At 65.2% G+C, this 98,255-nt stretch carries 91 protein-coding genes, 1 tRNA gene and 1 riboswitch (1 of these 93 running past the window's edge); of the genes, 52 read left to right on the top strand and 40 right to left on the bottom strand.

The window, feature by feature from the left end; all coding sequences use genetic code 11:
* Positions 1-192 precede the first annotated feature (192 nt).
* From tssK to QTH91_RS22500, 6 genes are all read right to left on the bottom strand, one after another.
* The gene (tssK, locus tag QTH91_RS22525) at positions 193-1,551 is read right to left on the bottom strand and encodes a type VI secretion system baseplate subunit TssK (protein ID WP_286662399.1); all 1,359 of its coding nucleotides are present in this window, start codon (positions 1,549-1,551) and stop codon (positions 193-195) included.
* A 35-nt stretch (positions 1,552-1,586) separates the two neighbouring features.
* The gene (tssC, locus tag QTH91_RS22520; protein ID WP_286662398.1) at positions 1,587-3,197 is read right to left on the bottom strand and encodes a type VI secretion system contractile sheath large subunit; all 1,611 of its coding nucleotides are present in this window, start codon (positions 3,195-3,197) and stop codon (positions 1,587-1,589) included.
* A gap of 41 nt (positions 3,198-3,238) precedes the next feature.
* Positions 3,239-3,784: a type VI secretion system contractile sheath small subunit gene (gene tssB / locus QTH91_RS22515; RefSeq protein ID WP_286662397.1), complete on the bottom strand. Its 546-nt coding sequence runs from the start codon at positions 3,782-3,784 to the stop codon at positions 3,239-3,241.
* Positions 3,785-4,563: 779 nt separating this feature from the next.
* Positions 4,564-4,654, bottom strand: a tRNA-Ser gene (locus QTH91_RS22510).
* 46 nt (positions 4,655-4,700) lie between these two features.
* Positions 4,701-5,627: an SPFH domain-containing protein gene (locus QTH91_RS22505; protein ID WP_286662396.1), complete on the bottom strand. Its 927-nt coding sequence runs from the start codon at positions 5,625-5,627 to the stop codon at positions 4,701-4,703.
* 59 nt (positions 5,628-5,686) lie between these two features.
* On the bottom strand, positions 5,687-6,112 hold the full coding sequence (locus QTH91_RS22500) for an NfeD family protein (protein WP_286662395.1): 426 nt from the start codon (positions 6,110-6,112) through the stop codon (positions 5,687-5,689).
* Positions 6,113-6,240: 128 nt separating this feature from the next.
* Between QTH91_RS22500 and QTH91_RS22495 the strand changes: the two genes are divergently transcribed.
* On the top strand, positions 6,241-8,514 hold the full coding sequence (locus tag QTH91_RS22495; protein WP_286662394.1) for an arginine/lysine/ornithine decarboxylase: 2,274 nt from the start codon (positions 6,241-6,243) through the stop codon (positions 8,512-8,514).
* Between the two features lie 19 nt (positions 8,515-8,533).
* Here the strand turns inward: QTH91_RS22495 and QTH91_RS22490 are convergent, their stop codons facing one another.
* The 3 genes from QTH91_RS22490 to fabI form a co-directional block, all read right to left on the bottom strand.
* Positions 8,534-9,394 carry an EamA family transporter gene (locus QTH91_RS22490; RefSeq protein ID WP_286662393.1) on the bottom strand — a complete coding sequence of 287 codons (861 nt, stop codon included), beginning with the start codon at positions 9,392-9,394 and terminating at the stop codon, positions 8,534-8,536.
* A gap of 85 nt (positions 9,395-9,479) precedes the next feature.
* Positions 9,480-10,325 (bottom strand): DNA ligase, encoded by an 846-nt coding sequence (locus QTH91_RS22485; RefSeq protein WP_286662392.1) that lies wholly within the window; start codon positions 10,323-10,325, stop codon positions 9,480-9,482.
* Between the two features lie 27 nt (positions 10,326-10,352).
* On the bottom strand, positions 10,353-11,135 hold the full coding sequence (fabI, locus tag QTH91_RS22480; protein WP_286662391.1) for an enoyl-ACP reductase FabI: 783 nt from the start codon (positions 11,133-11,135) through the stop codon (positions 10,353-10,355).
* Positions 11,136-11,186: 51 nt separating this feature from the next.
* Here fabI and QTH91_RS22475 point away from each other — a divergent pair, with 51 nt between their 5' ends.
* From QTH91_RS22475 to QTH91_RS22420, 12 genes are all read left to right on the top strand, one after another.
* Positions 11,187-12,983 (top strand): extracellular solute-binding protein, encoded by a 1,797-nt coding sequence (locus QTH91_RS22475; RefSeq protein ID WP_286662390.1) that lies wholly within the window; start codon positions 11,187-11,189, stop codon positions 12,981-12,983.
* Between the two features lie 12 nt (positions 12,984-12,995).
* Positions 12,996-14,027 carry a microcin C ABC transporter permease YejB gene (locus QTH91_RS22470; RefSeq protein WP_286662389.1) on the top strand — a complete coding sequence of 344 codons (1,032 nt, stop codon included), beginning with the start codon at positions 12,996-12,998 and terminating at the stop codon, positions 14,025-14,027.
* Between the two features lie 8 nt (positions 14,028-14,035).
* Positions 14,036-15,061, top strand: coding sequence for an ABC transporter permease (locus QTH91_RS22465; protein ID WP_286662388.1), 1,026 nt, complete (start codon positions 14,036-14,038; stop codon positions 15,059-15,061).
* A 62-nt stretch (positions 15,062-15,123) separates the two neighbouring features.
* Positions 15,124-16,740: an ABC transporter ATP-binding protein gene (locus QTH91_RS22460; protein ID WP_286662409.1), complete on the top strand. Its 1,617-nt coding sequence runs from the start codon at positions 15,124-15,126 to the stop codon at positions 16,738-16,740.
* The gene (locus tag QTH91_RS22455; RefSeq protein WP_286662387.1) at positions 16,733-17,947 is read left to right on the top strand and encodes a YbfB/YjiJ family MFS transporter; all 1,215 of its coding nucleotides are present in this window, start codon (positions 16,733-16,735) and stop codon (positions 17,945-17,947) included. Before QTH91_RS22460 ends, QTH91_RS22455 begins: the two co-directional genes overlap by 8 nt.
* 107 nt (positions 17,948-18,054) lie before the next feature.
* Complete coding sequence (gene rimP / locus QTH91_RS22450) at positions 18,055-18,690, top strand: ribosome maturation factor RimP (protein WP_286662386.1); 636 nt, start codon at positions 18,055-18,057, stop codon at positions 18,688-18,690.
* A 24-nt stretch (positions 18,691-18,714) separates the two neighbouring features.
* Positions 18,715-20,199: a transcription termination factor NusA gene (gene nusA, locus QTH91_RS22445; protein WP_286662385.1), complete on the top strand. Its 1,485-nt coding sequence runs from the start codon at positions 18,715-18,717 to the stop codon at positions 20,197-20,199.
* Between the two features lie 23 nt (positions 20,200-20,222).
* Positions 20,223-23,132: a translation initiation factor IF-2 gene (gene infB / locus QTH91_RS22440; protein ID WP_286662384.1), complete on the top strand. Its 2,910-nt coding sequence runs from the start codon at positions 20,223-20,225 to the stop codon at positions 23,130-23,132.
* Positions 23,133-23,168: 36 nt separating this feature from the next.
* A complete protein-coding gene (rbfA, locus tag QTH91_RS22435; RefSeq protein ID WP_286662383.1) occupies positions 23,169-23,537 on the top strand; it encodes a 30S ribosome-binding factor RbfA in 369 nt (122 codons plus the stop codon).
* A gap of 2 nt (positions 23,538-23,539) precedes the next feature.
* Entirely contained in the window at positions 23,540-24,514 is a 975-nt protein-coding gene (gene truB / locus QTH91_RS22430; protein ID WP_286662382.1) for a tRNA pseudouridine(55) synthase TruB, read from the top strand.
* Complete coding sequence (gene typA / locus QTH91_RS22425) at positions 24,511-26,337, top strand: translational GTPase TypA (protein WP_286662381.1); 1,827 nt, start codon at positions 24,511-24,513, stop codon at positions 26,335-26,337. The genes truB and typA overlap by 4 nt, the downstream gene beginning before the upstream one ends.
* Entirely contained in the window at positions 26,337-27,221 is an 885-nt protein-coding gene (locus QTH91_RS22420; RefSeq protein ID WP_286662380.1) for a DMT family transporter, read from the top strand. Before typA ends, QTH91_RS22420 begins: the two co-directional genes overlap by 1 nt.
* Before the next feature lie 159 nt (positions 27,222-27,380).
* On the opposite strand, the gene QTH91_RS22415 is transcribed toward QTH91_RS22420, so the two are convergent.
* Both QTH91_RS22415 and smpB read right to left on the bottom strand, forming a co-directional pair.
* The gene (locus QTH91_RS22415; RefSeq protein WP_286662379.1) at positions 27,381-27,761 is read right to left on the bottom strand and encodes a COG4315 family predicted lipoprotein; all 381 of its coding nucleotides are present in this window, start codon (positions 27,759-27,761) and stop codon (positions 27,381-27,383) included.
* A gap of 88 nt (positions 27,762-27,849) precedes the next feature.
* Complete coding sequence (smpB, locus tag QTH91_RS22410) at positions 27,850-28,332, bottom strand: SsrA-binding protein SmpB (RefSeq protein ID WP_286662378.1); 483 nt, start codon at positions 28,330-28,332, stop codon at positions 27,850-27,852.
* Positions 28,333-28,401: 69 nt separating this feature from the next.
* Between smpB and QTH91_RS22405 the strand changes: the two genes are divergently transcribed.
* Entirely contained in the window at positions 28,402-28,851 is a 450-nt protein-coding gene (locus QTH91_RS22405; RefSeq protein WP_286662377.1) for a type II toxin-antitoxin system RatA family toxin, read from the top strand.
* A complete protein-coding gene (locus tag QTH91_RS22400) occupies positions 28,848-29,180 on the top strand; it encodes an RnfH family protein (protein ID WP_286662376.1) in 333 nt (110 codons plus the stop codon). Before QTH91_RS22405 ends, QTH91_RS22400 begins: the two co-directional genes overlap by 4 nt.
* A 3-nt stretch (positions 29,181-29,183) precedes the next feature.
* Here QTH91_RS22400 and QTH91_RS22395 read toward each other — a convergent pair whose 3' ends face one another.
* Entirely contained in the window at positions 29,184-29,711 is a 528-nt protein-coding gene (locus QTH91_RS22395) for a DUF4124 domain-containing protein (RefSeq protein WP_286662375.1), read from the bottom strand.
* Between the two features lie 177 nt (positions 29,712-29,888).
* Here QTH91_RS22395 and guaB point away from each other — a divergent pair, with 177 nt between their 5' ends.
* Genes guaB through guaA form a run of 3 tightly spaced genes read left to right on the top strand, consistent with a single transcriptional unit; the run spans position 29,889 to position 33,761 of the window.
* Positions 29,889-31,358: an IMP dehydrogenase gene (guaB, locus tag QTH91_RS22390; protein ID WP_286662374.1), complete on the top strand. Its 1,470-nt coding sequence runs from the start codon at positions 29,889-29,891 to the stop codon at positions 31,356-31,358.
* 30 nt (positions 31,359-31,388) lie between these two features.
* The gene (locus tag QTH91_RS22385; protein WP_286662373.1) at positions 31,389-32,129 is read left to right on the top strand and encodes an STING domain-containing protein; all 741 of its coding nucleotides are present in this window, start codon (positions 31,389-31,391) and stop codon (positions 32,127-32,129) included.
* Between the two features lie 12 nt (positions 32,130-32,141).
* Positions 32,142-33,761, top strand: coding sequence for a glutamine-hydrolyzing GMP synthase (guaA, locus tag QTH91_RS22380; protein ID WP_286662372.1), 1,620 nt, complete (start codon positions 32,142-32,144; stop codon positions 33,759-33,761).
* A gap of 6 nt (positions 33,762-33,767) precedes the next feature.
* On the opposite strand, the gene QTH91_RS22375 is transcribed toward guaA, so the two are convergent.
* The 7 genes from QTH91_RS22375 to QTH91_RS22345 are packed head-to-tail and all read right to left on the bottom strand — an operon-like array spanning position 33,768 to position 38,572.
* A complete protein-coding gene (locus tag QTH91_RS22375) occupies positions 33,768-34,142 on the bottom strand; it encodes a DUF1161 domain-containing protein (protein WP_286662371.1) in 375 nt (124 codons plus the stop codon).
* A 42-nt stretch (positions 34,143-34,184) separates the two neighbouring features.
* A complete protein-coding gene (locus QTH91_RS22370) occupies positions 34,185-34,931 on the bottom strand; it encodes a 2OG-Fe(II) oxygenase (protein WP_286662370.1) in 747 nt (248 codons plus the stop codon).
* On the bottom strand, positions 34,928-35,575 hold the full coding sequence (gene alkB / locus QTH91_RS22365) for a DNA oxidative demethylase AlkB (RefSeq protein ID WP_286662408.1): 648 nt from the start codon (positions 35,573-35,575) through the stop codon (positions 34,928-34,930). Before alkB ends, QTH91_RS22370 begins: the two co-directional genes overlap by 4 nt.
* A gap of 16 nt (positions 35,576-35,591) precedes the next feature.
* The gene (locus tag QTH91_RS22360; protein ID WP_390368857.1) at positions 35,592-36,299 is read right to left on the bottom strand and encodes a 2OG-Fe(II) oxygenase; all 708 of its coding nucleotides are present in this window, start codon (positions 36,297-36,299) and stop codon (positions 35,592-35,594) included.
* Positions 36,300-36,345: 46 nt separating this feature from the next.
* Positions 36,346-36,618, bottom strand: a complete 273-nt coding sequence (locus QTH91_RS22355; protein ID WP_286662368.1) for a DUF3325 family protein — start codon at positions 36,616-36,618, stop codon at positions 36,346-36,348.
* On the bottom strand, positions 36,615-38,264 hold the full coding sequence (locus tag QTH91_RS22350; RefSeq protein WP_286662367.1) for a PepSY-associated TM helix domain-containing protein: 1,650 nt from the start codon (positions 38,262-38,264) through the stop codon (positions 36,615-36,617). The genes QTH91_RS22355 and QTH91_RS22350 overlap by 4 nt, the downstream gene beginning before the upstream one ends.
* A gap of 8 nt (positions 38,265-38,272) precedes the next feature.
* Entirely contained in the window at positions 38,273-38,572 is a 300-nt protein-coding gene (locus tag QTH91_RS22345) for a DUF3649 domain-containing protein (RefSeq protein WP_286662407.1), read from the bottom strand.
* Between the two features lie 340 nt (positions 38,573-38,912).
* Between QTH91_RS22345 and QTH91_RS22340 the strand changes: the two genes are divergently transcribed.
* The 5 genes from QTH91_RS22340 (at position 38,913) to QTH91_RS22320 (ending at position 44,003) form a co-directional block, all read left to right on the top strand.
* Positions 38,913-39,479: a MarR family winged helix-turn-helix transcriptional regulator gene (locus QTH91_RS22340; protein ID WP_286662366.1), complete on the top strand. Its 567-nt coding sequence runs from the start codon at positions 38,913-38,915 to the stop codon at positions 39,477-39,479.
* Between the two features lie 120 nt (positions 39,480-39,599).
* Positions 39,600-41,228, top strand: a complete 1,629-nt coding sequence (locus QTH91_RS22335) for an arylsulfatase (RefSeq protein ID WP_286662365.1) — start codon at positions 39,600-39,602, stop codon at positions 41,226-41,228.
* A gap of 143 nt (positions 41,229-41,371) precedes the next feature.
* A complete protein-coding gene (locus QTH91_RS22330; RefSeq protein ID WP_286662364.1) occupies positions 41,372-42,286 on the top strand; it encodes a DUF72 domain-containing protein in 915 nt (304 codons plus the stop codon).
* Between the two features lie 246 nt (positions 42,287-42,532).
* Complete coding sequence (locus QTH91_RS22325) at positions 42,533-43,702, top strand: ABC transporter substrate-binding protein (protein ID WP_286662363.1); 1,170 nt, start codon at positions 42,533-42,535, stop codon at positions 43,700-43,702.
* A 58-nt stretch (positions 43,703-43,760) separates the two neighbouring features.
* The gene (locus QTH91_RS22320) at positions 43,761-44,003 is read left to right on the top strand and encodes a hypothetical protein (RefSeq protein ID WP_286662362.1); all 243 of its coding nucleotides are present in this window, start codon (positions 43,761-43,763) and stop codon (positions 44,001-44,003) included.
* 4 nt (positions 44,004-44,007) lie between these two features.
* Here the strand turns inward: QTH91_RS22320 and QTH91_RS22315 are convergent, their stop codons facing one another.
* From QTH91_RS22315 to QTH91_RS22300, 4 genes are read right to left on the bottom strand one after another with little or no spacing between them, the layout of a single operon-like run.
* Complete coding sequence (locus QTH91_RS22315) at positions 44,008-44,952, bottom strand: thiamine phosphate synthase (protein ID WP_286662361.1); 945 nt, start codon at positions 44,950-44,952, stop codon at positions 44,008-44,010.
* Positions 44,945-45,769 (bottom strand): thiazole synthase, encoded by an 825-nt coding sequence (locus tag QTH91_RS22310; protein ID WP_286662360.1) that lies wholly within the window; start codon positions 45,767-45,769, stop codon positions 44,945-44,947. The genes QTH91_RS22315 and QTH91_RS22310 overlap by 8 nt, the downstream gene beginning before the upstream one ends.
* 4 nt (positions 45,770-45,773) lie before the next feature.
* Positions 45,774-45,971, bottom strand: coding sequence for a sulfur carrier protein ThiS (gene thiS, locus QTH91_RS22305; RefSeq protein WP_286662359.1), 198 nt, complete (start codon positions 45,969-45,971; stop codon positions 45,774-45,776).
* A complete protein-coding gene (locus QTH91_RS22300) occupies positions 45,968-47,113 on the bottom strand; it encodes an FAD-dependent oxidoreductase (protein WP_286662358.1) in 1,146 nt (381 codons plus the stop codon). Before QTH91_RS22300 ends, thiS begins: the two co-directional genes overlap by 4 nt.
* Before the next feature lie 71 nt (positions 47,114-47,184).
* On the opposite strand from QTH91_RS22300, the gene thiD reads away from it, so the two are divergent.
* Positions 47,185-48,054 (top strand): bifunctional hydroxymethylpyrimidine kinase/phosphomethylpyrimidine kinase, encoded by an 870-nt coding sequence (gene thiD / locus QTH91_RS22295; RefSeq protein ID WP_286662357.1) that lies wholly within the window; start codon positions 47,185-47,187, stop codon positions 48,052-48,054.
* Here thiD and QTH91_RS22290 read toward each other — a convergent pair.
* The 8 genes from QTH91_RS22290 to QTH91_RS22255 all read right to left on the bottom strand — a co-directional run bounded on the left by QTH91_RS22290 (position 47,996) and on the right by QTH91_RS22255 (position 56,476).
* On the bottom strand, positions 47,996-49,345 hold the full coding sequence (locus QTH91_RS22290) for a purine-cytosine permease family protein (protein WP_286662356.1): 1,350 nt from the start codon (positions 49,343-49,345) through the stop codon (positions 47,996-47,998). The genes thiD and QTH91_RS22290 overlap by 59 nt on opposite strands.
* Positions 49,346-49,406: 61 nt before the next feature.
* A riboswitch (TPP riboswitch) is annotated at positions 49,407-49,510 on the bottom strand.
* A 72-nt stretch (positions 49,511-49,582) separates the two neighbouring features.
* The gene (locus tag QTH91_RS22285; protein WP_286662355.1) at positions 49,583-50,611 is read right to left on the bottom strand and encodes an NAD(P)/FAD-dependent oxidoreductase; all 1,029 of its coding nucleotides are present in this window, start codon (positions 50,609-50,611) and stop codon (positions 49,583-49,585) included.
* Positions 50,612-50,631: 20 nt separating this feature from the next.
* Positions 50,632-50,961: a ferredoxin FdxA gene (fdxA, locus tag QTH91_RS22280; protein WP_286662354.1), complete on the bottom strand. Its 330-nt coding sequence runs from the start codon at positions 50,959-50,961 to the stop codon at positions 50,632-50,634.
* A 103-nt stretch (positions 50,962-51,064) separates the two neighbouring features.
* Positions 51,065-52,387: a sulfate adenylyltransferase subunit 1 gene (locus QTH91_RS22275; RefSeq protein WP_286662353.1), complete on the bottom strand. Its 1,323-nt coding sequence runs from the start codon at positions 52,385-52,387 to the stop codon at positions 51,065-51,067.
* A gap of 11 nt (positions 52,388-52,398) precedes the next feature.
* The gene (cysD, locus tag QTH91_RS22270) at positions 52,399-53,355 is read right to left on the bottom strand and encodes a sulfate adenylyltransferase subunit CysD (RefSeq protein ID WP_286662352.1); all 957 of its coding nucleotides are present in this window, start codon (positions 53,353-53,355) and stop codon (positions 52,399-52,401) included.
* 29 nt (positions 53,356-53,384) lie between these two features.
* A complete protein-coding gene (locus tag QTH91_RS22265; protein WP_286662351.1) occupies positions 53,385-54,005 on the bottom strand; it encodes a phosphoadenosine phosphosulfate reductase domain-containing protein in 621 nt (206 codons plus the stop codon).
* Between the two features lie 282 nt (positions 54,006-54,287).
* Complete coding sequence (locus QTH91_RS22260) at positions 54,288-54,680, bottom strand: DUF934 domain-containing protein (RefSeq protein ID WP_286662350.1); 393 nt, start codon at positions 54,678-54,680, stop codon at positions 54,288-54,290.
* The gene (locus QTH91_RS22255) at positions 54,677-56,476 is read right to left on the bottom strand and encodes a nitrite/sulfite reductase (protein ID WP_286662349.1); all 1,800 of its coding nucleotides are present in this window, start codon (positions 56,474-56,476) and stop codon (positions 54,677-54,679) included. The genes QTH91_RS22260 and QTH91_RS22255 overlap by 4 nt, the downstream gene beginning before the upstream one ends.
* Before the next feature lie 316 nt (positions 56,477-56,792).
* Here QTH91_RS22255 and QTH91_RS22250 point away from each other — a divergent pair, with 316 nt between their 5' ends.
* Positions 56,793-57,968 carry an HPP family protein gene (locus QTH91_RS22250; protein ID WP_286662348.1) on the top strand — a complete coding sequence of 392 codons (1,176 nt, stop codon included), beginning with the start codon at positions 56,793-56,795 and terminating at the stop codon, positions 57,966-57,968.
* On the opposite strand, the gene QTH91_RS22245 is transcribed toward QTH91_RS22250, so the two are convergent.
* The 6 genes from QTH91_RS22245 to QTH91_RS22220 all read right to left on the bottom strand — a co-directional run bounded on the left by QTH91_RS22245 (position 57,957) and on the right by QTH91_RS22220 (position 64,680).
* Positions 57,957-58,361, bottom strand: a complete 405-nt coding sequence (locus tag QTH91_RS22245; protein WP_286662347.1) for a DUF1850 domain-containing protein — start codon at positions 58,359-58,361, stop codon at positions 57,957-57,959. The two genes, QTH91_RS22250 and QTH91_RS22245, sit on opposite strands and share 12 nt — an antisense overlap.
* A gap of 11 nt (positions 58,362-58,372) precedes the next feature.
* Positions 58,373-60,415 carry a TRAP transporter permease gene (locus QTH91_RS22240; RefSeq protein WP_286662346.1) on the bottom strand — a complete coding sequence of 681 codons (2,043 nt, stop codon included), beginning with the start codon at positions 60,413-60,415 and terminating at the stop codon, positions 58,373-58,375.
* Entirely contained in the window at positions 60,412-61,398 is a 987-nt protein-coding gene (locus tag QTH91_RS22235) for a TAXI family TRAP transporter solute-binding subunit (protein ID WP_286662345.1), read from the bottom strand. Before QTH91_RS22235 ends, QTH91_RS22240 begins: the two co-directional genes overlap by 4 nt.
* 156 nt (positions 61,399-61,554) lie before the next feature.
* The gene (locus QTH91_RS22230) at positions 61,555-62,457 is read right to left on the bottom strand and encodes a transglutaminase family protein (protein WP_286662344.1); all 903 of its coding nucleotides are present in this window, start codon (positions 62,455-62,457) and stop codon (positions 61,555-61,557) included.
* A gap of 57 nt (positions 62,458-62,514) precedes the next feature.
* The gene (mnmC, locus tag QTH91_RS22225) at positions 62,515-64,380 is read right to left on the bottom strand and encodes a bifunctional tRNA (5-methylaminomethyl-2-thiouridine)(34)-methyltransferase MnmC2/FAD-dependent 5-carboxymethylaminomethyl-2-thiouridine(34) oxidoreductase MnmC1 (protein ID WP_286662343.1); all 1,866 of its coding nucleotides are present in this window, start codon (positions 64,378-64,380) and stop codon (positions 62,515-62,517) included.
* A 27-nt stretch (positions 64,381-64,407) separates the two neighbouring features.
* Entirely contained in the window at positions 64,408-64,680 is a 273-nt protein-coding gene (locus tag QTH91_RS22220) for an oxidative damage protection protein (protein ID WP_286662342.1), read from the bottom strand.
* A 304-nt stretch (positions 64,681-64,984) separates the two neighbouring features.
* Between QTH91_RS22220 and epsC the strand changes: the two genes are divergently transcribed.
* The gene (gene epsC / locus QTH91_RS22215) at positions 64,985-65,902 is read left to right on the top strand and encodes a serine O-acetyltransferase EpsC (RefSeq protein ID WP_286662341.1); all 918 of its coding nucleotides are present in this window, start codon (positions 64,985-64,987) and stop codon (positions 65,900-65,902) included.
* A gap of 36 nt (positions 65,903-65,938) precedes the next feature.
* Positions 65,939-66,490, top strand: coding sequence for an NADPH-dependent FMN reductase (locus tag QTH91_RS22210; RefSeq protein WP_286662340.1), 552 nt, complete (start codon positions 65,939-65,941; stop codon positions 66,488-66,490).
* Here the strand turns inward: QTH91_RS22210 and QTH91_RS22205 are convergent, their stop codons facing one another.
* On the bottom strand, positions 66,491-67,138 hold the full coding sequence (locus QTH91_RS22205; RefSeq protein ID WP_286662339.1) for an FMN-dependent NADH-azoreductase: 648 nt from the start codon (positions 67,136-67,138) through the stop codon (positions 66,491-66,493).
* A gap of 131 nt (positions 67,139-67,269) precedes the next feature.
* Between QTH91_RS22205 and QTH91_RS22200 the strand changes: the two genes are divergently transcribed.
* The 6 genes from QTH91_RS22200 to QTH91_RS22175 all read left to right on the top strand — a co-directional run bounded on the left by QTH91_RS22200 (position 67,270) and on the right by QTH91_RS22175 (position 72,797).
* Entirely contained in the window at positions 67,270-68,190 is a 921-nt protein-coding gene (locus tag QTH91_RS22200) for a LysR family transcriptional regulator (protein ID WP_286662338.1), read from the top strand.
* A 118-nt stretch (positions 68,191-68,308) separates the two neighbouring features.
* On the top strand, positions 68,309-69,319 hold the full coding sequence (locus QTH91_RS22195; RefSeq protein WP_286662337.1) for a sulfate ABC transporter substrate-binding protein: 1,011 nt from the start codon (positions 68,309-68,311) through the stop codon (positions 69,317-69,319).
* A 7-nt stretch (positions 69,320-69,326) separates the two neighbouring features.
* Entirely contained in the window at positions 69,327-70,229 is a 903-nt protein-coding gene (cysT, locus tag QTH91_RS22190; protein ID WP_286662336.1) for a sulfate ABC transporter permease subunit CysT, read from the top strand.
* The gene (gene cysW, locus QTH91_RS22185) at positions 70,226-71,179 is read left to right on the top strand and encodes a sulfate ABC transporter permease subunit CysW (protein ID WP_286662335.1); all 954 of its coding nucleotides are present in this window, start codon (positions 70,226-70,228) and stop codon (positions 71,177-71,179) included. Before cysT ends, cysW begins: the two co-directional genes overlap by 4 nt.
* Positions 71,176-72,273, top strand: coding sequence for a sulfate/molybdate ABC transporter ATP-binding protein (locus QTH91_RS22180; RefSeq protein ID WP_286662334.1), 1,098 nt, complete (start codon positions 71,176-71,178; stop codon positions 72,271-72,273). Before cysW ends, QTH91_RS22180 begins: the two co-directional genes overlap by 4 nt.
* Positions 72,258-72,797 carry a disulfide bond formation protein B gene (locus QTH91_RS22175; RefSeq protein WP_390368922.1) on the top strand — a complete coding sequence of 180 codons (540 nt, stop codon included), beginning with the start codon at positions 72,258-72,260 and terminating at the stop codon, positions 72,795-72,797. The genes QTH91_RS22180 and QTH91_RS22175 overlap by 16 nt, the downstream gene beginning before the upstream one ends.
* A 7-nt stretch (positions 72,798-72,804) precedes the next feature.
* Here the strand turns inward: QTH91_RS22175 and QTH91_RS22170 are convergent, their stop codons facing one another.
* A complete protein-coding gene (locus QTH91_RS22170; protein ID WP_286662332.1) occupies positions 72,805-73,497 on the bottom strand; it encodes a P-loop NTPase family protein in 693 nt (230 codons plus the stop codon).
* A gap of 288 nt (positions 73,498-73,785) precedes the next feature.
* On the opposite strand from QTH91_RS22170, the gene smc reads away from it, so the two are divergent.
* The 5 genes from smc (at position 73,786) to def (ending at position 81,552) form a co-directional block, all read left to right on the top strand.
* Entirely contained in the window at positions 73,786-77,313 is a 3,528-nt protein-coding gene (smc, locus tag QTH91_RS22165; protein WP_286662331.1) for a chromosome segregation protein SMC, read from the top strand.
* Positions 77,314-77,344: 31 nt separating this feature from the next.
* Positions 77,345-78,454: a cell division protein ZipA C-terminal FtsZ-binding domain-containing protein gene (locus QTH91_RS22160; protein WP_286662330.1), complete on the top strand. Its 1,110-nt coding sequence runs from the start codon at positions 77,345-77,347 to the stop codon at positions 78,452-78,454.
* 4 nt (positions 78,455-78,458) lie between these two features.
* Positions 78,459-80,525, top strand: a complete 2,067-nt coding sequence (gene ligA, locus QTH91_RS22155; protein WP_286662329.1) for an NAD-dependent DNA ligase LigA — start codon at positions 78,459-78,461, stop codon at positions 80,523-80,525.
* A 143-nt stretch (positions 80,526-80,668) separates the two neighbouring features.
* Complete coding sequence (locus QTH91_RS22150) at positions 80,669-80,965, top strand: hypothetical protein (RefSeq protein WP_286662328.1); 297 nt, start codon at positions 80,669-80,671, stop codon at positions 80,963-80,965.
* A gap of 47 nt (positions 80,966-81,012) precedes the next feature.
* Positions 81,013-81,552, top strand: a complete 540-nt coding sequence (gene def, locus QTH91_RS22145; protein WP_286662327.1) for a peptide deformylase — start codon at positions 81,013-81,015, stop codon at positions 81,550-81,552.
* A 45-nt stretch (positions 81,553-81,597) separates the two neighbouring features.
* On the opposite strand, the gene QTH91_RS22140 is transcribed toward def, so the two are convergent.
* Entirely contained in the window at positions 81,598-82,002 is a 405-nt protein-coding gene (locus QTH91_RS22140) for a DoxX family protein (protein WP_286662326.1), read from the bottom strand.
* A gap of 210 nt (positions 82,003-82,212) precedes the next feature.
* Between QTH91_RS22140 and QTH91_RS22135 the strand changes: the two genes are divergently transcribed.
* The 14 genes from QTH91_RS22135 to oxlT form a co-directional block, all read left to right on the top strand.
* Positions 82,213-83,241 (top strand): amino acid ABC transporter substrate-binding protein, encoded by a 1,029-nt coding sequence (locus tag QTH91_RS22135; protein WP_286662325.1) that lies wholly within the window; start codon positions 82,213-82,215, stop codon positions 83,239-83,241.
* A complete protein-coding gene (locus QTH91_RS22130; protein ID WP_286662324.1) occupies positions 83,238-84,239 on the top strand; it encodes an amino acid ABC transporter permease in 1,002 nt (333 codons plus the stop codon). Before QTH91_RS22135 ends, QTH91_RS22130 begins: the two co-directional genes overlap by 4 nt.
* Complete coding sequence (locus QTH91_RS22125) at positions 84,236-85,288, top strand: amino acid ABC transporter permease (RefSeq protein ID WP_286662323.1); 1,053 nt, start codon at positions 84,236-84,238, stop codon at positions 85,286-85,288. Before QTH91_RS22130 ends, QTH91_RS22125 begins: the two co-directional genes overlap by 4 nt.
* A gap of 113 nt (positions 85,289-85,401) precedes the next feature.
* On the top strand, positions 85,402-86,418 hold the full coding sequence (locus QTH91_RS22120) for an HAD family hydrolase (protein WP_286662322.1): 1,017 nt from the start codon (positions 85,402-85,404) through the stop codon (positions 86,416-86,418).
* An 82-nt stretch (positions 86,419-86,500) separates the two neighbouring features.
* Complete coding sequence (locus QTH91_RS22115; RefSeq protein ID WP_286662321.1) at positions 86,501-89,032, top strand: fused MFS/spermidine synthase; 2,532 nt, start codon at positions 86,501-86,503, stop codon at positions 89,030-89,032.
* Between the two features lie 22 nt (positions 89,033-89,054).
* Positions 89,055-90,035 (top strand): AAA family ATPase, encoded by a 981-nt coding sequence (locus QTH91_RS22110; RefSeq protein ID WP_286662320.1) that lies wholly within the window; start codon positions 89,055-89,057, stop codon positions 90,033-90,035.
* A 39-nt stretch (positions 90,036-90,074) separates the two neighbouring features.
* Positions 90,075-91,118 carry a DUF58 domain-containing protein gene (locus QTH91_RS22105; RefSeq protein ID WP_286662319.1) on the top strand — a complete coding sequence of 348 codons (1,044 nt, stop codon included), beginning with the start codon at positions 90,075-90,077 and terminating at the stop codon, positions 91,116-91,118.
* The gene (locus QTH91_RS22100) at positions 91,115-91,723 is read left to right on the top strand and encodes a DUF4381 domain-containing protein (RefSeq protein ID WP_286662318.1); all 609 of its coding nucleotides are present in this window, start codon (positions 91,115-91,117) and stop codon (positions 91,721-91,723) included. Before QTH91_RS22105 ends, QTH91_RS22100 begins: the two co-directional genes overlap by 4 nt.
* On the top strand, positions 91,710-92,771 hold the full coding sequence (locus QTH91_RS22095) for a VWA domain-containing protein (RefSeq protein WP_286662317.1): 1,062 nt from the start codon (positions 91,710-91,712) through the stop codon (positions 92,769-92,771). The genes QTH91_RS22100 and QTH91_RS22095 overlap by 14 nt, the downstream gene beginning before the upstream one ends.
* On the top strand, positions 92,771-94,507 hold the full coding sequence (locus tag QTH91_RS22090; protein ID WP_286662316.1) for a VWA domain-containing protein: 1,737 nt from the start codon (positions 92,771-92,773) through the stop codon (positions 94,505-94,507). Before QTH91_RS22095 ends, QTH91_RS22090 begins: the two co-directional genes overlap by 1 nt.
* Positions 94,504-95,874 carry a BatD family protein gene (locus tag QTH91_RS22085; protein ID WP_286662315.1) on the top strand — a complete coding sequence of 457 codons (1,371 nt, stop codon included), beginning with the start codon at positions 94,504-94,506 and terminating at the stop codon, positions 95,872-95,874. The genes QTH91_RS22090 and QTH91_RS22085 overlap by 4 nt, the downstream gene beginning before the upstream one ends.
* 226 nt (positions 95,875-96,100) lie before the next feature.
* Entirely contained in the window at positions 96,101-96,781 is a 681-nt protein-coding gene (locus QTH91_RS22080) for a hypothetical protein (RefSeq protein WP_286662314.1), read from the top strand.
* 101 nt (positions 96,782-96,882) lie between these two features.
* Positions 96,883-97,020: a hypothetical protein gene (locus tag QTH91_RS22075; RefSeq protein WP_286662313.1), complete on the top strand. Its 138-nt coding sequence runs from the start codon at positions 96,883-96,885 to the stop codon at positions 97,018-97,020.
* 391 nt (positions 97,021-97,411) lie between these two features.
* Positions 97,412-98,255: the 5' portion of an oxalate/formate MFS antiporter gene (gene oxlT / locus QTH91_RS22070; protein WP_286662312.1), read on the top strand. The gene runs 512 nt beyond the window's last position; only the first 844 of its 1,356 coding nucleotides appear in the window; the start codon lies at positions 97,412-97,414; its stop codon lies beyond the right edge, outside the window.

Here is a 98,255-nt window from a genome sequence, read left to right as displayed (position 1 = left end):
GGGCGTCTTGAGCACCAGCTCGTACTCGAACAGGCGGTTGACGCCTTCATGGCCCGACAGGCGCACCGGCTCCAGGGCGGGCTGGCCCAGGAACACGGGCAGGCCCGGGCCTTGTATGCGCAAGGTATGAGATGTCAGCATCGGAAGTACCTTCTTCTTTCACGCGGAGTGAGTGACCGGACTTGGCGGCGCCTACTTGTTGCGCACACCCCAAAGCTCCAGACGCAGGCCCGGGAATTCGCCAGCCACGTGCATCGCCAGTCCGCCAGACTTGAGCAGCTGTTCCCACAGTGGGCCGCGTTGCTGAAGCTCGAAGTACACGAACCCGGCGTTGAATGGAATCTGGCGCGGCGGCACCGGCAGCGTCTGCAACACGATGCCGGGCAGATTGGAGCGAATGATGTCGGCGAGCCGATCGCTTGGGCCCACCTTGGTCCGGGCCGGAAACTGCTGGGCAAGCTGGTCGGGCGGCATGTGGCCTGCAACGGCAAAGACGAGGCTGGCGTAGCCCTGCAACTCGGCTGGGTCGATGCTGGCCAGACGTACGCCGTTCGCGCGCTCGGTTACCGCGATGTTCTGAGCGCTGCGCACCAGCACGTCGTTGAGCAGCATCTGCACGTCGGCAACAAGTTCGCGGAACGAAGCGTATGGGTTGACGTGCTGGTAAGGGGGGTGCTGCCGCGGCCTGCGGGTACTGGCCCGCACGTAGGTCGACAGCTCGCTGGCCAGCTGACGCAGTGCGGTGTACACATGCTCCGGCGACGTCTCGCCAGCCAGCAGCCAGTGGCTGAGGAGCGGCTCATAGCGATTGAGCACCTGTAGCAGCAGGAAGTCCGACACTTCTGCCGCTTCGGTCGACTTGCCATCGTTGCCGCTCAGTCGATTGGCCAGCGATTCGGCTCGCAGCTTGCACAGCCCATGGAGGTTGTTCACCCAATCCTTGAGCAGGGTGCTGGCCGCAAAGCCGCTGACCGGCGGAATGAGGTTGTGATCAATGGCGATGCTGCCGTCGGAGCGCAGGGAGGTCACGCGTGCGATGGGCAGCCCGATCCAGGCATCGGTGAGCTCGCGTTCTGGCAACAACCGAAGGCGCAGTCGCGACAGCTGCACCGGCTTGGGCCCTTGGCCCACGGAGTTGGCATCGCGCAGTTCATGCTCGAAGACACCGTAGCGGGCAAGCGATGCGCCCGCCGCGCCATGGCCGTCGTCGAAGGTGGTTTCTTCACTATTGGGCGCGCGAATGGGCACGGCCAGATGGATGATCTGCTCCAGGTGCTCGGGCAGGATCGTCAGGGGGGAGGGCGGCCGCGTCTGTCCAGGCGTGTCGAAGGGGGTGCCGTCAGAAAAGATGCCCGATGCACTCGCAACGACCAGTTTGCCCAGTGCCAGCGATTCGGTGTCGATCGCGAACTGCGTGAAGCCCCAGAAGAACTGGCCAAGCGCCAAGGCGCGCTTGTGCGCATAGTGCTCGAGGTAGCGCTCCTGCTGCTGGAACAGTTGCGGGCGAAGAAACTGACCTTCGCTCCAGGTGATCTTGTTGAACCAGCTCATGTGTTGTCGTTTGGGAAGAGTGCAGTGGTTGAGGCTCAGGGGATCGGCGTCACCTGGACGGCCTTTTCCTGGACCTGAACGTCGAGCTTCATCTTGTTGTTGGGCACCACGGTGCGGTACCAGGCCGCCTCGGGCGCGACGGGCGCCTTCTGAACGACTCGCCACACGGCATGCGGAAGATCGCGGTAGCCGGCCAGTACACCGACGGCCCGCATGTTGGGATTGGACGCGCGGCGTATGACCTGCTGGTCGCCCGGTCGCATGATGAATTCGTCCTTGGCGAGCATGTCTTCGCCCAGAACCTTCTTGTCGTCCTTGTTGAGCGAGTAGTAGTCCGCGTTCTCGAAATTGGTGAGCGAACGAAGCTCGTAGAGCCAACGCTGCATCTCCTCGCGCTCCTTGAACGAACCGATCTTGTCGCGCACGATGCACTTGAGGTAGTGCGCAAAGCGGGTGCTGGCGAACAGGTAGGGCAGACGTGCCGACAGGTTGGCATTGGCCGTTGCGTCGGGGTCGGTGTATTCCTGCGGGCGCTGCAGTGATTGCGCGCCGATGAAAGCCGCGTGGTCGCTGTTCTTGCGATGCACCAACGGGATCAGGCCGGTCTTGGCGAGCTCCGCTTCGCGGCGATCGGAAATGGCGATCTCGGTCGGGCATTTCATGTCGAAGCCGCCGTCATCGGTCGGAAAGGTGTGGCAGGGCAGGCGCTCGACCGAGCCGCCCGATTCGACGCCGCGAATCATGGTGCACCAGCCGTATTCCTTGAAGCTGCGGTTGATGTTGACCGCCATGGCGTAGGCGGCGTTGTTCCAAACGTACTTCTTGTGATCGGCGCCTTCGGTCTCTTCCTCGAAGTTGAACTCGTCGACCGGATTGGTCTTGACGCCATAGGGCAGACGAGCGAGGAAGCGCGGCATCGCCAGGCCCAGGTAGCGCGCGTCTTCGGTGTCGCGCAGCGAGTTCCAGGGGGCATGCTCCAGGTTGGAGGTGATCTTGGTCAGATCGCGTGGATTTGCCAGTTCCTGCCACGAGTCCATGCCCAGCAGGGCGGGGTTGGCGCCGGTGATGAAGGGCGAGTGCGCTGCCGCGGAGACCTTTCCGATGGCGCCCAGGAGTTCGACGTCGGGAGGCGTGTGGTCGAAGAAATAGTCGGCGACCAGACAGCCGTAGGGCTCGCCGCCGAGTTGGCCGTATTCCTCTTCGTAGACGCGCTTGAAGATTGGGCTTTGGTCCCATGCGATGCCACGGTGGCGGCGCATCGTGCGGCGCAGCTCGTCCTTGGACAGGTCCATGAAGCGGATCTTGAGCTTCTCGTCAGTCTCGGTATTTGAGACCAGGTGATGCAGCCCGCGCCACGCGGATTCGATCTTCTGGAACTCTTCTTGGTGAAGCACCAGGTTGATCTGCTCGGAGAGCTTTCGATCGATCTCGGCAATGATGGCTTCGATGCTCGCATAGGCATCGTCGCTCATGGTCGAAGCCGAAGCCAGGGCCTGCTCAGCGAGCGTGCGGACCGCTGCCTCGACAGCTGCGCGAGCCTCCGTCGTCTTGGGCTTGAACTCCTTGTCGAGCAAGGAGGCGAAATCGTTGACGCCAAGAGCTTGTTGCGAGGCAGGCGCAGGGCGTTCGGTGGTGATGGAACTCATTGGATGGATGACCAGTGCGTTGGATGGAACGGAGCTTTTCTTCAGGCGGTGGGGCTGGAGTCGCCGGCGGCGTTGCCGTCGACATCGGCCGCGGCGGGCTTGGGCTGGGCGGCGAGCGTCTGCATGAGCGACGGGTCTTGCATCAGTTGGTTGATCAGGCTTTCCGCGCCTGCCTTGCCGTCCATGTAGGTCTGCAGGTTTGACAACTGGGTACGCGCTTCGAGCAATTGGCGCAGCGGCTCCACCTTGCGCGCGACGGCGGCCGGAGAGAAGTCATCGATGCTTTCGAACGTGATGTCGACCATCAATTGGCCAGAGTCGCTGAGCGTGTTGGGCACCGCGAAGGCGACGCGAGGATGGATGGCCTTCATTCGTTCGTCGAAGTTGTCGATGTCGATATCGAGGAACTTGCGATCGGCAACGGCGGTTGGCGGTACCGTCGACTTTCCGGAAAGATCGGCAAGCACACCCATCACGAAGGGCAGTTCGATCTTCTTTTCGGAGCCGTAAATCTCGACGTCGTATTCGATCTGGACGCGTGGCGCCCTGTTGCGGGCGATGAATTTCTGGCTGCTGTTGTTGCTCATGTCAGGTTGAGGAACTCGGGATAAAAGGATGGTAGGAGCGACTGCATCCGCCTACTGGATTGCAATGGCGCGATGCGGAGGTTCAGAGACGGCGATTCATTCATGGGCGACGTGGCTGGTAGAACGGTCTCCTTCGGCATGTGGCGGCGGCGCGCTGGCCACACACATGGCGTATCGCCGCAGCATTTGGTTGAAATCCGCCATTTCAAACTAATTGGTAAAGGTTGATGAATTGGCGATCCAAATATTCTTTGTAAAATACTATTGTCTTTTGTGGGGCAAATGACATGTTCTTAGATTAGAGCCTGAGATGGAAAGTTGGACCTATTAAAACTGGACGGCTTTGCGCATTTTTGGCCTGTTGGCGGTCGAAACTATAGCGCTGGATGCCCATCGAGATTTGTGATGCAATTACCTCCAATAGTTAATTGAAGTATGTAGTTTCAATTGATGGAAAACATACTCAATGAAAATTGAATTGCATTGATATTTGCTGGGCAAAATTGGCTCGACCCGATGGGCTCGACGAGCGCGCGCCGAAGCACTCCAGCCTTGAGCTGAAATTCGAGGAGCGGGGAGGGAAAGAGAGGCGACTGCCTGTGCGATCGAAACGAGTTCGTCAGGCTGCGATTGAACGGACGTGAGGGCGCGCGAGCATTGCGCTTCGCTCTTGCCGCTTGGCATGTTTTGCCGTCCCCTGCGCCTGGGAGGCAGCGCGCCAAACAGAAAAGCCCCAGCAGCAAGGCTACTGGGGCTGTCTTTTTCTATGGTTTGTTCTGTGGCGGAGCAGGCGGGATTCGAACCCGCGGTGGGCTATTAACCCACACACGCTTTCCAGGCGTGCGACTTAAACCACTCATCCACCGCTCCGAAGCCCTCCATTGTAGCGCGGCGCGAGCGCGTTTCGGTTCGGCGATCAGGAATTTGAAGGCGTTGGCTTGCCGGACTGAACCATGCGCATTGCCGACGCGATCAGCGCTGCGGTTTCGGTCATGTTGCTGGGCACGATCAGGGTGGATGTCGCATCGGCGGCCACCTTGCTGTACGCATCGACGGCGCGCTCTGCGACCTTCAGTTGCACCGCTTGTTCTCCACCGGGCTGCCGGATGGCCGCGGCAATGCGTTCGATGGCAATGGCAGTCGCTTCAGCCACGGCGGCAATGGCTGCCGCCTCGCCCTGTGCGTTGTTGATCTGAGCCTGCTTCTCGCCTTCGGAGCGTGCGATGTAGGCCTCGCGCTCTCCAGCGGCGATGTTGATCTGCTCCTGCTTGCGGCCTTCGGAGGCAGCGATGAGGGCGCGCTTCTCGCGCTCCGCGGTGATCTGCCTCTGCATGGAATGGAGGATTTCCTTGGGCGGGGTCAGGTCCTTGATCTCGTAGCGCAGGACCTTGACCCCCCAGTTGAGCGCGGCCTCGTCGATGGCGGCCACCACCTGGGCGTTGATCACGTCGCGCTCTTCGAAAGTCTTGTCCAACTCCAGCTTGCCGATCACGCTGCGCAAGGATGTCTGGGCGAGTTGGGTGACGGCGACGATGTAGTTCGAACTGCCGTAGCTCGCCCGCATGGGGTCCGTCACTTGGAAGTAGAGGATGCCGTCGACTTGAAGCTGGGTGTTGTCGCGGGTGATGCACACCTGGCTGGGCACGTCCAACGGAATTTCCTTGAGGCTGTGCTTGTAGGCGACCTTGTCGATGAACGGGATGAGAAAGTTGGCCCCCGGCGTCATGGTGCCGTGGTATTTGCCCAGCCGCTCCCGTACCCAGGCATGCTGCTGCGGCACGAACTTGACGGATTGGCTGATGAAGATGACGGCAATGACAAGAATGACTGCTGCGACTTCCATGATGCTCTTGGCTCTCCTCGCTGAATGGGGTGGTGTGCTTGGCGAGGCAGGATAGCGGATCAGACGTGATCCACCACCAGACGATTGCCGACGACTTCCGCCACTCGGTGCGCTCCCGTCGCCGTCGCGACGCCAGCGCGGGCCACCGCGGTCCACTGCGCGCCCCGATAGCGCACACTGGCTGTTCCGTCAGCGTTCCATGCGTCGATCATGACCTGCTCGCCGATGTCCAGGTTGACGTTGCGATTGGCGGCGGTGGGCGGGTCGGCCGGGCTGCGACGACGTGCCAGGTACCAGGCCAGCACTGAACTCGCGCCCACCACGGCCGCGACGACCAGTTGGACCTGCAGGCTCGCTCCGGCGTGGGCTGCGATGGCCGCGGCGGCGAATCCCGCGCCAAGCAGCAGTAGGTAGATGGTTCCGGAAACCAGCTCCAGGACGATGGCGCCGCCCGCGATCAGCCACCAGATGGTCGAATGAGTCATGAGAAGGCCCCCATTTCCTGATAGATATGAAGGGGATTCTGCGTCAAAAGCTGTCCCGCACTTGTCGTTGGTATTCCGTACACTCACGCCCTCGTTGCTGCCCCATTTGCCTCCGGAGCCCGATCGACATGAAATTCCGTTTTCCCATCGTCATCATCGACGAAGACTACCGCTCCGAGAACACCTCGGGCCTGGGCATTCGCGCCCTCGCGACGGCGATCGAATCCGAGGGCTTCGAAGTACTCGGCGTCACCAGCTATGGCGACCTGAGCCAGTTTGCCCAGCAGCAAAGCCGTGCCAGCGCCTTCATCCTGTCGATCGACGACGAAGAGTTCAGTGTCGGCCAGGGGCTGGACCCGGCCGTTCTCAGCCTGCGCAGCTTCATCGAGGAAGTGCGCCGCAAGAATGCGGACGTGCCGATCTACATCTACGGCGAGACCAAGACCAGTCGCCACCTGCCCAACGACATCCTGCGCGAGCTGCATGGTTTCATCCACATGTTCGAGGACACGCCGGAGTTCGTGGCGCGCCACATCATCCGCGAAGCAAAAAGCTATCTCGAGACGGTGCAGCCGCCGTTCTTCAAGGCGCTGATCGACTATGCGGAAGACGGCTCCTATTCCTGGCACTGTCCCGGCCATTCGGGCGGCGTGGCCTTCCTCAAGAGCCCGATCGGCCAGATGTTCCACCAGTTCTTCGGCGAGAACATGCTGCGCGCCGACGTGTGCAACGCGGTCGAGGAGCTCGGTCAACTGCTCGACCACACCGGTCCTGTGGCGGCCAGCGAGCGCAACGCCGCACGCATCTTCAATGCCGACCACTGCTTCTTCGTCACCAACGGCACCTCCACGTCCAACAAGATGGTCTGGCATCACACGGTGGCGCCGGACGACGTGGTGGTGGTGGACCGCAATTGCCACAAGTCCATACTGCACGCCATCATCATGACCGGAGCCATTCCGGTGTTCATGAAGCCGACGCGTAACCACTTCGGCATCATCGGCCCGATTCCCAAGAGCGAGTTCGAGCCGTCAGCCATCAAGGCGAAGATCCGGGCCAACCCGCTGCTGGCGCACGTCGATGCGGACAAGGTCAAGCCGCGCGTGATGACGCTCACGCAGTCGACCTACGACGGCGTGCTCTACAACACCGAAACCATCAAGAAGATGCAGGACGGCTACGTCGACACGCTGCACTTCGACGAGGCCTGGCTGCCTCACGCCGCTTTCCATCCCTTCTATGGCACCTACCACGCCATGGGCAAGCGCCGCGAGCGGCCGAAGGAGTCGCTGGTTTTCGCAACGCAATCGACGCACAAACTGCTGGCGGGCATCAGCCAGGCCAGTCATGTGCTGGTGCAGGATTCGCAGAACCGTCAGCTCGATCGGGACTTGTTCAACGAGGCTTACTTGATGCACTCGTCCACGAGTCCGCAGTACGCGATCATCGCCAGCTGCGACGTGGCCGCAGCCATGATGGAGCCGCCGGGCGGCACTGCACTCGTGGAAGAAAGCATCCTCGAGGCGCTGGACTTCCGCCGCGCCATGCGCAAGGTGGAAGAAGAGTTCGGCAAGGACGAGTGGTGGTTCAAGGTGTGGGGGCCGGAAGAGCTCGTGGAAGAGGGCATCGGCCGCGCTGACGACTGGATCATCAAGGGCGAAGCGCGCACCGCCAAGTGGCACGGCTTCGGCAATCTTGCCGACGGCTTCAACATGCTCGACCCGATCAAGTCGACCGTGGTCACGCCCGGGCTGGACCTGAAGGGCAAGTTCGCGACCACCGGCATCCCGGCGAGCATCGTCACGAAGTTCCTGGCCGAGCACGGTGTGATCGTGGAGAAGACTGGGCTGTACAGCTTCTTCATCATGTTCACCATCGGCATCACCAAGGGCCGCTGGAACACGCTGCTGACGGCGCTGCAGCAGTTCAAGGACGACTACGCGCGCAACCAGCCCATGTGGCGGATCATGCCGGAGTTCTGCCAGCATCATCCGCGCTATGAGCGCATGGGGCTGCGCGACTTGTGCCACCGCGTTCACGAGATGTATGCCAAGTACGACATCGCTCGTTTGACGACGGAGATGTACCTGTCTGATCTGACGCCGGCCATGAAGCCCAGCGACGCCTATGCGCACATTGCGCACCGCAAGACCGAGCGGGTCGAGATCGACGAGTTGGAAGGGCGCATCACCACGAGCCTGATCACGCCGTATCCGCCGGGCATTCCGCTGTTGATTCCGGGCGAGGTGTTCAACAAGAAGATCGTCGACTACCTCAAGTTCGCGCGCCAGTTCAACCTGGAGTGCCCGGGGTTCGAGACCGACATCCACGGCCTCGTGGTCAAGACCGACGAGGCGGGCAACAAGCGCTACTTTGCCGACTGCGTACGTTCGGCGGGATGAATCTGTGCCGTGCGCGGCGTCAGCCCAGGCGCAGGGTCATGACGCCGGCCAGCACGATGAGCGTGCCCATGGCGCGCTGCCAGCCGAAGCTTTCGCGCAAAAGCAAGGTGCCAATCACGGCGGCGAATAGCACCGAGGTCTCGCGCAAGGCGGCCACCACGGCGACAGGGGCGCGCGTCATCGCCCACAGCGCGATGCCGTAGCTGCCCAGCGAGGCAATGGTGCCCATCAGGGCAACGGGCCAACGTGTGCGCATGTAGGCCAGTGCTTCAAGCCGTCGACCCGGCCGGCGCCACAGCACCAGCAGCAGGAACGGAAGGCCGTCGACCAGGAACAGGGCGGCCACATAGGCCACGGCGTCACCTGCCAAGCGCACGCCGATGCCATCGATCACCGTATACAGCGCAATGATGACGGCATTGGCCAGGGCGAACGCCAAGGCCTTACCACGATGCGCCCCCGCGACATGCATGGCCGAACGGGTCAGCCCCAATATGACCACGCCAACGCAGAGCACCGCGATCCCCGCCCAGGCCCTGTTGGACAGCCCTTCGCCAACCAGGCCGAGGCTGCCGAGCGCGACGAGCATGGGCGCGCAGCCGCGCATGAGCGGGTAGGTCAGGCCCAGATCGCCGTACTTGTAGGCGCCTGCAAGAGCCACGTAGTAGCCCAGGTGGATCACGAGTGAAGCGGCCACGTACGGCCAGGCCGCGGCATTCGGCAGCCCGCTGTGGATCAGCAAAGGCAAGGCGATGAAAAAACCGAGGCTGTGCACCAGCGCGGTGTCGAGCGCCTTGTCCTTGCCTGCCTTGATGAATGCGTTCCAACTGGCGTGGAGCAGGGCGGCGAACAAGACGGCAAGAAGGACCGGGAGGCTCACGGCAGGTCGACTCCCCTCGCGAAGTCAAGGTCGCGACTCAACATGGGCGGGTGGCGCTTGTCTACGACGAGCAACGGCAACATGTTCAGCCCAGATCGGGCCGCTCGCGAAGAAATCGCGCAAAGCGCGGCAACCCGCCGCTGGTGAGGCCATTGAATCGGTAGCTCACCCAACTGCCCGGCGGGGGAGGCGCTTCGCGCTGCGCGTCGGTGAATCCGCTGCCCAGCTTGAATCGCTTTCCGTCGCGCGTTTCGACCAGCAATGCGCCCATGCGATGGGCGTGGCGTCCCTTTCCGGGCAGGTGTGCGATCACCCGGGCGTCGGCATCGTCGTAGGGTTTGAACTTCAACAGGTCATCACTGCGCCCAACGCGATACAGCGAACTACCGCGGTGAAGCATCAAGCCCTCGCCACCGCCTTTGACGGTGCGATCGAGCAAGGCCTGAAGCTCTGCGGCAGTGCCCGCACGCTGTTGCGGAACCGGAACAAGCCAAGGCGTCGCCGGGATCGGCAGCAGACGGCGCAGCTTTTCGAGTCGGTGGTTGAAGTCGCCGGGCTCGGCGGGCAGGTCGAACACCATGAAGCGCAGCTCGCGCCAATCGGCGTCGCGGGCGGAAGCGCTCCGCACAGTGGCGACGGCGAACGAAAACTTGCCCCGGCCTGCCCAAAGTTCGCCATCCATGGGAACCGTGGGCCAACCCGCGACGAACCAGGCAGGCGGCGTGATGACCTCGCCGCCGCGAAGGCGCAACTTCTGGCCATCCCAGTAGCCTCGAACACCATCGTATTTTTCGCTGACCCAGAAGTCGTCCAGCGGCATGCCGGGGCGATAGACCTCGGCAAGCGCCAGCGGGGGCGCGTCGGCAGCAAAAGCAAAGGGAGCGGGCAGGCAGCCGAGCAGCGCGGCTGCAAGCAGCAATCGACGTTTCAAGCGCAGAGCGGAAAGTTGGGTTCGTACTTATTCGGCCATGCCGCCGACCACTTGGCTGAAGCCGCCGTCGACGTAGGTGATCTCGGCCGAGACACCGCTGGACAAGTCCGACAGAAGGAAGGCGGCCACGTTGCCGACTTCTTCGATGGTCACGTTGCGGCGGATCGGCGCCACGCCAGCCACCGCGGCGAGCATCTTGCCGAAGCCCTTGATGCCGCTGGCGGCCAGGGTCTTGATGGGGCCCGCGCTGATGCCGTTGACGCGAATGCCTTTCGGTCCGAGCGACTCGGCGGTGTAGCGCACGGAGGCCTCGAGCGATGCCTTGGCCAGGCCCATCGTGTTGTAGTTGGGCAGCGCGCGTTCGGCTCCCAAGTAGGTCAGCGTCAGCAACGCAGACTTGTCGTTCAGATAGGGCAGGGCCGCCTTGGCCATCGCTGGAAAACTGTAGGCGCTGATGTCGTGCGCCATACGAAAACCTTCGCGCGAGAGGCCTTCGAGGAAGTCGCCGGCGATGGCTTCACGTGGTGCAAAGCCGATGCTGTGCACGAAGCCGTCGAACTTGGGCCAGGTCTGCGCAAGGTCGGCGAAGAGCTTGTCGATCTGCGCGTCGTCGCTCACGTCGCAATCGAACACCAGCTTGGAATCGAAGTCTGCGGCGAATTCGGTGATGCGCTCCTTGAAGCGCTCACCCACGTAGCTGAATGCCAGCTCGGCGCCTTGCTCGTGGCAGGCCTTGGCGATGCCGTAGGCAATGGAGCGGTTGCTCAGCACGCCGGTGATCAGCAGTTTTTTTCCGGCAAGGAATCCCATGGCAGTGTCCTTCGAATGTGGGTCGTGAATTTTCTTGGGCAGAATTCTCGCATGCGAGCATGTTGGCTACTGGCTTTCGCCCTCTGGGCGCCCCCGCTTTGGGCGGCACACGCGTATGCGCAGTTCGGCGACATCAAGTACCCGCCGGGCTTCACGCATTTCGACTATGTGAACCCCGACGCGCCCAAGGGCGGCGAGATCAGGATGGTGCCGCCCACCCGGCCCACCAACTTCGACAAGTTCAACCCCTTCACGCTCAAGGGCACGGCGCCCTACGGCATGGGGCAGTTGATGTTCGAGAGCCTGCTGGTCGGCAACAGCGAAGAGGCGACGACCGCTTATGGCCTGTTGGCCGATGATGTGCAGGTGCCGCCCGATGGCCTCTCGGCCACTTTCCGGCTCAATCCGAAGGCCCGCTTTCAGGACGGCAGCCCGGTGCTTGCCGCCGACGTGGTGCATTCCTTTCGCACCCTGATGAGCAAAGAGGCGGCGCCCCAGTTTCGCAGCATCTACGCCGAGGTGAAGGATGTGGTGGCCACGGGCGAGCGGACCGTGCGCTTCACCTTCGCGCAGCCGAACCGGGAACTGCCGCTGGTGGTGGGGGGCATGCCCGTCTTCAGCCGCAATTGGGGCGCGGGCAAGCCCTTCGATCAGGTGACGACCGAAGTGCCCATCGTCTCCGGACCCTACAAGCTTGCCAACAACCGTCTTGGGCGCGACGTGAGCTACGTGCGCGATCCGTCCTACTGGGGCGCGGAGTTGCCCGTCCGCCGCGGACAGTTCAACTTCGACCGCGTCAGCTTCAAGATCTACCTTGACGAGACCAGTCGCTTCGAAGGCCTCAAGGCCGGCGAGTACGACTTCATGCGCGAATTCATCTCGCGCAACTGGGCCCGCCAATACAAGGGCCGCGTGTTCGACTCCGGCGAAGTGGTCAAGCGCGCCTTTCCGAACGGCAATCCGGGTGACTACCAGGGCTTCGTCTTCAATCTGCGAAACGACAAGTTCAAGGACGTGCGGGTGCGGCAGGCCATCGGCCTCGCATTCGACTTCGAGTGGCTCAACCGCCAGATGTTCTACGGCCTGTACAAGCGGGTGGAGGGCTGGTTCCCGAACAGCGAGTTCCATGCCGAGGGGCTGCCTGGGCCCGATGAGCTGGCGCTGATGGAGCCGCTTCGCGCGAAGCTTTCGCCAGACGTGTTCGGGCCGGCTGTCAGATCGCCGACTACCGCGCCGCCGGGCAGCCTGCGGCAGAACCTGCGCGCCGCACGAGAGTTGCTGGCACAGGCGGGCTGGACATATCGCGACGGCGCCTTGCGCAATGACAAGGGCGAGGCGTTCACGATCGAGGTGCTGAACGACCAGCCCTCGACCATCCGCGTGATGGCGCCCCTGCAGACTTCGCTGCGCAAGCTGGGCATCGACATGAGCTTTCGCAGCGTGGACTTTTCGCTGGCGCAGCAGCGCATGGACAACTTCGATTTCGAGATGACGACCATCCGCATTCCCGGCACCACCGCTCCGGGCAGCGAGTTGATCGACCGCTTGGGTTCGCAGGCGGCCAAGACGCCCGGTTCGTCGAACATCTGGGGCATTGCCGATCCGGCGGTCGACGCCATCGTCGCCAAGGTGCTGTCGGCCAAGAGCCGGCCCGAGTTGGTCACGGCCATGCGGGTGCTGGACCGGCTGCTCTCGCATGGCCACTACGGCATTCCGCAGTACTACGGCGACGCGTTCTTCATCGGCTATCGGCCTGCGCCCTTCGTCCTGCCTGCCACGATCCCGCCTTACTACGACGCGGGCAACTGGGCCGTCTCCACCTGGTGGGCGTCGCCCTCGAACAAATAGAAGAGTCCCATCATGTCCAGCTACATTTTCAAGCGGTTGCTGCTCATGCTGCCCACGCTTTTCGGCGTGATGCTCGTGACCTTCGCGGTGATCCAGTTCGTGCCCGGCGGGCCGGTCGAGCAGATGGTGGCCCAACTGCAAGGCCGCGATGCCGGAGGGGAGGGCGCGGCGGCCAGTGGCGCCGGCTACCGCGGCCGGCAGGGCCTCGATCCCAAGCGCATCGAGGAGATCCGCGCGCTCTACGGCTTCGACAAGCCAGCGCCGCAGCGCTTCTGGGAAATGATGAAGTCCTTTGCCCGTCTGGATCTGGGGCGCAGCTTTTATCAGCACAAGGACGTGTGGGACCTGATCAAGGAGAAGCTGCCCGTCTCCATCAGCCTGGGCCTGTGGACCTTCTTCATCAGCTACCTGGTGGCGGTGCCGCTGGGCATCGCCAAGGCCGTGCGGGCTGGATCGCGCTTCGATGTCGTGACCACGCTGCTGGTGCTGGTGGGCTATGCAATCCCGGGTTTCGTGCTGGGGGTGGCCCTGCTGGTGGTCTTCGGCGGCCAACTGCAATGGTTCCCGTTGCGCGGGCTGACCTCGCCCAACTGGGAGCAGATGAGTTGGGGAGCGCGGATCGTCGACTACCTCTGGCACATCACGCTGCCGCTCATTGCGATGGTGCTGGGCAGCTTCGCCGTGACCACCATGCTGACCAAGAACTCCTTTCTCGAGGAGATCCGCAAGCAATACGTCCTGACCGCGCGAGCCAAGGGGCTCGACGAACGCAAAGTGCTCTGGAAGCATGTGATGCGCAATGCACTCATCCCCATCATCACGGGCTTCCCATCGGCCTTCATCGGCGCATTCTTCGCGGGCTCGTTGCTGATCGAGACGCTGTTCTCGCTCGATGGCCTGGGCCTTCTCAGCTACGAGAGCGTCATCCGGCGGGACTATCCCGTGGTACTGGGTACCTTGTTCCTGTTCACCTTGATCGGACTGTTTACCAAGCTGATTTCCGACTTGAGCTACGTGCTGGTCGATCCGAGGGTGAAGTTTTGAGCGCGCCGATGCCTTTGTCACCGGGTCGGCGTGCATGGCAGCGCTTCCGGCGCAATCGCCTGGGCTTCGTCAGCCTGGTGATTTTCTGCACCCTGGTCATTCTTTCGCTCTTTGCCGAAGTGCTGTCAAGCGATCGGCCGATCGTCGTTCGCTACGAAGGGCAAACCTATTTCCCGGTGCTGCGGGACTATTCCGAGAAAACCTTCGGCGGCGATTTCGAGACTCCCGCGGACTACCTCGATCCGTTCATCCGGGGGCGGATCACTTCTGGAAAGAACTGGGCGGTCTATGCGCCCAACCCTTACGGCCCGCGCACGATCAACTACTTTGCCTCGCAGCCCAACCCGGCCGCGCCTTCGTCAGAGAACCTGCTCGGGACGGACGACCGCGGGCGCGACCTGCTGGCGCAACTCATCTACGGCTTCCGTGTCAGCGTTCTCTTCGCGCTGGCGCTGACCACCATCGGCGTGGTGCTCGGCATCGTTGCGGGGGCTTTGCAGGGTTACTTTGGCGGCAAGGTCGACCTGGTGGCCCAGCGCCTGCTCGAGATCTGGGGCTCGATGCCTGAGCTCTACTTGCTGATCATCTTCAGTGCGGTGTTCGCGCCCAGCGTGGCGCTGCTGCTGATCCTGTTGAGCCTCTTCGGCTGGATGGGGCTGTCGGACTACGTGCGTGCCGAGTTCCTGCGCAATCGGCAGATGGACTATGTGCGCGCCGCCCGGGCATTGGGTGTGGGCAATGTGCGGATCATGTGGCGCCACATCCTGCCCAACAGCATGACGCCGGTCGTCACCTTCCTGCCGTTTCGCATGAGTGCGGCCATCCTGGCGCTCACGTCGCTGGACTTTCTCGGCCTCGGCGTCCCACCCGGCACGCCATCGCTCGGTGAATTGCTCAACCAGGGCAAGGCCAACCTCGATGCCTGGTGGATTTCACTGTCGACCTTCGGCGTTCTGGTGATCACGCTGATGCTCCTGACCTTCATGGGCGACGCCTTGCGCGATGCGCTCGATCCGAGAAAGGCCGAACGGTGACTGCATCCGACGCATACCGCGACGCCGCGCCGTCCGCGCAAGGCCCTTCCGAGACGCCACCCATGCTCCAGGTCCGCGACCTGCGCGTCGCATTTGGCGGCAAAGAGGTTGTGCATGGGGTCGATTTCGACCTGGCGGCTGGCGAAAAGCTGGCGCTGGTCGGGGAGTCCGGGTCGGGCAAGACCGTGACCGCGCTGTCCCTGCTGCGTCTGGTGCCGGACGCACGGGTTGCCGGCAGCGCCTTGTTTGCTCAGGCGTCCTCGCTCGAGAGGGGGAGGGTCGCGGCTTCCCGGGACCTACTTGCCCTGTCCGAACGCGAGTTGCGAGGCGTTCGCGGCAAGGAGATCGCCATGATCTTCCAGGAGCCGATGACGGCGCTCAACCCCCTTTTCAGCGTCGGCGACCAGATTGCCGAGGTCCTGGAGTTGCATGAAGGGTTGTCCGCCGCCGCAGCCCGCGACGCGGCCGTGCAGTTGTTGCACGAAACCGGCATTCCCGAGCCGCAGCGGCGCGCCAATGCTTTCCCGCACCAGTTGTCGGGCGGGCAGCGGCAGCGCGCCATGATCGCCATGGCCCTGGCCTGCAAACCCAGGCTGCTGCTGGCCGATGAACCCACCACTGCGCTGGATGTGACGCTGCGCGCGCAGATCCTCGATCTGCTGGATGCCCTGGCGGAGCGCCACCGCATGTCGGTGCTCCTGATCACGCATGACCTGAACCTCGTCCGACGCTTTGCGGACCGCGTCGCGGTCATGGAAAACGGGCACCTCGTGGAGCAGGGGACTGTGAGTGGCGTTTTCGGTGCGCCGCAGCACCCGTACACCCAACGGCTGATCGACAGCCGGCCTGTTCGGGATGTCGATGCCATCCGGGCGCCGTCCGGCCCTGCCGTGCTCCAGGCCGAGGGCGTGCGGGTGGGCTACCCCATCCCGCGTCCTGGCTTGCGCGGATGGTTCGGCAAGGACGAATTCGTCGCCGTGCATGGTGCGGACCTGCGGATCTTGCCAGGCGAAACCTTGGGCATCGTGGGCGAATCGGGCTCGGGCAAGTCGACATTGGCGCTTGCGGCGCTCGGTCTACTGCCCTTTACCGGTCGCCTGGAAGTTGCGGGTGGCCACTGGCGGGGCGGCGCTGCAGACCGCGGATTGCGACGGCAGGTGCAGGTGGTGTTCCAGGATCCGTTTTCATCGCTCTCGCCGCGCATGACGATCGAGGAGATCGTTGGGGAGGGTCTGTCGGTCCACGAGCCCGCCTTGCCCCCCGAACAGCGGCGGGAGAGGGTGGCCACGGCGCTGGAAGAAGTGGGCATGGCGCCGGCCCAGTTTCCTGGCTTGCTGGCGCGCTATCCGCATGAATTCTCGGGCGGGCAGCGGCAGCGCATCGCCATTGCGAGGGCACTGATCGTCCAGCCCGAACTGCTGGTGCTCGACGAGCCGACCAGCGCGCTCGACGTCACCATCCAGAAGCAGGTTCTCGCCCTTTTGCAACGTCTGCAGCGCGAGCGCGGGCTGAGCTACCTGTTGATCACCCACGACGTGGAGGTGATTCGCGCCATGGCCCATCACGTGCTGGTCATGAAGGACGGACGAATCCTCGAAGCGGGCGAGGTCGATCAGGTGCTCGATGCACCGAAGGACCCCTACACCCAGCGCCTGGTGGAGTCTGCGCTCGATGTCTGATGTTCATCTGGATGCGCGTCGGGGCGCTTGGCGCGCGGCATTGGCCTGCATGGTTTGCCTTGCGGTGGCGATGGGCCTGGGCCGATTCGCCTTCACGCCCGCCTTGCCGCTCATGCTGCACGAGGGAAAGCTGAATCTGCAGGGGGCGGGCCTGTTGGCGTCGCTCAACTATCTGGGGTATTTCGTCGGCGCACTCTCCGCCGCAGCCATCCATGCGGCGCCGCCGCGAATGGTCCGCATCGGCCTGGTTGCCACGGCTGCTTTGCTCGTCGGAATGGGCCTGACGGCGCACTTTCTGGCCTGGGGCGTCATGCGCACGGTTGCCGGTGTGGCGAGCGCCTGGGCTTTCGTCTTCTCGTCCGGTTGGGGTTTGCGGCGGCTGGCGGAAACCGGCAAGCCTGAACTGACCGGCTTCATCTACGCCGGCCCTGGAATCGGCATCCTCGTGGCAGGCCTGGTGGGCGGGCTTGCCGGTACCTGGGGCGCAAATGCCGCCTGGCTGGTTTACGGTGGGCTGGCTGCTGTCTGCAGCGCGGCCGTCTGGCGCATCTTCGATGATCCGCATCCTCCACTGGCCCCGCTGGCCGATGGGCGCGCGACCCCCGCGCCCAAGGCGCTGGCCAGCGCCGCCAGCGATGCTCGCTGGCTGATTGCACTCTATGGCCTCGCGGGGTTCGGCTACATCATCACGGCCACCTTCCTGCCGGTGATCGCCCGACAGGCACTTCCTGGGTCGGCTTGGCCCGATCTGTTCTGGCCGATGTTCGGCCTTGCGGTGATTGTTGGTGCGATCGCTGGCGCGCGGGTGCCGGCGCGCTGGGACAATCGCCTGCTGTTGGCTGCCGGCTATGGCATGCAAGCGCTGGGCGTACTGCTGTCGGTGGTCTGGCCGAGCGTTGTGGGCTTTGCGCTCGGCAGCCTGCTGCTCGGACTGCCTTTCACCGCCATCACCATGTTTGCCATGCGGGATGCGCGCCGCCTGCGCGGCAACAATGCATCCGGGTTGATTGGGCTTTCGACGGCTTCCTATGGCGTGGGCCAGATCCTGGGTCCGTTGTTCGCGGCGCCACTGGCCCAACGCACTGGCAATTTTTCGGTTCCGTTGCTCGTGGCCGCAAGCGTATTGGCGTTTGGTGGCCTCATGTTTGTGTGGGTCTGGCGTCGCCGCGCATTGGAAATGCGCAATTTTTCTGCGAATGTTTTATAATCTGAAGCTCACGACCAAACGGGCGGGTAATCACCGCCCGTTTTTTATTGGTCGACTTCATTTGCCGGCGCGGCGGCCGGCAGGACCCAACAGGATTCAAAGAACGCGTGGCATTGCAGCAAACCGTGGAACAAACCGTGGCCGGGCTCGGCTACGACCTGGTCGAGATCGAGCGCTCGGCTGGCGGATTGCTGCGTGTCACGATCGACCTTCCGTGGGATGCTTCGAGCGCAGAAGGTGATTCGGCCGCGTCTCACCCCATGGTGACGGTCGAGGATTGCGAGAAGGTCACGCGCCAATTGCAGTTTGCGCTGGAAGTTGAAGGTGTCGACTACAAGCGGCTTGAGGTGTCCTCGCCCGGCATCGATCGGCCTTTGCGTCACGAAAAGGATTTCGAGCGTTTTGTCGGCGAGATGATTGACATCACGCTCAAGGCGCCCATTGGTGCGGCTGGCCAAGGCGGCGGCGCTCCGGTGGCTGCGACGCGCAAGAAGTTTCGCGGCACGCTCGAGCGTGCCGATGGCGGTGGTTGGCAAATCGTCTGGAGCGATGCGCCGGCGCCCAAGCCCGGACAGAAAGTGGGTAAGAAGCGAGCAAATGCGCCTGTCGTGCTGCAGGCGCTTGGCTTTTCGCTCGACGAGCTGCGTGAGGCCCGTCTTGCCCCCATCGTGGATTTCAAGGGTCGCAAGGCGCGCGACCAGGAAGCTCACGTCGATGAGTCCGGCCAGGCCACGGCGGAATAGAAGATAGAACCAGGAGTTGCGGCAATGAATCGCGAAATGTTGATGTTGGTGGATGCGATCTCGCGCGAAAAGAACGTCGAGCGCGACGTCGTTTTCGGCGCGGTGGAATCCGCGTTGGCACAAGCCACCAAGAAGCTCTATCAAGGCGACGTGGACATCCGCGTCGCAGTGGATCGCGACAGCGGCGAATACGAGACCTTCCGCCGCTGGCATGTGGTTCCCGACGAGGCTGGTCTGCAATTGCCCGACCAGGAAATCCTGCTGTTCGAGGCTCGCGACGAGATGCCCGACATCCAGGTCGACGAATACATCGAGGAGCCGGTGGATTCCGTGCCGATCGGCCGTATCGGCGCCATGGCCGCCAAGCAAGTCATCCTGCAGAAGATTCGCGACGCCGAGCGCGAGATGCTGCTCAACGACTTCATGAGCCGCGGCGAGAAGATTTTCACCGGCACCGTCAAGCGCCTGGACAAGGGCGACATCATCGTCGAGGCCGGCCGGGTCGAGGGGCGTCTGCGTCGCTCGGAGATGATCCCCAAGGAAAACCTGCGCAACGGTGACCGCGTGCGCGCCATGATCATGGAGGTCGACCTCACCCTGCGCGGTGCGCCGATCATCCTGTCGCGTGCGGCGCCCGAGTTCATGATCGAGCTTTTCCGCCAGGAAGTGCCCGAGATCGAGCAGGGCCTGCTGGAGATCAAGAGCTGTGCTCGCGACCCCGGCTCGCGCGCCAAGATTGCTGTGATCAGCCACGACAAGCGTGTCGACCCCATCGGTACCTGCGTCGGCGTGCGCGGCACCCGCGTCAATGCCGTGACCAACGAGTTGGCCGGCGAGCGCGTGGACATCGTTCTGTGGAGCGAAGATCCGGCGCAGTTCGTGATCGGTGCGCTGGCGCCCGCCAACGTCAGTTCGATCGTGGTGGACGAGGAAAAGCACGCCATGGACGTGGTGGTCGACGAGGAGAACCTCGCGATTGCCATTGGCCGCGGCGGCCAGAACGTTCGCCTGGCTTCCGAGCTCACGGGCTGGAAGATCAACATCATGGACGCCAACGAGTCTGCCCAGAAGCAGGCTCAGGAAGTCGACGTCAGCCGTCGCCTGTTCATGGAAAAACTCGATGTCGACCAGGAAGTGGCCGACATCCTCATCGCCGAAGGCTTTACCAGCCTGGAGGAGGTGGCCTATGTGCCGATCTCCGAAATGCTGGAAATCGAAGCCTTCGACGAAGACACCGTCAATGAGTTGCGCTCGCGTGCCAAGGATGCGCTGCTCACCATGGAAATCGCCCGAGAAGAAGGGGTGGAGAGCGTCTCGCAAGACTTGCGCGACCTTCCCGGCCTGGACGCCGATCTGATCGCGAAGCTGGCCGATGCCGGTGTCAACTCGCGCGACGATCTGGCCGATCTGGCTGTTGATGAACTCATGGAAATTACCGGCCAACCATCCGAGGACGCCAAGGCGCTGATCCTGAAAGCCCGCGAACACTGGTTCGCAGGCCAAGAGTGACGTGATGGAGGCCCAAACACTTTATGTCCAGCACCACCACAGTTGCACAGTTCGCCAGCGAACTGAAGAAGACTCCCGAACTCCTGCTTGACCAGCTCAAGAGCGCAGGCGTGGCCAAATCGGCCGCCAGCGATGCGCTCACCGAGTCGGACAAGCAGCGTCTGCTCGGCTTTTTGAAGGCGAGCCACGGCACCGTCGAGTCCGAGCGTAAGAAGATCACCCTGGTCAAGAAATCGACCAGCGAGATCAAGCAGGCCGACGCCACAGGCCGTGCCCGCACCATCCAGGTCGAGGTGCGCAAGAAGCGCACCTTCATCCAGCGCGACGAATCGCACGCCGTGCCGGAGGCTTCGCCCGCGGAAGACGCGGCGGCTGCCGCCCGGCAGGCTGAGGAAGCCGAACTGGCGCGTCGCGAGGAAGAGGCTCGCCGTCAGGCCGAGCTCCTGCGTCGCCAGGAAGAAGAGCTGGCAGAGAAGCGTCGTCAGCGCGAAGAAGCCGAGGCCCGCGCCCGCGAGGAAGCCGAGCAGGCCCGTCTGGCCGAGCAAGCTGCACGCGAGGCTCAGGCGCGCGAGCAGGCCGAATCGAAGGTGAAGGTCGATGCGGCCCCCGCCGGCAAGAGCGCCCAGGGCGACACGGCCCAGGACAAGGCCGCAGAGGACAAGGCTGCGGCTGCCAAGGCCCTGGCCGATCAGGCGGCTGCGGAGGCGGCACAACGCAAGGCCGACGAGGAAGTCAAGGCCAAGGCGCGTGCCGACGAAGAGGCTGCTCGTGCTCGCGACCTGGACGAGCGTCGTCGCAAGGCTTTGGCCGAGGCCGAGGCCATCCGCGCCATGCTCGCCGCACCAGCGCGCGTTCTTACCCCGCCCAAGCCGCCCGAAAAGGAAGCGCCCAAGCCCGGCGTGAAGGGTACGCTGCACAAGCCGACCGACAAGGTGGCACGTCCTGGCGCGCCCGCGCCCGCGGCGGCTCCGGCCGGCGCGGCCACCAAGGATGTGAAGTCCGCCAAGCTCTCGTCGAGTTGGGCTGGCGATCCGGCCAAGAAAAAGGAAATCAAGACCCGCGGCGACGCCAGCGGCGGTGTCAGCCGTGGCAATTGGCGCGGTGGCCCTCGCGGTCGGCGTGGCAATGACCGCGGAAGCAACGAGCAAATGGCTCCGGCGGCGCCCGTCGAACAGCGCGTGCTTGAAGTCCATGTGCCCGAGACCATCACCGTGGCCGAACTGGCACACAAGATGTCGGTCAAGGCCGGCGAGGTGATCAAGCAGTTGATGAAGCTTGGCCAGATGGCCACCATCAACCAGTCGCTGGACCAGGACACCGCGATGATCATCGTGGAAGAAATGGGCCACAACGCCGTCGTGGCAGCGCTGGACGATCCGGAAGCCTTCATCACCGAAGATGCGGCAGCGCAAGATGCCGAGTTGCTGCCTCGCGCTCCCGTTGTGACGGTCATGGGTCACGTCGATCACGGCAAGACCTCGCTGCTCGACTACATCCGAACCTCCAAGGTGGCTGCGGGCGAAGCCGGCGGCATCACGCAGCACATCGGCGCCTATCACGTGGAAACGCCGCGCGGCATGGTGTCCTTCCTTGACACCCCGGGTCACGAGGCTTTCACGGCCATGCGTGCTCGCGGTGCGCAGGCGACCGACATCGTGATTCTGGTCGTTGCGGCTGACGACGGCGTCATGCCCCAGACGAAAGAAGCCATCAAGCACGCCAAGGCGGCCAACGTGCCGATCGTGGTGGCGATCAACAAGATCGACAAGCCCGATGCGAACCCCGAACGCGTCAAGGGCGAATTGGTGGCCGAAGAAGTGGTGCCAGAAGAGTTCGGCGGCGATTCCCCCTTCGTCGAGGTTTCGGCCAAGACCGGCCAGGGCATCGACGACCTGCTCGAGCAAGTGCTGCTGCAAGCTGAAGTGCTGGAACTCAAGGCACCGGTGGATGCGCCTGCGAAGGGCCTGGTCGTGGAAGCTCAGCTCGACAAGGGCCGTGGTCCTGTTGCGACCGTGCTGGTTCAGTCCGGGACGCTCAAGGCTGGCGACGTGGTGCTTGCAGGCCAGACCTACGGTCGCGTTCGCGCCATGCTCGACGAAGACGGCCGTGCCATCAAGACGGCGGGCCCGTCGATCCCGGTGGAAATCCAGGGTCTGACGGAAGTGCCTCAGGCTGGCGACGAATTCCTGGTGATGACCGACGAGCGTCGTGCTCGTGAAATTGCCACGTATCGCGCCGGCAAGTTCCGCAACACCAAGCTGGCGAAGGCCCAGGCGGCTAACCTGCAGAACATGTTCAGCGACCTGCAGGCCGGCGAGGTGCAGACCTTGCGCCTGATCATCAAGGCCGACGTGCAGGGTTCGCAGGAAGCGCTGTCGCAATCGCTGCTCAAGTTGTCGACGGACGAAGTGAAGGTCCAAATCGTCTACGCCGGCGTGGGCGGTATCAGCGAAAGCGATATCAACCTGGCCATCGCATCGAAGGCCGTGGTGATCGGCTTCAACGTGCGTGCAGACGCCGGCGCCCGTCGCTTGGCCGAGGGCAACGGCGTTCAGCTGAACTACTACGGCATCATCTACGACGCCGTCGACGAAGTGAAGGTGGCGATGTCCGGCATGCTGGCGCCCGAGCGTCGCGAAGAGATCATCGGCCAGGCCGAGATCCGCACGGTGTTCGTCGCCTCCAAGATCGGCACGGTGGCCGGCTCGTACATCACGCAGGGCCACGTCACGCGCAACTCGCATTTCCGCTTGCTGCGCGACAACGTGGTCGTCTATACGGGCGAAGTGGATTCGCTGCGCCGCGTCAAGGACGATGTGCGCGAAGTGCGCGAAGGCTTCGAGTGCGGTATCAAGCTCAAGAACTACACGGACATCCGTGAGGGCGACCAGCTCGAGTTCTTCGAGATCAAGGAAATCGCACGTACGCTTTAATGGAACGCGGGGCCTTCAATGGCCTCGCCTTTTCACATGAAGAAGAAGTCCGCAACTCCCAACCGCGCATTCAAGGTGGCCGATCAGATCCAGCGTGATCTGACGGAGATCATCGCGCGCGAGTTGAAGGATCCGCGCGTGGGCATGGTCACCATCCAAGCGGTGGAGGTCACGCCAGACTACGCGCACGCGAAGGTTTTCTTCAGCCTGTTGGTGGGCGACCCGGAGGAGGCCACTGCTGCCTTGAATCAGGCGGCTGGTTTCCTGCGCAACCACCTCTTCAAGCGTCTGCACATCCATACGGTGCCCACGCTCCATTTCCAGTTCGACCGCACGCCCGAGCGCGCCGCGGACATGAACGCGTTGATCGCGCAGGCCGTCGCCTCCCGTTCGAAGGACGAATAGGCATGAACGCGCCACGCACACGGGTGCAGCGGCGCCCTGTGCATGGGGTGCTGTTGCTCGACAAGCCGATCGGACTTTCCAGCAACCAGGCGTTGCAGAAGGCCAAGTGGCTGCTGCGCGCCGACAAGGCTGGACATACCGGAACGCTCGACCCACTCGCGACAGGTGTGCTGCCCTTGTGTTTTGGCGCGGCAACCAAGTTCAGCCAACTGCATCTCGATGCCGACAAACGCTACGTTGCCACGGCACGCTTGGGCGAGCGCACGAGCACGGCCGATGCCGAAGGCGAAGTCGTCGAGCGTCGCCACGTGGACGTCAAGCCAACCGATCTCCAGCGGGTGACGGCGCAGTTCAGCGGCCCGATCAGCCAACTGCCGCCCATGCACAGCGCGCTGAAAAAGGATGGCAAGGCACTCTACGAATATGCCCGGGAAGGCATCGAGGTTGAACGCGCACCGCGCGATGTGGTGGTCCATGCGCTAAGCGTGCAGGCCGAACCCGATTTCGACGCCATGCCGACCATCCGCATTGACGCACGCGTGAGCAAAGGCACCTACATCAGGACCCTCGGTGAGGACATCGGCAACGCGTTGGGGTGCGGCGCGCACCTTCGCAGTCTTCGCCGCATCGAAACCGGCGATTTCAGCGCCGAGGCCTGCATCAGCCTCGAGACGCTCGAGGCCATGGACGAGCAGGAGCGCCTGGCGCAACTCATGCCGGTCGAGGCGCTCGTCGCCAATCACGAGACTGTCACGCTCGAGGCCGAGGATGCCGGGCGTTTTCTTTCCGGCCTGCGCCGGCGTGGTCCCTGGCCCGACATGCCCCATGTTGCGGTCTTCGGCCACACGCCCAAGGCCTTTCTCGGCACAGCCCATGTCAAGGGCGGTGAACTCATTCCCGTCCGGCTGCTGAGTCCGGTCGAGATCCAACAGATTCTTCAGCAATTCAACGCGACTTCCGCACGCACGACATCATGAGCAAGCCCATTCGCAATATCGCCATCATCGCCCACGTGGACCATGGCAAGACCACCATGGTCGACCAACTCCTGCGTCAATCCGGCACGTTCGCCGAGCACGAAAAAGTGGTCGACACGGTGATGGACAACAACGCCATCGAAAAAGAGCGTGGCATCACCATCCTGGCCAAGAACTGCGCCGTGACGTGGAATGGCACGCACATCAACATCGTCGACACGCCCGGCCACGCGGACTTCGGCGGCGAAGTGGAACGCGCCCTGTCGATGGTCGACGGCGTGCTCCTGTTGATCGACGCGCAAGAGGGTCCGATGCCGCAGACGCGCTTCGTGACCAAGAAGGCACTGGCGCTGGGCCTCAAGCCCATCGTCGTGGTCAACAAGGTCGACAAGCCAGGCGCCAACCCCGACAAGGTGGTCAACGCAGCCTTCGACCTGTTCGACAAGCTGGGTGCCACCGACGAGCAACTCGACTTCCCCGTGGTTTACGCGTCCGGCATCAACGGCTGGTCCGCGCTGGAGGAGGGTGCCCCCGGCGAACAGTGGGGTCCGGACATGTCGGCCCTGTTCGATACCATCCTCAAGCACGTTCCTGCACAAAAGGGCGATCCGACTGCGCCGCTGCAATTGCAGATTTCGGCCCTCGACTTCTCCACCTTCGTCGGCCGGATCGGCGTGGGTCGCATCAGCGCCGGTACGCTCAAGCCCGGCATGGACGTGCTGGCCATGGATGGCCCGGACGGCGCCACCGTCAAAGGCCGCATCAACCAGGTGCTGACTTTCCAAGGGTTGGACCGCGTTCAGACCACCGAAGCCGGCCCTGGCGAGATCGTGCTGATCAACGGCATCAGCGAGATCAACATCGGCACCACCATCACCGACCCGGCCACGCCGAGCCCTCTGCCGATGTTGCGCGTGGACGAGCCGACGTTGACCATGAACTTCTGCGTCAACACCAGCCCGCTGGCTGGCCGTGAAGGCAAGTTCGTTACCAGCCGCCAGATCTGGGACCGCTTGCAGAAGGAGCTGCAGAGCAACGTTGCGCTGCGCGTGAAGGAAACCGACGAAGACGGCATCTTCGAAGTTTCCGGCCGCGGCGAACTGCACCTGACCATCCTGCTGGAAAACATGCGCCGCGAAGGCTATGAGCTGGCCGTTTCCAAGCCGCGCGTGGTGTTCCGCGACGAAGGCGACACGCGCCTGGAGCCGATCGAGATGGTCACTGCCGACATCGAGGAAGGCCACCAGGGCGGCGTGATGCAGGCCCTGGGCGAGCGCAAGGGCGATCTGGTCAACATGGAACCGGACGGTCGCGGCCGCGTCCGCCTGGAATACAAGATTCCGGCGCGCGGGCTCATCGGCTTCTCGAACGAATTCCTGAACCTGACGCGCGGCTCGGGCCTGATCTCCAACATCTTCGACGGTTACGAGCCGCACAAGGGTGAGATCGGCGGACGCAAGAACGGCGTGCTGATCTCGATGGATGACGGCGAGATCTTCACTTACGCGCTCGGCAAGCTGGACGACCGCGGCCGCATGTTCGTGCGCGCCGGTGACCCGGTGTACGAAGGCATGATCGTCGGCATCCATAGCCGCGAGAACGACCTGGTCGTCAACGCCACGCGCACCAAGCAGCTGACCAACTTCCGCGTTTCGGGCAAGGAAGACGCGATCAAGATCACGCCACCGATCGACCTGACGCTCGAATACGGCGTCGAGTTCATCGAGGACGACGAGCTGGTCGAGATCACGCCCAAGAGCGTGCGCCTTCGCAAGCGCCACCTGAAGGAACACGACCGCAAGCGCGCCAGCCGCGAGGCCTGATGACGCACGGCAGGGCGGTCTGGACGATGGTGGCCGCCACGTTCATGTGGGCGACCGCCGGTGTCGTCACGCGCCATCTGGACGAGGCGCGTGGCTTCGAGGTGACCTTTTGGCGCAGCCTGTTCACGGCCGTGTCGCTGTTGGTGATCTTGCCGGCGTGGCAAGGCCGAAGCGTATTCGCGAAGATGCGCACCTCCGGTTGGGCACTGTGGGTCTCCGGCTTGTGCTGGAGCGTGATGTTCACCGCCTTCATGGTGGCGCTCACCTTGACCTCGACGGCCAACGTCCTGGTCACCATCGCGCTAACGCCGCTCTTCACTGCCCTGGTGTCGCGCTTTTTCATCGGCCATCGGCTGCCTGCGCGGACTTGGGGTGCCATCATTGCCGCCGGTGCGGGCATCACCTGGATGTATGCCGCCAAGTTCGAGCAGGGCGAGATGCTGGGGACGCTGGTTGCGCTGTGCGTACCGATCGCTGCCGCATGCAATTGGACGGTGCAGCAGCATGCGCACGGCAAGGGTCATGATGTGGATCTGGTGCCGGCGGTGCTCATTGGGGCGCTGATGTCTTCGCTTGCGACGCTGCCGCTCGCAGCACCATTCCGGGCCAGCGCCCATGACATCGGGCTGCTTGCCTTCCTGGGCTTGGTCCAGTTGGCCATTCCCTGCGTTCTTGCTGTCTTGTGCACTCGCGTTCTGAAAGCGCCTGAAGTCGCGCTGCTCGGACTGCTGGAGGTAATTTTCGGAATCGCCTTGGCGTGGGCGGGCGCGAACGAGGTGCCCGCTTCGTCGACTTTGTTGGGCGGCGCGGTGGTCGTTTCGGCGCTGGCGCTCAATGAGTGGCTGGGTTGGCGCTCGAGGCTTGCGCACCTGGCGCGCGCTTGAATCCACAGGCGGTGTCGGGACTTGCCGACGCGCCCCGGGGATATCCAGTTTCCAGGGCCTGCCGGGTCAGGCCAAGAAGGGGAAACTGCTGAGCGCACTCGCCGCTTCCCCTGGGCGATCGACGAAGTGCGCACGTGCGCCTTCGTCAATCTCCGCCGATCAGGGGCGTGCGACTTTCCAGGCGCCTTGCAGCATGCCGTCGCCTGTACGGTCACCGGTCTTCATGTCCTTGGACCAGTAGTACAGCGGGGCGCCCTTGTAGGCCCACTGCGCCTTGCCATCATCGCGCGCAATGACCGAATAGCCGCCCATCGGCTTGGCGCCGGCCGGTGCCATCAGCGGGGGCCAATTGGTCGCGCATTGCGCATTGCAGGTCGACTTGCCCGCCGTGTCGCGAGCGAAGGTGTACAGCGTCATGCCACTGGGCCCGATCAGCACGCCGTCAACGGTGCGGGTGGGCGTGTCGGGCGCCGGGGACATGCTGCCGCATCCGGCCAAAAGCGCCGTAGCCAGAATGGCCGAAACACCAAATTTCTTCATGAGCGTTCTCCTTGGGTTAAGGGACAAAAGGGACACCAAGGCAGTGTAGATGCAATGCGCGGCGAATCGACTTTTGTCCGGCTCCAATTCAACGGTTCCGGCTTTTCATGGCGCGCTCGACCTCGCGCTTGCCTTCACGGTCCTTGATGGTGTCGCGCTTGTCGTGTTCCGCCTTGCCTTTGGCCAGAGCGATGTCGCACTTCACCTTGCCGGCCTTCCAGTGGAGATTGAGAGGCACTAGGGTGTAGCCCTTCTGCTCGACCTTGCCGATCAAGCGCCGGATCTCGGCCTTGTGCATCAGGAGCTTCTTCGTCCGCACCGAATCGGGATTGACGTGGGTCGAGGCGCTCTTGAGCGGGTTGATCTGGCAGCCGAGCACGAACAACTCGCCATTGCGGATCACCACGTAGCCGTCGGTCAGCTGTGCCTTGCCCTCGCGCAGGGCCTTGATCTCCCAGCCTTCGAGCACCATGCCGGCCTCGAACCGCTCTTCGAAGAAGTAGTTGTACGCCGCCTTCTTGTTGTCGGCGATACGGGCGGAAGCGTCTGTTTTCTTTTTGGAGGCAGCCATGATGAGCAAGGTGAGGGCGACATGGCTTCAATACAATGCGTTGCGCCCGCGCGTCGCCGATTCTAAGTAATGAAATCAGTCAATAAATCCGTCCTCATCTGGTATAGCGCGCAGGAGATGTACGCTCTGGTCACCGATGTCGAGCGATATCCCGAGTTTCTGCCTTGGTGCGATCGTGCCCGCGTGCTGGAGAGCGACGATGCAGGCATGACCGCGGAGGTCGGCCTGGCCTTCGCCGGATTCCACCAAGCGTTCACCACACGCAATACCCACGTGCCGGGCCGTGAAGTCCATCTGAAGCTCGTGAGTGGCCCGTTCTCCAAGCTTGATGGGACATGGCGCTTCTCGCCCGTCGGCGAGGCCGGTCAGCGTGCCTGCCGGGTCGAGCTGGAGCTGAACTACGGCTTCAGCAACGTCGCGCTGCGTTCACTGGTTGGCCCGGTGTTCGACAAGGTGGCCAACACGCTGGTCGATGCATTCGTCAAGCGAGCCGACCAAGTCTATGGGGCCTCGCCATGATCCGCGTCACGCTCGTTTGCTCGCCCACGCCGCGCGTGGTGCACGAAGAAGTGCTTCATTTGCCCTCGGGCACGAGCGTTGGCGACGCCCTGCGGGTCAGCGGATTGGCCGCCAGCCTCGTGCAAAGCGACATGGAATCGATGCAACCCGGCGTCTGGGGGCGTGCGGTTTCTTGGGGCCAATCCTTGCACGACGGCGATCGACTCGAACTGTGCCGGCCTTTGACGGTCGATCCGAAGGTGGCGCGACGTGAGCGCTTCGCGCGCCAGGGCGCACGCGCGACCGGCTTGTTCGCGCGGCGGCGTCAAGGCGCCAAGGCGGGCTACTGAGGGCTACTTGCAGTCGGTGCTGATCACCTGCTGGATCCGCTGGAGTTCCTGGGCGCGCGCGGCGTCATCGAGAATCTCGCGTTCGCCCTGGCTGTTGACGCGAGCAATGCGGATGCCGCTGTCGTAGGTCGCCTTGCTCTGGCGGGCTCGGTCGCAGTTCTCCGCCTTGGCCTGTGCCACCTTGCGAGCCTCGGCCTCCTTCTGCGCTTTTTCGGCTTCCTCGGCCTTGCGCACCTTCTCTTCGAGTTCCTTGTCGGCTGCGGACTTGGTGTTGGCGCCAGGGGCAGGCGGTGTTCCAACGGGTGCGGCGGGCGCTGCGCCATTCGGGGCGCCAGCGACCGATGGCGGAACTGCCTGCGGCGCAGGCTGCCTGCCGCGTTGCTGGATGTTCTTCTCTGGAATGTCCGCTGGCGGCGCCGTGTCGCTGAAAATTGTCCGGCCGTCCTTGTCCGTCCATCGCCATTGCGCATGGGCGACCAACGGCAGCAAGCCACAAAGGCAAATCCAGCACAGGCTGCGCAGGTAAGTCATGGGCGCGAGTTTATCGCTTGCTTACCTTTTGCAACTGAATCCAGGTGTCCGGACGCTCGTGGCGCGGTGAATCCGCGACACGAGGCGCCGCCGGGTGCGGCTGGACGTACGCACTAAGGCCTACGATCCGGGAAACTACGCATCAATCGTTACAATCGTTCTTTTGGAGCTTCAGCCATGCGCCTTCTCGGCAAAGCGCTCACCTTCGACGATGTGTTGCTGGTGCCAGCGTTCTCCCAAGTCCTGCCCAAGGACACATCCCTCGCCACCCGCCTGTCCCGCAACATCACGTTGAATCTGCCGCTGGTTTCCGCAGCGATGGATACAGTGACCGAGTCGCGACTGGCGATCGCCATCGCCCAGGAAGGTGGCATCGGCATCATTCACAAGAACCTCACGGCCCAAGAGCAGGCCGCCCAGGTGGCGCGCGTCAAGCGCTACGAATCGGGCGTGCTGCGCGACCCGGTGGTCATCACCCCACAGCACACGGTTCTGCAGGTGATGCAACTCTCTGAGGAACTGGGCATTTCCGGTTTTCCGGTGGTGGACGGCGGCCGCGTCGTCGGCATCGTGACCGGCCGCGACCTGCGGTTCGAAACGCGCCTGGATGTACCGGTGTCCGAGATCATGACACCACGCGAAAAGCTGATCACCGTCAACGACGGGGCAGAGCTTGTGGATGCCAAGGCGCTGCTCAACAAGCACAAGCTTGAACGCCTGCTCGTGATCGACAAGGAATGGTCGCTCAAGGGGCTCATCACCGTCAAGGACATCACCAAGCAGACCAGCTTCCCGAACGCCGCCCGTGATGCATCGGGCCGCTTGCGTGTGGGTGCGGCAGTGGGTGTCGGCGCCGGTACCGAGGAGCGCGTCGAGGCGCTGGTCAAGGCCGGCGTGGACGCCATCGTGGTCGACACCGCCCACGGCCACAGCTCTGGCGTGATCGAGCGCGTGCGTTGGGTCAAGAAGAACTACCCCCAAGTCGACGTGATCGGCGGCAACATTGCCACCGGCGACGCCGCCCGTGCGCTGGCGGACGCTGGCGCCGACGCGGTCAAGGTCGGCATTGGCCCGGGCTCGATCTGCACCACCCGTATCGTCGCCGGCGTGGGCGTGCCGCAGATCATGGCGATCGACAACGTCGCCACCGCTTTGCAGGGAACCGGCGTGCCACTGATCGCCGATGGAGGCGTGCGCTACTCCGGTGACATCGCCAAGGCCATCGCGGCCGGCGCCAGCACCGTGATGATGGGCGGCATGTTCGCCGGCACCGAAGAGGCACCGGGAGAAATCGTTCTGTACCAGGGCCGCAGCTACAAGAGCTATCGCGGCATGGGCTCCATCGGCGCCATGCAGCAGGGCAGTGCCGATCGCTATTTCCAGGAAGCCACCACCGGCAATCCGAACGCCGACAAGCTGGTGCCCGAAGGCATCGAAGGGCGCGTGCCTTACAAGGGGTCGATGGTCTCCATCGTGTTCCAGATGGCCGGTGGCCTCCGAGCCGCCATGGGCTACTGCGGTTGCCCGACCATCGACGAGATGAAGAGCCGGGCGGAATTCGTCGAGATCACCACCGCCGGCGTGCGCGAAAGCCACGTGCACGACGTGCAGATCACGAAGGAAGCGCCGAACTACCGGGCAGACTGACGCGGCGCCGTTCGCCCCAGGACCGGCCCGATGGAAAAGCCCCGCTACCGCGACTACCTGAAGCTGCTCTGGCAGCGCTTTCGCGGGCGCGGGCTGATCACCGCGGTCCTGGCGACCGTGGCCTTTGCGCTGGCGGTCAGCTGGGCGTTCACCGGCGACGGCACGTTCGAGCCCTGGGCCAATCTGGCGACGGTCTGCGCGGCTATCGCCGGTGTGCTGGCCACGGTTTGGGCATCGATGCAGAACCGCGTGGATACCGGCAATCAGCGCGATCGATATTCGCTCAGCTACGCGTTGGCTTACGGATACGTCCACAACTTTTTGGTTGGCGCGGTCGATGCACTCAAGGCCGAGCCCAATCCAGGCAAGATCTACGTCTATCGACCTTCCAGCCTGGCACAACTCGATCCGGCCTCGCACGAGGTATTCAAGACCGTGTTGGCCCAGCGCGGCTTCGAGCTCAGCAGCCGTACGCTGGACAAGTCGAGCAACCGGCCGCGCGGCATTTTGTCGGTCTACCTGCCGGCCAAGCCCACCAGCCCCGTTCATTTCGTCGACTTTCCGACGACCTTGCTGACCTTGTCCAGCCTCATCAATTACCAAGCCGCCCGTGCGGAAGAGGAAGACGGCGAGGCGTGGAGCGACAAATACCGCGACGAGATGGCGCGCACCTACATCGAACACTTCTTCCGCGAGATGAGCACCCAGGCAGACAAGGCCGGCATCCGGGAGTGGATCGACTTCACAGACTCGAACTTCAAGAATCTCTAGCCCCTGACGTCCATGCAGCACCAGAAAATCCTCATCCTCGACTTCGGCTCGCAAGTCACCCAGTTGATCGCGCGGCGCGTGCGCGAGGCGCATGTCTATTCCGAAGTCCACCCCTGCGATGTCACTGACGAATGGGTGCGCGAATACGCCAAGGACGGCTCGCTCAAAGGCGTGATCCTTTCCGGCAGCCACGCCAGCGTCTACGAAGAGAGCACCGACAAGGCGCCGCAGGGCGTGTTCGAGTTGGGCGTACCCGTGCTGGGCATCTGCTACGGCATGCAGACCATGGCACACCAGCTCGGTGGCAAGGTCGAAGGAGGGCACAAGCGGGAGTTCGGTTTCGCGGCCGTGCGTGCGCGTGGACACACCGCGCTTCTCAAGGACATTGCCGACTTCACGACGCCCGAAGGCCACGGCATGCTCAACGTCTGGATGAGCCACGGCGACAAGGTGACCGAGCTTCCGCCGGGGTTCAAGCTGATGGCGTCGACCGACAGCTGCCCGATCGCCGGCATGGCCGACGAAGACCGCCATTTCTACGGCGTGCAGTTCCACCCCGAGGTCACGCACACGGTCCAGGGCAAGGCGCTGCTGGAGCGTTTCGTGCTCGGCATCTGCGGTGTCGAACCCGACTGGATCATGCGCGACCACATCGAGGAGGCGGTTCAGCTGATCCGCGAGCAGGTGGGTGACGAAGAGGTCATTCTGGGTCTTTCGGGGGGCGTGGATTCGTCGGTTGCCGCGGCGCTGATCCATCGCGCCATCGGCGACCAGCTGACCTGCGTGTTCGTCGACCACGGCCTGCTGCGCTTGAACGAAGGCGACATGGTCATGGACATGTTCGAGGGCAAGCTGCATGCGCGCGTGATCCGCGTGGATGCGAGCGACCTGTTCCTGGGCAAGCTTGCCGGCGTCAGCGACCCGGAAGCCAAGCGCAAGATCATCGGGGCCGAATTCGTCACGGTGTTCAAGCAGGAGGCCGCCAAGCTCAAGGCCGGCACCGCCGGACACAAGGGCGCGACCTTCTTGGCTCAGGGCACGATCTATCCCGACGTGATCGAATCGGGCGGCGCCAAGAGCAAGAAGGCCGTCACCATCAAGAGCCACCACAACGTGGGCGGCCTGCCTGAACAACTGGGGCTCAAGTTGCTGGAGCCGCTGCGTGACCTGTTCAAGGACGAGGTCCGCGAGTTGGGCGTTGCGCTGGGCCTGCCGCCAGAGATGGTCTACCGCCACCCGTTCCCGGGCCCTGGCCTGGGCGTGCGCATCCTGGGCGAGGTGAAGAAAGAATATGCCGACCTGCTGCGCCAGGCCGACGCCATCTTCATCGAAGAACTGCGCAACTTCCGCGACGAGGCCAGCGGCAAGACCTGGTACGACCTGACCAGCCAGGCCTTCACCGTGTTCCTGCCGGTCAAGAGCGTGGGTGTGATGGGCGACGGGCGCACCTACGACTACGTGGTGGCACTGCGCGCCGTCCAGACCAGCGACTTCATGACCGCCGACTGGGCCGAGCTGCCCTATGCGCTGCTCAAGAAGGTGTCGGGGCGGATCATCAACGAGGTGCGCGGCATCAACCGCGTCACGTACGACGTCTCGAGCAAGCCGCCTGCGACGATCGAGTGGGAGTGAGCCTGGCTAGTTCGCACAAACGCCATTGACCGGTGTCGAGCCGTCGCGGCATTCGGTCAAGATGGGTGAAGCAGCTCGAGGCGCCGGTGCGGCCGCGCCGGTCGTCCCGACCGCCTCGGTCTGGCGGTCGTAGACGATCCTGCGGGTGCCCAGGCCACACGTGCCCACGGTCTGCCCCTTGGCACTGGTGTCGTCGGCGTCGACCACTGTCACAGTGAATTGCGTGACACCAGACGCGGCGATCTTCGATTCGATCTGGGCACGAATGCTTTCGCAGCTGTCCGCTTGCGCGAACGCATGGTTTGCCAACGCCAGCATTGCGACCAAGGCCACCAGTGCCCATTGGCTGAGGCGCAAGGCCAGCTTCCGATCTTGAGTCATGGGGCGATCCTCTGCACGGTGTTCAAATCCCATTTTGCGTCCTCACCGATGCGGCGGCGCGTAGGCCTGAAACGACAGTTCGAGCCCGATGCGGGACCCACGGAGAACGCGGCTGATCGCGTGCCGGACGGTGACGCGATAGATCCCGCTCCTGCCCTGGACAGGACGCTGGTTGGCGCAGATGACGGCGGCGTCGCCGAACTGCAGCGGGATCACCGCCGGCCTGGACTGCATGCGCGGGCGCTGCTCGGTCAGGATCAAGTTTCCGCCATCGAAATCCTCGCCCGGTCGGGACAGCAGCGCCACGAGTCGCAGCGGAAGCGCGCATTCGCCGCCAGCGCCAGCGCCAGCGCACAGGTGCAGGGCGACAAAGTCGTCTTCGAGCAAGCGCGTCAGGTGGGGCGGCGAGGGCTCTTGTCCAGGCTGCGGCCGGACGAGGGCAGAAGCATCGAACGATCGTGGATATCGCACATCCAGACCTTGCCTCTCGTTCCAGCGATCGGCAATGGTCGCCAGAGGAGGGTAGAGCGCCGAGCGCAAGGTGGTCAGAACGGGCGCTAAGGGATCGTGCAGAACATGCATCTCGCCCTGGCCGAGATCGAGGTTTTCCAGTCGTATCGGTCGCAAGCCGGCTGAGGACGTAGCGAGTTGAGCCAACGCCAGGGCCGCTTGCGGGCTGAAGAGATTCGGGATCAGCGCATAGCCTTCCTCGTCCAGTTGGGCGCCCATTTCGTGCCAGTCGAGGCGGGCCAGCGCGTCAGCGACGCCTTCGGCGGTCATGCTGATCATCCCGCCTTGCGAAAGGTGAAGTTGATGCGCTGGCGACTGAGCAGCGCGTGGGGCGCATCGACCATCGGCATGATCCCGTGATAGCGCAGTCGATCGGCGCCGCCCCAAACGACCACGTCGCCATGGTGCAAGGTGATGCGGGCCGCCTTGTCGCTGCGAGCCAATCCGCCGAAGAGAAAAACGGCGTCCATGCCGAGCGAGACCGAAACCACCGGCGCGCCGAGATCGCGCTCATTGCGGTCCTGGTGCAGTGAAAGGCGCGATCCCGGTTCGTAGCGATTGATCAGGCAGGCGTCGGGTTGGAAGGCAGCGAAGCCCGCCGCCGACGCGGCTTCGCTCGCCAGTTGAGCGAAAACGGCCGGCATGGCTGGCCAGACCGCGTTGCTGAGCGGGTCGATCGCCGAATAGCGGTAGCCGCGCCGATCGCTGGTCCAGCCCAATTCACCGCAGTTGGTCAGGGCGACGGACATCGTGAATCCGCCCGGCGTGACCATGTGCCGAAACGGCGACCGCGTCGCGACGTCTTCGATGGCCGGCAGCAGTGCGTCGACGCGGGGCAGGGCAAGGCCGCGCAGGACGAACGAGTCCGGGCCCAGTCGGTCCTTGGTGCCGGGCTCGGGCGGGGGAAAGAGGTCAAGCGTCATGCCGACGGCGCGCCGGTCAGATCGCGTCATGGAAGATCAGGCCGATGGTGTGGCGCCGACCGCTGCGTAGCCGGCTGACGCCGTGGCGCATCGCGACCTTTCGCGTCCCGCCGCGTCGGCCCTGCGCGGGGCGGTGGTTGACGGCGAAAACCACCGCATCGCCCTGGTCGAGCACGACCACCTCCGCGCGCTGGCCGGAGGACGCGGTTTCGGTCATGACAAACTCGCCGCCGATGAAGTCCTCGCCCGCTCGTGACAGCAGGATGGTCAGTTGCAGCGGAAACACGTGCTCGCCATACAAGTCTTGATGCAGGCAGTTGTAGTCGCCGGCTTGGTACTGGAGGATCAGGGGCGTCGGGCGCGTCTGTCCCGCTTGGTGGCAGCGTTGCAGATACTCATCCAACCGGTCCGGGTAGCGCGTGTCCGTGCCCAGCAGCGCATTCCATCGGTTGGCGATGGGTGCCAGGCGAGGGTAGAGCTCGTGGCGGAGCCGGTCGAGCAGCGGCGGCAGGGGATAGTCGAAGTACTTGTATTCGCCACGGCCGAATCCGTGCCGCTCCATGACGACGCGGCTACGAAAGCCCTCCGACTTCGGGTAAAGCGCGGCCAACTCGGCGCATTGATCCGGCGTCAGGAGTGCCGGCAGTACGGCATGGCCAGCGGTGTCGAGCGAATGCTCGAACGAAGCCCAGTCGGCGTTCATGGCTTGCCGCGCGCAATGCATGGTGTCATGCGCACAGTCTACGTTTTGGGCGCGTTGCCCGGTGCCTTCAGCGCCGCTGCAGCAGCAGGAGTACCACGAACACCACGCCGGCGCACAGGCTCGTGTGCCCGCTGTAGCTCACCAGCCCCAGCGACCAGCCTTGCGCGCGCACGGCGACGAACAGGCCGAGCAGCAGCCCGATCCAGCCGCCCAAGCGCAGGCCGAGCGTGGCACGGGCTGGCAGGGCGGTCTTGAACAAGGCCTCTTGGTGCCGATCCATCGCCAGCGCCAGCAATGCAAAACCCAGCAGGCATGGCACGAAGATCGCGAGATGGCTCATGGCGCAGGGTCCCTCGCGATCGGTGGCGCGACGAGCACTGCGCCGGCCTGCTGTTGCGGTTGCGCGCGTTTGCCGCGCGGAACCGGGGTCTGGTGCCGCGCGCTGCGCAGTGCAAAACGAACGTGCAGCGCGGCAAACGCCCAGCACATGAGGTCGAAGCCGGCAAACACCCAGTCGCCATCGGCCAAGCTGCGCCAGAGCGGCCGCTCGGTCGTGAGCATGTTCAGGAGGGGAAGGCCGGCCAGCAATGCCGCGCCCATCCACCACTGCTCCACCCACGCGCGCCGAGCCGGTCGACATACCGCATGTGCCAAAGTCACCAGCCATGCGATGAAGAAGACATGGATCTCCCACTCCGCGCGCTGCGCGAGCGCATTCGGCAGCAGGCGATTGGCCCACAGGAAGGAAGCCATGGCGATCGACAAGCCCGCGATGGAAGCGATGTTGAGGCGTTCGACTACGCGAAAGCCGAAGTAGGGCCGATCAGGGTCGGGCAGCTTCTGCCGCCGCTTCACGGTCCACATGACCAGGCCGGTGCCGACCATCGCCGTTCCAGCCAGGCTGACCAGGAAGTAAAGCCAGCGTGTGGCCGTGTCGCCGAATCGGCCGAGGTGAAGCGCATACATCACACCGCGCGTTTCGGCTGCCGGCCCCACGTGGTCGTGCGTTTCCAGAAGCTTGCCTGTGCTGCCGTCGAACAGCAGGTACTGCGGGCTCATCGATGTGCGTGCCTTCTCGCCGCGCGCCACCGCCACGCGGGAGGCTGCATCGCCTGGCAGCGTGATCGTCACTTGCGCGATGTTGTCCCGCCCCCAGAGGGACTGGGCCTCGCGGACCATGCCTCGCACCGACGCCAGCTCGACCTGGCGGCCGCTGGGTTTGCCTGGCTGGATGAATGCGTTGAGTTCGCGCGTGAGTTGCTGACGCTCCTGAGGCGTCTTGAAGGCCATGCGCTCGCCGTAGGGCATGTACATCGCCATCAGCGTCACCAGGCCGGTGTAGGTGATCATCAGATGGAACGGCAGCCCGAACACCGACAGCGCGTTGTGCGCATCGAGCCAGCAGCGCTGGCCCTTGGCCCAGCGGAAGGTGAAGAAGTCGCTGAAGATCTTCTTGTGAGTGATCACGCCGCTGACGATCGCCACCAGCATGAACATGGCGGCCAGCCCGGCGAGCCATCGTCCCCAGAACACGGGCATGTAGTGGAACTGGAAGTGGTAGCGGTAGAAGAACTCTCCGCCTGTCGTGTCGCGCGCTGTCACCTTGTGGCCGGTTTGCGGATCGAAGGTCGCCTGCCCGAAGCGCCGTTGGCCCGGCTGCGCGGCGGGAAGCCGCCAGAAGGCATCGGCGGTGTTGTCGCGCGCCGTCGGCAGGCCGATGCTCCACTGCGTACTGCCGGCCGCGATGCGGCCCAGCTCCTCGGCGACGCGCTGGGCAACATCTGCCGGATCGGGCACGCTGGACTGGTGCGGCAACTCGGGCCGCGCCCACTGCGAGATCTCGTCCTTGAAATAACTCACTGTGCCGGTGAGGAACATGCCGTACAGCACCCAACCGAGCAGCAGGCCGGCCCAGATGTGCAGGTCCGACATGGTCTGCCGGATGCCGCGAGGCTTGGGCGACGTGGCGGTTCGGGTTGCGCTCATGCGCTTGTTCATGTCGATGGTCCGGCGTGCCACACGGACCACGCCGCCGGAAGCAGCACCGCGGCGGCAACCAGCAGGCCCACCCAGGCGCGCGTGGCACTGCGCACCGCAAACACCCAGATGACGGCGCCTGTGTAGATCGAGAAGCTGGCCAGCATGCCGGTGAGCACGGCTTGCGTCTTGGCCATGGGCAACGCCAGGGCGGCCACGCTAGCCAGCGCGGCGAGCGCGTAGCCGCCTGCGATCGCAGCGACGATGCGGGAGAGCAAGGGGGCCACGCGTCGGGCCCTGGCGGGCAGACCCATCATTTGTTCGGCGTTGCGGCAGGGCCTGGGGGAATGGGCGCGATGCCCTCTGCCTTGCGATAGCTCGATGCGATCAATCTTCGTCATCGTGCCAATCGTTCAGAGATCCATTGAGGCGGGGAAGCAGCAGTCATCGTACGAATGGCGTCGTCGCATACACGGAAGACAAGTGCGAATCACTCGCATTCACTAAGTGTAAGTTAATTGAGACACAAATTCACAGTTCATCCGCAGGGCGAGGGGTTTTTGCAACCGGTTTCATGATTCGGACGCATGCTTCCGTCTGAGTGTTGACTGTTGCGCTGCTATCGTTACCAAGTTCCACGTTTCGCACCGCCCACGCATGCCAAGAGGATTTCATCGCCGCCCTGAGCAGGAGCGCGAGTCGCTCGGTTTCGAAGCCCGATTTACCGAGGACAACCACCAGTCGTTGCGGCTGTGGCTGCGCATGATGGCCTGCAACATCGAGATTCAGCAGGTGCTGCGCCGGAGGCTGCGCGCGCAGTTCGGCATGACGCTCGCGCGCTTCGACTACATGGCGCAGGTTTATCGCTACGAGCGCGGCCTGAGCATGCGAGCCCTGTCCAACTACCTGATGGTGACGGGCGGCAACGTGACCGGCTTGACGCGGGAGTTGCAGAAGGAAGGATGGGTGACGCGCGAACTCGATCCGCATGATCGGCGTTCGTATCTCGTGCGCCTCACGCCATTGGGGCGCGAGGTGTTCGAGCGCATTGCCACCGTCCATGAATCATGGGTGGTTTCTCTGTTTGCGGAGATGCTTCCGGATGACCGGGCGCGCCTGACCGAATTGCTGGGCCAGGTGCGAGACCTGCTTGCACACGCGGGTGAGGTACGAAGTGATGACGAAAGCGACATAGCGCCCAGCCCTGAGTCGCTTGAACAATGATGGTGTTAAAGATGAGACAAAAGTCATGTGTTACGAGTAAGCTCGCCGCTCGTTTCGGGCATTCATGCTCGTTTTAAAGGTGGGGTTTCACTAGGGACCCAAAATTGGGATGGAGAGCTTATGAAGATTCGTTGGAAAGGATTGCTGACTGCCTCGGCATTCCTGGCCGTCACGCTCACCGCGGTGGCTCAGGTCCAGGGGCAAGTCAAGCCAGCGGCACCGGCAGCGGCGCCCGCGACTTCTCCGGCAACGCCGGCTTCTAACGGGGGCAAGAAGCCCAACATCCTGGTGATCTGGGGTGACGACATCGGCACCTGGAACATCAGCCACAACAACCGCGGCATGATGGGTTACCAGACGCCCAACATCGACCGCATCGCCAAGGAAGGCGTTGCCTTCACCGACTACTATGGCCAGCAGTCCTGCACGGCCGGACGCGCTGCCTTCCTGGGTGGCAACGTGCCGGTTCGCACGGGCATGACCAAGGTTGGCCTTCCGGGCGCGAAGGAAGGTTGGCAAAAGACCGACGTCACCATCGCCACGGTGATGAAGAGCCTCGGTTACGCCACCGGCCAGTTCGGCAAGAACCACCAGGGCGACCGCGACGAGATGTTGCCCACGGCCAATGGTTTCGATGAGTTCGTTGGCAACCTCTACCACCTGAATGCCGAGGAAGAGCCCGAGAACGAGGACTACCCTGGCGACATGGTCATGGCCAACGGCAAGAAGTTCAAGGAAGTCTTCGGTCCGCGCGGCGTGCTCAAGTGCAAGGCCGACGGCAAGTGCGAAGACACCGGCCCGCTGACCAAGAAGCGCATGGAGACCGTCGACGAAGAGACGCTGGCCGCGGCCAAGGACTTCATCGATCGTCAGCACAAGGCCGGCAAGCCCTTCTTCACTTGGTGGAACGCCACGCGCATGCACTTCCGCACGCACGTCAAGCAAGCCAACCGCCACAAGGGCAACGACGAGTACACCGACGGCATGATCGAGCACGACGCCATGGTGGGCCAACTGCTCAAGCAGCTGGACGACCTGGGCATCGCCAAGGACACCATCGTCTTCTACTCGACCGACAATGGCCCGCACTACAACACCTGGCCCGATGCCGGAACCACGCCGTTCCGCAGCGAGAAGAACTCGAACTGGGAAGGCGCCTATCGCGTGCCGGCCTTCGTTCGCTGGCCTGAGCACTTCCCAGCCGGGACCACGCTCAACGGCATCTTCTCGCACGAGGACTGGCTGCCCACCTTCGCGGCGATCGCGGGTGACACGGGCATCAAGGACAAGCTGGCCAAGGGCGTCGACCTGAACGGCCGCAGCTATAAGAACTACATCGACGGCTACAACCAGTACGACTACCTGACCGGCAAGGTCAAGGAGTCGCCGCGCCACGAGTTCATGTACGTGAACGACGACGGCCAGGTGGTTGCCATCCGCTATGACGACTGGAAGGCCGTGTTCCTGGAAAACCGCGGCGTGGGCTTCGGTGTGTGGCGCGAGCCGTTCGTCGAACTGCGCGTTCCGCTGCTGTTCAACCTGCGGCGCGATCCGTTCGAGAAGGCACAGCATGCGTCCAATACGTACAACGACTGGTTCCTGTCGCGCGTCTTCATGATCGCGCCGATGCAGGCCTTCGCGGCACGTTTCCTCCAGACCATGAAGGACTATCCGCCGAGCCAGACGCCGGGTTCGTTCAACCTGGAAAAGGTCCAGAAGCAGATCGAAGCGTCGATGGGCGGCAAGTAAGCCGCTGCGCATGTCGCACCGAGGGGCTGGCGTTTTGCCAGCCCCTTTTTCTTTGGGCGCCAAGACGGCTACGATGATTGGCGCACCACAGGGGCGGGGCAGGCCGCCCGTCGAATCCGCATGTTCCCGACAAGGCCAAGCGCATGAGCATCCTCGTAGGCACCGCATCCTGGACGGACAAGACCTTGATCGACTGCGGTCGCTTCTATCCGAAGCAGGTTCGCACGCCCGAGGCACGCTTGCGCTACTACGCCTCGATCTTCCCGATGGTGGAAGTGGACTCCAGCTACTACGCCATCCCCGCGCCCGCGACGGCGCAGGCCTGGGCCGAGCGCACGCCGGACGCCTTCGTCTTCAACGTCAAGGCGTTTCGCCTGTTCACCGGACACCAGACGCAGCCGCAGGTCCTGCACAAGGACATTCAACAGGTGCTCGCCTCGCAGCATGGCCCGCTGCCGCGGCAGTTCTATTACCGCGACATGCCTCAGGACATCCGCGCCGAGTTGTGGCGGCGCTTTCATGATGCGCTGGCGCCGTTGATGGCGGCAGGCAAGCTGGGCATGGTGCACTTTCAGTTTCCGCCCTGGCTGGTGCGCAACCGCGAGGGCATGGCGCATGTGGCGCACTGCGTGGAGCAGATGGGCGCATGCGTGTGCAGCATCGAATTCCGGCACGAGTCCTGGTTCAGCGACGCCCATCGCGCCGATACGCTGGACTTCGTGCGCAGTCTGCGGGCGGTGCACACGGTGGTCGATGGTCCGCAGGGCTTTGCCAACAGCGTCCCGCTGCTGGCCGAAGCCACGCATCCGGACTTCGCCCTCGTGCGCCTGCACGGACGCAATACGGACAGCTACAACGTTCGGGGCGCCAGTTCGGCGGCCGAGCGTTTCGACTACGAATACGGCGACGCCGAACTGAAGGACCTGGCCGCCGAAGTGGTGCGCCTGGCCTACAAGGCGCGCAACACCCATGTGGTGTTCAACAACTGCGACGAGGACAAGGGCCAGCGAAACGGCATGTCGATGATGAAGTTGCTCGGCACCCCGTGGCCGCTTTGAGCGGCTTGCGTTCTCTCGCAACAACAGGCGTGTAAACCGTTTGGATTAATGGATCGCCAATCCCTGCTGCATTGCGGAAAAAACACGTCTTGCCAGCATTGCATTGAGATACATTTGGATGCAGTTGTTGCCGAAAAAACGTATGGCAATGCCTTCTGCGCGTCGCCCCGCACACCGCGCACGGCCCGGCCGTGACGCAAGCGGCTCGACACCTGATCCACGCCAAGCTGAGAGTGAGACGGAACCATGAACGACACGCAAGACCGTGCAACTTCATTCACCCCTTCGCGCAGAGGCAGCACCCGCCGCCACGTCCTGACCCAGATGGCCGGCGCCGCCATGGCAGGCATGCTGGGCGCACCGGCGTTCGCCCAGGCCAAGCCGGTCCGCATCGGCTGCAGCCTGGACAACAGCGGCGTGGAGAAGGCCAACGGGCAGGGTCTCTTCGCTGGCGCGATGGCGTGCCTCAACGCCGTGAACAAGGCCGGTGGCATCAACGGGCAGAAGATCGAACTGGTCCTGGCTGACGACAAGTTCAAGCCCGAGGTGGCCAAAGCCAACGCCCTCGAATTTGCGGCCGATGCTTCGGTGCTGGCCATGCTTCAGCCACTGGGCACGCGGCAGACTTCCGAGATCATGGACGCCGTGCCCGGCATGGCCGTTGTGGGGCCCAACACCGGCACGGTGGCGCTGCGCAAGAAGAATGCGCCCAACACGTTCTGGGTGCGGGCCAATTACGATCAGGAAGTCGAAAAGCTGATTGCGACGGCTGCCGTTCTGGGCATCAACCGCATCGGCATCGTTCATTCCAAGGATCCGCTGGGCACGTCGGTGCTGGCTGCGTGCGAAGCCTCGCTCAAGGCCCACAACCTGCAAGCGGCGGTCATCGCCACCACGCCCAGCACCATCAGCATGGAAGTGGAGCCCGCTGCCGCGGCCATCGCAAAGGCCGAGCCTCAAGTGGTCATCACCGGCCTGGCCGGTACCGCGCCGGCTTTCATCAAGGCCTTGCGCAAGGCTGGGGGCAACAGCACCGTCTATGGACTTTCGATCACCGCCAGCTCGCTGACGCCCCTGGGCGATGCGGCGCGCGGCATTGGCTTCGCCATCGTCGTGCCTTCGCCGAATGCGACGCGCTTTGAAGTGGTGCGCCGCTATCAGGCCGACATGGTTGCAAGCGGCAACAAGGAATATTCGCTGCCCAGCCTGGAAGGCTACATGAACGCGCAGGTGCTGATGGAAGGCTTGCGCCGTGCCGGTCCGGGCGCTTCGCGCGCTTCCCTGATGGCCGCTCTGGGCAGCATCGAGGCCTTCGACCTCGGCGGCGTCAAGATCAACTACGGGCGTACGAACCGCGAGGGCAACCAGTTCGTCGATGTCGCGGTGATCGGGGCCAACGGACGCATCCTGAGCTGAACGCTGCGCGGCAAATTCGCTCCTGCGGATGGAGCTTGCCGCTGTATGCTCCGCACCCATGTCGCTGACTCTTCTGCAGAAGCTTTCGATGGCGGAGCTGCCCGTGGCGGTAACCGATGGTTCGGATGTGGATGGCCTTCGCATCCTCAAGATGGCGGGCCATGTCAGGGCTGAAATTCCTTCGCCCGTTCGCACGTTGACGGGCTACATGCAGCCGCCTGCGCTGGCGATCGCCATCACCGCGCTGGGGCGTCAGATGCTGGAGCGCTTTCCGCAATTGCGCGGATCGTCGCGCTCCTAGGCATTCACTGGCCGCCGCGGCGCCCGGTCGCCGAATCGATCACCAGACCCAGTTCCCGGCAGGCGCCCTCGGGATCGTCCGCCGCAATGATGGCGCGCACGACGGCGACGGAACCCACGCCAGTTGCCAGCACGGCGGGCAGCCGCTCGGCGTCGATGCCACCGATGGCGACCTGCGGATACTGGCTCGTCAGGCGTGCATAGGCGTCGAGCCGCGCAAGGCCCTGCGGCGCGGTGGCCATCTTCTTCAAGGTGGTCGGGAACACCGCGCCCATTGCCAGGTAGCTGGGGCTGACGGCGTCGGCACGGACCATCTCCGCGTAGCCATGGGTGCTGACGCCCAGACGCAGCCCGGCGACACGGATCTGCGAGAGTTCTTCGGGGCGCAACGCGTCCAGGTCTTCCTGGCCCAGGTGGACACCGTAGGCGCCCGCCGCAATGGCCGCACGCCAATGGTCGTTGATGAACAGCAGGGCACCCGTGCCGCGAACTGCGTCCACCGCGGCATGCACCTCTTGCTCGATGGCAAGGTCGTCGTCGGACTTGAAGCGCAACTGCACTGTGGGCACGCCGGCGCGGGCACAGCGGCCCGTCCACTTGGCGTCGGGCAGAACCGCATAGAGCCCCAATTGCCGTGGGCAAGGTGCAAAGGCGTCTGGTCGTTGTGCCACGGGCAAGACCTGCATTCCGAAGTCGAGCGGCGACACGGGCCACAGGGTGGCGTCGAACCGACCCAGCCGATCGGTTTGTGCCTGCCAGGCGCGTGCCACGCATTCGGCGTCGATCTCGATGAAGCCGAGCGCCATGCAAGCAGTCTTGGCGGCGCGGTAGGTGCTGCCCTGGCTGGTGAACTGTGCCGTGGCCGGCGATTCGGCCAGGCCGAAGCGCGCGCCGTGTGCGCGAAGGATGGCCTGCGCCATCTGAGCGATGTCTTGATTGGATTCAGTCATTGCCGTGGTGCCAGAAAGGGGTGCCAAGAACGGGGGTGCTGGGTTGAGCGGATTCCTGCGGTGCCATGGCGCCGGCGAGGTAGGCTGCGCGGCCGGCCGCCACCGCGTCTGCGAAGGCGCCGGCCATGGCCACCGGGTCCTGGGCCAACGCGACGGCGGTGTTGAGCAGCACGCCGTCGTAGCCCCATTCCATCACTTGGCAAGCATGCGAGGGCAGGCCCAGCCCGGCGTCGACCAGCAGCGGCACCGACAGTCGTTCTCTCAGCAGGCGCATCGCGTAGGGATTCACGGGGCCTCGGCCCGTGCCGATCGGCGCCGCCCACGGCATGACCGCCTGGCAGCCGACGTCGACCAGGCGCTGGCAGAGCACCAGGTCCTCGGTGCAATAGGGCAGCACCTGGAAGCCGTCGCGCAAGAGGATGTCTGCCGCCTGCACCAACTGCAGCGTGTCGGGTTGCAAGGTGTAGTCGTCGCCGATCAGTTCGAGCTTGATCCAGGGGGTGTCGAACAGCTCGCGCGCCATCTGCGCGGTCGCGACCACTTCGTCGATGCTGTGGCAGCCCGCCGTATTGGGCAGCACCGGCACCTTGAGCTGGCCCAGCATGTCCCAGAAGCCGTTGTCGGTGGCCGGTGTGCCCGGGCCGGCCGTCTGGCGCCGCAGCGAGGCCGTGAGCATGGCCGGCTGCGCACGGCGCACGGCCGCTTCCATCACGTCGGGCGAAGGATAGCGGGCTGTGCCGAGCAACAGGCGGCTCTTGAAGCGCTGGCCGTAGAGGACGAGTTCGTCGGCAGTCTGGTCGATGGGCGTGGTGGTCATGGATTCAGCCGCCCGTCACGGGGCGGATCACTTCGATGCGGTCGTCGGCTTGCAGCGCTCGTTCGGCGTACTGCGAGCGCGGAACGAACTCCTTGTTGATCGCCACCGCAAAGGGTGGCTTGGCCTCGATGGCGGCCAGGGCATCGGGCAGGCGGGCCGTGGCTGCCAGCTCATGCGGGGTGTCGTTGATCAGGACCTTCATGGATGGATGGTGCTTTCGATGGCCGCTGCCGCATCGGCGTCGAGGCAGGACAGGGCGGGCAGGCCGAATTGGGTGGCCAGCGGTGAATGGCCGTCGCGCAGCAGTTGCATGGCGACGTCCAGCATCGCAGGCGCGATCATGAAACCGTGTCGGTAAAGACCGTTGATTTGCATCACGCGCGGCCGAGGCTGACGGATGGCTGGAAGGTTGTCGGCCAGCGTGGGCCGGCATTGGGTGGCGATCTCGATGATGCGGGCCTCCGCGAAGCCGCTGTGCACTGCGTAGGCGGCACTGAGCAATTCCAGCGTCGAGCGTACGCTGGCTGCGGAGCGGTCCTCCGATTCGATCTCGGTGGCGCCGATGACGAAGACGCCCTCGGGCTTGGGCGCGATGTAGAGCGGATAGCGCGGGTGCACCAGGCGGGTGGGGCGCGACAGGCCGACCTCGGGCGCATGCACGCGGATCACTTCGCCGCGCACGCCACGCAACGTATTCCATTGGGGCTTGGCGCCCAGGCCCCTGCAGTCGAAGACCCAGTCCGGCTGGCCTGGGGCACCGGGGCTGAATTCGTCGGGCGATCGCGCGCTGTGCCAGTGCAGGCGCACGTTCGCGCTCGCCTGCAGCGTCGCGAGCAATGTGGCAAGCAGCGCCCGGTTGTCGAGCTGCCCCTCGCCCGGAAGGAAGAGGCCGCGCGCAAAGCGCTGCCCCAGCGACGGCTCGAGGCTGGCGATGCCTGCACTGTCGATTTGCTGCATGGCGGGCAGTTCGGGCACGGCGCGGGCGGTCGATTCGAGCACCCGGGCCAAGCGCTGCGCTTCGGCCGTGTCCTGGCGGTGCCACAGCACCAGCGTGCCTTCTCGTTGGAAGAAGACCGGCTCGCTCAGCCGGGCCAGAAGCTGCGGCCAGCGGTCGAGGGCGTGGTGCCCCATTCGCACCAGCGGCGCCGGCGCGACGGCGGATTCGGCCAGGGGCGCGAGCATGGCAGCGGCCACGCGCGCGGCGGCACCTTCGGCATCGGCACTGCCGGCTTCGAACAGGTCGACCTGGCATCCGGCATGGGCCAGTTCGAGCGCGAGCAGGCGACCCATCAGCCCGCCACCAAGAACGGCGGCGGTGCGCAACGGCAGATCGGCGGACTTCATCGGTTCAGGCATTGGAGGGCGGGGAGGCGCTTCGAAGATGGCTGGGGCGCGGGTGGCAGATAATTTTGTTCATGAGCAGCACCAACCACACCGACGCGCCGCAAGGTGCGCGCTATGCCCGCGTCCTGACCATTGCCGGTTCGGACAGCGGTGGCGGGGCCGGCATCCAGGCCGATCTCAAGACCTTCGCGGCCCTGGGCTGCTACGGCATGAGCGCCATCACCGCGCTCACGGCGCAGAACACGCGTGGTGTGACGGGCATCCATGCCGTGCCACCCGAATTCCTCAAGGCCCAGATCCAGGCGGTGGTGGAAGACATCGGCGTGGATGCCGTCAAGCTCGGCATGCTGCATGCGCCCGAGGTGGTCGAAGTGGTGGCGTGGGCCATCGATCACTACCGACTTCCTAACGTCGTGCTCGACCCCGTGATGGTCGCCACGAGCGGCGACCGGCTGATCGCCGAGCAGACGGTGAGCGTGCTGGTGCGCGAGCTTTTCCCCCGTGCGGTCGTGGTGACGCCGAACCTGGACGAAGCAGCCCTGCTGATCGGGCGGCCCATCGATGGCGTGGAGGCCCTTGATGGCGCGGCCGCTGAGTTGCTGGAACTGGGCGCGAACCACGTGCTGCTCAAGGGCGGACACCTGCCGGGCGAAGAGGTGGTCGATCTGCTGGCCGGTCGCGGCGGCCAGACCTTGCGTCTGTCCTCGGCGCGCATTCACAGCCGAAACCTGCACGGTACCGGCTGCACGCTTTCGTCGGCCATCGCCGCCCACCTCGCGTTGGGCTTGCCGCTGGAGCAAGCCGTTCAGCGCGCACGCACCTACATCGTTTCGGCCATGCAGGCCGGTGCGCAGGTGCAGGTGGGACACGGCCACGGTCCGCTCAACCACGGTTTTGCGCCAGTGCCGATGCACCGCCTGCCGCTGACGACGGGCGACTAGCTCTCGCCAGCACGAAGGTCAATGCGAGCGCCGGCAGGGCGCTGCCCCACTGCGGTGCCAACTGCCCACACAAGTGGTAGACGGCAATGCCCGAAATCCAGATGAGCGCCGCGCTCCAGTCGACGCTGCGCGAAGTCGCATTCGCCCAGCCTTGCCCGGTGCCCATGCGTCCCAGGATCACGCCATAGAGTGGCACGAACACCGAACTGAGCATCAGAAGGAAGGGCTCGAGGCTGTGCATCGGCAGCACCAGCGCCAGCAGGATGCACAGCACGGCGATTGCCAGCCCCCAGCGGCGAACGCTCCAGCCCGGCTTCAGGCTGTGCGCACTGACCGAGCCTGAATAGACGTCGCCATAGGCGTTGTCGAGTTCGTCGACGAGGATGAGCCCCAGCGCGAGCAGGCCGCCCTGCGCCAGCAGCAGCGCCGTCACCAGCGAGGTGCCCGGCTCGGCCACGCTGACCACCAGCACGCCGAGCCCGTAGCACCAGATGTTGGCCACCGCATAGCCGAGCCACGTGCCTGCAAAGGCGCCGCCGCCGGCGCCACGCCGCCCGTGTCGCGCGTAGTCGGCCACCAGCGGCAACCAGGACACCGGCATGGCAATCACCAGGTCCAGCGCGCTGAACAGGCCCATCGAACCATCGCCCGGCCGCGACCAGAAGGCGTCCAGACCCTTGGCATGTGCGTGGACCGCGAATTGCCACGTCAACCAGATCAGAGAGAGCACGACGAGCGGCAACCCGAAGCGGCTGACGAAGCGCCGCACCAGTCCCACCATCGTTCCCGAAAGCAGCGCCAGCAGCACCGCGCCCCAGATGGCCGTCGTGATCACCACGCCGGCCATGCCGTCGGCCGCGATGCCGAATGCCTGCTTGGCGATGGCCTGGGTGCCTTCGCGCATCACCACCAGTTCGAAGGTGGTCCAGCCGACAAGCTGCACGATGTTGAGTACGACGGGCAGGCGAGCGAAGGCGCTGCCATAGGTGCGGTGCATCAGGCCCGCGCTGGCCAGGCCGCTCTGGCAGCCGATGTGCGCCGTCCATGCCAGCAACCCCGCGCCGATGCATGAACCCAGAACGATCGCGATGGCGGCGTCGCGCGTGCCGACGGCCGGCACCAGATAGGCGCCGACCTGCATGACCAGCAAGCCCACGCCAAGGCTGAACCACAGCGACAGGTGGTCGTTCCAGCGAAAGACCCTGGCCTCGTCGGACAGTGGCGTCAATGCCTCGTTGGCGGGCGCCGCGGCGTTGCCGGAGGGGAGGGAGGAAGATGTGTTCGATGCCATTCAGTTGCCTCTGTGCAAATGTTTGGCAGGTGGGCAAGGTGGGCCTGCAACTCCAGGAGCGCAGGCGGGGCACCAGCTTCCCTGCGCGAGGATTACCTCATTCAGGTTCAAAGGGTTTGATCTCAGCCGGCCTTCGGAGAAGGCCCGGCACCCCTAGCGAGAGAGCGTCTATTGTAGGGCGGCCACCGGGCGCCCGCCTTGACTTCGGACAAGCGCCTGCAAGGGCGCAAGGGGCGTTCAGCGGACCGGGTGATCGACGCCCAGCAGCTCGTGCAGGCGAGTGCTGGTGGTCGTGTACTGAAGTGGAATCGCCTTGTCCGGAAAGACGATGGCTGCGCCGGCCCAGGCGGCCAGCGTGGCTTCATGAAAGCCGCAGACGATCAGCTTCTTCTTGCCCGGATAAGTGTTGACGTCGCCGACGGCGAACACGCCCGGCTCGCAGGTCTGGAAGCGTTCCGTGTCCACCGGCACTTGCTTTCGGGCGAGCTGCAGGCCCCAGTCGGCAATGGGCCCGAGCCGCGGCGAAATGCCCGGATAGGCAAGCCAGGCATCGAGCTCGAGATGCAGCGACGCACCTTCGGGCGTTTCGAGCTGCATCCGATGTGCATCGAACGCCGAGGGTTGGCCGATGACCAGCTTGATCTGGCCCGCACGGATGGCCGCGCGCACCTGCGCCTGCAGTGTCTCGTCGGCCTGGAACACATCGCGCCGATGGACGAGCGTCACCTGCGCGGCCCGATCCACCAGCGCGAGCGCCGCAGCCAAGGCCTCGTCGTCGCCGCCCTGGACGACGACCGTCTGGCCAGCGAAGCGCTCCAGCGATTCGGGGTGATAGAAAAGGCGCGTGCCCTCGAAGTCGGGCAGGCCCGGCAGGGCGATGTGGCGCGGCAGAAATGCGCCGACGCCAGCGGCGATGTAGACGGTGCGCGCCAGAAATGACTGGCCACGCGAGGTGCCCAGCAGAAGGCGTCCGTCGTCCTGCCGTTCGAGCGTGGACACCTGCTGCCCGAAATGGAAATGGGGCGCGAAAGGCTCGACCTGACGCAGAAGCGATTCCACCAGGCCGGTGCCGGTGGTCACGGGCGTGCCGGGAATGTCGTAGATGGGCTTGTCGCCGTACAGCTGCGAGCACTGTCCCCCTGCCGACGGACGTGCATCGACGACGTGGCAGGAGATTTCGAGCAGGCCGAGCTGGAAGACCTGGAACAGGCCGACCGGACCGGCCCCGACGACCAGCGCATCACACTCGATCGGCGCAAGGCTCATCGGCGTGGGCGAAGGAGGCGTCAGCGGACCAGCTCGGAGATCTTGCCGGTCTTGTCTTTCCAGTCATCGGCATCAGGCAGCGCGGCCTTGCGCTTGGTGATGCTCTTCCAGCCGTCGGCCTGGGCCAGTTCGGCGTTGAGTTTGATGAAGGCGAGCTGCTCGGCCGGCAGGTCTTCCTCGGCGTAGATCGCGTTGACCGGGCACTCGGGGATGCACACTGCGCAATCGATGCATTCGTCAGGATCGATGACGAGCATGTTCGGGCCTTCGCGGAAGCAGTCCACCGGACAGACGTCGACGCAGTCGGTGTATTTGCAGCGGATGCACGATTCGGAGACGACGTGGGTCATTGGACTTCGAGAGTGGGTTTCATTCGGGAAACCCTTAATTGTACGTACTTGATGTTGATTGCGCCTTCAGGGCCGCGTCGGCCCATGAAGACACAGGCTGGAGTCAGGCTTTGGCCAGCACCGCCCCGGCGGTCCGGTGCGATGCGGTGTCGACGAGAACAAGGGCGCCCAGGCTGCGCGATTGCGCATACGGCAGCACGGCCAGCGGTTGCTGCAGTGCGAGCACAACCTCGCCGATGGCATTGGCTTCGAGCCTGTCTGCCGCCTCGGTTTCGAGCGTGCCGATGTGGATGCGGCCCGTGACGCGCTGCACCTTGGCCTTGACCCAGCGGTGGCCTTGCAGCGCCCAATAGACGCGCCCGGCCACGAGCGGCTCGTCGTCCAGCCAGGCGATGGTCGCTTTCAGCTCGCGCACGGGCTCCACCACGCCGGGCGCAAGCAGCCAGTCGCCGCGCGAGACGTCGACTTCGCGGTCGAGCACGATGCCGGCACTGCGGCCTGCGCCCACCGGCCCCGGCTGGCGGGCATGGTCCAGCACTTGCGCCACCGTGGCGGTCTGGCCGCCGGGCAGGATTTCGACGGCCTGGCCGGCCTCGACCTGGCCGCTGCCGACGCGGCCCCAGAACACCCGCCGACCCTGCGACGTGTCGGACGACGACGAGAATTTCTCGACCCATTGCACCGGAAAGGCGAAGGGCACGGCCTGATCGGGGGCGGTGACGGGCAGCGACTCCAGCAGTTCCAGCAGGCCGGGACCGGTGTAGCCGCACCAATCGGCGCGCTTCTCGGCCACGTTCCAGCCTTCCAGCGCGGAAATCGGGACGATGGCCGTGACCTGCACGCCGGCCGCCTCGGCAAAAGCGCGCAGTGCGGCCGAGATGCGTTCGAACGCGCCTGTGGCGTCATCGACCGCGTCAAGCTTGTTGACGGCGAACACGATCGACTGCACGCGCAGCAGATGCGCCAGAAGCGTATGGCGGCGGGTCTGCAGCAGCAGTTCGGCGGGCTCGGCGGCGTTCGCATTCTTCGCCCAGGGCAGCTTGGTCGCATCGACCAGCACCACCGCCGCGTCGGCGCTGGATGCGGCGGTGACCATGTTGCGGGTGTATTGCTCGTGGCCGGGCGCGTCGCCGATGATGAACTTCCGCTTGGCGGTCGAGAAGTAGCGGTAGGCGACGTCGATCGTGATGCCTTGTTCGCGCTCTGCCGACAGGCCGTCGGTCAGCAGTGCCAGGTCATGCGTGCCCCCGCGCTGTACGCCGGCCAGTTGGTCCTGCAGCACGGCCTTGCTGTCCACCAGCAGACGACCGATCAACGTGCTCTTGCCGTCGTCGACGCTGCCGCAGGTGATGAAGCGAAGGGCCGTCCCCGTGTCGCCGTCGTGCGCCGCGCTCGTTGTGCGCTCTTGAGTTTCAACAGTGGTCATGTTCAAGGGGTTCAGAAGTACCCGTCTTTTTTCCGTTTTTCCATCGAGGCGTCGGAGGTCTTGTCGTCCATCCGCGTCGCGCCGCGTTCGCTGACTTCCGCCACCAAGGTCTCGATCACCACCTCACCGGCGTTGGCTGCCAGGCTCTCGACGGGGCAGGTGCAGGTGATGTCGCCCACCGTGCGGAACCGCACGTCGCGCTGCTCGACCTGCTCGCCCTCGCGAGGCGGCGTGAGCTCGGTGACCGGCACCAGCAGGCCACGGCGTTCCACGACATCGCGGCGATGGGTGTAGTAGATGGACGGCAGTGCGACGTGTTCGCGTGCGATGTACTGCCAGACGTCGAGCTCGGTCCAGTTCGAGATCGGAAAGACGCGGAAGTGCTCGCCCGGCGCATGGCGCGTGTTGAACAAGGTCCACAGTTCCGGGCGCTGGTCCTTCGGTTGCCATTGGCCGAAGCTGTCGCGGTGCGAAAAGAAGCGCTCCTTGGCGCGTGCCTTTTCTTCGTCGCGGCGGGCGCCGCCGATGAGCGCGTCGAACTGGAATTCTTCAATCGCCTCCAGCAGCGTCACGGACTGGTGCACGTTGCGCGACTCGCCCGGATGCGCCAGTCGCACCGTGCCTCGCTTCATCGAGTCTTCGACGTTGCGCACGATGAGTTCGGCGCCAAGCTCGCGGGCTCGCTGGTCGCGAAACTGCGTCACTTCGGGGAAGTTGTGGCCCGTGTCGATCATCAGCAGCGGATAAGGCAACCGGCCCGCGCCGAAGGCCTTCTCGGCGCACTTGAGCAGCACCAGCGAGTCTTTGCCGCCCGAGAAGAGCAACGCAGGGCGCTCGAAGGCAGCGGCGACTTCGCGCAGGACGAAGATCGCTTCTTCTTCCAGCGCGTCCAGGTGGGCGTTGGACAGTCGATTGACCGAGTCCGTCGCAATGGGTTCGAGCAGTTCGGGTGCGGTTCGAGCGTTCATCGAGGATGCTTTGTCTTTGGGTGAATGGATCAGTGCGCCAGGTGAAGGCCGCACTCGCGGTTGTCCTCGCCCTTGGTCGGATCCACATAGTCGAAGTTGTTGGGCAGGCCGTGCTTCTCGCAGTACTCGTACAGGTCCTTGGACGACCAATGCAAGAGCGGCGCCACCTTGATGAGGCCGTCAGGGTTGATGCTCACCGGTTCCATCTGCGCACGAACGGCCGTGTCCGTGGCGCGCAGGGCGGTGAACCAGACCTTGGGTGCCGTCTCGCGCAGGGCGCGGGCAAAGGGCTCCAGCTTCACTTCCTCGGTGAAGGCGGCATGGCGTGGATTGTCCAGTGCGGGCGTGGGGCCGTCGACTGCTTCGCGGTGCGCACGCGAGCGCAGCGGCAGATAGATGCGCAGGTTCAGGCCCAGTTGCTTCGTCACCTCGTCGGCGAACCGATAGGTGGCTTCGGTGTTGTAGCCGTTGTCCATCCAGATTACCGGAACGTCGCGTCGGGCCTGCGTGACCAGATGCAGGATCACGGCTTCGAACGGACGGAAGTTGGTGGTGACGATGGCGCTTTGGCCCAGGCCCAGGGCCCAGTCCACCAGGCCGGCAGCATTGCGGCCGAGCGTGGCGTTGACGTGTGAGAGGTCGATGCTCATGGGGTTCGATGTATCTCGGAACCCAGGACTTTAGGGAGGACCCTTATGAAAGCAAACGAACTTTTAGTTCATGCGTTATGCGGATAAGCAAATGCGCCAATGTCCATGCGGCCTGCGGCGCCGCCACCGGGCTTCTTCGGATAAGGGCGCTGCAGGCACGTCATGCTGTTGGAAGCGCTGCGCCGCGCGAGGCTGCGTTGCGCCATGAAAAAGGCCGCCAGTGCCCGAAGGAGCATTGGCGGCCTGAGCCTGGTTTGACGAGAGGCGCGCTGTCCGTCGACGTCAGCCGCGCGCGAACAACGGCGCCGCTTCCTGGGCATCGCCCTGGTAGTAGCTGCCGAAGCGATCGAACTGGCGCTGCGCGTCGGACACGTCCACGCCTTCACGCAGCACCGCGCTCGAAAAGCCGGTGCGCTGCATCTGCACGAGTTGGTCGATCAGCACGTCGCCCGTGGCGCGGATGTCGCCCGTGAAGCCGAGGCGGCGGCGCAGCAGGAAAGCCTGGCTGTAGGCCCGGCCGTCGCTGAACTTCGGAAAGTCCAGGTCGATGCGATCCACATCCGACAGGCAGACCTCGATGGCGAGCGGATCGGCATCGTTGGGCAACTGCAGGACATTGGGTTCGCCATCGTCGACGTGTTCCTCGACCGAAAGAATGCGAAGGGTGCGGTTCATGCGAGGGCTTCCTCTTCTTGCGCCTTCAGGCGAGCGGCGTTGGCGGCGGTCTTGAACGGCTCATGGCCGACGCGGCGCAGCGTGTCGATGAAATTCTCGCGGCGGCCGTCGACCGTGGCGCGTGTGTCGCGGTAGGTGCCCAGCAGTGCTTCGATCACGCCCGGCACTTCGACGGCCGAGAACGACGGGCCGACCACCTTGCCGGCGCCTGCCGGACCCGACAGGTCGGAGCCGTCCGAACCGCCCAAGGTCACCTGGTACCACTCCTTGCCGTCCTTGTCGACGCCCAGGATGCCGATGTGACCACTGTGGTGATGCCCGCACGAATTGATGCAACCGCTGATGTGCAGGTCGATCTCGCCGATGTCGTCGAGCTCGTCCAGGTCCTGGTAGCGCTCGGTGATCGCCTCGGCGATGGGGATCGAGCGTGCGTTGGCCAGCGCGCAGAAATCACCGCCGGGGCAGGCGATCATGTCGGTGAGCAACTGCACGTTGCTGCTGGCAAAACCCGCCTCGCGCGCGGCGAGCCACAGGGCGTGCAGGTCTTCCGCATGCACCCACGGCAGCAGCAGGTTCTGGTCGTGCGTGACGCGCGCTTCGCCAGCGGAGAAGCGGTCGGCCAGCAGCGCGGCGGTATCGAGCTGATCGGCCGATGCATCGCCCGGTGCCTGCAGGCGGCGCTTGAAGGACAGCGTCACGGCACGCAGCAGCGGATTCTTGTGGGCGGCCACGTTGCGCTGCAGCCAACGCTCGAACATGCGGTCTTCCTGCGCGTGCGCGCGCAGTTCGACCTCGGTCTGCTCGAGCGGCTGGTAGACGCGGCTGGCCAGCTCCGGAGGCACGAAGGACGCCGAAACGCGGTCCAGCTCGGCCTGCGTGATCGTGTGCGGCGCGCCGTCGCGCTCGACGATCTGCTTGTATTCGGCCTCGACGTCATCGATGTAGACCTGGCCCTCTGCCTTCACCAGGATCTTGATGCGCGCCTTGTACATGTTGTCGCGCCGGCCATAGCGGTTGTAGACGCGCACCACCGCTTCGAGGTAGTTGAGGATCTGGTTCCAGGGCAGGAACTCGCGCAGCACGGTGCCGATGATCGGCGTGCGGCCCATGCCGCCGCCCACGCGCACCTGGAAGCCCACTTCGCCGGCTTCGTTCTTCAGCAGGCGCAGGCCCACGTCGTGCCAGCCGGTGGCGGCGCGATCTTCGGCGGCGCCGGTGATCGCGATCTTGAACTTGCGCGGCAGGAAGGCGAACTCGGGATGCAGCGTGCTCCACTGGCGCATGATTTCGGCGAAGGGGCGCGGATCGGCCACTTCGTCCTCGGCCACACCGGCCAACTCGTCGCTGGTGATGTTGCGGATGCAGTTGCCGCTGGTCTGGATCCCGTGCATGTCGACGCTGGCCAGCAGGTCCATCACATCGGCGGAGCGCGCCAGCGGGATCCAGTTGTACTGGACGTTCTGGCGCGTGGTGAAGTGCGCGTAGTGCGTCGGCAGCTTGGCGGTGCCCAGCGCGCCTTGCGTCTGGGTGGCGAGGCGGTAGACCTCGGCCTCGGGCTCGTCGTATTCGCGGGCGATCCTGGCCAGCACGCGAAGCTGCGCGCTGGAGACTTCGCCGTAGGGCACTGCGACGCGCAGCATCGGCGCGTAGCGTTGCACATACCAACCGTTCTGCAGGCGAAGCGGCTTGAACTCGTCTTCGGAGATCTTGCCCTTCTGCCAGCGTTCGAGCTGGTCGCGATATTGCGCGGCGCGTTGCCGCACGAACTGGCGATCGAATTCTGTGTACTGGTACATCGTGTCTTCTTTGGAAGGCGGAGAAATGCGCAGCTCCGCCCGGCTCATGAGCGACCCGCGACTTTAGACGCTGTCGTCATGCCACCCAACTACATTTTGGTTCGCGCGTTATGCGCATAAGCTTATTCACCGCCGCGGATGTGGACTGCCGCGACTGGTGCTAGCGCAATTGCGCAGATGGGTCATTGACCCGAGGCAAGGCGCCCCATCATGGTGCGCTGTCACAATCGCGGCCTACGGAAGATCCTCTCAGCCTTGCGGCGCACCGGCCGCGCAGAGGCATTCATGCGACCGCCTTTCGGGCGCAAAGCATCTCATGGCCACTTCACTCATCTCCTCCACCCAAGCCGAGTCCCGCTGGCAGGCCGTGCGGCAATGGCTGCGCGCCTTTAGGCCCGCGCAACTCCGGGTCGATGGCCGCGAGCGGCTGCGCGCGGCCTTCGGCGCGTTGCTGGGTATCGGCATCACGGCTGCCGTCTGCCACACTGCCGGCCTGGGCACGCAAGCCCTGTGGATCGTGGCGCCCATGGGCGCGAGCGCGGTCCTGATCTTCGCGGTGCCGGCCAGTCCGTTGGCCCAGCCTTGGGCCGTGGTGGGCGGCAACACCTTGTCGGCCCTGGTCGGCATTGCCTGCGCGAACTGGATCGCGCCGGTGGACCTGGCCGCCGGCGTCGCGGTCGGCCTGGCCATCGCACTCATGTTCAGCCTGCGCTGCCTGCATCCGCCCGGTGGAGCCAGTGCGCTCATGATGGTGTTGGGCGGCGTGACCGATCCGCACGTCGCGCTGGCGCCCGTGCTCGTCAATACGCTGCTGATGGTGTCGGTGGGCATCATCTGGAACAGCGCCACGGGCCGACGCTATCCGCATGCGCAGGCGCCGGGACCGGCCGCCACCCGCAGCGCCACCGAGAACGACCTGGATGCCGTGCTGGCGCACTACAACCAGGTGCTCGACGTGCCGCGCGACGATCTGCTCGCGCTGCTCGGCCACACGCGACTGGCGGGCTACCAGCGCATGCTCGCCAACACCCCGTGCTCGGACATCATGTCGCGCGATGTGGTCACGGTGGGGTTCGGAACGCCGCTGCAGGAAGCCTGGGCGCTGCTGCGGCAAAAGCACATCAAGGCGTTGCCGGTGGTGGACCGGGCAGGGCGGATCGCCGGCATTGTCACGCTGGCGGATTTTCTGAAGGCGGCCGATCTCGACCTGCACGAAGGCTTCGATGCGCGCCTGAAAAACCTCATCCGCTGGACGCGGACGGTCAATTCCAGCAAGCCCGACGTGGTCGGTCAGATCATGACCCGCCGCGTGCGGGTGGCTCGATCGGATCGTGCGCTGGTGGACCTGGTGCCGCTGTTCGGCAGCACCGGCCACCATCACATCCCGATCGTCGATGAAGCGCAGCGGTTGGTGGGGATCATGACGCAGTCCGACCTGGTGGCGGCCGTCTTCAAGGCAGAGCAGGACGGCGCTTCCGACTCAGCGCCCTGACGTCGCGGTGCCGGTGCAGGCAGTCAGCGTCGTTGGGCCGGCGCTGATCGGTATCCAGTCGGACAGCGGGCGGCAGCGGCCCTTCATGCACAGGCGGTAGTCGGGGACGAATTCGGACCGCGCCAGCACCACTTCCTTGCGCCAGGGATCGTCGAGTGTGTAGTGCCAGATGCCGTGGTCGAGCCGCGCTTGCGGCGGCGGATCCATGCCGGCGCCGGAACCGCGGATGCGGGCGCCGGTGATCACGAGCCAGTGGCCGGCAACGCGGTAGTCCTCGTCCCATTCGATCTTCTCGATCGAATGGGTCCATTGCAGCGTGAAGCGGTCGACCGGCAGGCGGACGGCATAGGTGCCGGCCGCCATGCACAGCGCTGCCACCGTGGCGACGGGCATTCGCGCGCGACTCAGCCCCGGACCGCGGACGCGGCGCGCCGTCGCTGCCCGATGGCATGCCAGACCGCGAGCAGCGCCGCCATGCCCAGGCCGATCTCGTCGGTGGCCGGCAGCGCCGCGACCAGGAACATGGCCGCCACCAGGGCCCAGACGCGCTCCCACCAGCGAAGCGGGCCGATCCAGTGACCGATGGCCGCGCCGCCCCACAGGATGATGGCGATGATCGCCTTCATCACCACATAGGCCGTGGCCGTCCAGCCGCCATCGCCCTGGAGCATCAGCGCCGGCGCATACACGGCCATGTAGGGCACGATGAAGCCGGCAATGGCAACGCGAAGCGCCTGCAGTCCGATCTTCAGGCCCGACTCCCGCGCGATCGGCGCGGCCGCGAATGCGGCCAGCGCCACCGGCGGCGTCAGGTCGGCCATGATGCCGAAGTAGAAGACGAACATGTGCGAGACGATCAGCGGCACGCCCAGCTCCAGCAAGGCGGGCGCCGCCAGCGAGCTGGTGATGATGTAGTTGGGAATGGTGGGGATGCCCATGCCCAGGACCAGGCAGACGAGCATCGTCAGCACGAGGCTCAGCAGAAGGCTGTTCTTGCCGATGTCGATGATGTAGCCGGCGAACAGGGTTGCCGCGCCGGTGAGCGTCAGGATGCCGATGATCACGCCCACCAGCGCGCAGGCGATGCCCACGGGCAACGCATGGCGCGCACCGTCGGCCAGCGAAGCCACCGCCAGGCGCAGCGTGTCGCGACCGCCTTTGACCCACAGCAGGGCGACTGCCATGACCAGAGCCAGCACGATGATGGCGCCGATGCCCCACTTGAAGAAGCTGGACGCCGCCAGGCCGATCAGCACCCAGAACAGCACGCGCAGCGGATAGTTGCCAAAGCGCACCGTCAATGCTGCGCCGAAGATCAGCACCACCGTCAGCGCCAGGCCCACCATGCCGGAAAAGAGCGGCGTGTATCCCGAGAACAGAAGCCACACCAGCACAGCCAGCGGCAGGATCAGGTACCAGCGCAGCCGGATCGCGGTCCAGGGATTCGGACACTCATCCTTGGGCATGCCCACCAGGCCGCGGCGGCCCGCTTCCAGGTGGACCATCAGGAATGCCGTGAAGAAGTAGAGCAGGGCTGGAATGGCCGCGGCCTTGCAGATCTCGACATACGGCACGTCGATGGTCTCGGCCATGATGAAGGCCACCGCGCCCATCACCGGCGGCATGATCTGGCCGCCCATGCTCGACGTCGCCTCCACGCCACCGGCAAAGTCCGCCCGATAGCCGAAGCGCTTCATCAGCGGGATGGTGAACTGCCCCGTCGTCACCACGTTGGCCACGCCCGAGCCGCTGATCGTGCCCATGAGGCCGGACGACACCACCGCCACCTTGGCCGGACCGCCCTTGGCATGCCCGAACAATCCCAGCGCGAAATCGGTGAACAGCGTGATCATCCCGGCTTGCTCGAGGAACGCGCCGAACAGGATGAACAGGTAGATGTAGGACGACGACACGTAGGTCGGCGTGCCGTAGATGCCTTCGGTGCCGAAGCCCAGCTGGCCGACGATCTGGTCGATGCCATAGCCGCGGTGCGCCAGGTCACCCGGCAGGTACTGGCCAAACAGCCCGTAGGCCAGGAAGGCCGCGCAGATCAGCGGCAGCGCAAACCCCATGATGCGGCGCGCGCCTTCGAACACCAGCAGGATCACCCACACGCCGATGATCATGTCCCACTGCGTCAGGTCTCCTGCGCGCTGGATCAGGTCTGCCTCGTAGACCCAGTGGTACAGCCCGGCGGCGAAGGCCAGGATGCCCACGGTCCAACCCAGCCACGCCTGGCGAAGCGGCGGATACATCACGAAGGTGAGCAGCAGCAGGAAGCCCACGTGCACCGCGCGGACCACGGTGCTCGACAGCGGACTGAACGCCGCCGTCACGATCTGGAAGACCGAGAACGCGACCGCGATCCAGAAAAGCGGCCCGCTGAACGGGCCGTGGCTTTCATCGGCCGGCGTCTGCAGCGACGCGTCGGCCGTCGCGGTGGTCATTTGAGGAGGCCGACTTCGCGGTAGTACTTCTGCGCGCCGGGGTGGAAGGGCACCGTGGTGCCGCTGGTCGCAGTCTCGCGCTTGATGCCCTTGGCCGCGTTGTGAGCGGCGACCAGCTGGTCAAGGTGTTCGAACATGCTCTTGGTCATGGCGTAGACCACGTCGTCGGACACGCCCTGGTGCGTGACCAGGAAGTTCTTGATCGCGCAGGTGGGGGTGTCGGCGTCTTGCCCGTCGTAGGTCTTGGCCGGGATGGTGGCCGGCTGGTAGGCGGCGTCGCCCACCTTGGCGATCACGTCGGCCGGAATCGGCACCACCACGATCTTGATGCTGGTGGCCAGATCGCGGATGGAAGAAACACCCAGGCCCGCCGATTGCAGCGTGACGTCAAGCTGGCGGTTCTTCATCAGTTCGACCGACTCGCCGAAAGGCAGGTACTCGACCTTGCCGAAATCGGAATAGGCCAGACCCGCCGCCTTCAGGATGGCGCGGGCGTTCAGTTCGGTGCCCGACTTGGGCGCACCCACCGAGATGCGCTTGCCCTTCAGATCGGCCAGGGTCTTGATGCCCGAATCGGCACTGGCCACGATCTGGATGTAGTTGGAATAGATCCCGGCCACCGCGCGAAGCTTGTTCAATGGCGCGTTGAAACCAGCATCCTTGTTGCCTTTCCAGCCGTCCGACAGCGCATCGGCCAATGTGAAGGCCAATTCGCCGCGCCCGGCCTGCAACAGGTTCAGGTTTTCGGCGGATGCCTTGGTGGACTGCACCGTCACCTTGCTGCCGGCAATGGCCTTGTCGAAGATCTGCGAAAGCGCGACGCCCATCGGGTAGTACACGCCGCTTTGTCCGCCGGTCAGGATGTTGACGAACTTCTGCTGCGCCCAGGCCGGAACGCTGGCGCCATATGCGGCCAGGCCGCCGAGCGTGCTCAGCACGACCTGGCGGCGATTGGGGCGAAATGTCTGGGAAGAAGTCTTCATTGGGGTGCTCGTCCTTGTGGGATGGGATGCGCCTTCGTCGGGCGCGGCGATGCCCCTGACTCTATCGGCGTCATCGTTTGCAACATATCCGTGACAACCCCGGACTAATTGCAACTTTCCCACTTGCTTCGTCGCCCCGTGCGACCAGCGCTTGGCTCAGACGATGCGCCGGACGTCCACCGTGACTTCCATACCGAGGTAGGCATCCGACTCGCCGTACCAGGAGCCCGACAGCGGCGTCGCCGAGGCCGGGTCGCGTGCGACGCCGACACGAATGAGCTGTGCGCCGCCCATGAGGTTGTTGGTCGGATCGAAAGCCACCCAGCCCGCACCAGGCAGGTAGACCTGAAGCCAGGCGTGCGTCGAGCCGGCGCCGCTGACCGACGCCGAGCCTTCGGGCGCGTTGCCGGGATCGAGCGCGGCGTCATACAGATAGCCCGAGACAAAGCGCGCCGCAATGCCGAGCCTGCGCGATGCCTCCATCATCAGCAGCGCGTAGTCGCGGCAACTGCCGCTGCCGCGCTCCAGCGTGGTGAGCGGGTCCTGCGTGCCTTCTTCGTTGCGGACCTCGTACTTGAAGTTCGCGCGGATGAAGGCATTCATGCGGCCCAGCACGTCGTGCGTGCGATGGCTGCTGTCGCCTTCGCCGTCGAGGAACTGTCGCGCCCAGGTCATCAAGGTGCCGTCGGGGTCGTCATGGTGCGGGCGCAGGTAGCGCTCCAGGTCCACGTGGTCGCGCACCGCATAGGAGAAGGGTAGGTATCGCGCTGTCGGGTCCAGTTCGAGCTGGTCGGCCGTCGTGGGCACATGCTCGATGCGGAAGGCGCACACGATGCGCAGCTCGGTCGCATCTTCGAGGGGCTGCACCAGGGCGACCGAATTCGAGTGCGGGTCCTGGATCAGCCGGATGCTTGCAGTTGGGCTGACCTGCAGGTCGGTGGCCAGCACACGAAGGTCGTGGCTGTCGCGGGGTCGGAACATGACGCGATGCAGCCCGAATCCGACCGGTTCCTTGTAGCGATAGATCGTCGTGTGTGTGATGTCGTAGCAGGTGGGCATGATGGGGCGGCGGTGCGTACACCGGCGGCGTGTGACGGTGAAAGGGCAGCAGGGCCTTCAGGCCGTGCGTCTTGTGTCCAGCGCTTCTGCCAGGGCGGACTGTAGCGGCAATGGCTCGCCGTGCCAGCGTGCGGCCAGGCTTTCGGCGCACAGGGCCGCGAAGCTGAGCCCGCGCGAGCCGAGCGCAGTGCAAATCCACGGGCCTTGCGGGTCGAGAGGGGCGGCTGGCCCGACGAGCGGGCGGCGGTCGCGGCTCACGCAGCGAAGGCCGGCCCACGCGCGCAACAGCCCTTGCCGATGCGCGGCCATCGCTTGTGCCGCTGCGCCAGGATGCAGCTCGCCCAGGCGATCCAGGTTGACCAGAGTTTCGGCCTCGCGCAGTTCGCGCGAGGTGTCGCCACGCACGTACGTGGAACCTGCCAGCCAGAACGCGTCGTCGCCCTCCGGCACGTTCGTGATGAGGTGGCCATTGCCGTTGACGGGATGCGGCTGCGCTTGAACCCCATCCGCGATCGGGCCGGAGCCCATCAGGACCTGGCCTCGCACGACGTGAAGCGGCAACTGCGGAGCCAGCCATGTGCTGTCCACGCCGCAGGCAATGACCACGCGATCCGCGCGCGCGAGTGTTCGGCCGGCTTGGTCGTTGGCCTGCCAGGCGTCGGCGCGGTCGCCGGCAACGCGCGAAAGCGCGGCCACCGGGGCTTGGGTGAGCAGGGACACGCCCGGCTGATCGAGCCATGCCTGCACCAGCCGCGCCGGTCGCACCCACGCGGCGCGGGCGTGCCAGATCGCGGGCGCCTGTGCGGGCAGGCCAGCGGCCTGCATGCGCTGCGGATCGGCGATCCAGGATTCATTCGGCCCGTCGGCTTGCCAGTCGGCGGGCATCCGAATCGGGCCTTCGCGCCGTTCGAGTGCACCGGTCGGTGACCAGTCCACGCCCGATTTCAAAGTGGCGGCAAGCTGTTGCCAAGTGGCGCGGATGCCCGCGCGAGTCAGCCGCGACATCAGTGCGTCGTCGGGTGAACAGTGCGGCGCCATCAGTCCGACCGGCAAGCCGGAGGCGCCAGCAGCCGCATGAGCTCCGGCTTCGAGCACCGTCACCTGCCAGCCGCGTCGCGCAAGGCTGGCCGCGACGGCCGCGCCGGCGAGCCCGGCACCGATGACCATGCAATGCCCAGGCGCTTCGATGCGGTCGGGCGAAGCGGGCGAACGCCTCGGGGTCCACGGTGGATCGAACAAGGCCTCCAGCCGGTCGCGCTTGGGCGGAAGGCCCGGCGCCTTGACCGATGAGAAGCCCAGCGGCGTCAATGCGTCGCGCAGCGGCCTGGCAATGGACCAGGTCGCGAGCCGCGTGCCGCGCCGGGCAAACCGAGCCACGGCCTTGAGCAGTGGAGGGGACCACATCTGCGGATTGCGTGCCGGACTGAATCCGTCGAGGAAGATGCTGTCGGCATCGAAATGGGCAAGGGTGCGCAGCTGCGCATGCGCATCGCCGATGCACAGCGTCAGCAGGACCTGTCCGCGCTCGAACCAAAGGCGATGGACGCCGGGCAGCAGGCCATGCCATTGCGCGGCCAGTTCTTCCGCGAGCCCGGCCAGTTCCGGATAAGCCTGTGCGGCGCGGCGAAGATCGTCGGCGGCGACCGGGTAGGCCTCGACAGACACGAAATGCAGGATCTGCGCTCGCGCGGCATCGTTCTTCCACGCCAGCCAGGTGGCAAGAAAGTTCAGGCCGAGGCCGAAGCCGGTTTCGAGGACGGTCCAGCGCGCTTGACCCGCCCATGCCTGCGGGATTCGGCAGCCGCCCAAAAACACATGGCGCGCCTGCGCCAATGCACCGCTGCTCGAGTGGTAGATGTCGTCGAAACGCGCGCTTCGCGGCAGCCCATCCACGCCCCAGTCGACGGGCTCACAAGCCGCCACGGCGCTCAGGTTCCGCGCTGGTGACGATCAGGCGCTGGGCGGCACGTAGCCCTGGGCCACGTCTGCGCCGTCGCCGAAGAAATGCTTCTCCATCTGGCGGGCGAGGTACTGGCGGGCGCGTTGGTCTGCCAGGTTGAGCCGGTTCTCGTTGACCAGCATGGTCTGCTGCTTGAGCCAGGCGGCCCAGGCCTCTTTGCTCACGCTTTCCCAGATGCGCTTGCCGAGCTCGCCAGGATAGGGCGGAAAGTCCAGACCTTCGGCCTCGCGGCCGAGCTTGATGCATTGAACCATGCGTGCCATGGAATGCCTGCCTTCTTGAATTCGAGATGTATGTGGAGGGGCGAATCGTTCGCGGCGCGAGTCTCCTGCGGGAGGGGCGCGCCGTAGCGCCGAGCCTGCGACTTTAGCAAGCTTTGTCCGAGGCGCCGGCGTCGGGCTCGCGATCGCCATGCCGCCAACGATGGACATGGCTGCCTTTAGCGCAGCGGCGACGGCATGACGGGACAGGCTGTCACCACTGCGATGCCTTCGCTGACGCACGCCCGAGACCGTTCCCGCCTACCATCGACCCAAGAGCGCGATCGCGCGCAAGGAGATGAATGGGATGTCGCATTTCGAAGTCGCAGAGATTGTTTCTGCCTTGCGCGCAGTGCGCAATGAATGGCGTGATTCGCAAGGTCGTCCACGCGACCCCGTCAGCCGGGAGCTGCCATCGCGCGAGGCGATGTCGAACGTGGTCGAGCAGCTCAAGGGGGCGTTGTTTCCCATGCGGCTCGGGCCGGCCGAGTTGCGTCACGAGAGCGAGGACTTCTTCGTCGGCTACACGCTGCATGCCGCATTGCAGGCGCTGTTGGTGCAGGTCGAGCTGGAACTGGCGCACGATGCGCGGCATGCCCCCGCGCCGGGCGCCGAAAGCGAAGATCTGAAGGCGCGCGCCCTGGCGCTCACCCGGGAATTCGCCGCCGAGCTGCCGCGCATGCGCCGCATCCTCGACGTGGACGTGCTGGCCGCCTTCCAAGGCGATCCGGCCGCGCGCAGCGTCGACGAAGTGCTGTTGTGCTACCCGGGCGTGGTGGCGCTCATTCACCACCGCATCGCGCACAAGCTCTATTCGCAAGGGTTGGTGCTGCTCGCGCGCATGGTTTCGGAGCAGGCCCATGCGCAGACGGGCATCGACCTGCATCCCGGCGCCCAGATCGACGAAGGCTTTTTCATGGACCACGGCACGGGCATCGTCGTGGGCGAAACCGCCGTCATCGGCAAACGGGTGCGCCTTTACCAGGCAGTCACTCTGGGCGCCAAGCGTTTCCCTACCGACGAGCATGGCAATCTGCAGAAGGGCCTGCCGCGCCACCCGCTGGTGGAGGACGATGTGGTCATCTACGCGGGAGCGACCATCCTTGGCCGCGTGACCATCGGGCGCGGCGCCACCATCGGCGGCAATGTGTGGATCACTTCCGACGTGCCGCCGGGCGCCAGCGTGACTCAGGCCAGTCTTCAGAGCGGGCGGCCTGTCACCTGAGCTTGTTCAGTTTCTTTTTCTTATGGAGAGCAACGCATGAGTCAGATCAAGATCGCAGTCGTCATCGGCAGCTTGCGCAAGGATTCGCTGAACCGCAAGCTGGCCCTGGCTTTGGCCCACCTGGCGCCCTCGGACGTCACCTTCGAGCATGTCCAGATCGACGACCTGCCGCTCTACGACCAGGACGACGATGCCAAGCAGGCCGAATCGGTTCGACGGCTCAAGGCGCAGATCGCATCTGCCCAGGGTGTGTTGTTCGTGACGCCCGAATACAACCGCTCGGTTCCCGGCGTGCTGAAGAATGCGTTGGACAACGCGTCCCGCCCCTATGGCCAGAGTGCCTGGGCGGGCAAGCCGGCGGGTGTGATCGGCGTCTCCATCGGGCCGATGGGGACGTCAATGGCTCAGCAGCACCTGCGCAATGTGCTGGCCTACCTCGACATGCCGACGATGGGCCAGCCCGAGGCGTACATCCAGAACAAGGAAGGCCTGTTCGACGAGAAAGGCCACGTCGGCGAAGCCAGCCGCGAGTTCCTCACGGGCTGGGTCGCCAAGTACGTGGCCTGGGTCAAGAAGCACTCCGCCTGATCAGGCGGCGACCTTGTTCGCGCCCTGATTGGCCGCTTCGGTGCTGGCGCGCTGGATGTCGCCATGGGCCGACGCCAGGGCGCTGGCCTTCTGGGTTTCGCCCATCGCCAGACCTTCGGCACGCACGAAGCGAACGTCGGTGATGCCGAAGAAGCCGAACACCACCTTCAGGTAGCTTTCCTGGTGCTCGGCCGCCTGGCCGGCGTCGGTCGTGGAATACACGCCGCCGCGGCTGGACACCACGATCACCGTCTTGCCGACTGCCAGACCTTGCGGGCCCTTCTCGGTGTACTTGAAGGTGCGGCCGGGCTGCGCCAGGCGGTCGATCCAGGCCTTGAGCTGGCTGGGGATCGAAAAGTTGTACAGCGGCGCGCCCACCACCACCACGTCGGCGGCCAGGAACTGGCTGACCAGTTTTTCCGACACTGCGTTCTCGCGCTTTTGCGCTTCGCTCAGCTCGACACCGGCGGGCAGGCGGGGTGCCATGGCGTCCATGTCGAAGTGGGCCGGCGCGTCGGCCGCCAGATCCAGGTATTCGACTTGGGTGCCGGGGTGCTTGGCAACCCAATCGGCCACGGCAGCGGCCGTCAGCTGACGCGACACGGAGTTCGTGCCAAGGATGCTCGAATCGACATGCAGAAGCTTCATGGTGTGCTCACTTTCCTTGAGGAGGGCCAGCAAAGCGCTGGCATGGAAGAGAGTTTATTTGTGCGTCGAATGATTGATAAGTAGGCGAAAATGCCATAGATTGTCCTGAAATTGAGTCGAAAGCCGAGGGTATGCAGGATCTGAACGACATGGTGTATTTCGCCGAGGTGGCAGAGCGAGGTGGCTTCGCCGCGGCGGGGCGGGCGCTGGGCATTCCCAAATCGAGGCTGTCGCGCCGAGTGGCCGATCTGGAGGGCCAGCTGGGCGTCCAACTGCTTCAGCGCAGCACCCGCAGCCTGTCGCTCACGCCCGCCGGCGATCTATTCCTGCGGCATTGCGTCGCCATGCGCGACGCGGCTCAGACGGCAGCGGATGCGGTGGCGCAGGTGCAGTCCGAGCCTCGGGGCACCATCCGTGTCAGTTGTCCGGTGACCATGGCGCAGGGCAGTGTCGGGCCGCTCGTGGCCCGGTTCATGAAGCGCTATCCGGCCGTGCGGGTCGAAATGATGGTCGTCAATCGCCCCGTCGATCTGATCGAGGAGGGCGTCGACGTGGCTCTGCGAGTGCGGGCGCAGATCGAGGACAGCGCTACGCTGGCGGCGCGCAACTTCGGCAACAGCGGCGGCATCCTGGTCGCCAGTCCCGAACTGCTGCGGCGCCAGGGGCCGGTCGGCGCGCCGGGAGACCTGGACAAACTGGATGCAGTGGGTATGTCCGCCACCGGCGACGGCCGCGCGCAGATGCGCCTGCTGGGGCCACAGGGGCAGGAGCACACCTGGCACTACGCGCCGCGCCTCGTCGCCGACGACCTGGCAACGCTGAAGTTCGCGGTGCTCGACGGCATCGGTGCATCGATGCTGCCGGACTACATGTGCCGCAAGGAGCTGCGCAACGGGTTGCTGGTCGAGGTGCTGCCCGGCTGGGCGCCTCCGCCGGGCATTGCGCATGCCATGTTCCAGGCCCGCAGGGGGATGGTGCCGGCCGTGCGCAAGTTCATCGACTTCCTGGCCGAGAACCTGGATGGTGACGAGCCGCACGACGTCGTGATCTGAGGCAACAGTCTGTATCGCCTTATGCGCAGAACGAGATATTCAAACAAACAGATATTCGTTTGAGTTCGTTGCACGGGCCATCACAATCTGGCCCTTTCCAAGAGATCCTGGGCTATCCATGACCACCAGAACACAAAAGATCATCGCCGCGCTGGGCCTGGCCCTGTCGGCTGTCGCGCTGCCTGCCGCCGCGCAGACCACCTTGCTGAACGTCTCGTACGACGTGGCGCGCGAGTTCTACAAGGACTACAACAGCGCCTTCGTCGCCCACTACAAGAAGACGACCGGCAAGGACGTGAAGATCGACCAGTCGCACGCCGGCTCCAGCGCTCAGGCGCGCGCCGTGGCCGACGGCCTGGATGCCGACGTGGTCACGATGAACACCACCACCGACATCGAGTTCCTGGCGGACAAGGGCGTGGTGGCCAAGGATTGGGCCAAGCGCTTCCCCGACAACGCCGCCCCAACCACCTCGACGATGCTGTTCATGGTGCGCAAGGGCAACCCCAAGGGCATCAAGGACTGGGACGACCTGATCAAGCCCGGCGTGCAGGTCGTGGTGGTCAACCCCAAGACCGGCGGCAACGGCCGCTATGCCTACCTGGCGGCATGGGGCTATGTGAAGAAGAAGGGCGGCACCGACGCCCAGGCTGCCGAGTTCGTCGGCAAGCTGTTCAAGAACGTGCCGGTGCTGGCGCGCGGCGGCCGCGATGCCACCACCGCCTTCCTGCAGCGCAACATTGGCGACGCGCTGATCACCTTCGAATCCGAAGTCATCTCCATCGATCGTGAGTACGGCGCCGGCAAGGTCGATGTGGTCTACCCGTCGATCAGCGTGCTGGCCGAGAACCCGGTGGCCGTGGTCGAACGCACCGTGGCCAAGAAGGGCACCGCCGACCTCGCCAAGGCCTATCTCGACTACCTGTATTCCGAGGAAGGCCAGGAGATCGCCGCCAAGCACGCCATGCGCCCGCGCAACCAGGCCGTGCTGAAAAAGCATGCCGACGTGTTCAAGCCGCTGCAGTTGTTCACCGTGCAGGAACTCTTCGGCAGCCTGGGCGAAGCTCAGAAGGTCCACTTCAACGACGGCGGCCAGTTCGACAAGCTCTACACGCCCGGCGGTAAATAATCGGGTCATGCCGAGTTCCAATTCCCCGGCGCTGCCAGCTTCCCCGGCAGCGCCGGTTTCACGTTCGGGGTCTCCTCGCGCAGGTCGCGCCAGGCGCGTGTTGCCGGGCTTCGGCCTGACGCTGGGCTACACGCTTTTCTGGCTGGGCCTGATCGTCCTGCTGCCTTTGTCGGCCTTGCTGCTCAAGAGCTTTTCCCTCACCTGGGAACAGTTCTGGACGGCGGTTAGCGCGCCTCGTGTGTTGGCCTCGTACCGGCTGACCTTTGGCGCTTCCTTCCTGGCGGCGCTGGTCAACCTGTTCGCGGGCCTGCTGGTCGCCTGGGTTCTGGTGCGCTACGAATTTCCGGGCAAGCGAATCGTCGATGCGCTGGTCGATCTGCCATTCGCGTTGCCGACGGCCGTGGCCGGTATTTCGCTCACTGCGCTCCTGGCCGGCAACGGCTGGATCGGCCAGTACCTGGAGCCCCATGGCATCAAGCTCGCCTTCACGCCGGCCGGCGTGGTGATCGCGCTGATCTTCATCGGGCTGCCATTCGTGGTGCGAACGGTGCAACCGGTGCTGGAAGACAGCGAGAAGGAGCTCGAAGAAGCCGCCACGTCGCTCGGCGCCACGCGCTGGCAAACCTTCTGGCGGGTGATCCTGCCTTCGATCCTGCCGGCCCTCATCACTGGTTTCGCGATGGCCTTTGCCCGCGCCATCGGTGAATACGGCTCGGTGATCTTCATCGCCGGCAACATGCCCATGGTTTCCGAAATCACGCCGCTCATCATCATCGGCAAGCTGGAGCAGTACGACTACGCCGGCGCCACCGCCGTCGCGGTGGTGATGCTGCTGTTCTCGTTCGTGATGCTGCTGGTCATCAACGCGCTGCAGGGCTGGCAACGCCGCCGCGCCGGAGGTGCGTCATGAGTGGTGGTACCACGTTGCGGGCCGCGAACCGCCGCGCCAAGGCCGGCACGACCGAATCGCCCCTGGTCCGCTGGCTGCTGATCGGCCTGGCGCTGGCCTTCATGACGCTCTTCCTCGTCTTGCCGCTCGCAGCCGTGGCGACCGAGGCATTGCGCAAGGGCCTGGACGCCTACATCGAGGCGCTGCGTGAGCCCGATGCCTGGGCGGCGATCTGGCTGACGCTGATCACCGCCGCCATCTCGGTGCCGCTCAACCTGGTTTTCGGCGTGGCCGCAGCCTGGGCGATCGCCAAGTTCGAGTTCCGAGGCAAGGCCTTCCTGACGACGCTGGTGGATCTGCCGTTCGCGGTGTCGCCGGTCGTGGCCGGTCTGGTCTACGTGCTGGTGCTGGGCGCGCAAGGCTGGTTCGGCCCCTGGCTGGCCGAACACAACATCAAGATCATCTTTGCCGTGCCCGGCATCGTGCTGGCGACCGTGTTCGTCACGTTCCCTTTCATCGCCCGCGAACTGATCCCGCTGATGCAGGCGCAAGGCAGCGACGAGGAACAGGCCGCCATCGTGCTGGGTGCCACCGGATGGCAGACCTTCTGGCGAGTCACGCTGCCCAACATCAAGTGGGGCCTGCTCTATGGCGTGATCCTCTGCAACGCACGCGCCATGGGCGAGTTCGGTGCGGTGTCGGTCGTGTCGGGCCACATCCGCGGCCAGACCAACACCATGCCGCTGCACGTGGAAGTGCTCTACAACGAATACCAGTCCGTCGGCGCCTTTGCGGTGGCATCGCTGCTGGCGCTGCTGGCCCTGGTCACGCTGGTGATCAAGACCGCGATCGAATGGCGCCACGAGCGCGAGATGAAAGCCCTGGCCGCGCTGCCGCCCGAGCGCCCCACGCCGGCAACGCCCGTGGCGAAGCCCGCCGCGCAAAGCGCATCCGAAAGACAAGCACTATGAGCATCGAAATCCGCAACGTCAGCAAGCGCTTCGGCGACTTCCAGGCCTTGGGCGACGTCAGCCTGGACATCGCCTCTGGCGAATTGGTCGCGCTGCTCGGCCCTTCGGGCTGCGGCAAGACCACGCTGCTGCGCATCATCGCCGGCCTCGAAGCGGCCGACGCTGGCAGCATCCTTTTCGCCGGCGAGGACACCACCGATGTGCACGTTCGCGAACGGCAGGTGGGCTTCGTGTTCCAGCACTACGCGCTGTTCCGCCACATGACGGTGTTCGAGAACGTAGCCTTCGGCCTGCGCGTCCGGCCACGCCGCACGCGGCCGAGCGAGGCGCAGATCAAGGCCAAGGTGCACGAACTGCTCAGCCTGGTGCAACTCGATTGGCTGGCGGACCGCTATCCGTCGCAGCTCTCGGGCGGCCAGCGCCAGCGGATCGCACTGGCACGCGCCCTGGCCGTGGAGCCCAAGGTGCTGTTGCTCGACGAGCCCTTCGGTGCGCTCGACGCCAAGGTGCGCAAGGAACTGCGTCGCTGGCTGCGCCGGCTTCATGACGAACTGCACGTGACCTCCATCTTCGTGACGCACGACCAGGAAGAGGCGCTCGAGGTCGCCGACCGCGTCGTGCTGATGAACAAGGGCCGGATCGAGCAGGTCGGCTCGCCCCAGCAGGTCTGGGACCAGCCGGCCAGCCCGTTCGTCTACGGGTTCCTGGGCGACGTCAACCTGTTCCATGGCCGGGCCGACGACGGTGCCGTCGAAGTGCAGGGCATTCGCCTGGAGTCGCCCGAACACGGCAACGTGCGCAACGCTCAGGCTTTGGCCTATGTCCGTCCGCACGACCTCGAGATTCGCCCCTGGGTGGCTGGCGGTACCGGCATTGCGGCCACGCTGGATCGTGCAATTGTTGTCGGTCCGATCGCGCGCCTGGAACTTGAGCCCGTCGACGCGAATCCAGACAATCCGGGCAGCGGAACGATTATCGAAGCGCAGATTCCTGCGCAGCAGTTCCGCGACCTCGGCCTGGCGGAGGGTGACAAGGTGCTTGCCACGCCGCGCAAGGCCCGGGTGTTCGTTGAAGAAGACTGGGTTTCTCCTTGAGCAATGTTTTGAACTTTTTTTTCGGCGCGCCGCGCCGCGCATTCGCGCTGATCTGCCTGGCCTGCATCGGCATGCTGGCATTCGGGCTGTACCTGCAGCATGTGGTGGGCCTGGAGCCCTGTCCCATGTGCGTGGTGCAGCGCTATGCGCTGATGGCGGTGGCCGTTTTCTCGGCGTTGGCCGCCATGAGCAGTGGGCGTGGGCTCAGGAGCCTGTGGGCGGTGCTGGGCCTGGTGGCGAGCATCGGTGGTGCCTTCACGGCCGCACGCCAGACTTGGCTGCAGTGGTATCCGCCCGAATACGTGAGCTGCGGGCGCGACATCTACGGGATGATCGAGCAGTTTCCGCTTCAGCGCGCATTGCCCATGATCTTCCGCGGCAGCGGCGATTGCTCCAAAGTCGACTGGACCTTCCTGGGTCTGTCGATCGCCAACTGGTCTTTCATCGCCTTCGCGGTGTTCGGCCTGCTGACGCTGGCGCTGCTGCTGCGCCGCCCGCGTTCCGGCGGTCTGGCGTCAGCCTGAGCCTTGCTTACAGCGGCAGCGTGTCGAACGCTGCGTAGGAAGTCGCCAGCCAGCTCTTGACGCGCTGGCGCTCCAGCAGGCCCAGGGCATTGGGCCCTTCGCGGTCGTTCACCGCTTTCCAGAAACTGCTGTTGTGCGCGTCGATCTTGCGCATGCTCGCCTCGTACAGGCGGGGCAGCGCAATGACGTGAGCGCGTTTCAGGGCAGCCTTGGCCATCGACTGCGAACCCAGCAGCATGCCGAAATCGCTGCCGCGTCCGTAGTTCTGGACCACGATGTAGTTGGGCTTGTCGCCGAAGGTGTCGACCAGGGTTCCGAGCAGATCGGTCGAATCCTTGCCGTCGTCCATCACGTGCCAGAAATTGACCTTCACGCCCATGTCGGCGAACACGGAGAAGAGGTCTGACTCGTTGATCCAGCGCGCCAGCGGGGCGAGCGTCTGGGCGGCAAGGTCGACGATGACGTTTTGCTGCGGATTGGTTTCGAAGCCGTTGACGACGACGTCCATCCCCTCGAAGGTGTCCACGACCACCGGCGACGCGAAGCCCTCGTAGAAGCGGGTGAACGAACTGTGCGATCTGTCGGTATCGAAGCCGATGAAGGGCTTGCTTCGATCGATGAAGTATTGAGCCAGCAGGCGTGCCGTGACCGATTTGCCCACGCCGCCTTTCTCGCCGCCGATGAAGTTGAGAGAACTCATGTGTTGGCTATGCCTTCGCTTGGTTGGACCGTCGAATCGCCGGACATTCTAGGGGTCGGTGGATGCCGTCCGTCCGGTCGATCGCCAGGACGCATGCGATTTGCGTGCCGGGCAGCCCCGCGCGGCGATGGCCATCGGGGATTGCCAGACCGTCAACTTCTGTCTTCGCACGGGTATCATCGTTGCTTCAGTACGCAGATTCGTCGCTGCGTTAAATTTCCATACAAATCAACAGCTTGGATCGGATTTCTGCTGTAGTGGCGGAGCCGGCCCGGCAAGGCAAGACGCGTGCGCCTCACCTCCATCAAGCTCTCGGGCTTCAAGTCCTTCGCGGAACCGACCAATTTCCTGCTGCCCGGCCAGCTCGTCGGCGTGGTCGGCCCCAACGGCTGCGGCAAGTCCAACATCATGGATGCGGTGCGTTGGGTGCTCGGTGAATCGCGGGCGTCGGAGCTGCGCGGCGAGTCCATGCAGGACGTGATCTTCAACGGCACCACGACGCGCAAGCAGGCCAGTCGCTCCAGCGTGGAACTGGTGTTCGACAACGCCGACCACCGTGCCGGCGGCCAATGGAGCCAGTTCGCGGAGATTGCGGTCAAGCGCGTGCTCACGCGCGACGGCAACAGCAGCTACTACATCAACAACCAGCCGGTTCGCCGTCGCGACGTGCAGGACGTGTTCCTGGGAACCGGCCTGGGGCCTCGCGCCTACGCCATCATCGGCCAGGGCACCATCAGCCGGATCATCGAGTCCAAGCCCGAGGAACTGCGCCTTTTCCTGGAAGAGGCTGCGGGCGTCTCCAAGTACAAGGAGCGTCGGCGCGAGACCGAGAACCGCCTGTCCGACACCCGCGAGAACCTCACGCGGGTCGAAGACATCCTTCGCGAGCTGAACGCCAACCTGGAAAAGCTCGAGAAGCAGGCCGAGGTGGCCGCGCGCTACAACAAGCTGCAGGCCGATGCCACGCGCAAGCAGCATCAGCTGTGGTTCCTCAAGCGGGCGGAGGCCGAGGCCGACCAGCAGCGCATCAAGAACGATTCGTCCAAGGCGGTCAACGAGCTCGAAGAGCGCATGGCCGAGCTTCGCCATGTGGAGGCCGAACTCGAAACCGTGCGCCAGGCGCACTACGCGGCCGGAGACCAGGTCAACCAAGCGCAGGGCAAGTTGTACGAGGCGACGGCCGAGGTCGGTCGGCTCGAAGGCGAGATCCGCTACGTGGTCGAAAGCCGCCAGCGCGTGGAGCAGCGCCTGGTGCAACTGCGCGAACAGGTCGCCCAGTGGGGCACCCGACAGGAAGAGGCGCAGGCCGAGATCGAGACGCTGGCCGGGCAGGGGGTGGATGCCGAGGAGCAGGCTGTCCTGCTGGCCGCACAGCTCGAGGATCACGACGCGCGCATGCCCGAGCTGGAAGAAGCCCTGCAGCGTGCGCAGGACGAAGCCAATTCGCAGCGCAGCGCCGTCTCTCAGGTGCAGCAACAGATTCAGGTGCTGGCTGCCGACCAGCGCAACATCGATGAGCAGACGCGCCAGCTGCAAGCCCGCGCCGAAAAGCTGCAGACGGATCAACGCGCGCTGGCAGCGCCCGATGAAGAAAAACTCGCGCAGATGCAGGAGCAGCTGACCGAGGCGCAAGAACAGGCCAGCGAAGCGGATGCCCGCCTGCACGACCTTCAGGAATCGGTTCCGCAGCTGGACGAAGATCGCCGAGCCCGCCAGAACGAGGTGAACACCGAAGGCGCCCGCCAGGCGGAGCTGGCCGCGCGGCTGGAAGCGCTGCGCGCGCTGCAGGAAAAGGTGAAGACCGACGGCAAGCTCACGCCGTGGCTGGCCAAGCACGGGCTTGAAAGCATGCAGGGCCTGTGGAGCCGCATCCACATCGAGCAGGGTTGGGAAAGCGCGCTCGAGGCCGCATTGCGCGAGCGGATGGGCGCGCTGGAAATCAGTCGGCTGGACATGGTGCGCGGCTTCCTCGGCGCCGAAGGCAAGGATGCGCCGCCGGCCAAGCTGGCCTTCTACAGTCCACCCAGCGCCCCGGCGCCGCAGGGCAGCGCGACGCTGCCCCGGCTGTCCGACCTGCTGCGCCTGAACGATGCCGGCTTGCAGGCCCTGCTCACCGACTGGCTGCACGACTGCTTCACTGCCGACAGCTTCGAGCAGGCACTGGCGCAGCGCGGGCAGTTGCCGCCGGGCGGCGTCATCTACGTCAGGAGCGGGCACGCCGTCTCTTCCCATGGCGTGAGCTTCTACGCGCAGGACTCCGAGCAGGCCGGCTTGCTGGCGCGCCAGCAGGAAATGGAGAACCTCGAGCGCCAGTTGCGCGCGCAGGCGCTCATCCACGACGAGGCGCGAAGCGCGCTGATGCGTGCCGAGGCCGCCTACCAGGACGCTGCCCAACGCCTGGTGAGCGTGCGGCGCGAAGCGGCCGAGACCCAGTCGCGGGCGCATGAACTGCAGGTCGAGACGCTGCGCCTGACGCAGTTGGCCGAACAGACGCGCGCCCGCAACGAGCAGCTTTCATCCGACCTGGGCGAGGTCGAGTCGCAGCTCGAAGATCTGCAGGAGCGCCGCATTGCCGCCGAGGCACGCTTCGAGGAACTCGACCTGCAGCTGGCCGACAGCCAGGAGCGCCATGCCCAGCTCGACGAGCGCGTCATTGAAGCCCAGCGACAGCTGACCGCCAGCCGCGAGCAGCATCGAAGCCTGGAGCGCCAGGCGCAGGAGGCCACGTTCGCTCAGCGCAGCCTGGAAGCACGACGTGCCGAGTTGCAGCGCTCGATCCAGACCGCCGAGCAGCAGGCCGCTGCGCTGGCCGACGAGAACGAGCGCGCACGCGCCGAACTCGAACGCCTGTCGGATGCCGCGGCGCAGGCGGGTCTGCAGGATGCGCTGTCGCTCAAGATGGAACGCGAAGCCTCGCTGGGCGCCGTGCGCAGTCAGTACGACGACCTGACCATGAAGCTGCGCGCCAGTGACGAGCGGCGGCTGAAGATCGAGCGCGAGCTCGACCCGATGCGCCAGCGGCTCACCGAGTTCCAGCTCAAGGAGCAGGCGGCACGGCTCGGGCTGGAGCAATACGACCAGTTTCTGGCCGACGCCCAGGCCGACCTGGACGCCGTGGCCGCCTCCATCGAGGAAGACAAGACGCGGCTTCAGGGCCTGCAATCCGAGATCGACCGGCTGCACCGCGAGGTAGCGGGGCTGGGCGCGGTCAACCTGGCCGCGCTGGACGAGCTGTCGAGTGCACGTGAGCGCAAGACCTTCCTCGATGCGCAGTCGGCCGATCTGAACGAAGCCATCACCACGCTGGAAGATGCCATCCGCAAGATCGACGGCGAGACGCGCGAACTGCTGGCCGGCACCTTCAAGACCGTCAACGAGCACTTCAGCCGCATGTTCCCCGAGCTGTTCGGCGGCGGAAACGCCAAGCTCATGATGACCGGCGACGAGATCCTCGACTCCGGCGTGCAGGTAATGGCGCAGCCGCCTGGCAAGAAGAACCAGACCATCCATCTGCTGTCGGGCGGCGAGAAGGCGCTCACCGCCATCGCGCTGGTCTTCGCCATCTTCCAGCTCAATCCGGCGCCGTTCTGCCTGCTCGACGAGGTCGATGCGCCGCTGGATGATGCGAACACCGAGCGCTATGCCAAACTCGTGACCGCCATGAGCCGCGAGACCCAGTTTCTTTTCATCAGCCACAACAAGATCGCCATGGAGATGGCCGAGCAGTTGATCGGCGTGACCATGCAGGAACAAGGCGTCTCGCGCATCGTGGCCGTCGACATGGAGGCGGCGGCTTCGATGGTCGAAGCCGCCTGATTCACAAGAAAAGAAAAGCATCCCAAGCAACATGAGCAGTCTTACCGTTGCCCTGGCCATTCTTGGCGGGCTCGTGCTGGCCGCGGTCATCGCATACAACACCTGGAGTTCGCGTCGCAACGCGCCTCGCCAGCCTGACCTGGGCGAAGACAGCCAGCAGGGCGGGGCGCTGGTGCGCGGCGCAGCCGACGATGGGTCGGCTGGCCTGCGCATCGAGCCCGGATTGGATGGACACGCGCACGCCACGGACCGCAACGAGCCGCAGTTCGACGCCGAATTGCCGCCACGCGCTGCGCCCGCCAGCGGCGGCTCGGAACGGCGCGGCGCGCTCGATCCGCTGATCGACGTCATCGCGCCGATCGCACTGGACGGCATCGTCAGCGGCGATGCTGCGCTGGCGGCCATGCCGGCCACGCGGCGCGCGGGCAGCAAGCCCGTGGCGATCGAAGGCCTGAACGAGAAGACCGGGGACTGGGAGTCGCCAGCGGCCGGCCAGCGCTATCGTGCGTTCCAGGCCGGTGTGCAATTGGCCAACCGCACCGGCGCGCTCAACGAGATCGAGTATTCGGAGTTCGTGGTCAAGGCATCGGGCTTTGCGGACGCCGTGGGCGGCGCACCCGACTTTCCCGAAATGCTCGACGAGGTCGGCCGCGCGCGCGAGCTCGACCAGTTCGCCAGCACGCATGACGCGCAGCTGAGCTTCGTGCTGCGCGCGCGGCATGCGGCATGGAGCCCTGGCTATGTGCAACAGGTGGGCGCGCGGCAGGGGTTCGTCGCGGGCCTCTTGCCCGGCCGCATGGTGCTTCCGGCGGCCGAGCCCGGCTTGCCGCCGGTGCTGGGCCTGGCCTTCGACACTCAGGCCGCGCTGGCCGACGACCCGACGCAATCGGCCATCCGCGAACTGGTGCTCAGCCTCGATGTGCCCCATGTGGCGCGCAGCGAGCAACCGTTCGGGCGCATGCGCGAGATCGCCGCCACGCTGGCACGCGAGATGGACGGCATGGTCACCGATGGCGACGGCCAGCCCCTGCGCGAAGACACGATGGACATCATCGGCGCCGACCTCGAACAGCTCTACGACACGCTCGATGCCCGCGACCTCGCGGCCGGCTCTGCCCTCGCGCGGCGACTCTTCGGTTGACCTGATGACCGAAAAAAACGACAAGGCGCCGGCCGAGATCGCCGAGCAGGCGCGGCTGCTGCGAGCGCAGCTTTTGCACCATGCGCACCAGTACTACGTGCTCGATGCACCCGAAGTGCCGGACGCGGAGTACGACCGCCAGTTCCAGCAGCTGCAGGCACTGGAATCTCGCTACCCGGATCTGCGCACGCCCGATTCGCCCACACAGCGCGTGGGCGGCGCGGTACTGCCGTACCTCACGCCGGTCAGGCACGTGGTGCCGATGCTGTCCATACACACCGAGACCGACACCACGGCCGCCGGTGCCGAGGCCTTCGATGCGCGCGTTCGGCGCGAACTGGGGTTGAAGGCCGACGATGCGCCAGTCGAGTACTCGGCCGAGCTCAAGTTCGACGGCCTGGCCATCAGCCTGCGCTACGAGTCGGGCGTCCTGGTGCTCGGGGCCACGCGCGGCGACGGCGAGACGGGCGAAGACGTCACGCAGAACCTTCGCACCATCGGCCAGATCCCCTTGCGCCTTTCGGGTGATGCGCCGCCGGTGCTGGAGGTGCGCGGCGAGGTCTACATGCGGCGCGACGCCTTCGAGCGGCTCAACGAACGCCAGCGCGAGAAGGGCGAGAAGACCTTCATCAATCCACGCAACACCGCGGCCGGTGCCATTCGCCAGCTCGATCCGGCGCTGGTGGCCGAGCGCAAACTGAGCTTCTTTTCCTACGGACTGGGCGATGTGCAGGGGTGGGAAACGCAACCAGCCACGCATGCCGGCATCCTTGACGCGTTGGCCGATTTCGGGCTGCAGGTGTCGAAGATCCGCATGGTGGGCGAGGGCGCATCCGCGCTGGTCGATTTCCATGCCCGCGTGGCGGCCGAGCGCGACAAGCTGCCCTTCGACATCGACGGCGTGGTCTACAAGGTCAACAGCCTGGCGTTGCAGCGCCAACTGGGCTTCAAGACCCGCGAGCCGCGCTGGGCCGTGGCGCACAAGTATCCGGCGCAGGAGCAGGTCACCCGACTCAACGGCATCGACATCCAGGTCGGGCGAACCGGCAAGCTGACGCCCGTGGCCAAGCTGGAACCGGTGTTCGTGGGCGGCACGACGGTGAGCAATGCGACGCTGCACAACGTGTTCGAGTTGCGGCGCAAGGATGTGCGCGTCGGCGACAACGTGATCGTGCGCCGGGCCGGCGACGTGATTCCGGAGATCGTCGGCCGCGTGCCGGGCCCGCGCGCGGGCTACGTACCCAACTTCCGCATGCCACGCACATGCCCCAAGTGCGGCAGCGAAGTCGAGCGCGAGAAAGGCGGCGTCGATCACCGCTGCACTGGCGGCCTGTTCTGCCCGGCACAGCGCAAGGAGGCCATGCTGCACTTCGCTGGCCGGCGAGCGATGGACATCGAAGGCCTGGGCGACAAGCTGGTCGATCAGCTCGTCGACGGCGGCATCGTCCACAGCCTGCCTGCGCTCTACAACCTGGGCGTGGCCAAGCTGGCCGCCCTCGACCGCATGGCCGAGAAGAGCGCGAACAACCTGGTGGCGGCGCTGGAACAAAGCAAGAAGACGACGCTGCCGCGCTTTCTTTTCGCGCTGGGCATTCGCCACGTGGGCGAGACCACGGCCAAGGACCTGGCGCGCCACTTCGGTTCGCTCGACGGGATCATGGGCGCCACGCCGGAACAGGCCGCCACCGTGGAGCAACTGCTCGAGGTGCCGGACGTCGGTCCGGTGGTGGCCGCCAGCGTGCACACCTTCTTCCAGCAGGTCCACAACCGCGAAGTGGTGGAGCAATTGCGCGCCGCCGGGGTGACCTGGGAAGAAGGCGAACCGACCGCGCGGGCGCCCAAGCCCCTGGCGGGCAAGACCTTCGTCATCACCGGCACCTTGCCCAGCCTGAGTCGCGACGACGCCAAGGACATGTTGGAAGCCGCCGGCGCCAAGGTGGCCGGTTCGGTCAGCAAGAAGACCCACTTCCTGGTGGCCGGCGCAGAGGCCGGCAGCAAGCTCGACAAGGCGCGCGAACTGGGCGTGACCATCATCGACGAAGCCGCGATGCTCGAGATGCTGGCAGGCTGACTCCCGGTCCTCCCGGCCACGTCTTTACGCAGCTTTACCTCCGATTGCAGCGCTTTACGCTGGCGCTGCAACCTATGCACGTCCGCGCAGTCCAATCACCTTGAGATGCGGCCGCATGTGGCCGCCGCAGACAAGGAGCACGCATGAATACAGCACTTCGCCGATGGGCCGTACGGGGCGGGCTTGCCGCGTCCGCGGTCACGCTCACGGGTTGCGTGGCGGTGCCCGGCTACTACGACTACGGCACGGGCGCCGCCGTGGTGTCGCCGGCGCCGGTGGTGGTCGCCCCGCCTGTCAGCATCGGGATCGGCGTCGGCGGCTACTACGGCGGAGGTGGTGGCTACTACTACGGCAGGCCGGGTTACTACGGCCCGCGCGGTTATTACGGCGGCGGTGGCTACTACGGCCGTGGGCGCGGCTACTGGGGCCGGCGCTACTGACGGACACTCCCGGCGCACGGCCACGATCGGGCCTCGATAATCGCCGCATGGCCATTCGCGAAATTCTCAAGATGGGCGACGCCCGGCTGCTGCGCATTGCGCAGCCCGTCGCCGAATTCGACACCGACGAACTGCACCTGCTGGTGCGTGACATGTTCGAGACCATGGCCGCCGTCAACGGCGCCGGCCTTGCGGCTCCGCAGATCGGCGTCGACCGGCAACTGGTGACCTTCGGCACTGACGCCCCCAATCCCCGCTATCCGGGTGCGCCCATCGTGCCGCGCACGGTTTTGCTCAATCCGGTCATCACGCCACTTGGCGATGAAGAGGAAGAGGGCTGGGAAGGCTGCCTGTCGGTGCCCGGCCTGCGCGGCGTGGTGCCGCGCTTTGCGAACATCCGCTACACCGGCTTCGACCCATACGGCGATCCCATCGACCGCACTGCCAGCGGCTTCCATGCGCGCGTGGTGCAGCATGAGGTCGACCATTTGCTGGGCAAGCTCTACCCCATGCGCGTGCGCGACTTCACGCGCTTCGGGTTTACCGACGTGCTGTTTCCCGGCCTCGATGCCGGCGACGACGATTGAGATGCGGGCCCGGCGCGGCCCTGCCGCCGCGCCGTTCGGCTTGCTTCAGTTGTAGCGCCCGCCAGTGCCGCCCACGCTGAAGCGGCCGGCACCCATCAGGGCCACGGCGACGGCGGCGAACAGGAACATGCCTTGCAGTTCCAGCGCCCAGCCGCCGTTCTTGCCGAGGGCGGTCAGTTCCTTCATGTGGACCAGCCAGATCGCCACGAGCATGTTGATCACCACGATCCAGGCCGCAGGGCGGGTGTAGATGCCGACGATGAGCAGCACCGGTGCGAGCACCTCGCCCACGTAGACCAGGTAAGCCAGCGCGCCGGGCAGGCCATGGTTCGACAGCATGCCGGCGATGCCGCCGACACCTCCGCCGATCTTGGCGATGCCATGCAGGAGGATCAGCACACCCAGTGCGACGCGCAGCACGAGCTTGCCGGTGTCATCGGAACGAATCATTGCAGTTGCCTTGCTTTCTATCTGTATTGTTGGAACGAACGCGAAAGGCGCCATTGTGTTCAAAGCAGCGGGCGACGCAAGGTCCCCCCTTCGAACTACTGGGGCATCTGCATGCCATGCACTGCTTGCAGGGCGCGCGTCGAACGCTCGCGCAGGCCGCGCTGGGCGCCACTACACTGCCGGCTGATTTCGAACACCGGAAGGACCTCCATGAACTGCATCCGTCCCGCCCTCGGCGCACTTGCACTTGCACTTTCGTTCACAGCGGCACCGGCCTTTGCCGGCAAGACGCTCGATGCCGTCAAGCAGCGCGGCAGCCTCAAGTGCGGCGTGACCAACGGCGTGGCAGGCTTCTCCGCACCCGATACCCAAGGTCGCTGGTCGGGCCTGGACGTCGACACCTGCCGCGCCGTGGCTGCGGCCGTGCTGGGCGATGGCAACAAGGTCGAGTTCGTGCCGCTCAATTCGCAGCAGCGTTTCGCGGCACTGCAGTCGGGCGAGATCGACATCCTTGCGCGCAACACCACCTGGACGCTGACGCGCGATGCATCGCTGGGCTTCAATTTCACCGCCATCACTTACTACGACGGCCAGGGCTTCCTGGTGCCCAAGAAGCTCAAGGTGACGAGCGCCAAGCAGCTCAAGGGCGCCACCATCTGCACCCAGTCGGGCACCACCAACGAGAAGAACGCGGCCGACTGGTTCCGTGCACAGAAGGTGGAAGTCAAGACCTTGGTGTTTGAGAACTTCGAGGCAGCCTACAAGGCCTTCTTCGCGGGCCGCTGCCAGGCGTTTACCACCGATTCGTCGGCCCTGGCGGGCCTGCGCAACAAGGAAGCGCCGAACCCCGAGGACTACATGATCCTGCCCGAGCTGATCTCCAAGGAGCCGCTGGCGCCGCTGGTGCGCCGTGGTGACGATGAGTGGTTCGCCATCACCAAGTGGACCATCTTCGCCCTGATCGAGGCGGAAGAGGCCGGCATCACCCAGGCCAAGGCGGACGAGCTCAAGTCGTCGAGCCAGGATCCGGCGGTACAGCGGCTGCTCGGCGGCGGCGAGGATCTTGGCAAGCTGATGGGCCTGGACAAGGAATGGTCGCTGCGCGCCATCAAGGCGGTGGGCAACTACGGTGAAATGTTCGAGCGCAACGTCGGCCCGAAGTCGGTGCTGCAACTGCCGCGCGGCAGCAACAACCTCTGGAGCAAAGGCGGCCTGATGTACGCACCGCCGGTGCGATGAGCGAGCGGCCCGCCGGCGATGGCGCAAACGGGCGCTGGCTCGGCCGCATCGTCCAGCTTGCCCTGGTGGTCCTGATCGGGCTGGGCGTGGCCTGGCTGCTCGGCCATGCGATGGGCGTGCTGCGCTCTCGCGGCGTGCAGTCGGGGTTCGACTTCCTGTTGGCGCCGGCCGGCTTCAGCATCAGCGAGGGCTGGCTGGACTTCGATGCGAGCCAACCCTTCTGGCGTGCGTTTCTCGCGGGCATCATCAACACGATCCGCGCATCCGTGCCGGCGGCCGTACTGGCTGTGGTGCTCGGTACGCTGCTGGGCGTCGGGCGGCTGGCCTCGCATGTCCTGGTGCGCGGCCTGTGCACGGCGTATGTGGAGGCACTGCGCAACGTGCCGCTGCTGGTGCAACTGCTGATGCTCTATTTCGCCATGACGCACCTGTTGCCCGATACGAGCGAGGCGCGCGAGTGGTTGCCGGGCGTGTGGCTCAGCAAGGGTGGGCTGTCGATGCCCTGGCCGGTGCACGAGGCCGGGCAGGGCTGGCACATCGAATGGCCGGAGATGGGCAATTTCGGCGTGACCGGCGGCGCCGCGCTCAGCCCCGAATACTTGACGATCGTCTTGGGGCTTGGCCTCTACACGGCGGCATTCGTCGCGGAGATCGTGCGTGCCGGCATCCAGTCGGTCGATCGCGGGCAGACGCTGGCAGGGCAGGCGGTGGGACTGTCGCCCGCGCAGACCTTGCGCCTGGTGGTCTTGCCGCAGGCATTGCGCGTGATCGTGCCGGCGCTGACCAATCAGCTGCTGAGCCTGACCAAGAATTCGTCGCTGGCGGTGGCGGTGGGCTACCCCGAACTGGTGTCCATCGCCAACACGTCCTTGAGCACCACGGGCCGGGCCTTCGAATGCATTGCGGTGGTGATGGCCGTCTATCTGCTGCTGTCGCTGCTGATCGCGCTGGGCATGAATCGCTACAACGCCCGCGTCGCGTTGCGGGGCTGGCAATGAACAGCGCCTCCGCTTCGTGGCAGCGCGAGTTGTGGGGCACGCCGACGCGGGCCGTGGCCACCGCGATGCTGGTGGCATTGCTGGGCTGGGTGCTCTGGCATGCGTTCGACTGGGGTGTGCTGCATGCCGTGTTCCGCGCGGATGCACAGGCCTGCCGCGCCAACACCGAGGGCGCCTGCTGGGGCGTGATCGCCGAGAAGTGGCGGCCCATCCTGTTCGGCCGCTATCCGTTCGATGAGCAATGGCGCCCGGCGCTGGCCGTGACCCTGCTGTCTGCGCTGACGATGCTCAGCGCCTTGCCGCGCTTCTGGCGCGCCTGGCTGTTGGCGGCCTGGGTCCTGGTCCTGGCGCTGTTCGTGATGCTGATGCGGGGTGGAGTCTTCGGTCTGTCGCTCGTGCCCACGACGCAGTGGGGCGGTCTGCCCTTGACGATTTCGCTGGCCGTGGTCAGCCTGGCGCTGGCTTTTCCGATGTCGATCGCACTGGCCTTGGGGCGCCGCTCACGCTGGCCCGCGGTGCGCGCCCTGTGCAGCACCTACATCGAACTGGTGCGCGGTGTGCCGCTGATCTCGGTGCTCTTCATGGCCTCGTTCATGCTGCCGCTTCTGTGGCCGGCCGGCTGGAAGCCCGATGTGCTGATCCGCGTGCTGCTGGGCCTGGTCTTTTTCGTCGCGGCCTACCTGGCGGAGATCGTGCGCGGCGGATTGCAGTCGGTGCCGCATGGGCAGGTCGACGCGGCCATGGCCGTTGGCATGCGGCGCTGGCAGGTGCAACGCCACATCGTTTTGCCGCAGGCATTGCGCAACGTGGTGCCGGCCTTGATGAACATCGTGATCGGCACGCTCAAGGACACCTCGCTGGTCACCATCGTCGGCCTGTTCGAGTTGACCGGTGCATTGGGACTGGCGCTGGGCGGCGATCCGGTGTGGCGACCGTTCTATCTGGAAGGCTATCTCTTCCTGGCCATGGTCTATTGGGTCGTGTGCTTCGGACTGTCGCGCTACAGCGTCTGGCTCGAGGGCAGGTTGGCGAGCAGCCACAACTCATGAGTGGCCTTGGGCAAGGTCGGCTTTCCTTGCGACCCAACTTGCGTATCGGTTAGGCTCGCCCGGGTCAAAATCAGAACGCTCTCGGCAAACGACGAGCAAAAAAGGAGAGTTGAATGAGCGCTTCAAGACAATCCCTCTGGGCTCGCGTCGGCGGATGGCTGGCGGCAGGCGTGGTCGCCGCCACTTTGGCCGGCTGCGCGACCGGCGGCAACATGGGCACGGACCCGCTGCCGTCGTGGAATGACGGAGCGTCCAAGCAGGCCATCGTCGACTTCGTGCGCGACGTGACCAAGGAAGGCTCTCCGAACTACGTTGCGCCGTCGCAGCGCATTGCCACGTTCGACAACGACGGCACGTTGTGGGTGGAGCAGCCGATCTACACGCAGTTCGCCCTGATGATCGCCCAGCTCAAGGCGGCCAAGCCAAGGCCCGAGTGGGTCAACAACCCCACCTACAAGGCGCTCATGGCCGATGACATGAAGACGGCGATGGCTGGCGGCGAAAAGGCCCTGCTTGGCTTGCTCTTCCAGGCCAACAGCGGCATGTCGGTCGATGACTATGACAAGGCCATCCGCCAGTGGTTTGCCACTGCGCGCCACCCGACGCTCAAGCGCCCCTACACCGAACTGGTCTACCAGCCGCAGCTCGAACTGCTGAAGTACCTGCGCGCCAACGGCTTCAAGACCTTCATCGTTTCGGGCGGCACCATGGAAGCCATGCGTCCGTGGGCGGAAGAGGTCTACGGCATTCCTCCCGAACAGGTGGTGGGCTCCAGCCAGACCATCAAGTACGACGTGGCCACCGGCAAACTGATGCGCGAGCCCAGCTTGTTCTTCCTGGATGACGGCCCAGGCAAGCCGGTGGGCATCAACCTGCACATCGGGCAGCGTCCCATCCTGGCGTTCGGCAATTCCGATGGCGACATGCACATGCTGAAGTACACGACCGACGGGCCGGGACGGCGTCTCGGGCTGATCGTGCATCACGACGATGCGCAGCGCGAATTCGCCTACGACCGCCAGTCGTCGATGGGCAAGCTGGACAAGGCGCTCGACCAGGCCCCGGCGAATAAGTGGATTGTCGTGAGCATGAAGAAGGACTGGAAGCAGGTCTTTCCGTCGGCCAAGTGATCTTGGCACCGACCTTCCAGGCCCCCAAAGCTGAGAACCAAGGGCGGGTGTGACGCTGCAATCCAGAGTTGCCCCGCCAACGATGCCGGCCAACGATCAGGCCAATCGAGTCGGCCCGCGTCTTGCAGGTCCGGCGCTGCTGCTGCTTGCTTCCGGCACGGCGGGCCTGGTGTTCCAGGTGGTGTGGATCAAGCAACTCGCCCTGGTGGTGGGGGTGGACGTCCATGCCGTGGCGGTCGGCGTCTCCGCATTCTTCGCGGGCCTGGCCTTGGGTGGCTGGGCTTTCGGCGGAGTCGCCGATCGCGTCGCCCGGCCGCTTGCGCTCTACGCCCGGCTCGAGGTGGGCGTTGCGTTGCTTGCCGTGGCCGCGACCTTGGGTCTGGGCCTGGCGCCAGGGCCTTTTGCCAGGGCGCAGGATGCGGCGGGGCCGCTGGCCTGGCTGATCCCCATCGTCCTCGTCGGCATTCCGGCAACGCTCATGGGCGGCACGTTGCCGGTCCTCATACAGGCCATGCGGCCGGCACTGGCGCGGACCGGATCGACGGGCGGCGCACTGTACGCCGCGAACACGGCCGGCGCCATCTTGGGTTGCCTGTTGGCGGCGTTTGTGCTGATTCCGTTGCTCGGCTTGCGCGGCAGCACGCTCGCCGCGGCTGCGCTCAATCTGCTGGCGGCTGGCGGTGCATTGCTGCTGTTGCGTCGCGAGGCTGCAATGCCCGACGCTGGAACGGCGCCCGTCATCGACAGGCCGCTTGCGGATGGCGGGGACGCCATGTCGCCTTCGAAGGTGCGGCTGGCGCTGGTTCTCTATGCCGTGGCGGGCGGCATTGCGCTGGGCTACGAGGTGGTGTGGTCGCAATCGATCGTCCAGTTCCTCAGCACGCGGAGCTTCGCGTTTGCGGTTGTGCTGGCGACCTATCTGCTTGGATTGGCAGTGGGCAGCGCCTGTCTGGCCCGCCGCGTCGATCGGTTGCGCGATCCCTGGGGCACGCTGGCCTGGCTGATCGCGGCTGCCGGAGCCGTCGCCTTGATCGAGGTGGCGCTGCTTGGCGAATGGCTGATGCGAAGCCAGTCGGTGGTCGAGCGCTGGGTGCTCGGCCTGACGGGCCAGCAACTGCTGGCCATGTGCGCGCGCTTCGCATTGGCGGCGGCATGCATCGTCTTCGTGCCCACCGTTCTCCTGGGCGCGGCATTCCCGGTGGCCCTGCGCCTGGCCAGCGGGAGCGGACACGCCGGGCGAGAACTGGGCCGCGTGGTGGCGCTCAACACCGTTGGCGGCATCGCGGGCACCTTGCTCGCGGGCTTCGTGCTGGTGCCTTGGCTGGGCCTGGTCCACACCCTGGGAGTGCTGGCGGTCGCGGCAGGGCTGCTGGGTTTGGTCGCCGTCCTGGCGGGGCCGGCTTCGCGACCCGCAGTGCGTTGGGGCGTGGCGGTGTTGTGCGGGCTGGTCGTTGCCGGCGCAGCCTTGGTGCCGAGCGATCGGCTCGCGTCGTTGTTGACGCAGGCACGCGGCGGCGAATTGCGCTTTTATGAAGAAAGCCGCGGCGGCACGGTCGCCGTGGTGCGGCAGAACCAGGGCAGCAACCGCTTCAATCGTTTGTACATCCAGGGCGTTTCCAATTCGGGCGACGCCATGACCTCGCTTCGCTACATGCGATTGCAGGCTTTGCTGCCCTTGATCGTGCACAACCAGGAGCCGAAGTCGGCGCTGGTGATCGGCATGGGAACCGGCATCACCGCGGGCTCGCTGCTTGCTTGGCCGGGCCTGCAGGAGCGGGTCGTGGCCGAACTGCTGCCGGCCGTGGTGCGAGCGGCGCCGCAGTTCAAGGGCAACTACGGCCTGACCCAGGATGCGCGCATGCAGATCCGCGTGCGCGACGGCCGGCGCGAACTGCTGGCCAGTCCTCAGCGCTACGACCTGATTACGCTGGAGCCGCCGCCGCCGTCTGCTGCCGGCGTGGTCAATCTCTATTCGAGCGACTTCTACCAACTGGCGGCAAGCCGCCTGCAGGCGGGCGGCTTGGTGGCGCAGTGGCTGCCCCTGCCCACGCAGAACGACGAAGACACGCGCTCGCTGGTTCGCAGCTTCATCGACGTCTTTCCTCATGCGACCGTGTGGTCCACCGAGTTCCACGAGATGATGCTGGTCGGCTCGATGCAGCCGATCGTGCTCGATGTCGAGCGCATCCAGTCCCGCTTCGCGCAGCCGCAGGTGAGCAAGGCATTGGCGGAGGTCGGTGTCGATTCGGCCGCCGCGCTCATGGCCACCTGGGTGGGGGACCGCGCGACGCTGGAGCGCTATGCGGCTGGCGCGCAGCCGGTCACCGACGACCGTCCGCGCATCGAATACGCCACCTGGGTGCGCCGCGCCGATTTCGGCGTTTCGCTGACCTCCTTGCTCGACTTGCGCACCGAACCGCCCCTGCAGGGCGCCGACAAGGCATTCATCGACAAGATGACGTGGGAACGGCGGGTGCTTTATCGTTTCTACAGTTCGGGCATGAACGCCTATCAGGGCGATCGCAAGGCCTGGCTGGAAGACATTCGCGAGGTGGTGCGCGTCGATCCCGACAATCCGTACTACCGCTGGTTCACCGGTGGCTCCGCTCGATGAGCGAACTCAAGGAAGAAACTGCATGTCGGCACGCGATGACGTATTGCTCCTGAAGGCCCGCATGGGCGAATCGATCGTCGGGCAGGAACGCATGATCGAGCGCATGCTGCTCGGCCTGCTGGCCGACGGCCATCTGCTGGTCGAGGGCCTGCCGGGCCTGGCCAAGACACGGGCCATCAAGAGTCTGGCCAAGAACCTCGATGCCAAGCTGTCGCGCATCCAGTTCACACCGGACTTGCTGCCGGCCGACATCACCGGCTCGGAGGTCTACTTCAGCGAGGGCGGCAAGGGCGAGTTCAGATTCCAGCAGGGCCCGCTCTTCGCCAACCTGATCCTGGCCGACGAGGTGAACCGCTCGCCCGCCAAGGTCCAGGCCGCTCTGCTCGAGGCCATGGAAGAACGCCAGATCACCGTGGGCGGCACCACCCATCCGCTGGAGCCGCTCTTCCTGGTCATGGCCACGCAGAATCCGGTCGAGCAGGAGGGAACCTATCCGCTGCCCGAGGCGCAGATGGACCGTTTCCTGATGCACCTCAACGTCGGCTATCCGGAGACCAGCGCCGAGGCGCAGATCATGCAGTTGGCCCGCGCCGAGGAAGTGCGCGAGCCGGCCGGGGCATCGGCGACGCAGCAGCGGCAATTGCTGGCGCAAGACATCATCTTCACGGCCCGCTCCGAAGTGCACGCGGTGCAGGTGAGCCAAGCGGTCGAGAACTACATCGTCGCGCTGGTGCAGGCCACGCGGACGCCGGCGGCTGTCGACCAGGAGCTTGCGCAGTGGATTCAGGTCGGCGTGAGCCCGCGCGGCTCGATCGGACTGGACAAGGTGGCCCGCGCGCATGCCTGGCTGCAGGCGCGCGACTTCGTCACCCCCGAAGACGTGCAGGCGGTGGTGCATGAAGTGTTCCGCCACCGCCTGATCCTTTCGTACGAGGCGCATGCGGCGCGCATCAACGCGGACACGGTGATCGATCGGCTGGTGGAAAAGGTGGCCGTGGCCTGAGGGCCGCGCCGAGCAACCGTCAAGAACGGCGCGACTGGCATGGACTGGCGCAAGCGGCTTCATCTCGCCGGCATGGCCCGCGCGATGCCTCGCGCGGCCGCCACTGTGGCGACGCCTGAAAGCGCCACGACGCCTTCCGCCTCACGCGGCGTGCGCGTCAGCACGTCGGAACTGGTGGCCCTGGAAACTGCTGCGCGCGAATTCAGCTTCCTGCCGCGCCAGCCCGTGCACAGTGTGCTGGCCGGCCGTCATGCGTCCAAGGTGCGCGGCCGGGGACTCGACTTCGAAGAGCTGCGGCTCTACCTTCCGGGCGACGACATCCGCAGCATGGACTGGCGCGTGACCGCGCGCACCGGCACGCCCCATGTCCGTGTGTTCTCCGAAGAAAAAGACCGGCCTGCGCTGCTGCTGGTCGACCAGCGCATCAACATGTTCTTCGGCACTCGGCGAGCCATGAAATCGGTCGCGGCGGCCGAGGCGGCGGCGCTGGTCGCGTGGCGCGTCCTGATGGACGGTGACAGGGTGGGCGGCGTCGTCTTCGGTGACAAGGACCAGACCGACTTGCGGCCCCGGCGCAGCCGCGACGCCGTGCTCCAACTGCTGGGCGAGATCGAGCGGCGCAACCAGGCGTTGCGCGCCGATGCACCCGCCGGACGCGGCGGCGCCCAGCTCAACGAGGCCTTGCAACAGGCGGCCCGCCTGGCCCATCACGATCACCTCGTGGTGGTGATCAGCGATTTCGACGGCCATGACGCCACCACGCGCGAACTGATGAGCCGCATCGCCGCCCGCAACGACCTGCTGGCGGTGATCGTGCACGACCCCTTCCTCACCGATCTGCCGCCATCGGGCGATCTGGTGGTAAGCGACGGCGAGTTGCAGGTGGAGCTGGGCCTGGGCCGCGATGCCATCCGGCGCGGTATTGCCAGCTTTGCCGATGCGCGAAGCCGCGAACTGCTCGAATGGCGGCGCACCATCGGCGTGCCGGTGCTGCCGCTTTCCGCGGCGGAAGAAACGGCACCGCAACTGCGCCGACTGCTCGGCCAGGAAACGCCCCAGGGCCGGCGCGGGAGAGGGCCATGACGCGGGCACGGATCTACGCGCCGTCCAGCTTGGCCGCGTTCGCCTTCGTCGGCAGGGCAGCCGCGCAGAGCGGGGCCTCGTCCGCCACGACCCAACAAGCGGCCGACAAGACGGTCTCCATCACCGCGCTGGCCGATCCGGTGTCGGCCGAACCGGTGTCGTGGATGCCGCAGGCCACAGGCTGGAAGGTTCTGGCGGCCTTGGTGCTGCTGGCCGTGCTCTGGCTCTTGTGGCGTGCGGCACGCAAATGGTGGCGCGACCGGTATCGCCGCGACGCGCTGGCTGAGTTGCGACAGTTGGAGGCCAACTGGCAACGTGATCCGGCCAATGCGGTGCCTGTGCTTGTGGCGCTGCCGGCGCTCATCAAGCGGTGTGCCTTGTCGGCATGGCCGCGAGAGAAGGTCGCGGGTTGCAGCGGAGCGGCCTGGGCGAGCTTTCTCGAGTCGCACGCCGGGCACGCCCTGCACGGCGCGCAGGCCCTGAACCCACTGGTGCGAGAACTGCAGTACCAGGATGAAGCGCATCTGGCTCGCGTGTCGGCGGACGACGTGCGGATGCTGATCGACGCATCGCGCGAATGGATCGTGGGCCATGTATCAGCTTGAGTACCCTTGGTTGCTCGCCTTGCTGCCACTGCCGCTGCTGGTGTGGTGGCTCCTGCCCGCCTACCGGGAGGAAAGCGCCTCTATCCGGCTGCCGTTCTTCGGCGAGGTGGCGCGGGCGGTGGGCGCGCGACCCGCGGCGGGCGCCGTTGTGCCGCGCACCAACTGGCTGCAGAAGGTTCTGGCGCCTCTGGCCTGGGCGCTGCTCGTGCTGGCGCTGGCCAGGCCGCAGTTCGTGGAGCCGCCCCTCGAAAAGGTGCAACCGGCGCGCGACCTGCTCCTGGCGCTCGACCTTTCCCAATCGATGGCCACGCGCGACTTCACCCGGCCCGACGGTGTCGTGGTCACGCGCGCCGAGGCCGTCCAGCAGGTGGTGCGCGACTTCGTGGCGCGCCGCAAGACCGACCGCATCGGGCTCATCGTGTTCGGCGACGCGCCATATCCGCAGGCGCCGTTCACCATGGATCACGCGCTGATCGAGGCACTCATCGGCGAGTCGGTGCCCGGCATGGCAGGCCCGCGCACCGCGGTGGGCGACGCGATCGGCCTGGGCATGAAGCTGTTCGAGCACAGCGAAGCGCCGCAGAAGGTGCTCATCGTGCTGACCGACGGCAACGACACCGCCAGCAAGATGCCGCCCGAGCGCGCCGCAGCCATCGCCAAGCAACGCAAGGTGACGGTCCACACCATCGGCATCGGCAACCCCTCGGCCACGGGCGAGGACAAGGTCGACCTGGCCACCTTGCGCAGCATCTCGGCCGCCACGGGCGGGCAGTTCTTCTTCGCCGGCAACCAGGGCGAGTTGGAACGGGTCTATGCCACGCTGGACAGCATCACGCCCCAGAACCACAAGACACTGACCTGGCGGCCCCGGCACGAGCTTTACATGTGGCCCGTGGGCGCGGCGGTGCTGATCGTCATCGCCTACCAGCTGATCATGGCGATGCTCATGCTCGTGCGGCGATGGATGGTGCCGCGCAATCTGGATGAAGCCATCGAGGCCGCCAGCGCCGACGCGATCGTGCCGGCGTCATCCGGGGGGCAGCGCTGATGGACGCGATCTCGCAGTTCCACTTTCTGCGGCCCTGGTGGCTGCTGGCCTTGGTGGCCGCAGCGGTGCTGCTCTGGGCGGTCGGTCGTCGCGACAACGTGCGCAGGCGCTGGCGCGAAGTGATTTCTCCGCACCTGCTGGATGCCTTGGTGGTCGAGCCCGGGCGCGGGCGCCGTCTGCGACCGGTGCACCTGATCGCCGCCCTGATTTCGGTGGGCGCACTGGCAGCGGCCGGGCCCACCTGGGAGCGCGAACCCCCGCCGTTCATGGAGGACAAGGCGCCACTGGCCATCGCGATCGACATGTCGCCGACCATGAACGCCAGCGATGTCAGTCCGACGCGGCTGGAGCGCGCCAAGCTCAAGGTGCGTGCGCTGTTGGCGCAGCGTTCCGGCGCACGGACGGCGATCTATGCCTATGCGGGTTCCACCCACTTGGTGCTGCCGCTGACCGATGATGCGGCGCTCATCCAGACCTTCGTCGACGCGCTGCAAACCAACATCATGCCGGTGGCCGGCAAGAACACCGCTGCCGCCGTGCGCCAGATCGACGCGGCACTGGCCAAGGAGGACACGCCGGGCAGCATCGTCTTCATGACGGACGGGGTGGAGGCATCCGCCTTTGATGCCATCAAGACACATGCCGATGGCGCGGGAGCCCAACTGGTGGTGCTGGCCTTCGGCACCGAACGCGGCGGGGCGGTGCGCGGTCCGGATGGACAGCCCGGTGGGTTGGCCAGGCTCGATGTGGATGCGCTCAAGCGCCTGAAGAGCGACACCGGCGTGCCCGTCGCCACCGTCACGCTCGACAGCGACGACGACGTCCAATGGGTGCAGCGCCACGTGCAGTCGCACCTGCAACGCAAGGTGGCGGAATCCGGCGGGCAATGGAAGGAGTTCGGCTGGTGGCTGCTCTGGCCCACCGTGCTGCTGGGCGCGATGTGGTTTCGCAAGGGCTGGACCATCCGGTGGATCGCGTCGTGGTTGCTGGGGCTGATGCTCGGCTTCGGCCCCGGCGGCACCGGGATGCCGGTTGCGGCTCAGGAACTGGTCACATCCAGGGCGGCCGACAATGCGGCGGCGTCGTCGAGCCTCGATCTGTCTCCGCCGCCTTGGCGCTTTGTCGACCTGTGGCTCACGCGCGACCAGCAGGGTCGCCGCGCCTACGAGAAAGGGCAGTACGCCGAGGCCGCCCGCTTGTTCGACGATCCCATGTGGCGCGGGCTGGCCTCGTTCCGCGCCGGCCAGTTCAGCGATGCGGCTCAGCTTTTTGCCGAGGTCGACACGGCACCAGGGCATTTCAACGAAGGGGACGCGCTCGCCATGCTGGGCAAGTACGACGAGGCGGCGCTGGCCTTCCAGCGTGCCCTCAAGAAGCGACCCGGCTGGAAAGCGGCGCAGGACAACCTCCAGCTGGTGCACCAGCTCGCCGCCCAGAAGAACAAGCAGGACGAAGACGGCGACGAAGAGTCCGATCTCGATCCGGACGAGATCAAGTTCGACGATCGCGGCAAGAAGGGCAAGACGGTGAGCCAGCCCGGGCCAGGGCAGGGTGACGACGCCGTATGGATGCGCAACATCCAGACCTCGCCGACGATGCTGCTGGCGCGCAAGTTCGCCTTGCAGGCGGCACGGCCGGAGCAAGGTGCGGGCGGCGGTGCCGAGTCCGCGCCGTCGGCACCTGCCACGCCGGGGACGCCGCCCGGCGGAGGCGCCGCCCCGGTGGAGCGGCCATGATCAGGACAGCGCGCGCCGTCTGGCAGCTTCTTGTCTTCGTCGTGCTCTGCCTGAGCGGCGTTGCGCGGGCCGAGACTGCGCCCAACGTGCGCGTGGAAGTGCTGTCGAAGCAACCCGTGATCGTGGGGCAGCAGGTCGGCATCCGGGTGACCGTGGCCACGCCGAACTTCTTCACCAGCGCGCCGCCGTTTCCGACCCTGTCTGTGGACGGCGCCATCATCACCATGCCGGACGATCGAGGCGCGCATGGGGTGGAGCAGCAAGCCGGCCAGACCATCGCCACCATCGCCAAGACCTACGTCTTCGTGGCGCGGCGCGCTGGAGATTTCGACTTGCCGCAGGTGGACATCGATTTCAGCTATCGCGCCGACAACGGCGAGGCGCGACAGGCGAAGCTGCAACTGCCCGCCACGCGCATCACGGCGCGCCTGCCCGAGGGCGCGCGCGCGGGCGACGCCGTGCTGCCGAGCGCCGCCATCCAGATCCGCCAGCGGCTGGATCGGGACGCCAGCGGCCTTCAGGCAGGCGATGCCCTGGTGCGCACGGTGCAAGTCGATGCCGCCAACACGCAGGCCATGCTCATCCCGCCACCGGAATTCGAGGCCCCGGAGGGCGTTCGCGTCTTCGAGGCCGATCCGCAACTGAGCGACCACGATGGCCGCGACAGCGGCTTCGTGGGTGGCCGGCGCATCGACAAGGTGACCTACGTCTTCGAGAAGCCGGGGCACTACACCTTGCCGGCGGTGGAATTGAACTGGTTCGACCCTGCGACGCGCAAGTCTGCAAGCACGCAGGCACCCGTCATCGAAGTGGACGTCAAGGCCGCCAAGGCGGAGCAGGGCATCGCGCCGGACTTGCAGCTCGATGCAGCCAGCCTGAGGCATCGGGTCGCGTGGTGGCGTGTGGCGGCTTGGGCTGCCGTGATCGTGCTGGTTGTGCTGGCGCTGATGCTGGCCTGGCGTTCGCGCAAGCGCTGGGCTGCGTGGCGGGCCGCACAGCGCCAGGCCCGTCTGGTTTCCGATGCGCACATGTTCGAGCAGGCTCTCGCGGCATGCAGGCGGGGCGACGCGCCGGCGACGCACGCCGCGTTGATGGCATGGTCGCGTCGACATGCCCAGACTTCCCCCCAAGGGTGGGCACACGACCTGAACGACCCGGCACTGGCGGCGCGACTCGACGAACTGCAGCGCGCGCTTTATGCGGCGCGCGATGCCCAGCCTCCATGGACTGGCGGCGCGGCCCTCGCCAGCGCGCTGTCCGCCGCGCATCGCCAGTGGCGCCATCGGCATGCCAGCAGAGGGGGCAGACGCTGGTGGGGCGCCAATCCGCACGGCCTGCAGCAACTCAACCCAGTCTCCAAGCGCTGAATCTGGCGGGTGTGGCTGCCTGGCGCCGCTGAGGGCGGAGGGCGTGTAGCACAACAGTTCTATTGGCCTCGAATCGCACGAATGTGGATCCGAGGAAACCGTGAAACACGTCACGTAAGAAGCTTCGGAATATCGGCCGCAAGAAGCTCTGGTGGTAGCTTCCAGCCCAAGCGCACACGGACATCTGCTGTGAGGCGCATCAGCGGAGGCCAAGAACATGACAGGGATGAATGCAGCCCTTCGGGGAAGCGACGCGGGCGACAACAAGAGAAGAGAGGACCCCGGCGGCGGCGCCGTGCCGGTGTCGGCGCCCTTTGCCATCGACGAGGCGATTGCCTCGTGGAAGCAGGCGATGCGGACCCAGGTGGCGCAGTACTTCCGATGCCTTCGCGAGCAGGGCGTGTCACCGGTCAAATTTCACAAGGTCAAGGGCCGCAGCTTTGTCGAATTGACCATCGAGGGCGTGCGCTTCAAGGGGCAGGTGCGCAAGGGCCCCATCATCTCCGGGCTGGGCGCCGATTGCCCGTTGGCCAGCGCCTCGATCACATTCTGCGCGGATGACAGTTGGGGCCAATCCGCTTCACGCTGGGCGATTTGCAACCATCGAACGCAGCGGCGCATTGCGCTGGACATCCTGTCCATGGCCGGCATCCGCGCATTGGCCTGCGAATTCGGACTCGTCATTCACGGCGAAGGCCCATCCGAAATGCTTTCGGAATCGGAATGCTTCGTGAATTCGACGGCGTATGACCAATTGCAGGCCTGGATCATGAAATATCCGCTGCTGGCCAATCGCCTGTTGCTGGAGTTTCCGGAATTCCTGGGCGACGCGAGAAATAACGAAGACTTGCGGCCGCGATCGCGCTACCGCAAGTTATGGGAATTCCAGTATTTGGCCAATCCATGATGCGCTTGGACGATTCGGCTGTCATTGACCTGGGTCAATGGCGCCAGGCAAGGGTAAACCCTAGAATGGTGCCCAGACATCAATCAAAGGAACGATCAACCATGACCACCATCGCTACCACCCTCACCACCGCCGCACAAGGCAACCCTGCCGCCCATCGTCATTCGTGGCTGCGGGAACTCATTGCTGCCATGCCCATCGTCATCCTGGTCAAGGCCATGCGTTCCGCCCGTCGCTGACGCAAGCTCCATCCCTCCCAAAAAAAAGGCCGCGATTTTCGCGGCCCTTTTTGTTTTGATTCGCCAATGACCATCCGGCGCTAATGAAAGGTAAATGAAAGCCACTAGAAAGGTCATTGAAAGAATAATGAAAGGCAATTGATCAATCGATGAGCGGCAAAGTCTTTTGGCAGGCTTTCGTATTCAAAATTGCCCTGATCGAATCGGTCTCTACGCATTCGTTGCCATAAATAGAGGTCGACATTTCGGAAATTCTTGATCGCCGTCAAGAAGTTCTGAGGCGCTGACTTTTGACAATGACTTCCGTCGATGAATAAGGTTTTGCCGTCAAAGGCATTTGCTTCGCCGGACCATCGTCAAGTCAGCTCAACAGATCAATGGAGACCAACACATGACAAAAGACAACACGTTGGCGACGACGGTGGGCCGCCCCGCCTCGTACCGATGGATGCAGCTTCTCATGGGCATCGTATGCATGGCGATGATCGCCAACCTGCAGTACGGCTGGACCCTCTTCGTGAATCCGATCGCCGAAAAGCACGGCTGGTCGCGCGCGGCGATCCAGGTTGCGTTCACGATCTTCGTGCTGACCGAGACTTGGCTGGTGCCGATCGAAGGCTACCTGGTCGACCGCTTCGGTCCGCGCCCGGTGGTCTTGGTGGGCGGCTTGTTCTGCGGGCTCGGCTGGGTGCTCAACTCCATGGCCGATTCGCTGGGTCTGTTGTACGTGGCCGCGGCCATCAGCGGCATCGGCGCCGGTGCGGTTTACGGCACCTGCGTGGGCAACGCCCTCAAGTGGTTCCCTGACCGCCGCGGTCTGGCGGCAGGCATGACGGCGGCGGGCTTCGGTGCCGGTTCCGCGCTCACCATCCTGCCCATCTCGGCCATGATCAGGAACAGCGGCTACGAGTCGGCGTTCCTGTATTTCGGCATCGGGCAGGGCGTGGTCGTCGTGCTGATTGCGCTGCTTCTGACCGATCCGCGCCAGGGCGTTGGCGCCGCCATCAAGGCCAAGGTGCAGTCCTTGAGCAAGAGCGGCGGCGTGCTTCAGTCGCGGCGCGACTTCAAGCCTGCCGAAGTTGTCCGTACGCCGGTGTTCTGGGTGATGTACTTCATGTTCGTCGTCGTCGCGGCGGGTGGCCTGATGGCCACGGCGCAGTTGGGCCCGATCGCCAAGGACTTCAACATTGGCGACGTGCCGGTTTCGATCATGGGCCTGACCTTGCCGGCGCTGA

It is taken from the genome of Variovorax dokdonensis, from assembly GCF_030316895.1.
Classification (GTDB): Bacteria; Pseudomonadota; Gammaproteobacteria; order Burkholderiales; family Burkholderiaceae_C; genus Variovorax; species Variovorax dokdonensis.
This window is presented reverse-complemented; position numbering and strand designations above follow the sequence as displayed.

Coding starts and splice junctions, on each gene's coding strand:
- QTH91_RS22180 (WP_286662334.1), top strand. CDS start 71,176: ATGAGCATCGAAATCCGCAACGTCAGCAAGCGCTTCGGCGACTTCCAG.
- QTH91_RS22290 (WP_286662356.1), bottom strand. CDS start 49,345: ATGGCATCGAACACATCTTCCTCCCTCCCCTCCGGCAACGCCGCGGCG.
- QTH91_RS22150 (WP_286662328.1), top strand. CDS start 80,669: ATGAATACAGCACTTCGCCGATGGGCCGTACGGGGCGGGCTTGCCGCG.
- QTH91_RS22240 (WP_286662346.1), bottom strand. CDS start 60,415: ATGACCACCGCGACGGCCGACGCGTCGCTGCAGACGCCGGCCGATGAA.
- tssC (WP_286662398.1), bottom strand. CDS start 3,197: ATGAGTTCCATCACCACCGAACGCCCTGCGCCTGCCTCGCAACAAGCT.
- QTH91_RS22260 (WP_286662350.1), bottom strand. CDS start 54,680: ATGAACCGCACCCTTCGCATTCTTTCGGTCGAGGAACACGTCGACGAT.
- QTH91_RS22300 (WP_286662358.1), bottom strand. CDS start 47,113: ATGAAGTCCGCCGATCTGCCGTTGCGCACCGCCGCCGTTCTTGGTGGC.
- typA (WP_286662381.1), top strand. CDS start 24,511: ATGAGCAAGCCCATTCGCAATATCGCCATCATCGCCCACGTGGACCAT.
- truB (WP_286662382.1), top strand. CDS start 23,540: ATGAACGCGCCACGCACACGGGTGCAGCGGCGCCCTGTGCATGGGGTG.
- QTH91_RS22385 (WP_286662373.1), top strand. CDS start 31,389: ATGGAAAAGCCCCGCTACCGCGACTACCTGAAGCTGCTCTGGCAGCGC.
- QTH91_RS22170 (WP_286662332.1), bottom strand. CDS start 73,497: ATGAGTTCTCTCAACTTCATCGGCGGCGAGAAAGGCGGCGTGGGCAAA.
- QTH91_RS22335 (WP_286662365.1), top strand. CDS start 39,600: ATGAAGATTCGTTGGAAAGGATTGCTGACTGCCTCGGCATTCCTGGCC.
- QTH91_RS22350 (WP_286662367.1), bottom strand. CDS start 38,264: ATGAGCGCAACCCGAACCGCCACGTCGCCCAAGCCTCGCGGCATCCGG.
- QTH91_RS22140 (WP_286662326.1), bottom strand. CDS start 82,002: ATGATTCGTTCCGATGACACCGGCAAGCTCGTGCTGCGCGTCGCACTG.
- QTH91_RS22500 (WP_286662395.1), bottom strand. CDS start 6,112: ATGACTCATTCGACCATCTGGTGGCTGATCGCGGGCGGCGCCATCGTC.
- QTH91_RS22075 (WP_286662313.1), top strand. CDS start 96,883: ATGACCACCATCGCTACCACCCTCACCACCGCCGCACAAGGCAACCCT.
- QTH91_RS22340 (WP_286662366.1), top strand. CDS start 38,913: ATGCCAAGAGGATTTCATCGCCGCCCTGAGCAGGAGCGCGAGTCGCTC.
- QTH91_RS22110 (WP_286662320.1), top strand. CDS start 89,055: ATGTCGGCACGCGATGACGTATTGCTCCTGAAGGCCCGCATGGGCGAA.
- QTH91_RS22085 (WP_286662315.1), top strand. CDS start 94,504: ATGATCAGGACAGCGCGCGCCGTCTGGCAGCTTCTTGTCTTCGTCGTG.
- fabI (WP_286662391.1), bottom strand. CDS start 11,135: ATGGGATTCCTTGCCGGAAAAAAACTGCTGATCACCGGCGTGCTGAGC.
- QTH91_RS22255 (WP_286662349.1), bottom strand. CDS start 56,476: ATGTACCAGTACACAGAATTCGATCGCCAGTTCGTGCGGCAACGCGCC.
- QTH91_RS22285 (WP_286662355.1), bottom strand. CDS start 50,611: ATGAGCCTTGCGCCGATCGAGTGTGATGCGCTGGTCGTCGGGGCCGGT.
- QTH91_RS22115 (WP_286662321.1), top strand. CDS start 86,501: ATGCCGGCCAACGATCAGGCCAATCGAGTCGGCCCGCGTCTTGCAGGT.
- QTH91_RS22080 (WP_286662314.1), top strand. CDS start 96,101: ATGAATGCAGCCCTTCGGGGAAGCGACGCGGGCGACAACAAGAGAAGA.
- QTH91_RS22200 (WP_286662338.1), top strand. CDS start 67,270: ATGCAGGATCTGAACGACATGGTGTATTTCGCCGAGGTGGCAGAGCGA.
- QTH91_RS22320 (WP_286662362.1), top strand. CDS start 43,761: ATGTCGCTGACTCTTCTGCAGAAGCTTTCGATGGCGGAGCTGCCCGTG.
- rbfA (WP_286662383.1), top strand. CDS start 23,169: ATGAAGAAGAAGTCCGCAACTCCCAACCGCGCATTCAAGGTGGCCGAT.
- QTH91_RS22475 (WP_286662390.1), top strand. CDS start 11,187: ATGCGAGCATGTTGGCTACTGGCTTTCGCCCTCTGGGCGCCCCCGCTT.
- thiD (WP_286662357.1), top strand. CDS start 47,185: ATGAGCAGCACCAACCACACCGACGCGCCGCAAGGTGCGCGCTATGCC.
- ligA (WP_286662329.1), top strand. CDS start 78,459: ATGACCGAAAAAAACGACAAGGCGCCGGCCGAGATCGCCGAGCAGGCG.
- QTH91_RS22465 (WP_286662388.1), top strand. CDS start 14,036: ATGCCTTTGTCACCGGGTCGGCGTGCATGGCAGCGCTTCCGGCGCAAT.
- QTH91_RS22230 (WP_286662344.1), bottom strand. CDS start 62,457: ATGCCCACCTGCTACGACATCACACACACGACGATCTATCGCTACAAG.
- QTH91_RS22100 (WP_286662318.1), top strand. CDS start 91,115: ATGACGCGGGCACGGATCTACGCGCCGTCCAGCTTGGCCGCGTTCGCC.
- cysD (WP_286662352.1), bottom strand. CDS start 53,355: ATGAACGCTCGAACCGCACCCGAACTGCTCGAACCCATTGCGACGGAC.
- QTH91_RS22250 (WP_286662348.1), top strand. CDS start 56,793: ATGGCCACTTCACTCATCTCCTCCACCCAAGCCGAGTCCCGCTGGCAG.
- QTH91_RS22505 (WP_286662396.1), bottom strand. CDS start 5,627: ATGGAAGTCGCAGCAGTCATTCTTGTCATTGCCGTCATCTTCATCAGC.
- tssK (WP_286662399.1), bottom strand. CDS start 1,551: ATGAGCTGGTTCAACAAGATCACCTGGAGCGAAGGTCAGTTTCTTCGC.
- QTH91_RS22105 (WP_286662319.1), top strand. CDS start 90,075: ATGGACTGGCGCAAGCGGCTTCATCTCGCCGGCATGGCCCGCGCGATG.
- QTH91_RS22265 (WP_286662351.1), bottom strand. CDS start 54,005: ATGAGCATCGACCTCTCACACGTCAACGCCACGCTCGGCCGCAATGCT.
- def (WP_286662327.1), top strand. CDS start 81,013: ATGGCCATTCGCGAAATTCTCAAGATGGGCGACGCCCGGCTGCTGCGC.
- QTH91_RS22420 (WP_286662380.1), top strand. CDS start 26,337: ATGACGCACGGCAGGGCGGTCTGGACGATGGTGGCCGCCACGTTCATG.
- QTH91_RS22095 (WP_286662317.1), top strand. CDS start 91,710: ATGTATCAGCTTGAGTACCCTTGGTTGCTCGCCTTGCTGCCACTGCCG.
- QTH91_RS22370 (WP_286662370.1), bottom strand. CDS start 34,931: ATGATCAGCATGACCGCCGAAGGCGTCGCTGACGCGCTGGCCCGCCTC.
- epsC (WP_286662341.1), top strand. CDS start 64,985: ATGTCGCATTTCGAAGTCGCAGAGATTGTTTCTGCCTTGCGCGCAGTG.
- QTH91_RS22495 (WP_286662394.1), top strand. CDS start 6,241: ATGAAATTCCGTTTTCCCATCGTCATCATCGACGAAGACTACCGCTCC.
- QTH91_RS22415 (WP_286662379.1), bottom strand. CDS start 27,761: ATGAAGAAATTTGGTGTTTCGGCCATTCTGGCTACGGCGCTTTTGGCC.
- QTH91_RS22315 (WP_286662361.1), bottom strand. CDS start 44,952: ATGACTGAATCCAATCAAGACATCGCTCAGATGGCGCAGGCCATCCTT.
- QTH91_RS22245 (WP_286662347.1), bottom strand. CDS start 58,361: ATGCCCGTCGCCACGGTGGCAGCGCTGTGCATGGCGGCCGGCACCTAT.
- QTH91_RS22360 (WP_390368857.1), bottom strand. CDS start 36,299: ATGCATTGCGCGCGGCAAGCCATGAACGCCGACTGGGCTTCGTTCGAG.
- QTH91_RS22090 (WP_286662316.1), top strand. CDS start 92,771: ATGGACGCGATCTCGCAGTTCCACTTTCTGCGGCCCTGGTGGCTGCTG.
- QTH91_RS22405 (WP_286662377.1), top strand. CDS start 28,402: ATGAAATCAGTCAATAAATCCGTCCTCATCTGGTATAGCGCGCAGGAG.
- QTH91_RS22310 (WP_286662360.1), bottom strand. CDS start 45,769: ATGACCACCACGCCCATCGACCAGACTGCCGACGAACTCGTCCTCTAC.
- QTH91_RS22120 (WP_286662322.1), top strand. CDS start 85,402: ATGAGCGCTTCAAGACAATCCCTCTGGGCTCGCGTCGGCGGATGGCTG.
- thiS (WP_286662359.1), bottom strand. CDS start 45,971: ATGAAGGTCCTGATCAACGACACCCCGCATGAGCTGGCAGCCACGGCC.
- alkB (WP_286662408.1), bottom strand. CDS start 35,575: ATGACGCTTGACCTCTTTCCCCCGCCCGAGCCCGGCACCAAGGACCGA.
- QTH91_RS22375 (WP_286662371.1), bottom strand. CDS start 34,142: ATGACTCAAGATCGGAAGCTGGCCTTGCGCCTCAGCCAATGGGCACTG.
- cysW (WP_286662335.1), top strand. CDS start 70,226: ATGAGTGGTGGTACCACGTTGCGGGCCGCGAACCGCCGCGCCAAGGCC.
- QTH91_RS22345 (WP_286662407.1), bottom strand. CDS start 38,572: ATGATGGGTCTGCCCGCCAGGGCCCGACGCGTGGCCCCCTTGCTCTCC.
- QTH91_RS22395 (WP_286662375.1), bottom strand. CDS start 29,711: ATGACTTACCTGCGCAGCCTGTGCTGGATTTGCCTTTGTGGCTTGCTG.
- QTH91_RS22125 (WP_286662323.1), top strand. CDS start 84,236: ATGAACAGCGCCTCCGCTTCGTGGCAGCGCGAGTTGTGGGGCACGCCG.
- smpB (WP_286662378.1), bottom strand. CDS start 28,332: ATGGCTGCCTCCAAAAAGAAAACAGACGCTTCCGCCCGTATCGCCGAC.
- QTH91_RS22330 (WP_286662364.1), top strand. CDS start 41,372: ATGAGCATCCTCGTAGGCACCGCATCCTGGACGGACAAGACCTTGATC.
- QTH91_RS22460 (WP_286662409.1), top strand. CDS start 15,124: ATGCTCCAGGTCCGCGACCTGCGCGTCGCATTTGGCGGCAAAGAGGTT.
- QTH91_RS22160 (WP_286662330.1), top strand. CDS start 77,345: ATGAGCAGTCTTACCGTTGCCCTGGCCATTCTTGGCGGGCTCGTGCTG.
- guaB (WP_286662374.1), top strand. CDS start 29,889: ATGCGCCTTCTCGGCAAAGCGCTCACCTTCGACGATGTGTTGCTGGTG.
- QTH91_RS22235 (WP_286662345.1), bottom strand. CDS start 61,398: ATGAAGACTTCTTCCCAGACATTTCGCCCCAATCGCCGCCAGGTCGTG.
- fdxA (WP_286662354.1), bottom strand. CDS start 50,961: ATGACCCACGTCGTCTCCGAATCGTGCATCCGCTGCAAATACACCGAC.
- QTH91_RS22400 (WP_286662376.1), top strand. CDS start 28,848: ATGATCCGCGTCACGCTCGTTTGCTCGCCCACGCCGCGCGTGGTGCAC.
- QTH91_RS22130 (WP_286662324.1), top strand. CDS start 83,238: ATGAGCGAGCGGCCCGCCGGCGATGGCGCAAACGGGCGCTGGCTCGGC.
- QTH91_RS22355 (WP_286662368.1), bottom strand. CDS start 36,618: ATGAGCCATCTCGCGATCTTCGTGCCATGCCTGCTGGGTTTTGCATTG.
- nusA (WP_286662385.1), top strand. CDS start 18,715: ATGAATCGCGAAATGTTGATGTTGGTGGATGCGATCTCGCGCGAAAAG.
- QTH91_RS22455 (WP_286662387.1), top strand. CDS start 16,733: ATGTCTGATGTTCATCTGGATGCGCGTCGGGGCGCTTGGCGCGCGGCA.
- QTH91_RS22470 (WP_286662389.1), top strand. CDS start 12,996: ATGTCCAGCTACATTTTCAAGCGGTTGCTGCTCATGCTGCCCACGCTT.
- cysT (WP_286662336.1), top strand. CDS start 69,327: ATGCCGAGTTCCAATTCCCCGGCGCTGCCAGCTTCCCCGGCAGCGCCG.
- QTH91_RS22275 (WP_286662353.1), bottom strand. CDS start 52,387: ATGACCACTGTTGAAACTCAAGAGCGCACAACGAGCGCGGCGCACGAC.
- guaA (WP_286662372.1), top strand. CDS start 32,142: ATGCAGCACCAGAAAATCCTCATCCTCGACTTCGGCTCGCAAGTCACC.
- infB (WP_286662384.1), top strand. CDS start 20,223: ATGTCCAGCACCACCACAGTTGCACAGTTCGCCAGCGAACTGAAGAAG.
- QTH91_RS22205 (WP_286662339.1), bottom strand. CDS start 67,138: ATGAAGCTTCTGCATGTCGATTCGAGCATCCTTGGCACGAACTCCGTG.
- QTH91_RS22210 (WP_286662340.1), top strand. CDS start 65,939: ATGAGTCAGATCAAGATCGCAGTCGTCATCGGCAGCTTGCGCAAGGAT.
- tssB (WP_286662397.1), bottom strand. CDS start 3,784: ATGAGCAACAACAGCAGCCAGAAATTCATCGCCCGCAACAGGGCGCCA.
- QTH91_RS22220 (WP_286662342.1), bottom strand. CDS start 64,680: ATGGCACGCATGGTTCAATGCATCAAGCTCGGCCGCGAGGCCGAAGGT.
- QTH91_RS22135 (WP_286662325.1), top strand. CDS start 82,213: ATGAACTGCATCCGTCCCGCCCTCGGCGCACTTGCACTTGCACTTTCG.
- QTH91_RS22325 (WP_286662363.1), top strand. CDS start 42,533: ATGAACGACACGCAAGACCGTGCAACTTCATTCACCCCTTCGCGCAGA.
- QTH91_RS22195 (WP_286662337.1), top strand. CDS start 68,309: ATGACCACCAGAACACAAAAGATCATCGCCGCGCTGGGCCTGGCCCTG.